At 66.9% G+C, this 109559-nt stretch carries 112 protein-coding genes, 2 tRNA genes, 1 pseudogene and 1 riboswitch (2 of these 116 running past the window's edge); of the genes and pseudogenes, 57 read left to right on the plus strand and 58 right to left on the minus strand.

From position 1 onward, the window contains the following. A protein-coding gene (locus tag HBF26_RS08335; RefSeq protein ID WP_167124955.1) for an MFS transporter crosses the window boundary here: on the plus strand, window positions 1-400 show its end. 1475 nt of this gene lie to the left of the window's left edge; the window shows 400 of its 1875 coding nt (coding positions 1476-1875); its start codon lies off the left edge, out of view; it ends in the stop codon at window positions 398-400. A gap of 3 nt (window positions 401-403) precedes the next feature. Here HBF26_RS08335 and HBF26_RS08340 read toward each other — a convergent pair whose 3' ends face one another. The 8 genes from HBF26_RS08340 to HBF26_RS08375 all read right to left on the minus strand — a co-directional run bounded on the left by HBF26_RS08340 (window position 404) and on the right by HBF26_RS08375 (window position 5413). After that, on the minus strand, window positions 404-1270 hold the full coding sequence (locus HBF26_RS08340) for a cobalamin biosynthesis protein (RefSeq protein WP_167124957.1): 867 nt from the start codon (window positions 1268-1270) through the stop codon (window positions 404-406). Window positions 1271-1322: 52 nt separating this feature from the next. After that, on the minus strand, window positions 1323-2306 hold the full coding sequence (gene nudC / locus HBF26_RS08345) for an NAD(+) diphosphatase (RefSeq protein ID WP_338039647.1): 984 nt from the start codon (window positions 2304-2306) through the stop codon (window positions 1323-1325). Between the two features lie 13 nt (window positions 2307-2319). Next, window positions 2320-2703, minus strand: coding sequence for an iron-sulfur cluster insertion protein ErpA (erpA, locus tag HBF26_RS08350; RefSeq protein WP_425482985.1), 384 nt, complete (start codon window positions 2701-2703; stop codon window positions 2320-2322). Between the two features lie 31 nt (window positions 2704-2734). After that, window positions 2735-3169: a bactofilin family protein gene (locus HBF26_RS08355; protein ID WP_167124961.1), complete on the minus strand. Its 435-nt coding sequence runs from the start codon at window positions 3167-3169 to the stop codon at window positions 2735-2737. Then, window positions 3156-3899, minus strand: coding sequence for a DUF6776 family protein (locus HBF26_RS08360; protein WP_167124963.1), 744 nt, complete (start codon window positions 3897-3899; stop codon window positions 3156-3158). The genes HBF26_RS08355 and HBF26_RS08360 overlap by 14 nt, the downstream gene beginning before the upstream one ends. A gap of 133 nt (window positions 3900-4032) precedes the next feature. After that, window positions 4033-4512: a bacterioferritin gene (gene bfr / locus HBF26_RS08365; RefSeq protein ID WP_167124965.1), complete on the minus strand. Its 480-nt coding sequence runs from the start codon at window positions 4510-4512 to the stop codon at window positions 4033-4035. A gap of 103 nt (window positions 4513-4615) precedes the next feature. Continuing rightward, a complete protein-coding gene (locus tag HBF26_RS08370; RefSeq protein WP_167124967.1) occupies window positions 4616-4819 on the minus strand; it encodes a (2Fe-2S)-binding protein in 204 nt (67 codons plus the stop codon). 57 nt (window positions 4820-4876) lie between these two features. Beyond that, the gene (locus tag HBF26_RS08375) at window positions 4877-5413 is read right to left on the minus strand and encodes an RNA pyrophosphohydrolase (RefSeq protein WP_167124969.1); all 537 of its coding nucleotides are present in this window, start codon (window positions 5411-5413) and stop codon (window positions 4877-4879) included. Window positions 5414-5575: 162 nt separating this feature from the next. Between HBF26_RS08375 and HBF26_RS08380 the strand changes: the two genes are divergently transcribed. Then, window positions 5576-5652 (plus strand) — tRNA-Met (locus HBF26_RS08380). A gap of 146 nt (window positions 5653-5798) precedes the next feature. On the opposite strand, the gene HBF26_RS19760 is transcribed toward HBF26_RS08380, so the two are convergent. Continuing rightward, window positions 5799-6398: a LuxR family transcriptional regulator gene (locus HBF26_RS19760; protein ID WP_167124971.1), complete on the minus strand. Its 600-nt coding sequence runs from the start codon at window positions 6396-6398 to the stop codon at window positions 5799-5801. A gap of 191 nt (window positions 6399-6589) precedes the next feature. Between HBF26_RS19760 and queD the strand changes: the two genes are divergently transcribed. From queD to HBF26_RS08440, 11 genes are all read left to right on the plus strand, one after another. Then, on the plus strand, window positions 6590-6943 hold the full coding sequence (gene queD, locus HBF26_RS08390; RefSeq protein ID WP_167124973.1) for a 6-carboxytetrahydropterin synthase QueD: 354 nt from the start codon (window positions 6590-6592) through the stop codon (window positions 6941-6943). A gap of 85 nt (window positions 6944-7028) precedes the next feature. Beyond that, complete coding sequence (locus HBF26_RS08395; protein WP_167124975.1) at window positions 7029-7355, plus strand: phasin family protein; 327 nt, start codon at window positions 7029-7031, stop codon at window positions 7353-7355. 169 nt (window positions 7356-7524) lie between these two features. After that, window positions 7525-7890, plus strand: coding sequence for an ATP synthase subunit I (locus HBF26_RS08400; protein WP_208382008.1), 366 nt, complete (start codon window positions 7525-7527; stop codon window positions 7888-7890). Window positions 7891-7893: 3 nt separating this feature from the next. Next, on the plus strand, window positions 7894-8733 hold the full coding sequence (gene atpB, locus HBF26_RS08405; protein WP_167028787.1) for a F0F1 ATP synthase subunit A: 840 nt from the start codon (window positions 7894-7896) through the stop codon (window positions 8731-8733). Window positions 8734-8814: 81 nt separating this feature from the next. Next, on the plus strand, window positions 8815-9102 hold the full coding sequence (gene atpE, locus HBF26_RS08410) for a F0F1 ATP synthase subunit C (RefSeq protein ID WP_089975626.1): 288 nt from the start codon (window positions 8815-8817) through the stop codon (window positions 9100-9102). Window positions 9103-9184: 82 nt separating this feature from the next. Further along, window positions 9185-9655 carry a F0F1 ATP synthase subunit B gene (locus HBF26_RS08415; RefSeq protein WP_167124977.1) on the plus strand — a complete coding sequence of 157 codons (471 nt, stop codon included), beginning with the start codon at window positions 9185-9187 and terminating at the stop codon, window positions 9653-9655. Window positions 9656-9657: 2 nt separating this feature from the next. Then, window positions 9658-10191, plus strand: coding sequence for a F0F1 ATP synthase subunit delta (locus tag HBF26_RS08420; RefSeq protein ID WP_166699946.1), 534 nt, complete (start codon window positions 9658-9660; stop codon window positions 10189-10191). A 19-nt stretch (window positions 10192-10210) separates the two neighbouring features. Then, the gene (gene atpA, locus HBF26_RS08425; RefSeq protein WP_167028784.1) at window positions 10211-11761 is read left to right on the plus strand and encodes a F0F1 ATP synthase subunit alpha; all 1551 of its coding nucleotides are present in this window, start codon (window positions 10211-10213) and stop codon (window positions 11759-11761) included. A gap of 108 nt (window positions 11762-11869) precedes the next feature. Then, the gene (gene atpG / locus HBF26_RS08430; protein ID WP_167124979.1) at window positions 11870-12778 is read left to right on the plus strand and encodes a F0F1 ATP synthase subunit gamma; all 909 of its coding nucleotides are present in this window, start codon (window positions 11870-11872) and stop codon (window positions 12776-12778) included. Between the two features lie 67 nt (window positions 12779-12845). Beyond that, window positions 12846-14258, plus strand: a complete 1413-nt coding sequence (atpD, locus tag HBF26_RS08435; RefSeq protein ID WP_167124981.1) for a F0F1 ATP synthase subunit beta — start codon at window positions 12846-12848, stop codon at window positions 14256-14258. 169 nt (window positions 14259-14427) lie between these two features. Continuing rightward, window positions 14428-14853, plus strand: a complete 426-nt coding sequence (locus HBF26_RS08440; RefSeq protein ID WP_167124983.1) for a F0F1 ATP synthase subunit epsilon — start codon at window positions 14428-14430, stop codon at window positions 14851-14853. A gap of 305 nt (window positions 14854-15158) precedes the next feature. On the opposite strand, the gene thrC is transcribed toward HBF26_RS08440, so the two are convergent. The 4 genes from thrC to HBF26_RS08460 all read right to left on the minus strand — a co-directional run bounded on the left by thrC (window position 15159) and on the right by HBF26_RS08460 (window position 20860). Then, window positions 15159-16439, minus strand: coding sequence for a threonine synthase (gene thrC / locus HBF26_RS08445; RefSeq protein ID WP_167124985.1), 1281 nt, complete (start codon window positions 16437-16439; stop codon window positions 15159-15161). Between the two features lie 2 nt (window positions 16440-16441). Beyond that, window positions 16442-17392 carry a homoserine kinase gene (locus HBF26_RS08450; RefSeq protein WP_167125521.1) on the minus strand — a complete coding sequence of 317 codons (951 nt, stop codon included), beginning with the start codon at window positions 17390-17392 and terminating at the stop codon, window positions 16442-16444. Further along, the gene (locus HBF26_RS08455; protein WP_167125523.1) at window positions 17386-18480 is read right to left on the minus strand and encodes a homoserine dehydrogenase family protein; all 1095 of its coding nucleotides are present in this window, start codon (window positions 18478-18480) and stop codon (window positions 17386-17388) included. Before HBF26_RS08455 ends, HBF26_RS08450 begins: the two co-directional genes overlap by 7 nt. 388 nt (window positions 18481-18868) lie before the next feature. After that, complete coding sequence (locus tag HBF26_RS08460) at window positions 18869-20860, minus strand: bifunctional 2',3'-cyclic-nucleotide 2'-phosphodiesterase/3'-nucleotidase (RefSeq protein ID WP_167124987.1); 1992 nt, start codon at window positions 20858-20860, stop codon at window positions 18869-18871. A 132-nt stretch (window positions 20861-20992) separates the two neighbouring features. Here HBF26_RS08460 and HBF26_RS08465 point away from each other — a divergent pair, with 132 nt between their 5' ends. Next, the gene (locus HBF26_RS08465; protein ID WP_193569825.1) at window positions 20993-22033 is read left to right on the plus strand and encodes a glycerophosphodiester phosphodiesterase; all 1041 of its coding nucleotides are present in this window, start codon (window positions 20993-20995) and stop codon (window positions 22031-22033) included. 92 nt (window positions 22034-22125) lie between these two features. Further along, entirely contained in the window at window positions 22126-23640 is a 1515-nt protein-coding gene (locus HBF26_RS08470; protein WP_167124991.1) for an amino acid permease, read from the plus strand. A gap of 38 nt (window positions 23641-23678) precedes the next feature. Here HBF26_RS08470 and HBF26_RS08475 read toward each other — a convergent pair whose 3' ends face one another. Further along, window positions 23679-24317, minus strand: a complete 639-nt coding sequence (locus HBF26_RS08475; RefSeq protein WP_167124992.1) for an outer membrane protein — start codon at window positions 24315-24317, stop codon at window positions 23679-23681. A gap of 206 nt (window positions 24318-24523) precedes the next feature. On the opposite strand from HBF26_RS08475, the gene HBF26_RS08480 reads away from it, so the two are divergent. Further along, window positions 24524-25030 (plus strand): hypothetical protein, encoded by a 507-nt coding sequence (locus tag HBF26_RS08480; RefSeq protein WP_167124994.1) that lies wholly within the window; start codon window positions 24524-24526, stop codon window positions 25028-25030. A gap of 107 nt (window positions 25031-25137) precedes the next feature. Further along, a complete protein-coding gene (locus HBF26_RS08485; protein ID WP_167124996.1) occupies window positions 25138-25839 on the plus strand; it encodes a glutathione binding-like protein in 702 nt (233 codons plus the stop codon). A gap of 121 nt (window positions 25840-25960) precedes the next feature. Here HBF26_RS08485 and HBF26_RS08490 read toward each other — a convergent pair whose 3' ends face one another. After that, window positions 25961-26635: an outer membrane beta-barrel protein gene (locus HBF26_RS08490; protein ID WP_167124998.1), complete on the minus strand. Its 675-nt coding sequence runs from the start codon at window positions 26633-26635 to the stop codon at window positions 25961-25963. A 313-nt stretch (window positions 26636-26948) separates the two neighbouring features. Between HBF26_RS08490 and HBF26_RS08495 the strand changes: the two genes are divergently transcribed. Both HBF26_RS08495 and HBF26_RS08500 read left to right on the plus strand, forming a co-directional pair. Then, a complete protein-coding gene (locus HBF26_RS08495) occupies window positions 26949-28853 on the plus strand; it encodes a M61 family metallopeptidase (protein WP_167125000.1) in 1905 nt (634 codons plus the stop codon). Between the two features lie 248 nt (window positions 28854-29101). Then, a tRNA-Arg gene (locus HBF26_RS08500) sits at window positions 29102-29178 on the plus strand. Between the two features lie 15 nt (window positions 29179-29193). On the opposite strand, the gene HBF26_RS08505 is transcribed toward HBF26_RS08500, so the two are convergent. Next, complete coding sequence (locus HBF26_RS08505) at window positions 29194-29574, minus strand: tautomerase family protein (protein WP_167125002.1); 381 nt, start codon at window positions 29572-29574, stop codon at window positions 29194-29196. A gap of 56 nt (window positions 29575-29630) precedes the next feature. Then, a complete protein-coding gene (locus HBF26_RS08510) occupies window positions 29631-30539 on the minus strand; it encodes a LysR family transcriptional regulator (RefSeq protein WP_167125004.1) in 909 nt (302 codons plus the stop codon). 107 nt (window positions 30540-30646) lie between these two features. Here HBF26_RS08510 and HBF26_RS08515 point away from each other — a divergent pair, with 107 nt between their 5' ends. Continuing rightward, window positions 30647-31711 (plus strand): aldo/keto reductase, encoded by a 1065-nt coding sequence (locus HBF26_RS08515; RefSeq protein WP_167125006.1) that lies wholly within the window; start codon window positions 30647-30649, stop codon window positions 31709-31711. Between the two features lie 12 nt (window positions 31712-31723). Here HBF26_RS08515 and HBF26_RS08520 read toward each other — a convergent pair whose 3' ends face one another. The 7 genes from HBF26_RS08520 to HBF26_RS08550 all read right to left on the minus strand — a co-directional run bounded on the left by HBF26_RS08520 (window position 31724) and on the right by HBF26_RS08550 (window position 35711). Then, on the minus strand, window positions 31724-32476 hold the full coding sequence (locus HBF26_RS08520) for an HvfC/BufC N-terminal domain-containing protein (protein WP_167125008.1): 753 nt from the start codon (window positions 32474-32476) through the stop codon (window positions 31724-31726). After that, complete coding sequence (gene bufB / locus HBF26_RS08525) at window positions 32473-33309, minus strand: MNIO family bufferin maturase (protein ID WP_167125011.1); 837 nt, start codon at window positions 33307-33309, stop codon at window positions 32473-32475. Before bufB ends, HBF26_RS08520 begins: the two co-directional genes overlap by 4 nt. Before the next feature lie 95 nt (window positions 33310-33404). Further along, the gene (bufA2, locus tag HBF26_RS08530) at window positions 33405-33689 is read right to left on the minus strand and encodes a BufA2 family periplasmic bufferin-type metallophore (RefSeq protein ID WP_167125013.1); all 285 of its coding nucleotides are present in this window, start codon (window positions 33687-33689) and stop codon (window positions 33405-33407) included. Window positions 33690-33743: 54 nt separating this feature from the next. Further along, window positions 33744-34508, minus strand: coding sequence for an alpha/beta fold hydrolase (locus tag HBF26_RS08535; protein ID WP_167125015.1), 765 nt, complete (start codon window positions 34506-34508; stop codon window positions 33744-33746). Between the two features lie 38 nt (window positions 34509-34546). Beyond that, a complete protein-coding gene (locus tag HBF26_RS08540) occupies window positions 34547-34981 on the minus strand; it encodes a DoxX family membrane protein (RefSeq protein WP_167125018.1) in 435 nt (144 codons plus the stop codon). Further along, on the minus strand, window positions 34978-35253 hold the full coding sequence (locus HBF26_RS08545; RefSeq protein WP_167125020.1) for a BufA1 family periplasmic bufferin-type metallophore: 276 nt from the start codon (window positions 35251-35253) through the stop codon (window positions 34978-34980). The genes HBF26_RS08540 and HBF26_RS08545 overlap by 4 nt, the downstream gene beginning before the upstream one ends. A gap of 41 nt (window positions 35254-35294) precedes the next feature. Next, window positions 35295-35711: an organic hydroperoxide resistance protein gene (locus HBF26_RS08550; protein ID WP_167125022.1), complete on the minus strand. Its 417-nt coding sequence runs from the start codon at window positions 35709-35711 to the stop codon at window positions 35295-35297. Window positions 35712-35958: 247 nt separating this feature from the next. On the opposite strand from HBF26_RS08550, the gene HBF26_RS08555 reads away from it, so the two are divergent. The 3 genes from HBF26_RS08555 to HBF26_RS08565 are packed head-to-tail and all read left to right on the plus strand — an operon-like array spanning window position 35959 to window position 38561. Beyond that, window positions 35959-36501, plus strand: a complete 543-nt coding sequence (locus HBF26_RS08555) for a redoxin domain-containing protein (protein ID WP_167125024.1) — start codon at window positions 35959-35961, stop codon at window positions 36499-36501. Window positions 36502-36507: 6 nt separating this feature from the next. Then, entirely contained in the window at window positions 36508-37248 is a 741-nt protein-coding gene (locus HBF26_RS08560; protein WP_167028713.1) for a response regulator, read from the plus strand. A gap of 38 nt (window positions 37249-37286) precedes the next feature. Next, window positions 37287-38561, plus strand: a complete 1275-nt coding sequence (locus tag HBF26_RS08565) for a HAMP domain-containing sensor histidine kinase (protein ID WP_167125026.1) — start codon at window positions 37287-37289, stop codon at window positions 38559-38561. Between the two features lie 29 nt (window positions 38562-38590). Here the strand turns inward: HBF26_RS08565 and HBF26_RS08570 are convergent, their stop codons facing one another. The 8 genes from HBF26_RS08570 to HBF26_RS08605 form a co-directional block, all read right to left on the minus strand. Further along, on the minus strand, window positions 38591-39589 hold the full coding sequence (locus HBF26_RS08570; RefSeq protein ID WP_167125027.1) for an alpha/beta hydrolase: 999 nt from the start codon (window positions 39587-39589) through the stop codon (window positions 38591-38593). A 103-nt stretch (window positions 39590-39692) separates the two neighbouring features. After that, window positions 39693-40601 carry an NAD(P)/FAD-dependent oxidoreductase gene (locus HBF26_RS08575; RefSeq protein ID WP_167125029.1) on the minus strand — a complete coding sequence of 303 codons (909 nt, stop codon included), beginning with the start codon at window positions 40599-40601 and terminating at the stop codon, window positions 39693-39695. Next, entirely contained in the window at window positions 40591-41055 is a 465-nt protein-coding gene (locus tag HBF26_RS08580; RefSeq protein ID WP_167125032.1) for an Rrf2 family transcriptional regulator, read from the minus strand. Before HBF26_RS08580 ends, HBF26_RS08575 begins: the two co-directional genes overlap by 11 nt. A 46-nt stretch (window positions 41056-41101) precedes the next feature. Then, a complete protein-coding gene (locus HBF26_RS08585; protein WP_167125034.1) occupies window positions 41102-42082 on the minus strand; it encodes a TolB family protein in 981 nt (326 codons plus the stop codon). Window positions 42083-42203: 121 nt separating this feature from the next. Then, on the minus strand, window positions 42204-42950 hold the full coding sequence (locus HBF26_RS08590) for a LytR/AlgR family response regulator transcription factor (protein ID WP_167125036.1): 747 nt from the start codon (window positions 42948-42950) through the stop codon (window positions 42204-42206). Beyond that, entirely contained in the window at window positions 42947-44032 is a 1086-nt protein-coding gene (locus HBF26_RS08595; protein WP_338039648.1) for a sensor histidine kinase, read from the minus strand. Before HBF26_RS08595 ends, HBF26_RS08590 begins: the two co-directional genes overlap by 4 nt. Window positions 44033-44248: 216 nt before the next feature. Beyond that, window positions 44249-44422: a DUF1328 domain-containing protein gene (locus HBF26_RS08600; protein ID WP_167028689.1), complete on the minus strand. Its 174-nt coding sequence runs from the start codon at window positions 44420-44422 to the stop codon at window positions 44249-44251. A gap of 33 nt (window positions 44423-44455) precedes the next feature. Further along, complete coding sequence (locus HBF26_RS08605; RefSeq protein ID WP_167125040.1) at window positions 44456-44674, minus strand: CsbD family protein; 219 nt, start codon at window positions 44672-44674, stop codon at window positions 44456-44458. A 229-nt stretch (window positions 44675-44903) separates the two neighbouring features. On the opposite strand from HBF26_RS08605, the gene HBF26_RS08610 reads away from it, so the two are divergent. Beyond that, window positions 44904-45680 (plus strand): isocitrate lyase/PEP mutase family protein, encoded by a 777-nt coding sequence (locus HBF26_RS08610; RefSeq protein WP_167125042.1) that lies wholly within the window; start codon window positions 44904-44906, stop codon window positions 45678-45680. Here HBF26_RS08610 and HBF26_RS08615 read toward each other — a convergent pair. Genes HBF26_RS08615 through HBF26_RS08635 form a run of 5 tightly spaced genes read right to left on the minus strand, consistent with a single transcriptional unit; the run spans window position 45677 to window position 49420 of the window. Next, window positions 45677-46408 (minus strand): pseudouridine synthase, encoded by a 732-nt coding sequence (locus HBF26_RS08615; RefSeq protein WP_167125044.1) that lies wholly within the window; start codon window positions 46406-46408, stop codon window positions 45677-45679. The genes HBF26_RS08610 and HBF26_RS08615 overlap by 4 nt on opposite strands. 3 nt (window positions 46409-46411) lie before the next feature. Continuing rightward, window positions 46412-48061 carry a ubiquinone biosynthesis regulatory protein kinase UbiB gene (gene ubiB, locus HBF26_RS08620; protein ID WP_167125046.1) on the minus strand — a complete coding sequence of 550 codons (1650 nt, stop codon included), beginning with the start codon at window positions 48059-48061 and terminating at the stop codon, window positions 46412-46414. After that, window positions 48058-48726 carry a ubiquinone biosynthesis accessory factor UbiJ gene (locus tag HBF26_RS08625; protein WP_167125048.1) on the minus strand — a complete coding sequence of 223 codons (669 nt, stop codon included), beginning with the start codon at window positions 48724-48726 and terminating at the stop codon, window positions 48058-48060. Before HBF26_RS08625 ends, ubiB begins: the two co-directional genes overlap by 4 nt. Before the next feature lie 21 nt (window positions 48727-48747). Then, entirely contained in the window at window positions 48748-49215 is a 468-nt protein-coding gene (locus HBF26_RS08630; protein WP_167125050.1) for a tRNA (cytidine(34)-2'-O)-methyltransferase, read from the minus strand. Between the two features lie 7 nt (window positions 49216-49222). Then, complete coding sequence (locus HBF26_RS08635) at window positions 49223-49420, minus strand: hypothetical protein (protein ID WP_167125052.1); 198 nt, start codon at window positions 49418-49420, stop codon at window positions 49223-49225. Between the two features lie 385 nt (window positions 49421-49805). Here HBF26_RS08635 and HBF26_RS08640 point away from each other — a divergent pair, with 385 nt between their 5' ends. The 3 genes from HBF26_RS08640 to HBF26_RS08650 all read left to right on the plus strand — a co-directional run bounded on the left by HBF26_RS08640 (window position 49806) and on the right by HBF26_RS08650 (window position 56081). After that, a complete protein-coding gene (locus HBF26_RS08640; protein ID WP_167125054.1) occupies window positions 49806-52691 on the plus strand; it encodes a M16 family metallopeptidase in 2886 nt (961 codons plus the stop codon). 87 nt (window positions 52692-52778) lie between these two features. Then, a complete protein-coding gene (locus HBF26_RS08645) occupies window positions 52779-53186 on the plus strand; it encodes a DUF4156 domain-containing protein (RefSeq protein WP_167125055.1) in 408 nt (135 codons plus the stop codon). A 93-nt stretch (window positions 53187-53279) separates the two neighbouring features. Further along, window positions 53280-56081 carry a M16 family metallopeptidase gene (locus HBF26_RS08650; protein ID WP_167125056.1) on the plus strand — a complete coding sequence of 934 codons (2802 nt, stop codon included), beginning with the start codon at window positions 53280-53282 and terminating at the stop codon, window positions 56079-56081. Between the two features lie 9 nt (window positions 56082-56090). On the opposite strand, the gene HBF26_RS08655 is transcribed toward HBF26_RS08650, so the two are convergent. Beyond that, on the minus strand, window positions 56091-57002 hold the full coding sequence (locus HBF26_RS08655; RefSeq protein ID WP_167125525.1) for a LysR family transcriptional regulator: 912 nt from the start codon (window positions 57000-57002) through the stop codon (window positions 56091-56093). A gap of 119 nt (window positions 57003-57121) precedes the next feature. On the opposite strand from HBF26_RS08655, the gene HBF26_RS08660 reads away from it, so the two are divergent. After that, window positions 57122-57865 (plus strand): SDR family oxidoreductase, encoded by a 744-nt coding sequence (locus tag HBF26_RS08660; RefSeq protein ID WP_167125057.1) that lies wholly within the window; start codon window positions 57122-57124, stop codon window positions 57863-57865. A gap of 2 nt (window positions 57866-57867) precedes the next feature. Next, window positions 57868-58761 (plus strand): SDR family oxidoreductase, encoded by an 894-nt coding sequence (locus HBF26_RS08665; protein WP_167125058.1) that lies wholly within the window; start codon window positions 57868-57870, stop codon window positions 58759-58761. 93 nt (window positions 58762-58854) lie between these two features. Here HBF26_RS08665 and HBF26_RS08670 read toward each other — a convergent pair whose 3' ends face one another. Together HBF26_RS08670 and HBF26_RS08675 are read right to left on the minus strand one after the other, a co-directional pair. Further along, window positions 58855-59802: an aldo/keto reductase gene (locus HBF26_RS08670; protein WP_167125059.1), complete on the minus strand. Its 948-nt coding sequence runs from the start codon at window positions 59800-59802 to the stop codon at window positions 58855-58857. Window positions 59803-59866: 64 nt separating this feature from the next. Continuing rightward, complete coding sequence (locus HBF26_RS08675) at window positions 59867-60040, minus strand: hypothetical protein (protein ID WP_167125060.1); 174 nt, start codon at window positions 60038-60040, stop codon at window positions 59867-59869. A gap of 120 nt (window positions 60041-60160) precedes the next feature. On the opposite strand from HBF26_RS08675, the gene HBF26_RS08680 reads away from it, so the two are divergent. From HBF26_RS08680 to HBF26_RS08700, 5 genes are all read left to right on the plus strand, one after another. Next, window positions 60161-61084 (plus strand): LysR substrate-binding domain-containing protein, encoded by a 924-nt coding sequence (locus HBF26_RS08680; RefSeq protein ID WP_167125061.1) that lies wholly within the window; start codon window positions 60161-60163, stop codon window positions 61082-61084. Between the two features lie 306 nt (window positions 61085-61390). Continuing rightward, window positions 61391-61570 (plus strand): hypothetical protein, encoded by a 180-nt coding sequence (locus HBF26_RS08685; protein ID WP_167125063.1) that lies wholly within the window; start codon window positions 61391-61393, stop codon window positions 61568-61570. 152 nt (window positions 61571-61722) lie between these two features. After that, a complete protein-coding gene (gene mgtA / locus HBF26_RS08690; RefSeq protein ID WP_167125065.1) occupies window positions 61723-64347 on the plus strand; it encodes a magnesium-translocating P-type ATPase in 2625 nt (874 codons plus the stop codon). A gap of 94 nt (window positions 64348-64441) precedes the next feature. Beyond that, entirely contained in the window at window positions 64442-64927 is a 486-nt protein-coding gene (locus tag HBF26_RS08695) for a hypothetical protein (RefSeq protein ID WP_167125067.1), read from the plus strand. A 93-nt stretch (window positions 64928-65020) separates the two neighbouring features. Next, a complete protein-coding gene (locus HBF26_RS08700) occupies window positions 65021-65512 on the plus strand; it encodes a hypothetical protein (protein ID WP_167125069.1) in 492 nt (163 codons plus the stop codon). A gap of 45 nt (window positions 65513-65557) precedes the next feature. Here the strand turns inward: HBF26_RS08700 and HBF26_RS08705 are convergent, their stop codons facing one another. The 3 genes from HBF26_RS08705 to HBF26_RS08715 form a co-directional block, all read right to left on the minus strand. Beyond that, entirely contained in the window at window positions 65558-67387 is a 1830-nt protein-coding gene (locus tag HBF26_RS08705) for a GGDEF domain-containing protein (RefSeq protein WP_167125071.1), read from the minus strand. An 11-nt stretch (window positions 67388-67398) separates the two neighbouring features. Continuing rightward, the gene (locus HBF26_RS08710) at window positions 67399-67665 is read right to left on the minus strand and encodes a hypothetical protein (protein WP_167125073.1); all 267 of its coding nucleotides are present in this window, start codon (window positions 67663-67665) and stop codon (window positions 67399-67401) included. 97 nt (window positions 67666-67762) lie between these two features. Further along, window positions 67763-68563: an SAM-dependent methyltransferase gene (locus tag HBF26_RS08715; RefSeq protein ID WP_338039649.1), complete on the minus strand. Its 801-nt coding sequence runs from the start codon at window positions 68561-68563 to the stop codon at window positions 67763-67765. A 136-nt stretch (window positions 68564-68699) separates the two neighbouring features. On the opposite strand from HBF26_RS08715, the pseudogene HBF26_RS08720 reads away from it, so the two are divergent. The 13 genes and pseudogenes from HBF26_RS08720 to HBF26_RS08780 form a co-directional block, all read left to right on the plus strand. Then, window positions 68700-69776: pseudogene (locus HBF26_RS08720) on the plus strand (acyltransferase family protein); the annotation flags it as partial. 23 nt (window positions 69777-69799) lie between these two features. After that, window positions 69800-70030, plus strand: a riboswitch (cobalamin riboswitch). 80 nt (window positions 70031-70110) lie between these two features. Then, a complete protein-coding gene (gene btuB / locus HBF26_RS08725; RefSeq protein WP_167125529.1) occupies window positions 70111-72027 on the plus strand; it encodes a TonB-dependent vitamin B12 receptor in 1917 nt (638 codons plus the stop codon). A 25-nt stretch (window positions 72028-72052) separates the two neighbouring features. Beyond that, window positions 72053-72634 carry a hypothetical protein gene (locus HBF26_RS08730; protein ID WP_167125075.1) on the plus strand — a complete coding sequence of 194 codons (582 nt, stop codon included), beginning with the start codon at window positions 72053-72055 and terminating at the stop codon, window positions 72632-72634. Between the two features lie 23 nt (window positions 72635-72657). Then, entirely contained in the window at window positions 72658-73260 is a 603-nt protein-coding gene (gene cobO / locus HBF26_RS08735) for a cob(I)yrinic acid a,c-diamide adenosyltransferase (protein ID WP_167125531.1), read from the plus strand. Continuing rightward, the gene (locus tag HBF26_RS08740; protein ID WP_167125077.1) at window positions 73257-74546 is read left to right on the plus strand and encodes a cobyrinic acid a,c-diamide synthase CobB; all 1290 of its coding nucleotides are present in this window, start codon (window positions 73257-73259) and stop codon (window positions 74544-74546) included. Before cobO ends, HBF26_RS08740 begins: the two co-directional genes overlap by 4 nt. Then, the gene (cbiB, locus tag HBF26_RS08745) at window positions 74543-75451 is read left to right on the plus strand and encodes an adenosylcobinamide-phosphate synthase CbiB (RefSeq protein ID WP_167125079.1); all 909 of its coding nucleotides are present in this window, start codon (window positions 74543-74545) and stop codon (window positions 75449-75451) included. Before HBF26_RS08740 ends, cbiB begins: the two co-directional genes overlap by 4 nt. Then, window positions 75444-76625, plus strand: coding sequence for an aminotransferase class I/II-fold pyridoxal phosphate-dependent enzyme (locus tag HBF26_RS19865; protein ID WP_167125081.1), 1182 nt, complete (start codon window positions 75444-75446; stop codon window positions 76623-76625). Before cbiB ends, HBF26_RS19865 begins: the two co-directional genes overlap by 8 nt. Further along, window positions 76622-78088 (plus strand): cobyric acid synthase, encoded by a 1467-nt coding sequence (locus HBF26_RS08755; protein ID WP_167125083.1) that lies wholly within the window; start codon window positions 76622-76624, stop codon window positions 78086-78088. Before HBF26_RS19865 ends, HBF26_RS08755 begins: the two co-directional genes overlap by 4 nt. Further along, the gene (cobU, locus tag HBF26_RS08760) at window positions 78082-78603 is read left to right on the plus strand and encodes a bifunctional adenosylcobinamide kinase/adenosylcobinamide-phosphate guanylyltransferase (RefSeq protein ID WP_167125085.1); all 522 of its coding nucleotides are present in this window, start codon (window positions 78082-78084) and stop codon (window positions 78601-78603) included. Before HBF26_RS08755 ends, cobU begins: the two co-directional genes overlap by 7 nt. Next, a complete protein-coding gene (gene cobT, locus HBF26_RS08765; protein WP_167125087.1) occupies window positions 78600-79643 on the plus strand; it encodes a nicotinate-nucleotide--dimethylbenzimidazole phosphoribosyltransferase in 1044 nt (347 codons plus the stop codon). Before cobU ends, cobT begins: the two co-directional genes overlap by 4 nt. Continuing rightward, complete coding sequence (locus HBF26_RS08770) at window positions 79640-80221, plus strand: histidine phosphatase family protein (protein WP_167125089.1); 582 nt, start codon at window positions 79640-79642, stop codon at window positions 80219-80221. The genes cobT and HBF26_RS08770 overlap by 4 nt, the downstream gene beginning before the upstream one ends. After that, a complete protein-coding gene (locus tag HBF26_RS08775) occupies window positions 80218-80937 on the plus strand; it encodes an adenosylcobinamide-GDP ribazoletransferase (protein WP_167125533.1) in 720 nt (239 codons plus the stop codon). The genes HBF26_RS08770 and HBF26_RS08775 overlap by 4 nt, the downstream gene beginning before the upstream one ends. 94 nt (window positions 80938-81031) lie before the next feature. Next, window positions 81032-82513, plus strand: coding sequence for a tetratricopeptide repeat protein (locus HBF26_RS08780; RefSeq protein WP_167125091.1), 1482 nt, complete (start codon window positions 81032-81034; stop codon window positions 82511-82513). 170 nt (window positions 82514-82683) lie between these two features. On the opposite strand, the gene grxD is transcribed toward HBF26_RS08780, so the two are convergent. From grxD to HBF26_RS08800, 4 genes are all read right to left on the minus strand, one after another. After that, window positions 82684-83592 carry a Grx4 family monothiol glutaredoxin gene (grxD, locus tag HBF26_RS08785; RefSeq protein WP_167125535.1) on the minus strand — a complete coding sequence of 303 codons (909 nt, stop codon included), beginning with the start codon at window positions 83590-83592 and terminating at the stop codon, window positions 82684-82686. 71 nt (window positions 83593-83663) lie between these two features. After that, window positions 83664-84536: a UDP-2,3-diacylglucosamine diphosphatase gene (locus HBF26_RS08790; protein WP_167125093.1), complete on the minus strand. Its 873-nt coding sequence runs from the start codon at window positions 84534-84536 to the stop codon at window positions 83664-83666. A 235-nt stretch (window positions 84537-84771) separates the two neighbouring features. Continuing rightward, entirely contained in the window at window positions 84772-85392 is a 621-nt protein-coding gene (locus HBF26_RS08795; RefSeq protein WP_167125095.1) for an SGNH/GDSL hydrolase family protein, read from the minus strand. Window positions 85393-85395: 3 nt separating this feature from the next. Then, window positions 85396-86640 (minus strand): aminotransferase class I/II-fold pyridoxal phosphate-dependent enzyme, encoded by a 1245-nt coding sequence (locus HBF26_RS08800; protein WP_167125097.1) that lies wholly within the window; start codon window positions 86638-86640, stop codon window positions 85396-85398. A 119-nt stretch (window positions 86641-86759) separates the two neighbouring features. Between HBF26_RS08800 and rsgA the strand changes: the two genes are divergently transcribed. From rsgA to HBF26_RS08835, 7 genes are all read left to right on the plus strand, one after another. After that, the gene (rsgA, locus tag HBF26_RS08805) at window positions 86760-87815 is read left to right on the plus strand and encodes a ribosome small subunit-dependent GTPase A (protein ID WP_167125099.1); all 1056 of its coding nucleotides are present in this window, start codon (window positions 86760-86762) and stop codon (window positions 87813-87815) included. 74 nt (window positions 87816-87889) lie between these two features. Then, the gene (locus HBF26_RS08810; protein ID WP_167125101.1) at window positions 87890-90193 is read left to right on the plus strand and encodes an autotransporter outer membrane beta-barrel domain-containing protein; all 2304 of its coding nucleotides are present in this window, start codon (window positions 87890-87892) and stop codon (window positions 90191-90193) included. A 99-nt stretch (window positions 90194-90292) separates the two neighbouring features. Further along, entirely contained in the window at window positions 90293-90694 is a 402-nt protein-coding gene (locus HBF26_RS08815) for a hypothetical protein (RefSeq protein ID WP_167125103.1), read from the plus strand. Further along, window positions 90691-90891 (plus strand): helix-turn-helix transcriptional regulator, encoded by a 201-nt coding sequence (locus tag HBF26_RS08820; RefSeq protein ID WP_167028575.1) that lies wholly within the window; start codon window positions 90691-90693, stop codon window positions 90889-90891. Before HBF26_RS08815 ends, HBF26_RS08820 begins: the two co-directional genes overlap by 4 nt. After that, window positions 90888-92447 (plus strand): alpha/beta hydrolase, encoded by a 1560-nt coding sequence (locus tag HBF26_RS08825; RefSeq protein ID WP_167125105.1) that lies wholly within the window; start codon window positions 90888-90890, stop codon window positions 92445-92447. The genes HBF26_RS08820 and HBF26_RS08825 overlap by 4 nt, the downstream gene beginning before the upstream one ends. Beyond that, on the plus strand, window positions 92444-93178 hold the full coding sequence (locus tag HBF26_RS08830) for an ABC transporter ATP-binding protein (protein ID WP_167125107.1): 735 nt from the start codon (window positions 92444-92446) through the stop codon (window positions 93176-93178). The genes HBF26_RS08825 and HBF26_RS08830 overlap by 4 nt, the downstream gene beginning before the upstream one ends. Further along, window positions 93175-94350 carry an ABC transporter permease gene (locus HBF26_RS08835; RefSeq protein ID WP_167125109.1) on the plus strand — a complete coding sequence of 392 codons (1176 nt, stop codon included), beginning with the start codon at window positions 93175-93177 and terminating at the stop codon, window positions 94348-94350. The genes HBF26_RS08830 and HBF26_RS08835 overlap by 4 nt, the downstream gene beginning before the upstream one ends. A gap of 168 nt (window positions 94351-94518) precedes the next feature. On the opposite strand, the gene HBF26_RS08840 is transcribed toward HBF26_RS08835, so the two are convergent. Then, a complete protein-coding gene (locus tag HBF26_RS08840) occupies window positions 94519-96630 on the minus strand; it encodes a TonB-dependent receptor family protein (protein WP_167125111.1) in 2112 nt (703 codons plus the stop codon). 125 nt (window positions 96631-96755) lie between these two features. Here HBF26_RS08840 and HBF26_RS08845 point away from each other — a divergent pair, with 125 nt between their 5' ends. Together HBF26_RS08845 and HBF26_RS08850 are read left to right on the plus strand one after the other, a co-directional pair. Beyond that, window positions 96756-97610 carry a class I SAM-dependent methyltransferase gene (locus tag HBF26_RS08845; RefSeq protein ID WP_167125113.1) on the plus strand — a complete coding sequence of 285 codons (855 nt, stop codon included), beginning with the start codon at window positions 96756-96758 and terminating at the stop codon, window positions 97608-97610. A 56-nt stretch (window positions 97611-97666) separates the two neighbouring features. Then, window positions 97667-98233: a pseudouridine synthase gene (locus HBF26_RS08850; protein WP_167125115.1), complete on the plus strand. Its 567-nt coding sequence runs from the start codon at window positions 97667-97669 to the stop codon at window positions 98231-98233. Between the two features lie 190 nt (window positions 98234-98423). On the opposite strand, the gene dgoD is transcribed toward HBF26_RS08850, so the two are convergent. Genes dgoD through HBF26_RS08890 form a run of 8 tightly spaced genes read right to left on the minus strand, consistent with a single transcriptional unit; the run spans window position 98424 to window position 106434 of the window. Further along, window positions 98424-99575, minus strand: coding sequence for a galactonate dehydratase (gene dgoD, locus HBF26_RS08855; RefSeq protein ID WP_167125117.1), 1152 nt, complete (start codon window positions 99573-99575; stop codon window positions 98424-98426). A gap of 2 nt (window positions 99576-99577) precedes the next feature. Continuing rightward, the gene (locus HBF26_RS08860) at window positions 99578-100189 is read right to left on the minus strand and encodes a 2-dehydro-3-deoxy-6-phosphogalactonate aldolase (RefSeq protein WP_167125119.1); all 612 of its coding nucleotides are present in this window, start codon (window positions 100187-100189) and stop codon (window positions 99578-99580) included. A gap of 5 nt (window positions 100190-100194) precedes the next feature. After that, window positions 100195-100998, minus strand: a complete 804-nt coding sequence (locus tag HBF26_RS08865; protein ID WP_167125121.1) for an SDR family oxidoreductase — start codon at window positions 100996-100998, stop codon at window positions 100195-100197. Next, window positions 100995-101885, minus strand: a complete 891-nt coding sequence (locus HBF26_RS08870) for an SMP-30/gluconolactonase/LRE family protein (protein WP_167125124.1) — start codon at window positions 101883-101885, stop codon at window positions 100995-100997. The genes HBF26_RS08865 and HBF26_RS08870 overlap by 4 nt, the downstream gene beginning before the upstream one ends. Continuing rightward, on the minus strand, window positions 101885-102886 hold the full coding sequence (gene araH / locus HBF26_RS08875; protein WP_167125126.1) for an L-arabinose ABC transporter permease AraH: 1002 nt from the start codon (window positions 102884-102886) through the stop codon (window positions 101885-101887). The genes HBF26_RS08870 and araH overlap by 1 nt, the downstream gene beginning before the upstream one ends. A 3-nt stretch (window positions 102887-102889) precedes the next feature. Then, window positions 102890-104416 carry an L-arabinose ABC transporter ATP-binding protein AraG gene (gene araG / locus HBF26_RS08880; RefSeq protein ID WP_167125128.1) on the minus strand — a complete coding sequence of 509 codons (1527 nt, stop codon included), beginning with the start codon at window positions 104414-104416 and terminating at the stop codon, window positions 102890-102892. A 2-nt stretch (window positions 104417-104418) separates the two neighbouring features. Continuing rightward, a complete protein-coding gene (locus tag HBF26_RS08885; protein ID WP_167125130.1) occupies window positions 104419-105408 on the minus strand; it encodes an arabinose ABC transporter substrate-binding protein in 990 nt (329 codons plus the stop codon). A gap of 27 nt (window positions 105409-105435) precedes the next feature. Then, window positions 105436-106434 carry a 2-dehydro-3-deoxygalactonokinase gene (locus tag HBF26_RS08890; RefSeq protein ID WP_167125132.1) on the minus strand — a complete coding sequence of 333 codons (999 nt, stop codon included), beginning with the start codon at window positions 106432-106434 and terminating at the stop codon, window positions 105436-105438. 103 nt (window positions 106435-106537) lie between these two features. Between HBF26_RS08890 and HBF26_RS08895 the strand changes: the two genes are divergently transcribed. Beyond that, window positions 106538-107473 (plus strand): LysR substrate-binding domain-containing protein, encoded by a 936-nt coding sequence (locus HBF26_RS08895; protein ID WP_167125134.1) that lies wholly within the window; start codon window positions 106538-106540, stop codon window positions 107471-107473. 147 nt (window positions 107474-107620) lie between these two features. Here HBF26_RS08895 and HBF26_RS08900 read toward each other — a convergent pair whose 3' ends face one another. Together HBF26_RS08900 and dnaG are read right to left on the minus strand one after the other, a co-directional pair. Then, window positions 107621-108235, minus strand: a complete 615-nt coding sequence (locus HBF26_RS08900) for a DedA family protein (RefSeq protein ID WP_167125136.1) — start codon at window positions 108233-108235, stop codon at window positions 107621-107623. 91 nt (window positions 108236-108326) lie between these two features. Beyond that, window positions 108327-109559 carry the 3' portion of a DNA primase gene (gene dnaG, locus HBF26_RS08905; protein WP_167125138.1) on the minus strand. 510 nt of this gene lie beyond the right edge of the window, so the window shows 1233 of its 1743 coding nt (coding positions 511-1743); the start codon falls outside the window, past its right edge; it ends in the stop codon at window positions 108327-108329.

The following is a 109559-nucleotide window of genomic DNA, read 5'->3' on the forward strand; positions in this document are numbered from 1 at the left end:
CGTCTTCCGCACCGCGAAGGCGATCCCGATCGCGGGTCGGAACGAAGATCCGCAGTTGATGGAGCGCGCGTTCGAAGAGGTGGACGAGGCGCTGGCCCGTGGCGAGGTGGTCTGCATCTTCCCTGAGGGCGGCATCACGCGCGATGGCGGCATCCAGAACTTCCGTCCCGGCATCGACCGCATCCTCGCCCGCCGGCCGGTTCCCGTCGTGCCGCTGGCCTTGCGCGGCATGTGGGGCAGCATCTTCAGCCGCAGGGACAGCGCGTTGCACCGCGCCCGCCTGCCAAGGCGCTTCTGGTCGAAGATCGAGCTGGTGGGCGGTGCGCCGGTCCCGGCGGACGAAGCCAATGCGGCCGCGCTACAGGTTCGCGTAAGCGAACTGCGCGGCAACAAGGCGTAGGGGTCAGGCGAACCAGGCGGCCAGCACGATCACCGCCACTACCGCCAGCCACACGACGAGTACGCGGCGGATAACGCGGCGGGCGTCTTCCAGTTCGGCGATGGGATCGCTCACGTCCTGCACATAGCCGTCGCCGGCTTCCACATCGGCGTCGACGCCCGCGCGTGCCACCGCGCCCAGGAAATCCGGTTCCAGACGCGAGCGCGGGCTGCCCGAGGTGCGGTGCCATTGTTTCCATGCGCCCATGACGGCGTCGAAGTCGGAAACCAGCGCCATCGCGAACACCATCAGGTGTGCGGGAATCCAGTCGAGCGCATCGGCGAGACGGCGCGCGCTGGCGCGGGTGGCGGTGTCCAGGCCCATCGCGGCGTCGCGGGCGAGGGTCTGGGCAAGCCGATAACCGAGGGCGCCGGTGGGGCCGAGAAGGAAGAACCAGAACAGCACGCCGAAGCGACGACGCAAGGCGCCATAGAACGCGGCTTCCACGAGCACGGGCGCAAACCAGCCGAGCGGCGCATCGTCGTGGCGCAGCGCCGCCACCGCTTCGTCGCGGCGCAGGGTGTCGCCCGCGCGAAGGACGGCGTCGATGTCGGTCTCGATTTCGCGTGGGCCCAGCGCGTAGACGAGCACGGCGATGGCGAAGACGAGCCAACCCAGGTCGAAGAAGGGCAGGGAACGAAGGATGCCCGCCACGATGATGCAGGCGATCACCGGTACCAGCAACACGACGGCGACCTTGCCCGGGCCGGAAATGTCGGCGAGACGGCCGACCCAGAGGCGGAACCAGCGGTCGTCACGCCAGCGGGCCAGTTGCGGCACGCTCCAGACAATGATGAGGGCGACGAGTACGGCGAGGAGACGTAAGGCCATGGGCAGACACGATCCGCGGGTCGATGCCTCGATTGTAGGCGAAGCAGGAGGATCAGCGCGCGCTGCTGGCGACCAATTCGTCGAGATCCACGCCGCGCACGCCCAGCCAGTGCTCGATCAGGCGGTACGACACCGATAGTGGCGGCGGTACGCCGAGCGTGCCCGACGCCATGCCTTGCACGATGTCGTCCACGGTGAACCAGCGGGCGTCCTCCAGTTCGTCGTCACGCAGGTGGATCTCGCGCGTCTTCGCCGTGGCGGTGAACCCGACCATCAGCGAGGCGGGCAGTGGCCACGGCTGCGATGAATGGTAGGTGGCATGCAGTACTTCGACGCCGGACTCCTCGCGCACTTCGCGACGCACGGCATCTTCCAGCGATTCGCCCGGCTCGATGAAACCTGCGAGCGTGGAATAGCGGCCGGGCGGCCAGCCGCGCTGCCGTCCGAGCAGGCACGCGTCGCCGTCTTCGACGATCACGATGATGGCGGCATCGGTGCGCGGAAAGTGCATGTGGGCGCCGTCGGGGTTCGTGCACTGCACGCGATGGCCAGACGCCACCACAAGGGTGGGCGCGCCGCACTGGCTGCAGAACCGGGTCTGCCGTTGCCAGTGGGCAATACCCTTCGCATAGGCGAACAGCCCGGCGTCGAAGGCATCGAGGATGAGCCCGGCCTCGCGCAGCGACATGCGCCGTGCACCGGTGAGGGAAACGAAAAGCTCTGCCTGCGCTTCGTCGACGACGAGGGCGAACCACGCACGTCCGGCGGCGAGGCCGAGGAAGGTGGACGGTATGTCGCCGAAGCGCTCGGCGCGCATCGCGGGCGACATCCATTGCGGGGCGTCGGATTCCGCGAGAACGAAGGCCCGGCCTTCCGCGTCCAGGACGAGGAAGCGGCTGTCGGGCCGCGCTTCCATCTCCTCCACCCACAGACGATCGTCGCGCCGCTCCGACATCCGGTCGATGTCGATGCCGGCGAAGACGTTTTCCCGGGCACGCGTGGCGACGGCCTTGTCGCGCTCCTGCTCGACGCTCACGCCCGGAAACCGGTCATGCGCTGAAGGAGGAGCCGCAGCCGCAGGTGGTCTTCGCGTTGGGGTTGCGAATGACGAACTGCGAGCCGCTGAACGACTCGGCGTAGTCGATTTCCGCGCCCGTGAGGTACTGCAACGAAAGCGGATCGACAAGGAGCGTGACGCCCTCGCGGGCAACGGCAAGGTCGTCCTCCGCCTGTTCCTCGTCGAAGGTGAACCCGTACTGGAACCCGGAGCAACCGCCGCCGCTGATGTAGACACGGAGCTTGAGGCCCGGGTTGCCTTCTTCTTCGATCAGCTCGTGCACCTTGCGGGCGGCGGCTTCGGTGAAGACAAGCGGTGCCGTTCCCGAGCGGTAGTCGGGCGCGCCGGTCGGAGCCATGGGAAATGGGTTGTTCATGACGGACATAATGGCGCCGTTCCGGTACAGGTCAAGCCTCGTCCAGGGCCGGCGCGGCCTGGAGCGCTGCCTGGGTCAGCTGGCGGATGGTCTGTGGCGCATGGTGCACCATCTTTCCGTTCACCTGCGCGCCGGCTGCCATTTCCAGCACCTGGTAATGCACGTCGCCTTCGATCCGGGCCAGCGGGGCCAATTCCAGCCGTTCGGTCACGTGAATATCGCCGGTGACGCCGCCGTTGATGACCGCGTGGGGCACTTCGATCCGCCCGGAGACCCGACCGGTCTCGCTGATGGTGAGAACGCCGTCGCTTCCGGCATCGGCATGGACCGAACCCTCGACGGTGCCGTCCAGGTGCAGCGCGCCACTGAAGAAGACGTCGCCGCGAAGCGTGACCCCGCGGGCGATGAGGCTGGTGGATGCCGCGTTGACGGCAGGAGCCTGCTTCTTCCGGTTATTGCTGAACATCGTTGGCCTCGTCGTTGCGAAGGGCATCGGTCCACATCACCGTTCCGGTGATCGTCTGGCCGCCTTTCACATCGGCGACAAGACGCAGCCGGGTCGGCTTGAAGCCGGCCGGCAAGGTGAAACTTCCCTGGATCTGCTGGAAGTACTTGAAAGAAAAAGGAAGATTGGTGGACTGGGCGCCCTGCCCGAGGGCAGGGCCCTCGAGCGTGGCGACCTTGTTGCCCTGGATGCCTTCCACGGCGAATTTCAGCGAACCCTCGACCACCTCACCCCGCCGGGCGTTCTGGGTCAGCGTGACCACCAGGTTCCACGCATTGGCGGCGCCCTTGACCGGTGTGCTGCGAGCGCCCTGGATCTTCAGGCCGTCGCGCTGCCCGCCGCCGCCCACCAGGCGCGAATAGAACGCGAGGTCGGTGCGGAGGCCGCTGATCTCTTCGTCGCGTTCGGCAAGGTTCCGTTTGAGTTCCTTCGCAGCCACGTCGGCCACCTGGCCGGCGCGTTGCAGGTTCGCCACCTGCTGGCGAAGATCCTCGTTGTCCGCCTTCAACTGCCGCACGGTGCCGCGATCCCCCGCGACCGTCGGCGCACGCTGCGCCGCGAACCACACACCGAGGCTCACGAGGATCAGGCTGAGCGCCCACCCGCCTGCCACCAGAAGGCGCGTCCGGCGCTGGCTGGCCGCGTCGTCGAGCGTGCGCACGACGAACCGTGGCGGTTGGCGTGGAGCCATGGCAATTCCGTGGAGGAGACGTGAAGACCGGGCATGGTATAGCCCCCGCCTGCTTCAATGGTCAAGGAACGGGGTCCGGAAAGAGAAAGGCCGCCTCGCGGCGGCCTTTGCATCCCGGGTGGCTGGCGGACGTTCAGTCGTGCAGCGAACCCACCTTGCTCAGCATGTAACGCTCGGGCCCGATATCGGAGATCAGGCTGAACTGCGTCTCCAGCCAGTCGATGTGCTCTTCTTCCTGGCCGAGGATGAACTTGAACAGATCGCGGCTCACGAAATCGTGGATGCCTTCGCTATAGGCGATGGCCTCGCGCAGGTCCTTGGTGGCCAGCAATTCGAGATCCAGGTCGCCTTGCAGCGCCTCCACGACGTTCTCGCCGATCCGGAGCTTGCCCAGGTGCTGGAGATTCGGCAGGCCATCGAGGAAGAGGATCCGCTCGATCAGCTTGTCCGCGTGCTTCATCTCCTCGATGGATTCCTCGTATTCGTGCTTGGCCAGTTCGTTGTAGCCCCAGTCCTTGAACATCCGGTAATGGAGGAAGTACTGGTTGATGGCGGCCAGCTCGTTATAGAGGACCTTGTTGAGGTATTCGATGACCTTCGCGTCGCCCTTCATGGGTGATCTCCCTGACTGTTCAGGGCACGACTATACGTGGCCGCCGGAGACCGTGGCGTAACGAGAATGAAGGCGGTTCGCGTCCTCACCGGGACGCTCCCGGTCAGGCCGGAGACGGGACGAAGGCGAGCGCGGAACGCGTGGCGTCGACGGCCTCGCGCAGGCACTGCCGGGCTTCCGGCTCGCAGGCGCCGCAGCAGTCCGAACAACCCGTGCGGGCCTGGAGCTCGGCAAAGGACTGGACGCCCTCGGCCGCGGCGCGGCGGATGGCGTGGTCGGTAACGGCATTGCACATGCAGATGTACATGGGAGCGAATTCGAACGCGAATGCGAACGATTGTCAACTACTGAAGCGTGAAGGCGTTCAGGAGCCGGTGTCGCGGGTGGCCAGGGCCTGCTGCGGGCACCGACCCACTTCGACCCGGCAGACGGTTTCCACGGTGGGCGCGAACTGGCGCAAGGCCCGCTCGTAGACCTGACGTTTGAAGTTCACGACATGGTGGGCGGGGTACCAGAAGTCGACCCAGCGCCAGAGGTCGAACTCGGGCTTCTCGCAGGCGTCGAGCCGGAAGGCGTCTTCGCCGCATTTCAGGCGAAGAAGGAACCAGACCTGCTTCTGGCCGATGCAGGTGGGCCGCTGGTGGTGGCGGACGAAGCGGCTGGGCAGGCGGTAGCGGAGCCAGCCACGGGTTTCCGCCAGGACTTCCACGTGCTGGGCGAGCAGGCCGGTTTCTTCCTCCAGCTCGCGGTACATGGCCTCCAGCGGCGTCTCGTCGCTGCGCATGCCGCCCTGGGGGAACTGCCAGCCGTCGCGATTGACGCGGCGCGCCCAGAACAGGCGGCCGTCTCCGTTCAGGAGCACGATCCCCACGTTCGGTCGATAGCCATCAGCGTCGATCATCCGTCCTCCGCGAGCAGGTTGCCGGCGGCAGGCCGGTACGCTCGTTGCGATCGATTCAACCACAGCGCGAGAAGCGCGGGCAAGGCGCTACTTGAACGGAAAGCCAGCCGCGATTAAACTGCCCGGCCTTCGCGGGCCTGCCCGCGGACGACCAGGTTCCATGGCTAGGTAGCTCAGCTGGTCAGAGCGCGGCACTCATAATGCTGAGGTCGGCGGTTCGAGCCCGCCTCTAGCCACCAAAAACAGGAAAGCCGCGCCCGCAAGCGCGGCTTTTTTGTTGCTGTAGGAGCGCGCCCTGCGCGCGACATGTGTTGAGGCCGTGCCCGGGAGCTGGCGCGCCAGCCTGAAGACAGGCGCGAAAAGATGTCGCGCGCAGGGCGCGCTCCTACAGCACGATCGGTTCCTCGTCCACGCGGGGCGCAAGATCCAGCACCGCGCGCGCCAGCTCCACCACGTTGTGCACGCGCAGCTTGGCCATGAGATTGGCTCGGTGGAGCTCCACGGTCTTGGGGCTGATGCAGAGTTCGCTGGCGATCACCTTGTTGAGCTTCCCGCACATGATGCCCTCGAGCACTTGCGATTCGCGGCGGGTGAGCGAGACGTCCGGCCGCAGGGCAGCGAAGCTGCTCGCCGCCGGCTCGTCGGTATGGTCGTCTTCGGGCAGGGGCATCAGGAACACGGCGTGGAACGCTTCCGGCGGCACGTCGAGTAACTGGCGCGTCATACGATAACGACGGGGCGGCACATGGGGGTCGCGGAGCACAAACTCGTCCGCGGTACCGGTGGGATGAAGGTGTTCCTGGAGCCAGACGGGGCCGGCACGGCCCCGCGCCGTGCCGAATTCGCGTCGAAACGCTGCGTTGACCATCACGGCCCGCTCGCCGTCCTGGCGCCAGACCACACAGGGCCATGGCAAGGCGGCGAACACTTCTTCGGCCAGCCCGCACGTATGCGAGCCGTCGATTGAATCACGAGCAAGGCACATCGATGCCTCCTGGTGTGCGCATGGAAGCCGGCGATCCTCCCCCTACGCAGTCACGCCGGTAGTTGCCACTGCAACCGTTCGGCGGTGAAAAGTCCATGAACAGGAGGCTACGAATTTTCCGAAGTGCGAACCCCGTCGTGAAGGGGCGCGGTTATCGGGAGCCATTTGCCGCGTCCGCTACAATGCGCTCCATGCGTATCTTCAAGACCTTCAACATCGAAGCGGCCCACCGTTTGCCGAATGTGCCCGAAGGGCACAAATGTTCCCGCCTGCACGGCCACTCGTTCCGCGTCGAACTGCACGTGGAAGGGCCCACCGACCCCGTGCTGGGTTGGGTCATGGATTTCGGCGACCTCAAGGCGCGGTTCCAGCCGCTCTACGACCGGCTCGACCACCATTATCTCAACGACGTCGAAGGCCTCGAAAACCCCACCAGCGAGAACCTCGCCCGGTGGATCTTCGAGCGCCTGAGCCCGGACGTGCCCGGTCTGGCGAAGGTGGTGGTGCACGAGACCTGCACCTCGGGCGCGGAATATTCCGTATAACTGCCATCGCAACAATTCGCGGTTGCTGCGCTGCGGCGCACGGGACTACACTCCGGCCTCCCCCGTTCCCCGACGGCCCGCACCGATGTCAGAAGTAAACGGTTACGCCGATCTTGCCCGACTCGTGGAGCAGGCCGCCGCCGCACAGGCCGTCGCCTGGCGCGGCATGGAGCGTGTCGCCGACCTGCAGCTGGCGGCGATGGAAGGGCATGCGCGTGCGGCAACGGGGCTGATCGCCGACGCCATGCAGGCAAACGATGCCGATGCCGTGCAGGCACTGGTGCGCCGGGGCGAAGAGCTCCAGCGCGAAGGCGTGCAGCGCGCCGCATCCGCCGTGGGCGACATCCTCGACGTGGCCGTGCAGACCGCCACGTCCCTCGGCGTGCTGGCAGGTCAGCCCGCCAGGGCCTGATCGCCGGCGCCACCTCCACAACGACGCGACACAGGGTCGCGCCGGCGGGTGGTTATGGCCTTTCGCAGCTTGTCCCGTCGTTTACGGCGCTGGTATACTTTTCCAGATTAAACCGTGGCCCGTTGAACCAGCTGGTGCCGCCTTCGAGCGAAACCACGGGAGCCTCGCGTTGCTCAATAGTCTTGCTGCCGGTCGTCACCTCGCCATGCGCATCGTCATCGCGCAGCTGGTGGTGGCCGTCGTCGCAGGACTCGCTTTCTCCCTGCAGGGTCGTCCAGCCGCGCTGGCCGCCTTCGGGGGCGCCCTGATCGTCGCTATCGCCACCGCGCTGCTTGCCGCGCGAGCGTTCAGCGCGCTGGGCGGGGCGGGAGCAACGTTCATGCGGTTCCTCGTGGGCATGATCCTTCGCTGGATCATCCTCATCGGTGGACTGGCTCTCATCCTGGTTCAGTGGAAGCTGCCACCCTTGCCCGCACTGGCGGGACTGGTGGCCGGCTACGCGGTCAACGTATTTGCATTCAGATTCAAGGGTTGAGGCATGGCGAGCGAACCGCAGGGCGGTCTGACCGAATACATCCAGCACCACCTGAACCACCTCACGGTGAATTTCAGCGCCGACCATTTCTGGTTCTGGAATCTGCGCGCCGATTCCATCGTCGTCTCGTTCGTCCTTGGTGCCGCGTTCTGCCTGTGGTTCTGGCTGTTCGCGCGCAAGGCCACGTCGGGCGTGCCGTCCAAGGGCCAGGCCCTGGTGGAGCTGGCCATCGAGTTCGTCGACACCCAGGTGAAGGACACCTTCCACGGCGACCGCCGCACGGTCACGCCGCTGGCGCTGTCCATCTTCATGTGGGTGTTCCTCATGAACGCCATGGACCTGCTGCCGGTCGATCTCGCCGGCTGGCTCGTGCACACCTTCGCGGGTGACGAAGTCGCGCACCACACCTATTTCCGCATGGTGCCCACCGCCGACATCAACACCACGGTCGGCCTGTCGGTGGCTGTGCTGTTCATCGTCATCGGCCACGGCATCAAGGCCAAGGGCGGTTTCGGCTTCGGCAAGGAGCTCCTCACCGCGCCGTTCCACGCAAGCAACCCGATCGCCAAGCTCATCCTGGTGATCCCCAACTTCCTTCTCAACGTCGTCGAAACCCTGTCGAAGCCCGTGTCGCTCGCCATGCGACTCTTCGGCAACATGTACGGCGGCGAACTGGTGTTCATGCTGATTGCCGGTCTGATGGTGAGCTGGATCAGCTTCGTGCCTGGCGTCGTGTTCAACACGGCGTGGGCGATCTTCCACATCCTGATCATCGCCCTCCAGGCGTTCATCTTCATGATGCTCACGATCGTCTACATCGCCACGGCGCGGGAACACCACTAACTCACCGCTCCGACGTTAGAACCTTCGGCTCCATCCTTTTCGTTTCCACCCTTTCGTTATTCGTTATCCCAGGAGAACACCATGGAACTCGCCTCGCTTCTCGCCCACGTCCAGGGCATGACCGCCATCGCCATCGGCGTCATCATCGGCCTCGGCGCGCTGGGCGCCTGCCTCGGTATCGCCGTCATGGGCTCGAAGTTCCTCGAGTCGGCCGCTCGCCAGCCTGAACTGGTCCCGCTGCTCCAGGGCCGCATGTTCCTGCTCGCCGGCCTGATCGACGCGGCGTTCATCATCGGCCTCGCCGTGGCCCTGCTGTTCGCGTTCTCGAACCCGCTGGTCGGTGTCGTGCGCGCTGCCGTCGGCGGCTAAGCAAACGTCCGTCCTGTCGCCGTGACCCGTGGGGTCACGGCGATCGTCAGTACCCCAGCGTTCGGAGTCTTTCGGAGAGATCATGGAAATCAACATGACCTTCCTGGGCCAGATGATCTCTTTTGCGATCCTGGTCTGGTTCACCACCAAGTTCATCTGGCCCCAGCTCAACGGCGCCATCGAAGAGCGCCAGAAAAAGGTGGCCGAGGGCCTCGCTGCCGCCGAGCGCGCGCGCGCCGAGCTCAAGGATGCCGACGCCAAGGTCGCCACCGAGATCAAGCAGGCCCGCCTGCAGGCGACCGAGATCATCGACAAGGCCCAGCAGCAGGCCAACCAGCTGCTGGACAAGGCCCGTGCCGAAGCCACCGCCGAGATCAACCGTCTGAAGGCCCAGGCCCAGGACGAGATCGCGTCGATGGCGCAGCGGGCGCGCGAGCAGCTGCGTGAGCAGGTGGGCGCGCTGGCCGTGAAGGGCGCGGAGAAGATCGTCCAGCGTGAAATCGATCCGGCGGCCCACAAGGCGCTGCTCGATCAGCTCGCTGCCGAGATCTGACCATGGCCCAGGCGCTCACACTCGCCCGTCCGTACGCACGCGCCGCTTTCGAAGTGGCGCATGCGTCGGGTGCGCTCGCCGACTGGTCGGCGGCGCTCGGCTTCGCCGCCGCGGTCGCGGCCGACCCCCAGGTCGCCGGGCTCGGCAACGATCCGCGCGTGCTGCCGGCGCAGCTCGTCGCCCTCCATCTTCCGCAAGGCATGGCTGCCGATGCGCCGTTCGCCCGTTTCCTCGAGGAACTGGCGGAAAACGGCCGCATGCACCTGCTGCCCGAAATCGCCGCGCTCTACGACCAGTACAAGCTGGAGTCGGAGTCGACCCTGAAGGTCAAGGTCACGAGCGCGCTGGATCTCGACGCGGCGCAGACCGAAACGCTGCGCGCCTCGCTGAAGCGCCGCTTCAAGCGTGAGATCGAACTGGATACGCACGTCGATCCGGCGTTGCTCGGCGGTGTCGTCATCGACACGGGCGAGCAGGTCATCGACGGTTCGGCGCGCGGCCGCCTCCAGCGGCTGGCCGGCGCGCTGACGCACTGATTTCATATAGGAACCGACCATGTCCAGCACCACTCTGAACCCGTCCGAGATCAGCGAACTGATCAAGACCCGCATCGAGCAGTTCAAGCTCGGCGCCGAGGCACGCAACGAAGGCACGATCATCAGCGTGTCCGACGGCATCGTGCGCATCCACGGCCTCGCCGACGTGATGCAGGGCGAGATGATCGAACTGCCGAACAACACGTTCGCCCTCGCGCTGAACCTGGAGCGCGACTCGGTCGGCGCCGTGGTGCTGGGCGAGTACCAGCACCTGCGCGAAGGCGACGCCGCCAAGACCACTGGCCGCATCCTCGAAGTGCCGGTCGGCCCGGGCCTGCTCGGTCGCGTCGTCGACGCGCTGGGTAACCCGATCGACGGCAAGGGCCCGATCGACGCCGTGGGCACCAGCCCCGTCGAGAAGGTCGCCCCGGGCGTGATCTGGCGCCAGTCGGTCGACCAGCCGATGCAGACCGGCTACAAGTCCATCGACTCGATGATCCCGATCGGCCGCGGCCAGCGCGAGCTGATCATCGGCGACCGCCAGACCGGCAAGACCGCCGTCGCGATCGACGCGATCATCAACCAGAAAGACTCCGGCATCCGCTGCATCTACGTGGCCATCGGCCAGAAGCGCAGCTCGATCGCCAACGTCGTGCGCAAGCTCGAAGAGAACGGCGCGCTGGCCAACACCATCGTCGTCGTCGCCTCGGCGTCCGAAGCGGCCGCGCTGCAGTACGTCGCACCGTACTCCGGCTGCGCCATGGGCGAGTACTTCCGCGATCGCGGCGAAGACGCGCTGATCGTCTATGACGATCTGTCGAAGCAGGCTGTGGCCTACCGTCAGATCTCGCTGCTGCTGAAGCGTCCGCCGGGCCGCGAAGCCTATCCGGGCGACGTCTTCTACCTGCACTCGCGTCTGCTCGAGCGCGCCTCGCGCGTCAGCGCCGAGTACGTCGAGAAGATGACCAACGGCGAAGTGAAGGGCAAGACGGGTTCGCTTACCGCGCTGCCGATCATCGAGACCCAGGCCGGCGACGTGTCCGCGTTCGTGCCGACCAACGTGATCTCGATCACCGATGGTCAGATCTTCCTGGAAACCGACCTGTTCAACGCCGGTATCCGTCCGCCCGTGAACGCCGGTATCTCGGTGTCGCGCGTCGGTGGCGCGGCCCAGACGAAGATCGTGAAGAAGCTCTCCGGCGGCGTGAAGCTGGCCCTCGCGCAGTACCGCGAGCTGGCCGCCTTCGCCCAGTTCGCCTCCGACCTCGACGCCGCCACGCGTGCGCAGCTCGACCGCGGCCAGCGCGTGACCGAACTGATGAAGCAGTCGCAGTATTCGCCGCTGTCGATCGCCGAACTCGGCGTGTCGATCTACGCGGCCGAGAAGGGCTACCTCGACGACCTGCCGGTCAACAAGGTGCTGCCGTTCGAGAAGGGCCTGCACGCCTTCATGCGCCAGAACCACGGCGAACTGATGGCGAAGATCGACGAGACCGGTGACTGGGACAAGGACATCGAGGCGACCTTCAAGGCCGCCGCCGACGAGTTCAAGAAGACCGGTAGCTGGTAATCGCGTAAAGCGTGAACCGTGAACAGTAAGTTACAGCTCGCAACTTACGGTTCACGGTTTACGGTTCACGTTCCTCAGTAATCAAGTAACACGACCACGGCGAACCTCATGGCAAGCGGCCGCGAAATCAAAACCAAGATCAAGAGCACGCAGAACATGCGCAAGGTGACGCGCGCGCTCGAAATGGTCTCGGCGTCGAAGATCCGCAAGGCGCAGGACCTGATGAAGGCCTCGCGTCCTTACGCGCGCCTGATGCGCAAGGTCATTGCGCACGTCGCCCAGGCCAGCACCGACTTTACCCATCCGTTCCTCACCGAGCGTGGCAACGTCGCGCGCGTCGGCTTCATCGTGGTCTCGACCGACCGCGGTCTGGCCGGCGGCCTCAATTCCAACCTGTTCCGCCGCACGCTCACGTCCATTCGCGAGTGGCAGGGCAAGGGCGCGGAGATCGACGTCGTTGCCGTGGGCCAGAAGGCCGTGCAGTTCTTCCGCCGCATCAAGGGCGTGAACCTGATCGGTACGGCCACGCACCTCGGCGAGAAGCCGAAGCTGGAAGACCTGATCGGCGTCATCAAGGTCGTGCTCGACGCCTATTCGGAAAACCGGCTGGACCGCGTGTTCCTGGTCTACAACGACTTCGTGAACACCATCGTGCAGAAGCCGCGCATCGATGCGCTGCTGCCGCTCTCGGTGGTCGCCACGGAGCTGGAGAACGCCGAGGGTTCGGCGTCCGAAGGCGTCAAGGTCGAGCAGGCCCACGACTGGGACTACATCTACGAACCCGACGCGCGCACGGTGCTCGAACACCTGATGACGCGCTACATCGAGTCGGTGGTGTACCAGGCGGCGCTCGAGAACCTCGCCAGCGAACACGCCGCACGCATGGTGGCCATGAAGGCCGCGTCGGACAACGCCAGCAAGGTCATCGGCGAACTGACGCTCGTCTACAACAAGGCGCGCCAGGCGGCGATCACGCAGGAAATCTCGGAAATCGTCGGCGGCGCCGCGGCGGTCTAACGAAAAGCCATGGCGACGCGAAAGCGGCGCCGCTACAGAACCTACATAGATTCATCCGGAGCATTCCATGAGCCAGGGTAAAGTTGTTCAGATCATCGGCGCGGTCGTCGACGTCGAATTCCCGCGCGACCAGGTGCCGCAGATCTACGACGCACTGAAGATCGACGGCACCGAGATCACCCTCGAAGTGCAGCAGCAGCTCGGCGACGGCATCGTCCGCGCCATCGCCCTCGGTTCCACCGACGGTCTGCGCCGCAACTTGATCGCCCGCAACACCGGCGAAGGCATCAAGGTGCCGGTCGGCAAGGCCACGCTCGGCCGCATCATGGACGTGCTGGGCAACCCGATCGACGAAGCCGGCCCCATCGGCGAGCAGGAGCGCTGGGTCATCCACCGCGAAGCCCCGTCGTACGACGACCAGGCCGCCGCGAGCGAGCTGCTGGAAACCGGCATCAAGGTCATCGACCTGATGTGCCCGTTCGCCAAGGGCGGCAAGGTCGGCCTGTTCGGCGGCGCCGGCGTGGGCAAGACCGTGAACATGATGGAGCTCATCAACAACATCGCGAAGGCGCACTCGGGTCTGTCCGTGTTCGCTGGCGTGGGCGAGCGTACCCGCGAGGGCAACGACTTCTACCACGAGATGAAGGACTCCAACGTTCTCGACAAGGTCGCGATGGTGTACGGCCAGATGAACGAGCCGCCGGGCAACCGCCTGCGCGTGGCGCTCACCGGCCTCACCATGGCCGAGTACTTCCGCGACGAGAAGGACGAGACCGGCAAGGGCAAGGACGTGCTGCTCTTCGTCGACAACATCTACCGCTACACGCTGGCCGGTACCGAAGTGTCGGCGCTGCTGGGCCGCATGCCGTCGGCGGTGGGCTACCAGCCCACGCTCGCCGAGGAAATGGGCGTGCTGCAGGAGCGCATCACCTCGACCAAGACCGGCTCGATCACGTCCATCCAGGCCGTGTACGTGCCCGCGGACGACCTGACCGACCCGTCGCCGGCGACCACCTTCGCCCATCTCGACGCCACGGTGACCCTGAGCCGCAGCATCGCCTCGCTGGGCATCTACCCGGCCGTGGATCCGCTGGACTCCACCAGCCGTCAGCTCGATCCGGGCGTGATCGGCCAGGAGCACTACGACGTGGCCCGCCGCGTGCAGGGCACGCTGCAGCGCTACAAGGAACTGAAGGACATCATCGCCATCCTCGGCATGGACGAGCTGTCGCAGGAAGACAAGGAAGCCGTGTCGCGCGCCCGCAAGATCGAGCGCTTCTTCTCGCAGCCGTTCCATGTGGCGGAAGTGTTCACGGGTTCGCCGGGCAAGTACGTGCCGCTGAAGGAAACCATCCGCGGCTTCAAGATGATCGTCGACGGCGACGTGGACTACCTGCCGGAGCAGGCCTTCTACATGGTCGGCGGCATCGACGAAGCGATAAAGAAGGGCGAAGAGATGGGTGCGAAGAAGGCTGCCTGAGGGCGCCCTTCGTTGCGTGAAGCGTGAGCGGCGGCTGCGCCGCCTTGTAAACAGTGAACCGTGAACAGCAATCGCAACTTACGGTTCACAAGGCGGCGTCAGCCGCCGCTCACGCTTCACCAAGCCATACCTCAACGCAACCTATAGAACGACAAAGCCGGAGCCCCCCATGCCCCACACCATCCGCGTCGACATCGTCAGCGCCGAAGCCGAGATCTACTCCGGCGAAGCCACGCTCGTGGTCGCCACCGGTGAGCTTGGCGAGCTGGGCATCGCGCCGCGTCACGCCCCGCTGATCACCCGCCTGAAGCCCGGCCACGTCGACGTGGTCGCGGCCAACGGCGAGCGCCAGCAGTTCTTCGTCTCCGGCGGCATCCTCGAGGTGCAGCCGCAGGTGGTCACGATCCTCGCCGATACGGCCGCGCGTGCGTCGGACCTCGACGAGGCGGCGGCCCTGAAGGCGAAGGCAGAAGCAGAGGCCGCCCTGGCCAATCGCGGCCCGCAGATGGACGTGTCGGAAGCCCAGGCGAAGCTGGCCGAGGCGCTTGCCCAGCTCCAGGCCCTGGAGCGCATGCGCAAGACGCTCAAGCACTGATCGCAACACACGAAGGGCCGGCGTTGTTCCTCAACGGAACGACGCCGGCCTTTTTTTTCGCCCTGTGGGAGCCGGCTATGCCGGCGATCCCGCGGCAGCGGGCAACCTCGCCGCGAGCACCCATCGCCGCTGAAGCGGCTCCCACACAAAGCTCGCCTGCGTTTTTGATTTGCGAGCTCTTGTGGAGAGGCCTCGTGTGGGAGCCGGCTATGCCGGCGATCCCGCGGCAGCGGGCAACCTGCCGCAAGCACCCATCGCCGCTGAAGCGGCTCCCGCAGGGCGCTATCGAAAACCTCGCGCAGCCATCACTGCCAGCCGCGCAGCCACTCCGAAAAGACACGCGAATCCGCAGCCATCGGCTCGGCGAGCGATTCACGCTCCAGCATCGCCTTGAGCGCGTCGGGCACCTCGACCTCACGTCCAATCAACGGCTCGACGATCGTGTCGAACTTCGCCGGATGGGCCGTGGCGGCCATGGTCCATTCGCGCTCGTCGCCGGCCATGCGCAGCCGCTCGAGCACGCGAATGCCCGTGGCCGTGTGCGGGCAGAACACTTCGCCATCGGCGGCCGCGTGCCGGTGGATGGTGTCGCGGATCTCGGCGTCGTCCACGCTCTCGGCATGGCCGTGCAGGCGCGTGGCCTCGTCGCCGCCGAACAGGTGCCGCAGGCGTTCGAAGTTGCTAGGCGCGCCCACGTCCATCGCGTTGGCGATGGTGGCGACGGCATCGCGCGCGCGATAAGGCCTGCCCGCGAAGAATTCCGGCAGCGTTTCGTTCGCGTTGCACGCGAATACCACGTCCCCGATGGGAAAGCCGATCTCGCGCGCCCAGAGGCACGCGACGGCATTGCCGAGGTTGCCGGTGGGAACGATGGTGTTCATCCGCTGGGTAGCACTCAATGCGGCGCGACCGAAGTACGCCATCTGTGGCAGCAGGCGGCCGAGGCTGATGCTGTTTGCCGAGGATAGCGGTACGTCGGCTTGCAGCGTGGCGTCGCCCAGCGCGGCTTTCACCAGCCGCTGGCAGTCGTCGAAGCTTCCCGCCACGCGAAGCGCGCGCACGTTGTCACCAAAGCTGCCGAGCTGGTGGGCTTGCCGGGGGGACACGCGCTGGTCGGGATAGAGGATGGCCACCCGCATGCCGGGCACCCCGTCGAAGGCCGCACCGACGGCAGCGCCGGTGTCGCCCGAGGTAGCGACGAGGATCGTCAGTGGCCTGTCCGCATCCCTGCGAAGCCTCACGAGGCAGGCGGCGAGGAAGCGCGCGCCGAAGTCCTTGAAGGCCGCGGTCGGCCCATGGAAGAGTTCGAGCAGGTACGCGCGGTCGATGCGCAACTCGCGTCGCGGAGCGGGAAAGGCGAAGGCTTCCGCGCAGATGGCGGGCAGTTCCATGGCGAGCGGGTCGCCCGCGAAGAACGGCTCCAGCATGTGCGCCGCGGTGCCGGCGAGGGAACCGGGCGATCGTGGCATGTCCACGCGCGGCATCGCCTCGGGTACATACAGGCCGCCGTCGGGCGCGAGGCCCGCTGCGATGGCCCCGGAAAGCCCGACGGTCGCGGCGGCGCCGCGCGTGCTGACGTAGCGCACGGTTACAGCACCCTGGCGGCGGGACCGTCGATGGCCCCCACCAAGGCGTCGCTGTCGTAGCCGGCCGTCGCGAAGGCCTTGCGCATGTCGCTTGCGGCCGCCTCCGCGGAAGCGCGGTCCTCGAACCACCCGAAGACGCTGGGGCCGGCCCCGGAGATGCTGGCACCGAGCGCACCATGATCGAGCGCCGCCTGTTTCACCCTCGCGAACCCCGGAATGAGCGGTGCCCGCCGCGGTTCGACCAGCACGTCGGAGAGCCCTTCGCGAACCAGCGCCGCATTGCCGGTGTAGCAGCCTGCGAGTACGAGCGAAAGATGGGCGCTCTGCTCGACGAACTCGCCTAGCGCATAGTGGCCCGCCAGGGCCGCACGCGCGCGCCGCGTTTCCAGCACCACATGCGGGTGCACCAGCGCGCAATGCCAGTCCGGCGGCACGGGAATGCGCACGAGGCGCGAATGCGTGGCGAGCACGAGCCCGCCGAGAAGCATCGGCCCGAGGTTGTCGCCATGACGGCTGCCGCTGGCGACCACCTCGCCATCGAGGGCGAACGGATACAACGCCTCGCGCGACAGAGGCTCGTCGAGCAGCGCATTCGCCGCGACCACCGCGGCCACGACGGAGGCCGCCGACCCGCCCATGCCCGAACCGAGCGCGATGCCCTTGTGCAGCGTGATCTCGAAACCGAAGGGAAGGTCGAGTCCGTGCAGCATCGAAAGCAGAGCGGCGCCGGCGGTATTGCTTGGCGCATCGTGCGGCAGATCGGTAACCACCCCGTGGATGGCGGCGATGCGCACCTCCCTGTCCGGAATGCGCCGCACTTCGGCACGATCGCCGGCGCCGGCAACGGTATGACCGAGGATATCGAAGCCGATGCCGACGTTGCCGACACTGGCATAGGCCTCGGCGATGGCGACATCCGCACGGACCCGGGGCGGGGTTTCTTCTTTCAGCATGCGCACCGTTTTACTCCCATCGCGCCCGCCACGCGCAGCAGGTCGGCGAATACCGCCGCCGCCGTGACTTCGGGACCGGCACCCGGGCCCTGGACGACCAGTGCATTGTCGCAGTATCGGCGCGTGGCGAAGCGCACCACATTGTCGGTGAGGCGGGCATGGGCGAACGCATGGTCGGGCTCGACCACCTCCACGCCGACCGATGCACGCCGCCCGTCGAGCCGCGCGACATGGCGGAGGACACCGCCGGCGAGGCGCGCTTCGGCGAGCAGGGCGGCCATCGGCGCGTCCAGTGCTTCGAGGTTCTCCATGAACGTTTCCCTGTCGCAGGCACTCAGTTCCGCCGGAACGAGTCCTCGGATCGCGACATCCTCCAGCGAAAGCGCGATACCGGCCTCGCGTGCCAGGATCACCAGCTTGCGCGCCACGTCCACGCCGGACAGGTCGTCGCGCGGGTCCGGCTCCGTGTATCCCAGCGCATGGGCTTGCCGGACAAGGGCCGAGAAGGGCAGGGTGCCGTCGTAGCGATTGAACAGCCATGCCAGCGTGCCGGACAGCATGCCCTCGACGCCGGTCAGCTCGTCGCCGGTGTCGAGAAGATCGCGCAGCGTGTGCACGACCGGCAGCCCCGCACCGACGGTGCCCTCGTAATGCAGCCGCGCACCACTGGCGCCCGCGGCGGCGCCGATCCTGAGCCAGCGGTCGAGCGGCCCGCTGACCGCGCGCTTGTTCGGCGTGACGACATGGATCCCCGCGGCAAGCCAGCCGGCGTAGCGATCCGCCACCAGGTCGCTGGCGCTGCAATCCGCCAGCACGGCGGGTGCACCGCCATCGCCGGCCACATAGGCGGCGAACTCATCCAGTTCGGCCGGCCGCCAGGTCTGTGCACCATGGGTACGGCCGTTGAGCGCCTCGTCGTCGCAGTCGAGCCACATGTGGCGGCTGTCGCTGACGGCGCGCAGGCGCAGGTCGAGGCGGCAGTCCCGCAGCAGGCGCGGCGCCGCGAGCCGGAGCTGGGTCAGCAGCGCGCTGCCCACCTTGCCCGGGCCGATGAGGCCGACATGGACGACAAGCGGGGCGGCCGGCATGCGCAGGGGCGCGGCAGGCAGGGGGCGGTGCGGTGGTGGTGGTGCGATGGCGATGGACACGGTGGAAACCTCCTGATGGGAGGCCCGTCACGTCGCGTCAGGGGGAGCGGTGGACCTTCGGCGCCGATCCCGTCCTGCGGGAGGGTCGGGGCCGGCAGCGACAAGGGACTAAGCGCGCGCGAACTCCGATCCTCCGACCAGGGTAGTGGTCGTGGTGGTCGTAGTCGCGGTGGTGGACACGGACGCGAGCGCGCCGGCCGGGAGGGCCGGGGGGTAACGCAGCGCTGGCGAGAGGGAATGCATGGCCCGACGTTATGCCCCGGCCGGGGGCGGTGTCAACGGCAGGGCCATAGGCCAGACGGCCGAGTCGGCCACCTGGCCCCTCGTCTCAGTGCTTCGACAGATCGATGGCGTAGACCGCCGTGCCGTCGCCGTTATCGCGCAGCTGGCGGATCGGCAGGTCCAGCGAGGCGGCTATATCCGCCTTCCCGGCCGCCGAGGTGAAGGTGACCGGACCCTTCGTGCGCACCGGCGCGAAACGCCACGAGCGCTTCTCCACGTCCTTGTTCGTGATCGTCTTCTTCGCCTCTACCCAGTGGATCACCACTTCGCGATTGCCGTCCGGCGCGCTGAGCACGATGTTGTCGCCGCTCATGCCGGGGAACTCGCCGCCGCCACTGGCGCGGTAATTGTTGGTGACGACCACGAACGGCTGCGACGGCTTTACCGGCTTGCCCTTGTAACGCAGGTTGCCGATGCGCTCGCCTTCCGGTTTCGACACGTCGATGGTGTAGGTGACGCCGCCCTGCATCTGGTCGAAGTTGTAACCCGGCAACTTGCCGATGAGTTGCTGCTCGCCGTCCTTCGCCGGATCGATGCGATTGAAGCGGGTGGCTGCCTTTTCGAGCCATGCCTTCACGCCCGTGCCGTCGGTTTTCACGGCCGCCAGCGTGTTGGGATAGAAATACAGGTCGGCCGCGTTGCGGATCGTCATGGGACCGACGGGTACGTCGGTGAAGTCTTCGGGGCCGCCGAAGCCGGTACGGAAGGCCGACGCCGAAGAAAGAATGGGTACATCCTTCAGGTCGGGGCGCGAGCGTGCCAGCTCGTCGCGCGCATAGTCGATCTGCGCGGCATTCACCACGGCCAGCGCCGACATGTTGCCCTCGTCGGCGAAATAGCTCGTGAGCGCATGGTCGGTCGCGCCGATAGGCGTGTTGACGTAAGCCACCGCGGCTTCATGCGCGTCGCGAACGATCGGTGCAATGGAAGGATCGGGCGCGACGCATTCGTTCTTCTTCGGGCAGATCGGGCGCACCTGGCTGTGGCTCTTGTCCTTCTGCACCACCCAACGCCCGTTCTCGCGTTGCAGCGTCATCTGGATGACGCCGAGGTCCTTGCCGAAGAAGCCGCCCATCACCGCGGGCACACCGCGCACGATGCCGCGCTTCGCGTCGACGTCCTTCATGCCCGCATAGCGCGGCCCCGGAAATTCGGTATGCGAGTGGCCGAGCAGGAGCGCGTCGATGCCCGGCACGCCCGCCAGGTACCAGCCGCCGTTCTCCATCTGCGGGGTATACGGCGCGGTGTTGAGGCCGCCGTGGAGAATGGCGACCACGATGTCCGGTTTCTGCGCGAGCACTTCCGGCATGTAACGGTTCGCGGCTTCGACGACGCCGTCGACGGTGACCTTGCCGGCGAGATTGCGCTTGTCCCAATCCAGGATGGGCGGCGGCGTGAAGCCGATGATGCCGATCTTCAGCGACGCCGCCACCGGCTTGCCGTCGCTGCCGGTGGCGGTGACCTGCTTCGTCACGATCGTCCATGGCTTGAAGATGGGCTTGCCGTCGCGCGCGCTGTAGACATTCGACAGCACGAGCGGAAACTTCGGTCCGGCGCACTGGCGCGCGGCGACGCCGTCGACATTCATCGAGGTGTTCGTCACCTGCGCGAGGAACGGCAGGCCGTAGTTGAATTCGTGGTTGCCCGCGGTGCCGCCGTCATAGCCCACGTCGTCCATGGCCTTGTAGATGGCCAGCTCGGAATCGCAGCTGAGCGGTTTCACCAGTGCCTGGTAATCCGCAAGCACGGTACCCTGTATGGTGTCGCCGCTGTCGAAGAGCACGGTGTTGGGGAACTCGCCGCGTGCCTGGCGAATCAGCGTGGCCACGCGCTCGTAGCCGAGCGTCGGGTCGTCCTTCTGCTTGTAATAGTCGTACGACAGGATGTTCGAATGAACGTCGGTGGTTTCCAGGATGGCAAGATCGAGCGTCGCGCCGTCCTTCAATCCGGCGCTCGGCGCAGGCTTTTCGGCGGAAGCGCCGGCACAGCCGGCGAGCAGGGCGGCCGAAAGCGCGGCCAGGGCAAGGGGCTTTAACATCGTGGAATCCGGCGGGAACAGGGGTCGGAGCGGAAAACTAGCAGAAACACCATGACGCCTCCTACCGCGCCGTACCGAACGAGGTTTGTCCTATGCTCGGGCATCCTGGCCCTCGCCTTGGGAACGTTCGCCATGCCCACGCCTTCCGCACCGACACGGCCCATCGCCGCGAAAGTGCTCGTCATCGGTCACCGTGGCGCCAGCGCCCTGCGTCCGGAGCACACGCTGGCCTCCTATGCCGTCGCCATCCGGGACGGCGCGGACTTTGTCGAGCCCGACCTGGTGGCGACCAAGGACGGCGTGCTGGTGGTGCGCCACGAGAACGAGATCGGCGGCACCACCGACGTGGCCGCGCATCCCGAATTCGCAGCGCGCCGCACCACGAAAACCGTCGATGGCCAAAGCGTCAGCGGCTGGTTCACCGAGGACTTCACCCTGGCGGAACTGAAGACGCTGCGCGCACGCGAGCGGCTCCCCGAGGTGCGGGGGGCCAGCGCGCGCTACGACGGGCAGTTCGCGGTGCCCACCTTCGAGGAGACGATCGAATTCGTGGCGGCGGAGGCCTCCGCGCGGGGCCGCGTGATCGGCATCATTCCGGAGATCAAGCATTCCACCTATTTCCGCTCCATCGGGCTTCCGATGGAAGACAAGGTGCTGGCGGCGCTCGCCGCGCATGCCTATACGCGCACGGCACCGGTGGAGATCCAGTCGTTCGAGGTCGGCAACCTGAAATACCTTCGGGCAAAGCTCGGCAGGCATCCGCCCAACGTGCGCCTCCTGCAACTCATGGAGGAGGCCGGCGAAGGGCCGGCGGATGCGCCCGGCACCACGTACGGACAGATGATGACCCCCGCCGGGCTCGCCGTGGTCGCCGGTTATGCGGACGCCATTGGCCCGTCCACGCGCAGCATCATCCCGCTGGCACCCGATGGCCGGCTGGCCGCGCCCACGTCGTTGGTGCGCGACGCCCATGCGGCGGGCCTCGCGGTTCATCCGTACACGTTCCGGCCCGAAAACCGCTTCCTCGCCCAGGAATTCCGCAACGCGGCGGGCCCGGACGCGCGCAACGAGGCCGGTTCGCTGGCCGAGATCCGGCGCTATCTGGCGACCGGCATCGATGCGTTCTTCACCGATGACCCGGCACTCGGGCGCCGGGCCGTGGACACGCCCTGAGGCCGATGTCCCGGGCATTTCGGACGGTTCCCTGACGACACCCTGCGGCGGCCCCGTTATGATCCCGGGTCAGCCAGTCCAGGGGTCACCCGATGTCGTTAGCCAAATTCCTCCGCCACAAGTCCGTCGAGCAGTTGCAGGCCGAGGTCGGCCAGCGCAAGGACTTCCGGCGCGTGCTGGGTCTGTGGCAGCTCACCGCCATCGGCATCGGCGGCATCATCGGCGTGGGCATCTTCGTTCTGGCAGGACAGCAGGCGGCACTCAATGCCGGGCCCGCCGTGGCCTTGAGCTTCATCATCGCCGGCTTCGGCAGCGCCTGCGCCGCGCTCTGCTACGCCGAGTTCGCCGGGCTCATTCCGGTCACCGGCAGCGCATACACCTACGGCTACGCCGTGCTGGGCGAGGGCGCGGCATGGATCATCGGCTGGGACCTCCTCCTCGAGTACGCGCTGGTGGTAGCGGTCGTGGCCATCGGCTGGTCGGGCTACGTGCAGGTGCTGCTCGCCACCGCCGGCGTCCACCTGCCGGAGTGGGCGCAGAAGAGCATGAGCGCCGACACCATGAAGTATTACTGGCAGCAGGGCATGGCCTCCGTCGGCATGCAGGCGGCGCACCCTGTCGCGGCACCCACCGACAGCCATCGTTTCAATGTCATCGCCGCGGGCGTGTCGCTGCTCGTCGCCGTCCTGCTTTCGGTGAAGACCGAGTGGGGCGCGCGCCTCAACACCGTGATCGTCGGCATCAAGGTGCTCGGTGTCGCGCTGGTGATCGGCGTCGGCGCGTTCTTCATCAATACGGCCAACTGGCATCCCTTCGTGCCTGAGCGCATCTTCGACGACAAGGGCGTGGGCCACTTCGGCTGGCACGGTGTGCTGACGGGGGCGAGCGTGGTGTTCTTCGCCGTGTTCGGCTACGACACGCTGACCACCGCCGCGGAGGAAGCGCGCAACCCGCAGCGCGACCTGCCGCGCGCGGTGCTGCTGTCGCTAGCTGTCGCGATGGTGCTCTACATCGCGGTGTCGCTCGTGCTCACCGGCATCGTTCCCTATGCCAGCCTCAGTGGCGAGGCTTCCGTGTCCGACGCCTTCAACGCGATCGGCCTGCCCTGGATCAGCAACGTGATCGCCGTGGCCGCGGTGATCGGCGTGATCAGCGTGTTGTTCGCCTTCATGCTCGGCGCGGCGCGCATCTGGTTCGCGCTGTCGCGCGACGGCCTGCTCCCCGCCTGGTTCGCACGCGTGCACCCGCGCTACGGCACGCCGGCCCGCCCGACGATGATCCTCGGCATCTTCACCGCTGTCGTGGCCGGCCTGCTGCCCATCGGCGAAGTGGCCGAACTGGTGAACATCGGCACATTGAGCGCGTTCATCCTCATCTGCGCCTCGGTGCTCGTGCTGCGTGTGCGCAAGCCCGAGCTCGAGCGCAAGTTCCGCACGCCGGCCGTGTGGTTCATCGCGCCTCTGGGCATCCTGTTCTCGCTGGCGCTCATCTGGGGCCTGCCGTGGATCACGTTCGAACGCTTCGCCATCTGGATGGCGCTCGGCCTGATCGTCTACTTCACGTACGGCGTGCGGCACAGCAAGCTCAACGCGAGCACCCGCGGCTGAGAAGACGGAGGTGGGCTATCCACCTCCGTCTTCGTGATTCAGAACCGGTAGTCGATGCCGAGGTTCACGCTCGTGCCGTTCCAGTCGTGGAGGCTGGCACGCGCACGGCGGGTACCGGAAGTCGCCGATGCATAGTGGGTCACCTGCAGCGTGAGGTCGGCCTGTTCGGTCAAGGCGTAGCCGGCACCGACGCCCACGTACGGCGTGTTGGCCGACAGGCGCGAACGGCGCACCGAGCGCGTGTTCTTCGTGATCTCTTCCCACGACGCGCGAACGTGCACGTGCGCCACGCCGGCACGGCCGGTCAACGAGAAGCCGTCGCCCATCGCCCAACGCACGTTCGCGCCTGCGAGCCATGCGTTCGCGCCCAAGCCGTTCTTCACGGTCGGTCGGGTGGCCGAGCCGCGCTTGAATTGCTCCGACGCGCCGAGATGGGCTGCGCCCAGTTCGAAGCCCAGGGCGGCGTCGCCGCCGACGGCCCAGCGATAGCCGCCGGACAGGTCGAAGCCCAGTGTGCGCTTCCCGTCGAAATAGCTGCTCAGATTCGTGTTGTGGAGCAACTGTCCGGCACCGATGTGGATGAAGCCGCCGGCCGATGACGCGTCGGCGGCGAACGCCGCGAAAGAAGTGAGCGAGACGCAGGTGGCGACCGCGGTCGCGATGAATAGGTGTCGCATGACATGTCCTTGTGTCGAGTGAAACCCACGGCGTCGCGCCGCGAGCGCCGCGAGTCTACGGGCTGCGTGGGCGCCCAATGGACATAAGCGCGCAAGAGCGGCGATGCCTGACGGGCATTGAAGGCATTCGCTTAGGCGATGCGCTATCTTCGGCGATAATGCCTCGCCGACGCAGGGTCGGCTTGGTACACACCAGGGGGAAGAGAGTGAAGAAATGGACCTGTTTTGCGTTGCTCGCGGCCGTTGCAGCACCGGGCGCGTTCGCTGCGGATAGCGTCACCGTGCAGAAGCCCGTGACCATCAATGACGACGCCGACGTGCCGCAGGCGGTGCTCGACGAATGCAAGCTCGATAGCGAAGTGCCCGACGCCGTGGCCGCCAAGGCGAAAGAAGCCGGCATCGCCATCACCTTCGCCGACAAGGTGAGCGGCAGCGAGCCGGGCAAGACGCTGCAGATGCAGATCACCGAGGTCGTGTCGGACGGCAATGCCTTCCTCGGCCACCACAAGTCGATGACCGTGAAGGGCAAGCTCTACAAGGACGGCGCGGTGATCGCGAGCTTCAGGGATCGGCGCAATTCCATGGGCGGGGCCTTCGGTGGTTTCAAGGGCAACTGTGCCGTGCTGGCTCGTACGGCCAAGGCCATCGGTGAAGACATTGGCGAATGGCTTGCCGCGCCGAAGGTGGACGCCCGCCTGGGCGACCTGGAGTAACGAGGTTTCGAACGCGCCGGCGGCGTGGTCCGCTGGCGCGTCCGGCACATTGAATACGGGGACGGCACGCCCTAACTTCGGATGTTTCAGGTCCAGGAACGCACGCCATGTCCGATCTTTCCGCCTTCCCGATCACCCAGCGCTGGCCCGCCGCGCATCCCGATCGCATCCAGCTCTATTCGCTGAACACGCCCAACGGGGTGAAGGCCTCGATCATGCTCGAGGAACTGGGCATTCCGTACGAGGCGCACCTCGTCGACATCATGAAGAGCGAGAGCAAGCTTCCCGAATTCGAGGCGCTCAACCCGAACGGGAAGATTCCGGCGATGATCGATCCGAACGGCCCGGACGGGAAACCGATCGGCCTGTTCGAATCCGGCGCCATCCTTCTTTACCTGGCCGAGAAGACCGGCAAGTTCCTTCCTAAAGATGCCGGCAAGCGATGGGAAACCATCCAGTGGCTGTTTTTCCAGATGGCCGGCATCGGTCCGATGTTCGGGCAGGTGGGTTTCTTCAACAAGTTCGCCGGCCGCGAGTGGGAGGACAAGCGCCCCCTCGAGCGCTATGTCAGTGAATCCAAGCGCCTGCTGGGCGTATTGGACCGGCAGCTCGACGGCCGCACCTGGATCGTCGGCGACGAATACACCATCGCGGACATCGCCACCCTCGGCTGGGTCAACAATCTGGTGACGTTCTACAACGCACGCGAACTGGTCGGCTTCGACAATTTCCCGAACGTCATCGCGTGGCTGGAGCGGGGCATGTCGCGGCCGGGCGTCGAGCGTGGGCTGAAGATTCCGTCGCGCTGACGTTTCTTCGAGCTGCCCCCTAAGGGGCAGTGACGATCCGATAGCCGCTTGCGTCATTTTTTCGCGATGGCGGACGGCGCATGAGGACGCGGTGCAGCCATCGAAGGCTGCACCGCACCGGTCAGTAAAAACGGTACTCGGCAGTAAGGCCCAGAAGGCCCACGTGGGCAGTGTGCCCCGGATCGCGAGGGCCGTCGGCCTTGAAGCTGTAGCGGTCGTAGTTGAGCGTCAAACCGAAGTTTTCGTCGAAATCGTATCCGAAGCCGACACCGCCATAGAGGCGATTGCCGCTCCAGGAGTGCTGGACGCGCGCTGTCGTGGACGGCACAAAGATCAACCCTCCGGTCTCTGTGAAGTCAGCTTTGGCGCGGACATGCGCCACGCCGGCGTGTGCCGTGATTGTGAAATCGTAGGGAAGATCCCATTTACCGTTGATACCTGCCAGAAACGCCGACACCTTGGTTCTGTCCCGGTCGTCGTACTGCAGGGACAAGCCACCGTAGTGGGCCTTCCATGTCGTGCTGCCTAGGCGGACATAACCGGCTTCGACGCCCAGTGCGAACGGGCGGGCAACGACCCAGCGGTAGCCGCCCAGCACGCCAAAGCCCGTGCTGTTGCGGTCTTCACTTGGGTGGCGGGCGTCGCCGCCGACGTCACGATCCACGCTGAAATGCGATTTTCCGCCGTTGATCGAAACGAAGGCGCCGGTCTGGGTTACCGACGCGGAGTCGGCCAGAGCGGCGAGCGAAGAAAACAGCGCAGCGGCTGCGAGGATGGCGAGTGACCGTTTTTTCATTGAGTGTCCTTGTGTCCCTTGTTCCTGGTTGGTGCACGGCGGCCTTGTCCGGCCGGCGGCGGCGATTATACGTTTGGCTCGTCGTTTCTCTCTCCCTGACGCAAAGACGAATGGCAATGCATTTTTTGAAGGCCCACGGACCGCAATATCTTGCGTTCCACCACGGTGGCGCCACGGAACACCCGTGACCTATGGCATAGGGCACCCCGCACGGTGGCGTTTAGGATCGAGAGCTTGCGCGGACCACAGGGGACCGTGCCGATCCGCTCGCAGGGATGGCAGGGCGACTTACCCGCTCTCGGAGACTTACCCAGTGAAATCCACCCTTCTCGCTTCCGCGCTCGTGGCGGCCCTGGCCGGCGTCGGCGCTTCGGCCGTCCGCGCCGACGACGCCCCCGCAGTGCCCGCCCCGCAGGACGTGGCCTTCAACGGCACCCTCAAGCTCACCGTCGATGCCACCGACGTCGATCACCGCATCTTCCGCGTGAAGGAAACCATTCCCGCGCAACCCGGTCCGCTGGTTCTGCTCTTCCCGGAATGGATTCCCGGCCATCACTCGCCGACCGGTCCGATCGACCAGTTCGCCGGCCTGGTGGTGACCGCGGGCGGCAAGCGCCTCGAGTGGGTTCGCGACAAATACAACGTGTACGCCTTCCGTGTCGACGTGCCGGCCGGCGCGAGCTCGGTGGATGTGGAGTTCCAGACGCTGACGCCGCAGGATCCGCGTCAGGGCCGTGTCGTGATGACGCCCGACATCGTCAACGTGCAGTGGAACCAGGTGTCGCTGTATCCCGCCGGCTACAACGCCGACCGCATCCCGGTCGACGCCTCGGTGAAGCTCCCCGCCGGCTTCCAGTACGGCAGTGCGCTCGAGCAGGCCGGAAAGGACGGCGACACGGTTACCTTCAAGACCATCGATTACGACGACCTGGTCGACTCCCCAGTGTTCGCCGGCCGTTACTTCAAGCGCGTGGACCTCGATCCAAACGGCCGCTCGCCGGTGCACCTGAACATCGTGGCAGACAGCGCGAAGGCGCTGGAGATCAAGCCGGAGGCGTTGGAAGCTCATCGCAACCTCGTCAAGCAGATGGACAAGCTCTACGGGGCTCGCCATTACAACCATTACGACTTTCTGCTGGCGCTGACCGAGAAACTGGGCGGCATCGGCCTCGAGCATCACCGCTCCTCCGAGAACAGCGCCTCGCCCAACTACTTCACCGAGTGGGACAAGAGCTGGCTCGGCCGCGACCTGCTGTCGCACGAATACAACCACTCGTGGGACGGCAAGTATCGTCGTGGCGCCGACCTCGCCACGCCGAACTTCAACGTGCCGATGGGCGACAGCCTGCTGTGGGTGTACGAAGGCCAGACGCAGTTCTGGGGCAACGTCGTCGCGGCGCGCTCGGGCCTCCTTTCGCAGGACCAGGCACGCGACCTGCTCGCCTTCGTCGCCGCCACCTACGACAAGGGCCGCCCGGGTCTCTCCTGGCGCAATATCCAGGACACGACCAACGATCCGACCATCGCCCAGCGTCGCCCGCTCTCGTACCGCAACTACCAGATGAGCGAGGACTACTATTCGGGCGGCCAGATGGTGTGGCTCGACGTGGACACCAAGCTGCGCGAACTCACCAAGAACAAGCGCTCGCTGGACGATTTCGCCAAGGCCTTCTTCGGCATGAAGGACGGCGACTGGAAGGTGAATCCGTACACGTTCGAGGACGTGGCATCCACGCTCAACGGCATCGCCCCGTATGACTGGGCCACTTACCTGCGCGATCGCATCGACGGCCACAAGGGCGACCTGGAAGGCATCGAGCGCGGCGGCTGGAAGCTGGTGTACAACGACAAGCCGTCCGACGTGGTGAAGGCCGCGGAAGGCCGCCGCCACTACACCGACCTGACCTACTCGGCCGGTTTCGCGGTCTCGTCGAAGGGCAGCATCTCGGACGTCCTCTGGGACGGCCCGGCCTTCAAGGCCGGCCTCTCGCCGGGCATGACCGTGGTCGCGGTGAACAACAAGGAATTCGACGGCGACACGCTGAAGGACGCCGTCACCGCCGCGAAGACCGACAAGGCTCCGATCGAACTGCTGGTGAAGAACTTCGACACCTACAAGACGATCAAGATCGACTACCACGAAGGCCTGAAGTACCCGCACCTCGAGCGCGTCAAGGGCAAGCCCGACTGGCTGGGCGAACTCTACAAGGCGAAGTAATCACGACAAGGGGAGGGCGCCGCGAGGCGCCCTCTTCCTTTTCAAACCTGGGCGAAACCTTGTGGGAGCCGCTTCAGCGGCGATCCCGCGGCAGCGGGCAACTCCCCGCAAGCACCCATCGCCGCTGAAGCGGCTCCCACACAAAGCGCCGACCTTTATGCCCCCGGGGCCGGCGCCGACCTCAGTCCGGGTGGGCCCAGGCTAGGCCCGCGTGGTCATTCCCGCTACAATGCCCGTCCGCTGCATACGCGCCCGTAGCTCAGCCGGATAGAGTAGTGGCTTCCGAAGCCATTGGTCGGGGGTTCGAATCCCTCCGGGCGCGCCACTCTTTCGCAGCGGGTCAGGTGTACTGAGCTTCGCCGTTGCCGAACGACCAGTTTTCTTTCGGGACTTCGACGAGGCTGATGACCACGTCTTCCCTGCGCAGGCCAACCTTCTCGTGCAGCCCGTCCGCGACGGCCTTGTAGAAAGCCTTCTTCATTTCCACCGTCCGGCCGCTGTTCAGCGTCAACTGGATCAGGATGCATTCCTCCGACCGCTGGATGCCTAGGTAGGTCGGATCGATGGCGAGTTCGTTCCTGGGATGCGCCGTGATGACGAAGAACCGGTCGTTCTCGGGAACGTTCAGTACCTTGACCATGGCGTCGTAGACGGCGTCGCCGACAGCCGTCGAATAGGACTCCGGCTTGCCTTGCGGAAGGTCGATGCGAACAAGGGGCATGATCGTCTCCTGACGGGGATGTGGACGCCAAGCATAAGTCCAAAACTCAGGCTCTATCAGCCACCGGCCGATCCATGCCTTTCGCGCAGGAAGTCGATGAACACCCGCAGCTTGCGTGGCATGTGCATGCGGCTGGGGTAGTAGACGTGGAATGGGCTGTAGGTGGGCCAGTAGTCCTGCAGCACCGGGATGATGGCACCGCTTTGCAGGTGCGGCGACGCAATGCTTTCGAAATGGCATCCCACGCCTACGCCATCGATGGCAGCCGCGAGGAGAAGGCTGTCGTCATTCGTGATCATGCCGGCACGGGTGTCCACTTCGACGATGCGATCGCCCTGCATGAATTCCCATCGCATGGGGCTGCGATCGTGGTCCAGACGCACGCCCACGCAGCGATGCTGCAGAAGGTCGGCCGGCGTTGCGGGAACGCCATACGCCCGCGCATAGCGGGGGGAGACGAACGTGGCGACGCGCTGCGGCCCTCCGATGGGGTGCGCTACCACGTCTTTCCCCAACGACTCGCCGATGCGGAACCCGGCGTCGAAGCCTGCCGCGACCAGATCCACGAAACGGTTGTCGCACTGCAGTTCGACGACCACGTCGGGGTATTGGGCCTGGAACGCGGCCAGGTGGGGCATGATCAGGACGTCGGCGATAGCACGCGGCAGATTGATGCGCAGAAGGCCGGCCGGTACCTCTCGCGTCTCCGTTACCGCCGCCATGGCCGAAGCGAGTCCATCCAGCGATGGCAGCACATCGTGCAAGAACCGCTGCCCCACCTCGGTCAGACCGACGCGGCGAGTGGAGCGATCCAGCAGCCGTGCACCGAGGCGTGACTCGAGTGTGCGCACGGTTTGCGATAGCGCGGAGGTGGATACCCCCAGTTCGGCGGCTGCCCGGGTAAAGCTGGCGTGCCGGGCCACACAGGCAAACGCTGCCACGGCGGGGAACAGGTCGGGCGACATGCGGAAGCCCATTGTGAAGGAGGGCTTCAAAGCGTATGCGCGTTCGCCCGCTTTATCTACATGGTGCCGCTACCTAGATTCCAGTGACCCCTTCTGGAGCACCCCCCATGAGCAAGCAACTTACCGATTACATCACGCTGGGCCGGTCCGGCCTGCGTGTCAGCCCCGTGTCCATCGGCACCATGACCTTCGGCAAGGACTGGGGCTGGGGTGCCACCGAAGAGGATGCCCGGCGGATGCTGGACACCTATATGGACCGCGGCGGCAACTTCATCGATACCGCCAACTTCTACACCGGCGGCACGTCAGAGCGTCTGCTCGGCGAGTTCCTGCGCGGACGCCGCGATCGCGCCGTGCTGGCCACCAAGTATTCGCTCAACGTGGATCCGACCAACATCAATGCGGGCGGCAACCATCGCCGCAATATGGTGCGGGCGGTGGAGGAGAGCCTGAAGCGTCTGGACACCGACTACATCGATCTCTACTACCTGCACGTGTGGGACGAAACCACGCCCGTGGAGGAGGTGATGCGCGCATTCGACGATCTGGTGCGCGCAGGCAAGATCGTCTACGCGGGCATCTCAGATACACCCGCGTGGCAGGTGGCGCGCATGCAGATGCTGGCCGATCTGCGCGGCTGGTCGCCTCTCGTGGCGTTGCAGATCGAGCACAGCCTGGTGGAGCGCACCGTGGAGCACGATCTGATCCCCATGGCGCGCGAGCTGGGTCTTGGCGTCGTCGCGTGGTCGCCCCTGGCCAACGGAGTGCTGTCCGGCAAATACACGCGCGCTGACATCGAAGCGCACAAGGGCGCCGACATGTTCACCGGTGGGCGTGCGGCGGTGGCCGCGGGCGTCGGCTCGCTGAGCGAGCGCAACCTCGACATCGTGGACGAGGTGATGGCCATCGCGTCCGAGGTGGGACATAGCGCCGCCCAGGTCTCGCTGGCGTGGTTGCTCGCGAAGAACGCGCCAGCGATCATTCCGATCCTCGGAGCACGCACGGCGGCCCAGTTCGAGGAGAACCTGGATGCGCTGTCGGTTTCGCTGTCGGCCGGGCAGATAGCACGACTCGATCGCGCCAGCGAGATCGCCCTGCCGTTCCCGCATCGCTTCCTTCCTCTCGTGCAAGCCCAGGTGCTGGGGCAGGCACGGCTCACCGTCAGCCGCTGAGCCGGAGGGGGCTCAATTGTCCACGCCGACGACGATGCCGGCGTCGAGCCAGTCGGCAAGGAGGGCGCCGGCACGCGCCACGCCGGCTTCCTCGCCCAGGCGCATCACCAGTGTGTCGCACATCGCTGCGAAGTGCCCCTCCCCGATGGCGAGGCGCAAGGCGGCGTCGTCGTCGGCGTCGAGGCGGCGCAGGCGCGAATGGAAGCCCTGGCGCCACACTACCAGGGCGCCGGCGACGTCGAGCATCTCGCCATCGGGCACGCTGTCCGCGTCGTTCTGCAGCGCGGACCAGACGTCGTCGGCGTTCGTCGTCGCCACCCGATGGCGCAGGCTTGGTGTCAGGCGAAGCCGCGCTTCATCCCAGTTCACGGACCAAAGCGCTTCGCGTGCCAAGGGCGACGCATCCGGAGCCACGAAAGCCTCGGACAGCGACCACTCGATCCACGCCAGTTCGTGCAGGTCGGGGTTGCGCGGGAACACGGCCACCAGCGTGTCGACAAAATCGGCGCCATAGGTGTCGAGTGTCCAGCCTCGCGGCGGATGCGCGTCGATATGGGCCATGGCGGCGTTGCGGAAGTTCCCTTCGCCGATACGCCGCAGCAACTGCGGGTAGCTCACCTCCAGGCAGGTCACGAGCTGCGTGCGGTAATTGTTCTGGTACACCGTGAGACCCGGCCACGCCCGATCCCCGAAGACGTCGGTGCTGTCGGCAGAGCCGGTGGTCAGCCAATCGCGAAAGCCTTCCTGCCATTGGGCCAGTTTCATGCGGCCTCCCGCGCCGCGGCGCCCAGGCCGCGGGCCATATCCAGTTCGTCCAGCAACTCCGCCAGCGGGGGAATGGCGTCGTCGCGCTCGATCATGGTGGCAACCGGGCCAAGCAGCGACATGGCCGTGCGGTAAAGCGCCCATACGTCGTCGCACACCGGTTGGTCGTGGGTATCGATCAACAGGCCGGGCCCTTGCGAGTGCCCCGCCAGGTGCACCTGGCGCACGCGCTCCGCGGGAATGCCACGGAGGAACGCATGCGCATCGAAACCGTGGTTGCTCGCGCTCACGAAGACGTTGTTCACGTCGAGCAGCAGACCGCATCCCGTGCGCTTCGACATCTCCGCGAGGAATTCCCATTCGCTCATCGTCGCGCCGTCGAAGGCGACGTAGCTGGACGGATTTTCAAACTGCATCGCGTGTCCGAGCACGTCCTGGGCCACCTCGATGTTTCGGCAGACGAGGGCGAGGGCCTCCTCTGTGTACGGCACGGGCAGCAAGTCGTGCGAACTGAAACCGGCCACACGCGACCAGCTCAGGTGATCGGAGACGAACAGCGGCTGCACTTCATCGGCCAGCGCCTTCAGCCTTCGTAGATAGGCGATATCCACGCCGTCGGCGGAACCGATCGACATCGACACGCCATGCAAGGCGACGGGATGCTTCTCGCGAACCCGGCGCAGGATGTCCCGCGGTTGCCCGCCGTCCACCATGAAGTTTTCCGAGATCACCTCCACGAAATCGACCGGCACGTCGCCGTCGAGAAAGTCGCGATAGTGCTCCTTGCGCAGGCCGAGGCCGTATCCGGAGAACGTCGGGGGAGGCGTGAACATGGCGGAATTCCTCTGCATTGGCGTGACGTTGTCGCGGTGCGGCGTCTGGCGTCTCCGTCAACCTGCGGAGACGCCGGACGCCTTCTTTGCGGGACTTACTTCGGCTCGGTCAGCGTGCCGCCGGCCGCCTTGCATTCGCTTGGGGTCTTCACCAGCACGCCCTGGCCCTTGCACGTATTGAGGCCCTTGCAGTCGTTCTTTGCGGTGGCGCAGAGGCTGGTGCCCTTGCAGGTGTTGATGCCGTAGCAGCGGCCCGGTTCTTCCTTCGGCGCGGCGTTGTCGGCTGCGCGCACGGGCGTGTTGATGGAGGCGACGGCGAGGGCGACGAGCGCGGCGGCCGCGGCGAAGCCGGTGCGGGATTTGGTGGCGACAGTGTTCATGGTTTTCTCTCCTGGAATGGTCCGACGTGGACCGGAAGGGTGGCGCTACGCCGTTCAGTGCACGCTGCGCGCAGCGTCTTCGATCACCTTCGCAACCGCTTCGGGTTGCGAGATGTAGGCGACGTGGCTCGCCTTGATTTCCGTGACCTTTGCGTTGGCTCGCTTGTACATCCAGCGCTCCAGTTCGGGACTCAGTGCGCGGTCCTCCGTGGCAACCACGCCCCACACGGGCTTCGTGTGCCACGCGGCCACCTGCATCGTGGCGCCGAACGCGGCAGTGGTGGCAGGCACCTGCGACACCGCCATGAAGTCGGTACGGTTCTTCGTGAGGTCGCCGGCGAAGTCGGTGCCGAATTTCGCCTGGTCGAAGTACAGGTGGCCGTCGCGAGTGGGAACGACGTCGTTGCTCGGCGCCGGCATGGAGCCGACGAGCTGTGACAGGCTCTCGCCGACGTCGGGCACAACGGCGGCCACGTAGACCAGCGCCTTCACCTTGTCGCGATTGCCGGCTTGCGTGATGACCGCGCCGCCGTAGCTATGGCCGACGAGGACCACCGGACCATCCTGTTTGCGGATCTGCTCGCGGGTCAGTTCGATGTCGTCGGCCAGCGTGTCGATACGCGGCTGCACCACGCTCACCGTATAGCCCTTGTGGATGAGGATGTCGTGGACGACGCGCCAGCCCGACCCGTCGACGAACGCGCCCGGGACGATAACGATGTTCCTGACACCCGGGGGAGCGGGTGTGTCGGCCGCGGAAGCGATGGCCCCGGTGCCCAGTGCGAATGCGGCGACGGCGATGCTGAGAAGTTTGCGCATGGAGTTCCCTGCGATAAGCGAGTGGTTGGAAGGAAGCGTCAGCGGCGAAGCAGGCGGTCGACGGACCAGGCGCCACCGCCGCGCGCCAGTAACGGCAGCAGCAGGCCGGCCCAGGTGAGATGCGTCGGCCATGCGTCCGGATAGACGAAGACTTCGATCACGGTGGTCATCGTCAACAGCCCTAGCGCGGACACCCGGGTGAAGAGACCGAGCACGAGCAATACCGGGAAGAGGTGTTCGGCATACGTCGCCAAATGTGCCGCCACGTTCGGTGACACCAGCGGCAACGCGTACTCGGAGGCGAACAGGTCGTACGTGGACGGCTTGATGCTCAGGAACCCCTCGACCTTGGTTCGGCCGGAGAGGAAGAACACGGAGGCGATCCCAAGCCGTGCCACGAGCAGGAGCAGGCTGTCCGGAAGCGCCCGTTGCAGGGCGCCCGCCAGTACGTCGCCGCGCCGCGAGGGAATCACGCCTGCGGCTCCAGCGTGCCGTGACCCTTCGGCGTCTTGATGGTCACGCAGGTGCCTTTCTCGACCAGCACCCAGGCGTTGCCCTGGTAATCCTTCTTCGAGGTGGCGGCGCAGCTGGTGCCGGGGCCGGCTGCGCAGTCGTTCTGGCCGGCCTTGGCCACGCCGTAGCACTTTTCCATGGGCTTCTTCGCCTCGTCGGCATGGGCGACCGAGACGAGGGACACGAGGCCGAGGGCGAGGGTGGCGGCGAGCGAAGCGTGCTTGCGGTTCATCGAATGACTCCTTGGTGGGGATGCGTGGAGGGCGTGGCGGATCAGGCGAGCTGGAGCGATACGTCGATGTTTCCGCGTGTGGCCTTGGAATACGGGCAGGTGGCGTGCGCGGCCTCGACGAGTTCCTGGGCGAGGGCGGTATCGATGCCGGGGAGGCTCACGGTCAGTCGCGCCTGCAGGAAATAGCCGCCCTCGCCGGTACCGAGGTCCACTTCGGCATCGATGGCGGTGTCCTTCGGCAGCGCGACCTTACGCTCGGCGGCGGCGTGGCCAAGGGCGCCGATGAAGCAGGCGGACCAGCCGGCGGCGAACAGCTGTTCCGGGTTGGTGCCGGCACCCGGGCCGCCGGGCGAGGACAGCTTCACGTCGAGGCGGTCGTCGGAGCTGCGGGCCTGGCCGTTGCGGCCGCCGGTGGTGTAGGTCTTGCCGGTATAGAGAACGTTCTGGATGCGGGACATGGCCGGTTTCCGTTGCAGTGGAAGGTGTGCAAAGGAAACCGCGGCGGCGTATCCGGCCTGTGTCGCGAAGCGGACGGAATCGCATCGAAACGTGTAGCGCGGGGCCCCCGATACATTCGGATACAAAGTGGGTCGGTTTGTACAAACCGATACAAAAAGCCAAGGCCACGGACATGAGGTAGACAACACAGGGGATTCGAATGGATCCATGCGGGTACCTCTCCCGCGCCCATGCCGAGGTCTTCTCATGAAACCCATTCGTCTTGTCGCCGCCGTTCTCGCCGTGGGCCTCGCGCTCGCCGCCGCCTGGCCGTCGGGGTGGGGCGCGGCGCGCGCCGGCGATTCAGCGGCCGCGCCCGCCGCGCCCGAATTCGCCGGTATCGACCGCTGGTTCAATTCCCCGCCGCTGACCGTGTCCGGCCTGCGGGGCAAGGTGGTGCTGGTGGAGTTCTGGACGCACGAATGCATCAACTGCCTGCACGTGCTTCCGCATACGAAGGCGCTCTACGACACCTATGCGAAGCAGGGGCTGGTCGTGGTAGGCGTGCACACACCCGAATTCGAGGAGGAGCGCGACCCGGCGCGTGTCGCTGCCGCCATCCGCCAATACGGCATCACCTGGCCCGTGGCCACCGACAACGAGATGCGCACGTGGGATGCGTGGGGTAACCAGTTCTGGCCCGCACTTTACCTCATCGATCGCGACGGACGGGTGGTCTATCGCCACTTCGGTGAGGGAAACTACGATGAAACCGAGCAGCGCATCCGCCAACTCCTGGCCAAGGCATAACCCTGTATGGAACACACCGACAACATCCTCGTGGTCGACGACGACCACGGTATCCGCACCGGGGTCGTGGACTACCTGCGCAAGAACGGCCTTCGCGCGACCGGTGCGGCCGACGGCCGCGAAATGATGGCCGCACTAGATGCGTCCGCGTTCGACCTCGTGGTGCTCGATATCATGATGCCCGGCGACGACGGACTGGTGCTCTGTCGAAACCTGCGCAGCGGCAAGCATCGCGCCCTGCCGGTGCTTCTGCTCACCGCGCGCGACGACGAGACGGATCGCATTATCGGGCTGGAGATGGGCGCGGACGACTACGTGGTGAAGCCGTTCTCGCCACGCGAGCTGCTCGCCCGGATCAAGGCGGTGATCCGCCGCACGCGCATGCTGCCGCCCAATCTGCGCATCACGGAAACAAGCGACATCATCTCGTTCGGTCGGTGGCGACTGGACACGACGGCGCGCCACCTGCTGGACGAGGAGGGCACCGTGGTGTCTTTGAGCGGTGCCGAGTTTCGCCTGCTGCGTGTGCTTCTGGATCATCCGCAGCGGGTGCTGTCGCGCGACCAGTTGCTCAACCTTACCCAGGGACGCGACGCCGAGCTCTTCGACCGCTCCATCGACCTGATGATCAGCCGCCTGCGTCAACGTCTCCGGGATGACGCGAAAGAGCCCGCGTACATCAAGACCGTGCGCAGCGAAGGCTACGTGTTCGCCATGCCGGTCACCGTGCACGGGGACGCGCGGTGACGGCGGCATCGCGCGCCTGGCGTCCCTGGCCACGGCGCATGACCTCGCGCATGTACCTCATCCTTTTCGCCGGACTTCTGCTGGCGCACGGGCTCTCGTTCGGGCTCATGTTCTATGAGCGCTACCAGTCGGCCACCAGCGTCATGCTCAATACGCTGGAGAATGAGGTCGGGACGTCGGTAGCCATCCTCGACAGGCTTCCCGCGAGCGAGCGCCCGCAGTGGTTGCCGCGGCTGCAGCGCGACAACTACCGGTTCGTGCTCGGCCCGGGGCAGCCCGGGGCGGCGCTCGCCACGCAGCGCTCGCGCGACGTCACGGCAATGATCGCGAAGGAGGTCGGCGCGGGTTACCGGGTGCGAGGCGATACCCTTTCCACGGCACCCGAACGGTACCAGGTGCACCTCACGCTCCACGACGGTTCCCCCCTCACGCTCGTGGTGACGCCGCGCGGTGTCATGCCGCTGGCCGAATGGTTGCCGTTCGTGCTCGTACTGCAAGTGGTGTTGCTCCTCGCCTGCGGCTGGTTCGCGGTGCGGCAGGCCGCGCAGCCGTTGGCCCGCCTGGCGAGAGCGGCGGAATCCATGACGCCCGCCGCCGACGGCCCGCGCGTGGACGAGAGCGGCCCCGCCGAAGTCGCCCATGCGGCCATGGCCTTCAATGCCATGCAGGACCGCATCGGTCGGTACCTCAAGGAGCGGTTGCACATCCTTGCTTCCATATCGCACGATCTGCAGACACCGATCACCCGCATGCGCCTGCGCGCGGAGTCGCTGGAGGAAGGCATCGAACGTGAGAGGATCCTCGACGACCTCAGCGAGATGGAGCATCTCGTGCGCGAAGGCGTGGCCTACGCGCGCAGCGCCCATGGCGGCGATGAAACCCCGGTGCGCATCGACACCGCGGCGTTCCTCGAGAGCCTCGTCTTCGACTACCAGGACGTCGGCCAGCCGGTCAAACTTGCCGCTGCCGCGGAAGGTGTCGCCACGGTACGACCGCGTGCGCTGCGGCGCGTGCTCGGCAACCTCATCGACAACGCCGTCAAGTACGGTGGAGCGGCCGAGGTGGGCATCTGCCGCGACGAGCAAGGCCGCCTCTGTGTCACGGTATCGGACCGCGGCCTTGGCGTGCCGGAGCACGAACTGGAGCAGGTGCTGCAACCGTTCTATCGCCTGGAAGCGTCGCGCAACCGCGACACTGGTGGCGCGGGTCTTGGCCTTGCCATCGCCACGCAATTGATGCGTTCGACCGGCGGCGATCTTCGCCTCGCGAACCGGGAAGGCGGTGGGCTTGTGGCGACGGTGGTGCTGCCCTGAGCACCGCCCGGCGGTGACCTGGCGGGTCCCTAATCTGCCCAGCGGTGCTCGACGAAGCGGACGATCTCTTGCTGCAACTCTCGATCTTCCGGCGTCGCGCCGCCGAAACCGCCGTGGGGCATGGCCTCGAAAACATGCAGTTCGGCGGGCACCCCCGCCCGGCGCAATGCCCGGTGCATTCGCACGGTGTTCGAAAGGAACAGGTCGCGCGTGCCCGATTGCAGGAAGGTAGGCGGAAAGCCGGTCAGATCGGCGAACAGTGGCGACACGTAGGGCTGTGTCAGGTCCGCACCGTTTGCGTAGAGCAGATTGCTCGACCTCAGCGAGCCCGGCAGCACCACGTCGATCAGTTGGTGGGTTGCGAAGCTGTCGCCGGATTCGGTCAGATCGACTTGCGGTGACAGCAGGACTAGGCCGGCGGGTAATGGCAGCCCTTCGTCCCTCGCCTTCAGCAATGTCGCCACGGCGATGTTGCCGCCTGCGGAGCGTCCGCCTACCACGATATTTTCCGGCCCGTGGCGTTCGAGCGCATGGCGGTAAGCCGAAACACCGTCTTCCACGGCTGCAGGAAAGGGATGCTCGGGAGGCATCCTGTAGTCGACGCCATAGCACAGCACGCCGTGTTGGTCGGCCTGCATCTGCGCACCTGTACGACAGGCTTCGCCCCCGCCGAATACCAGGGCGCCGCCGTGAAAGTCGATATAGGCGCCGTTCGATGCCTTCAGCGCGACGGGCGTAGCGACATGCACCGTCGCCGCGCCGGTGGCGATGGTTTCGACGGTCGACTGCGTGCGGCCCGCAAGGCCCTTCAACGCGTTCGCATATTGTCCGCCGACCGCCGCTTTCATGCGCAGCCAGCCCTCATGATCGTCGGGCCCGGGCGTGACGAAGGCAGCGTTCAAAACGCTGCCATCTTCCCCGACGAGCCGCTCCAACGCGGTACGCGCTTCCACGCTTATCGAGGAAGGGAAGGGAACGGTGTGCGCGGGAATCGCTACACCGCGCTTTGAATCTTTGGTCGTCGTCATACCGGCGCATTGTGGCAGGCTTCGCGGCGAATTGGTTTACACGCATACGCAGACGGAGTTGTGTCCGTGAACTCCTGTAGAGGTTGTTGGTGGTGATCCGCCTTCAGGTTCCAGCGGGCTCGAACACGAGTGCCTGATGCAGAGCCGTGCCTGCGGTCACGCCATCGGCAGCCGCCCAAGTCGCGTTATGCGGTACGCGTGCCGCATCACCAGCCGCGTAGACACCGGGTACCGTGGTCAACCTGGAGGCATCGGTACGGATGATGGGGCCGACCGGGCCATCCTCCAGTTTGCAGCCGAGTTGCTCGGCGATCGGACTGTTCAGCCGGGTGCGTGGCGCGAGATAGAGTGCATCGATGTCGATCTCTCGACCGTCCGACAGGAGGATGGCGGACAGCGACGTATTGTCACCGCGGAGTTCGAGGACGGGAGCGGGCTCGATCACCACGCCGCGTCGATGCAGTTTGGCCGTCGTCTCGGCATCCGGTGCCTCGCCGCCGTTTAGATAAAACGTCGTCGGGCCCCAGTCAGCGATCAACTGCGCCTGATGCGCTGATAGCGGCATCGTCTGGAGCACGCCGAGGCGTCCGCCCGCGTATTCGAAGCCGTGGCAATAGGGGCAATGCAGCACACTCTTGCCCCAGCGTTCCGCGAGACCCGGTACATCGGGCAGCGTGTCGGAGATCCCGAAAGCCAGCACGAGTTTGGTCGCGGTCAGCACGTCGTCGTTGGCAAGCCGAATCTCGAACCCGCCGGAAATGGCGGACGCACCGACAGCCTCTCCGGCAATCGTTCGCACGGTCGGATATCGCTGAAGTTGCGCACGCGCCTTCGCGATCATGGCCTTTGGGTCATCGCCATCCTGTCCGAAGAAGCCATGCGACGCATCCGCGAAGCGGTTTCGCGGAAGGCCGGTGTCGATGACGCACACCGAGCGACGAGCGCGGGCGATGTGAATGGCGGCGGACAGCCCTGCGAAGCTGCCGCCGACAACGATCGCGTCATGCTGCATGAACGCTCTCCAGGTCGATGGTTTTCCCGCTCGCGACCATGCGAGCGTGGAAGTCGGCACTGAGCGCCGCGAGCGTCACCTCGCCGAAGCGGTCGAGCAACAGGGCTTCGGCGTCGCGAAACGCACCGTCGAGCGCGGCATTGACCGCCTGCTCCACGAGGCAGCCCGGCGATTCGGTGCGATGGCCCAGTGCGAAGGGCTCCGGTGCGCCGAGGGCGGTGTAAACGTCACGCAAGGTGATCGAGGCGAGGTCTCGCGCCATCGTCCAGCCCCCGCCATGGCCTTTTTCCGAGCGCACGAAGCCCATGTCGCGAAGGCCCGCCATGATCCGGCGGACGACGACGGGGTTGGTCTGCATGGCTCTGGCCATGGCCTCGGAGGTGACGGGAGCCCCGGCCTCGGCCATGTGCAGAAGGACGTGGAGCACGCCCGACAAACGACTGTCTCTTTTCATGCAACTTTATATATTGCATGAGTTGGGAAAAATCAATGCGCCTCGCTCACCGGGGCGTTTCCTTCAGCCCATGCCGGCGCAGCACGTCCGAAATATCGAACCGCCACAGGTTGCGCGAACCGTTCAACGGTCCGGACAGCCTTTGCTGCAACGAGGCCGCATCGTCACGCTTCTTCGGAAACGCTACCGCAGGCTGGCGATCGCTCGCGACATACAGTTCGCCGAAATGCGGACCGAGGGACGGCGCGTTTTCCAGCCCCTCGCTGTTCACGTCGCCAGCGAGGTGCTCGGGTTTGCCCCAGCGCCCGTCCGCCTCGCGGAAGGCGATGTAGAGGTCGGCGCGACCGAGCGAATCGCCCTCGTCGCCGGCGTAGACGATGAAGCGCTGGGCGGGATCGATGGCCGGGTCCATGCGATTCCGGGTCATGTCGCCGAGCTCGACGCGCTGCGGCGGTGCGAGGCCCTGAGGGGTCTGGCGCGACACATAGATCTGGAACAATCTGCCGGAATCGGCACGGTGTGCGGAGAAGTACACGTCGCCGTTGGCGGCGATCGAAGGGTTGTAGATCATGGCGCCATCGTTGAGCGCACCTTCGACATGCACGGGATGGCCCCAGCGGCCGTTCGTGTCCCGCGGCACGTACCAGAGGTTGGTCCCCGGAAAACGGTGTCCGCCCATTTCGGCGACAAGCGGTGCGTCACCGGAGTGCGGTGGTCTGTTGGACACGAAATACAGGCGGCGACCATCCGGTGAGAACGTGGGCTCGGAGTCGTGCCACTCGCCCGAGAACGCAGGCACCTCGGGCGTGGACCATTGCCCTTCCTGGCGTCGGGACAGCAGCAGGGTATCGTCCTTTTCCGCCAGGTCGGAGCGCATGAAGACCAGCGTGTTGCCGTCGGGCGATACGGCGGCGGTGGTTTCCTGAAGGCCGGTGGAAACGATGCCCGGGGCGAGTAGATCGCCGGCGGTGGCGGCATGGCAGGAGAGGGCCAGTGCCATGGCCCAGGCGATGCGGTACGAAGTCATGCGTGGCTTCCTTGTGGGGCGAGAACGCAGGGTGGACCGTCACCGGAGTGTTCGCGCCGGGTTTGTGACGAACGGTCGTATCGCGGCGACAAGCGGAAGGCGTCGCGGGGGAAGGGTGATCTCAGGCGATGCCGAGCGCCCGTCGGGCATGCACACGGAAGCGGCGGCTCAGGTTGAGGCGTGTGCCATCGTGGAGGACGACCTCGGCATTTCCCTGGAACAACGGATGAACTTCGCGAATGCGCTCGATGTTCACCAGCGTGCCACGGTGAATGCGGAGGAAGCGTTGCGGATCGAGCGTGGCGAGCAGGCCGCGAAGCGTATCGCGGTGCAGGTAACACTGTGTGCCGAGGTGGATCTGCACGTAGTTGCCGTCCGCCTCTATCCAGTCGATGGCATCGGTGGCGATCACCCGCACGTGCTCGCCCACGCGCACGCTTATCCGCTGCAGCGGAAGGGTCGATGCCATTGGCACCTTTGTCGGCGTGTGCGCATGCAGGCCGTGCCAGTGTCGCCGCACGCGGTCCATCGCCTGGTCGAAGCGTGCCTGGTCGAGCGGCTTCAGCACATAGTCGAGCGCATTGGCATCGAATGCGCGCAGCGCATGCTGGTCGTATGCGGTGGTGAACACGACCATCGGCAAGGTGTCGGGCTTCAGCTCGCCCAGCAGTTCGAAACCGTCCAGGCCGGGCATGCGGATATCGAGGAAAAGAAGGTCGGGAGTGAGCGCGGCATAGGCCTGCAAGGCTTCGGCCGCGTTTCCGCATTCCCCGACGATCTCCACGTTCGGGTGCGCGCAGAGTGCCTGTCGCAGCGCCAGGCGTGCCAGGACCTCGTCGTCCACCAGCAGCGTGCGTATCGCCTTCATGCCGCGTACTCGCGGAACGGGAAGCGCAGCTCCACGCACGTGCCGCCGTCGGCGTTGCGGCTCAGTTCCATGCTGGCTTCCGCACCGAACAGCACGTCGAGCCGCGCACGGGTATTGCCCAGCCCCACACCTTCGCTCACCCCGCCGGGAGGCAGGCCAAGGCCATCGTCGTCGACGCGCAGGTGGAGCACGTGGCCTTCCCGGTGGCTGGCGACACGCAGCTTGCCGGGCTCGGCCTTGGCAAGCAGACCGTGGCGCAGGGCGTTCTCCACCAGCGGCTGCAGGATCATGCTGGGCACGGAGGCGCGCAGCGTGTCGTCCGCCACGTCCAGGCGCGTCGAGAGGCGATCCTGGAAGCGCACCTGCTGGATGTCCAGGTAGCAGCGCAGGAATTCCACCTCCTGCGACAGCGGCACCTGTTGCGCATGCCGCTGCTCCAGGGTCATGCGCAGGAAGTCGCTGAGCCGCGCGATCATCAGGCGGGCCCGCAGGGGCTCGGCCAGGGCGAGGGCAGAGATCGCATTGAGCGTGTTGAACAGGAAGTGCGGCTGCAACTGCATGCGCAGGGCCTGCAATTGCGACTGCGCCAGTTGTGTCTCGAGCCGCGCATTGCGCAGGCGTTCGTCACGCAGCCGTCGACGCGATTCCAGACCCCGCAGCACGACGAGGATGAGCCAGTAGGTGAGCAGGGCCAGGTGGAAGTTGTAGGCGAACTGCATGCCCACGAAACCCGCGAGCGAATGCACGGGCGCATGGCCCGGCCCGCACAGGACCCAGAACACCGACAGCTGGGCCAGCATCTGAACCAGGGCCACCAGCAGGCTTGCCGGTACGTGCACGGCGCAGAAGCGTTGCCACCCCGCGCCCGTTGCCTGACGCCCGAACCAGCCGACGAGCGGTGCCAGAACCATCCACAGCCAGAAGTTGGCCAGGTTCCAAACGAGCGCACGTGGCCAGTCCGGCGTACGGCCCTCGCTGATGGACGAGAGCACCGCGCTGACCGAGTACGAGAGCGCAAGGAGCGTCCAGAAACCGAACGCCAGCGCTGGCCGCGCCAGCCGGGCGTCCCGGATCGAGTTCACGTCGGATGCCTCCCCATGCGAGCCAGGAGGCAGTGTGCGGCCAACCCGCGACCGGGGAAAGTGCGGTGAGGACGAGCGGCACGCTGGCGGTGACGAGCGGCATGGCCGCATCCTGGTAACGCTGTTATCGCTCTTCCTTGCCCGGGGGCTATGCGATGAACCAAAAAAAGCCCCGGTCTGGGGCCGGGGCTTTGAGTGTTCTCAAGGTGCTGCCGACTAGACTCTCGGCCCGCGACGCAGACCGCCGAACAGCAGCGAAAGAATGAACAGGATCAGGAAGACCACGAAAAGGATCTTCGCGATGCTGGCGGCACCGGCGGCGATGCCGGTGAAGCCGAAGACCGCGGCAATAAGCGCGATCACGAAAAAGATGACGGCCCAATGAAGCATGGTGTGGGTCTCCTTCAGCGAATGGGGGTGAGATCAGTGCTTCCGATCGTGCTGTTCGAATTCCTTGCGGAATTCCTTTACCTGCCTTTCGGCCTCGTCCTTTGCAACGCCATAGCGCTCCTGGACCTTGCCGGCGAGGTACTCGCTGCTGCCTTCGGCAACCTTGAGGTCGTCGTCGGTCAACTTCCCCCACTTCTCCTTCACCTTGCCGCTCAGCTGCTTCCACTGGCCCTTGAGGGTGTCTTCGTTCATGGCGTTTCCTCGATCGATGTGGCCGGCACGACGGCTGTCGCCAGGCCGGGTCGGGGGCCATTCGAGCATCGAGGTGTTGAACGCCGTGTCTGTGACGGGTGAGGCGGTGGCTCACCGCGTCTTGGCGTCTCCTACACGGTCCATGCGCCGAATCGGCGCCCGAAACGCGGTTGCGGTCCTGCCGGACTTGGGAGATGGTGGCTCGACCTTCGTCCCGGGAAAACGCCGCATGAATGCCCAACGACTCCGCGATCTGCACAATGGATCGGCCCTCCTTGTGCTCCCCAACGCGTGGGACGCTGCCAGCGCCGCGGTGGTGCAGCATGCCGGCGCCAGCGCCGTTGCCACGACCAGCGCCGGCGTGGCCTGGTCCTGCGGTTGGCCGGATGGCGATCGCTTGCCGGCGGAGGAGATGTTGGCGGCGCTCCGCCGTATCGTCCGCGTGATCGATGTTCCCCTTACGGCCGACATCGAAGAGGGATGCGACGACGAACCGTCCGCGGTGGCCTCGTTTGTATCCCGTCTCGTGGACGCGGGCGTGGCGGGCATCAACATCGAGGATGGCAACAAGGACCCGGCGCTGCTGGCGGCGAAACTGCGCGCGATACGCGACGCCCTCGGGGAACGCGACCTCTTCATCAACGCGCGCACCGACGTCTTCCTTCGCGGCGTGGCTTCGGGCGACGCGGGTGTGGAAGAAGTGCTACGGCGCGGCGCGCTTTATCGCGACGCGGGCGCGGACGGGCTCTTCGTGCCTGGCATCAAGATCGTCGACGAGGTGCGCCGGGTGGCGGGCGGGATCGCACCCATGCCGCTCAATGTCATGCTGGTGCCCGGGCTCCCGTCGCGCCAGGAGCTGTTCGACGCCGGTGCGCGCCGGCTGAGCGCCGGTATCGCGCTTTCGCTGGAAGCGTATGTGGCGGCCGGGCGCAAGGCCGCCGAACTGCTGGAACGGGAGGGGCCGGACGTCGGGTATGGCACCCTCAACGAGTGGCTGGCTCGCTAGAACCTGCCCGGGGAGGCATCCATCCACGATGCGCATGCCTCTTGCCACGCAAAACGTTCCAGGAGGCGGACCCAGGTATCGTCCAGGCCGGCGGCGACGGTGAGGGGACGTCCGTTGGCCGGATGAAAGAAGGACAACGACGCCGCGTGCAGAAGCAGCCGATGCGAGGCGAAGTGTTGCTTGAACAGGCGATTGTGGTCGCCGCGGCCGTGTTGGCTATCGCCCACGATCGGATGATGGATATGGGCGAAGTGCTTGCGGATCTGGCGGAAGCGACCCGTCTGCGGTTCCGCCGCCACCAGAGCGTAGCGCTGCTTCTCGTAACGGCCCAGTGGAATGTCCACCTCGACGGTGGCAAGGCGGCGATAGTCGGTTCGGGCATCCTTGCGCGGCCCGGTGTCGCGTGAGCCGGGAAGGGGATAGTCCACCGTTCCCTCGGTGGGCTCCGGCCACCCGCGAACGACCGCGAGGTAGCGCTTGCGCACGCTGCGCCCCATGAATTGCTCGCCGAGCTGCGCGGCCATCTCGGGCGAACGCGCGACCAGCAACACGCCGGACGTCGCCCGATCGAGGCGGTGCGCCAGATGCAACCGGCCTTCCACCTGCTCCCGCAGCAGGTCGACGAGGAAGGCGTCGTCCGGGCCCACGAACTTCGACCGGTGCACGGCGAGGTTCGCGGGCTTGTTGACGGCGACGAGGTCGTCGTCCTGGTAGAGGATTTCCAGCACGGCTCAGGGCAGGCGGCGCGGCCAGCCCGCGGCGAACGCGACGAGGCCCGCAACCGCGACGGCCGCGGCCGGCCACACCGCCCGCGGCGCCAGCGTGCCGATGAGCGCGGCACAGACCAGCAGCGCCGAGCCGAGCAAGGCGCACGCCACGAGCCGCCGCATGCGCCGCGCATCCTCGCGCGCCAGCGCAAGCGCCACCGGGTCCGCTACCTGCATCTGCCGCCCGCTCGCCACCTGGCGCAGGGCGTCGCGAACGAGTTCCGGCATGCGCGGGGCGTTGTGCATCCACTCGGGCAGGCGTCGACGCACGTCGCGGAGCGTGCTGCGCACGCTGTAGCGTTCGCGCAGGATACGCCGCAGCACCGGATGCGCGACGGCCCAGATATCGATCTCCGGATCGAGCATGCGGCCGACGCCCTCGATATTGAGCAGCGTCTTCTGCAGCAGGATGAGTTGCGGTTGCAGCGTCAGTTCGAAGCGGCGCGCGGTCTGGAACAGCTTGACCACCAGTTCCGCGATGGAGATCTGCGCTAGCGGGCGGGTGAAGTACGGTTCGCACACCGTACGCACGGCGGCTTCCAGTTCGTCGATGCGGATGGTGGAAGGCATCCAGCCCGCCGCCACATGCAGCTGCGCGATGCGCGCGTAGTCGCGCTCGAACAGCGCGATGAAGTTTTCCGCCAGCCAGTATTGGTCCGCTTCGGGAAGCGATCCCATGATGCCGAAGTCGAGTGCGATGAAACGCGGTTCCTCCAGGCGCGAGGTGTCCACCCAGATGTTTCCCGGATGCGCGTCGGCGTGGAAGAAGTTGTCGCGGAACACCTGTTCGTAGAAGAGCCTGACGCCCTTCTCCGCTAGCTGCTTGCGATCGAGACCCGCGGCGTCGATCGCTTCGATGTCGTCGGAGCTCACGCCACGTACGCGTTCGAGCGTCAGCACGCGTTCGGTGCTGTAGTCCCAGTGCACTTCCGGCACGTAGAGGTCGATGCCGCTGGCGAAGTTCCGGCGCAGCAGGCTGGCGCTGGCGCCTTCCCGCTGCAGGTCGAGCTCGTTCGAGAGCATCTTCTCGACTTCGGCCACCACATCGAGCGGGCGGATCTTGTCGGCGTTGGGATGCCAGCGCTGGGCGAGTCGGCCGAGCGCGTGCAGGAGGTCGACGTCGCGCGCGATGCGTCGGTCGATGCCGGGGCGCAACACTTTCACCACCACCTCGCGGCCGTCGTGCAGCGTCGCGGCGTGCACCTGGGCGATGGATGCGGAGGCCAGCGCGATTTCGTCGAAGGCCGCGAACAGGGTGCCGATGGGCGCGCGCAGTTCCCGTTCGACGATGGCGCGCGCCTCGCTGCCCGGAAACGGGGGAACCTGGTCCTGCAGCAGGGCAAGCTCGTCGGCCACATCGGCGGGCACGAGGTCGCGGCGCGTGGAGAGCACCTGCCCCGCCTTGACGAAGATGGGGCCGAGTTCGGTCAGCGCGAGACGAAGGCGCGCACCGCGCGGCAGCCCGCGCACATCGGCCGGTGGCCCCGGAAACAGCGGACGCACGAGCTTCAGCGGACGAAAGAGGTGCGCGCTGTCAACCAGTTCGTCGAGTTGGTACTTGAGGAGGACGGCGGTGACGCGCAGCAGGCGCGGCGCAAGGCGCAGCGACGTCATGCGCCATGCTCCTTCAGCGCGCGCTCGAGCCGGGCCAGCCGTGCCTCGGCGCGCTCGGTGCGCTCGCGCACCGCGTCCACGCCGTCGAGGAATCCATCCATCTCGCCGGGCGCCACCGCCACCCGGCCCTCGTCGCGCAGCCAGTCGGCGGTGTCCTCGCCGAGGTGCGCGAACGATTCCTTCGCGTGCGTCAGTGCTTCACGCAGCGCCTTGGCCAGCGGCACTCCGACGACATCGCCGAAGGTCCTGGCAAACGCCTCCTCGACGTCGGGTGCGTACTGCCTCGCAAGGCGTTCCAGCCGGCGGGCCAGCTCGGCGTCGCCGGCGATCTCCACCTTGCCCGGGGCCACGCCGTCCTCGTCGCGCCGGAGCGCCATGGCCAGCAGGCTGCCCGGCGAAGCATTGACGCGGAGGCTGCCGCCCTCTTCGGGCGGCCCGACCCGGAGCCGGCCCTTGCCGACCGAGATGCGCAGCGCCAGCTCAGGACCGTCCAGGTGCACCTGAACGCTGCGGCCTTCGAGGGCGTCGAGCCGAGAGCGTGTGTCCGGGTCGAGGTCGACCGCACGATTGAGCGCGACTTCCATCGCGCGGCCGGCAAGGACACGCAAGGGACGGGGCAGGAAACGGTTGGGGCCGGCGTCGGCCGCGGGGCGATCGGTGGTCATGCCCCGGATTGTAGCTTGGGCCTAGGTAGCCGCGCCGTCGAACCCCGCCTGGCGCCAGGCCTCGAATACCGCGACCGCCACCGCGTTCGACAGATTGAGGCTGCGGTTGCCGGGGCGCATGGGCAGGCGGATGCGCTGCTCGTCCGGAATCGCGTCGAGCACGGCGTCCGGCAGGCCGGCGGTTTCGCAGCCGAACAGCAGCGCGTCATTTTCCTGGAAGGCGACGTCCGTATGCAGCCGGCGGCCCCGGGTGGAGAAGGCAAAGACGCGAGGGTGGCCGATCGCGGCGAGGCAGGCGTCGAGGTCGTCGTGGACGGCGACGCGGGCGAACTCGTGGTAATCCAGTCCGGCGCGGCGCAGGCGGGTGTCGTCCAGCTCGAAGCCAAGCGGTCGCACGAGGTGCAAAGCCGCGCCGGTATTGGCGCAGAGGCGGATCACGTTGCCCGTATTGGGCGGAATCTCAGGTCGGAACAGGATGACGTGGGGCATGCGCCCATTATGAGGCCGCGAAGGGGCACACGACGCCATCCGGCGGGAGCGGGCAGGCCGGCGCGGTGCTGCCGACGCTCGCCGCACCCACATGGGCCAGCTGGATCGGCTCGCCGGCGTAGGTGAGCATGTTGCCGAGGATCAGGCCACAGACCAGCAGCGAGGCCACCAGCAGGCTGCGGAGCATCAGAAGTTCGTGTTTCATGGTGTCGTTTCCTTGCATCGTGTGGGTACGCATGGTCAGAACATCTGGCCGAGGGTCAGGCCGCAGATCAGCATCGTGGTGACCAGCAGGCTGCGGAGCATCAGCATTTCGTACTTCATGGCGTTCTCCTCGTCGGGGTGCCGGCGGTGTATCCACCGGCTTCGTATGCCTAGTAACGCAAACGCCGTGCCAGCTTTTAAGTTCGCGCAATCAGCTGATTCGCATGAGGTTTGTCAGATCGCCCCGATACGCGTGTCTGTCCGCGGACACTGCCCGCGCCCGAGCGGACACCGTCCGCGACCATGACCAGGGGCCGATTGCGCCGGACGGACGACGCGGGCTAGCCTCGATGAGTCGAGGCCACGAAGGCCCTGAGGAGCCATAGATGAAGAAGCGCTACACCCTGCTTGCCGCGGGGCTGATGTTCCTGGTCGGTGCCGTGTCCGCCGCCCCCGCGTCGACCGACGCCATTCCCGATATCCCCTTCACCCGATTCCAGTTGTCCAACGGACTCACCGTGGTGGTCCACGAGGACCATAAGGCGCCCGTGGTCGCGGTCAGCATCTGGTACCACGTCGGTTCCGCCGACGAGCCGAAGGGCAAGACGGGTTTCGCGCACCTCTTCGAGCACCTCATGTTCTCGGGCTCCGAGAACCGCAAGGGCACGTACTTCCAGCCGTTCGAACTGGCCGGCGCCACCGACATGAACGGCACCACCTGGTTCGACCGCACGAACTACTTCGAAACCGTGCCCACCACCGCGCTCGACATGGCGCTGTGGATGGAGTCCGACCGCATGGGCCACCTGCTCGGTGCCATCGGCCAGAAGGAACTCGACACGCAGCGCGGCGTGGTGCAGAACGAAAAGCGCCAGGGCGAAAACCGCCCGTATGGCCGCGTCGACGAGAACGTCCTGCTCAACACCTATCCGGCGAATCACCCCTACCACCACGACACCATCGGCTCCATGGCCGACCTGGACGCCGCCTCGCTCGCCGACGTCAAGAAGTGGTTCCACGACTACTACGGCGCCGCGAACACCACCCTGGTGCTGGCTGGCGACATCACGCCGGCGCAGGCGAAGGCAAAGGCCGAGAAATACTTCGGCGACATTCCGGCCGGCCCGCCGGTACCCCGCCAGCAGCCGTGGATCACCCCGCTGCAAACCTCCACGCGCGGCGTGCAGCACGACCAGGTGGCGCAGGTGCGCATCCTGCGTACGTGGGTCGTGCCGCAACTCGGCAGCGACGACGCCATCCAGCTCGACCTCGCCACCACCGTGCTCGGCGGCGGCAAGACCTCGCGCCTCTATCAGCGCCTCGTGTACCAGGACAAGCTCGCCGACGACGTCAGCGTCGGCATCGCTCCGTTCGCCCTTGCCGGCCAGGTGCAGCTCAGCGTCGACGTGAAGAACGGCGTCGACCCCGCGAAGGTCGAAGCAGCCATCGCCGACGTATGGAAGGAATTCCTGGCCAACGGTCCGACAGACGACGAGCTGGCTCGCGCCAGGGTCGTCAACAGCGCGGGCTTCATCCGCGGCATCGAGAAAGTGGGTGGATCCGGCAAGGCGGCGATCCTTGCCGAGGGGCAGGTGTACCGGAACGATCCGGCGGCCTATAAGAAAGACCTGGAACGCGCGCAGGGGGCTACGGTTGCCTCGGTGCTGAAGGCTTCCAAGACCTGGCTGGCGAAGGGCGACTACACCCTTACCGTGCTTCCGGCCGCTCCCGGTTTCGATCCCGAGGCCGAAGACAAGGCGGTGGTGGGGCTCGGTCCTGCGGGCAAGAAGCCCGCCCCTGTGTTGCCGAAGCCCGGCAACTACACCGTGGCCAAGTCGGACGTGGACCGCGCCAAGGGCGTGCCTTCGGTCGACAGCTTCCCCAACCTCGTCTTCCCGGCCCTTCAGCGCGGCAAGCTGAAGAACGGCGTGGAAGTGGTGCTCGCCGAACGCCACACCGTGCCGGTGACGCAGGTGCAGGTGCTCTTCGACGCCGGCTACGCCGCCGACCAGGGCCGCAAGCTCGGCACGGCAAGCTTCACCTCCACGTTGCTGGAAGAAAGCACGGCGTCGCTGGATTCGGTGGAAGTGGCCCGTCGCAAGGAACGCCTCGGCGCCTTCGTCACCGCCAACTGCTCGCTGGACACCTGTGCCGTCGGGCTCAACGCGCTCAATGCGCAGTTGAAGCCTTCGCTGGACCTGTTCGCCGATATCGTGCGCCATCCGGCGTTCAAGGCGGAGGACATCGAGCGCATCCGCGGGCAGTGGCTCGCCGGCATCGCGCAGGAAAAGACCGAACCGACCGGGCTCGCGCTGCGCACGCTTCCGCCGCTGCTTTACGGCCCGGGCCACGCCTACGGCATTCCGTTCACCGGTAGCGGCACCGCCGAGGCCATCGCCTCGCTGAAAGCCGACGACCTGAAGGCCTTCCAGCGCGACTTCCTGCGCCCCGACAACATGCGCATCCTCGTGGCCGGGGACACCACGCTGGCCGAGATCCTGCCGCAACTGAATGCGGTCTTCGGCGACTGGACGCCGCCGGCAAGCCCCGTGCCGAAGAAGAACCTGGGCATGGTCGCCGTGCAGCCCAAGCCGCGCGTCTTTCTCATCAACCGCACCGACGCGCCGCAGTCGCTCATCCTCGCCGGCCTGATCGCGCCCTCGACGAAGGCGAAGAACGCGCTCGACCTGGGTATCGCCAACGGCGCGTTCGGCGGCACGTTCACCTCGCGACTCAACATGAACCTGCGCGAGGAAAAGCGCTGGGCGTATGGCGCCGGCAGCATGCTGTCGGATGCGCAGGGGCAGCGCCCCATGCTCATCTACGCGCCCGTGCAGACGGACAAGACGGCGCAGTCGGCGGAGGAAATCCTTAAGGAAGCGAAGGCCGTCGTCGGCGCGAAGCCGTTGACCGACGACGAGATCGCCAAGATTCGCGCGCAGCGCGTGCGCGCCCTCCCGGGCAGCTTCGAGACCACCAGCGCCGTGCTCGGCGCGATGACCGGCATCCTCGTGTACGACCGCCCCGACGACTACGTGCAGACGTTGAAGCCGCGCATCGAGGCGGTGGATCGCCGCGCCGCCGAGGCCGCCTTGTCCGAGGTGGTTCGCCCCGACGCACTCACGTGGGTGATCGTGGGCGACCTGCGCAAGATCGAGGCCCCCATCCGGGCGCTGAACCTCGGCGAGGTGCAGGTCATCGATGCCGACGGTCACCCGGTGAAACAGGCGGGTGCGGGGAAGGACAAGCACGAGGCAGCCCCCGCGAACTGAACGGCAGGGAGGCGCGATCCACGCATGGATCGCGCCTCGACGTCATCCCCGTTAGCATAAGCGCCGAACGTTCGGCCGGAGCCTCCCATGCGCAAGATCCTCCTTCTCCTCATTCCACTCGCGCTTTCCGGTTGCGACTGGGGTATCAAGCTCGACGACAGCGCGCGCAACGTGCGCACGGCGTGGAACGGCGACGTCGGCAGCTGCCGCGATCAAGGCAAGATCACCGTCTCGGTCACCAGCCGTATCGGTCCCGTCGATCGCAACGACCTGAAGGTGCGCGACGAACTCGAAGTGATGGCCCGCAACGAAGCCGCGAAGATGGGTGCCGACACGGTGAAGCCGCTGGGCGAGCCCAGCAACGGTTCACAGGATTGGGGCGCGTACACATGTGGCAGCCGCACCCTGACGCCGACGCGAAGCGATACGCCGCCTCCGCCGCCGGCGAACACCACGCCGCAGGGCGGTTTCGAAACCGTGCCCCTCAAGAACTGATACACAAACCCCACCTGGGCGGGTGGCACCGACCGATAGGATCGCCACCGCCCGGCACCTAACTTCCATGCTCCATCCGCATGGGAGTTTTGTATGACCGCCTCGTTTTCCGGTGCCGCGCTGTTGCGGGCTGCCGTATTCGCTTCACTGGGCGCGTGGCCCGCGGCGTCCGCCGCGGAGGTCCTTGCCTATCGGAACCTGCGCCTTCCCAACGGCCTGAACGTCGTCGTGCATGAAGACCACAGTGCGCCGATCGTGTCGCTCGCCGTTTGGTATCGCGTGGGTTCCGCCGACGAACCGGCCGGTCGCACCGGTTTCGCCCATCTGTTCGAACACCTCATGTTCCGCGGGTCGAAGCATTACAACGCGCCCTTCCTCGACGCGATGAACGACATGGGCGGCGGAAACGTCAACGCCGATACTTCGTTCGACCACACCGCGTACTACGCCACCGTGCCGACGGCCGCCCTGGACAGGGCGTTATGGCTGGAGTCGGATCGGATGGGGCATCTGCTGGGCCCGCTCGACCACACGCGGCTGACGACCGAGCGCGCGGTCGTCCGTAACGAGCATCGCGACAATCTGGACCTCCCTTACGCGCGTGCATACCCGCATCTGCTCCGGCATCTGTTTCCAGCGAATCATCCCTACCACCACGACGTCGACGGTCACGCGGCGGATCTCGACAACCTCACCGTCGAAGACGCTCGTTCATGGTTCCGCAGCCATTACGGCGCCGCCAATGCCACGCTGGTTATGGCCGGGGACATCACGCCGGAAGCCGCAAGGGAAAAGGCCATGACCTACTTCGGCGACCTGGCGCCGGGCCCCGACCTGATGCGACAGCAGCCGTGGGTCGTTCCGTTGCGTGTAGCGGCTCGCGGCACGATGCACGACCACGTAGCCAAGCACCGTATTGTCCGGGCGTGGCCCATCCCGCAGGCAGGGACCGATGCCGCGGCGCGTTTGCGGCTGGCGGCGCGCATCCTGGGCGACGGCGCCGCGTCGCGCCTGCATGCCCGGCTGGTCACGCAAGACGGTGTGGCCACCGACGTCGCCGCGTACGTTCCGTCCCTCGCACTTGCCGGCATGTTGTGGCTGATCGTCGATGTGGCCGAAGGGGCGGATCCCGCGGCCGTCGAATCGACACTCGATGAGGAATTGCGCCGGTTCCTGGCAAGCGGCCCGGACCGCGACGAGATCGCACTGGCGCAAGTGCAGGAGAACACGGATTTCCTCGCAGCAACCGAGCGGATGGATGCCAAGGCACGACGCCTGGCTCTGGGGCAGGCATTGCACGACGATCCGGGAGAGGAGTGGGTGGCCCAGCTGCGGATGGCACATGCGGATGCGGAGTCGGTACGCCGCGAGGCAGCGGCCTGGCTCAGTCAACCCAGCTACACGCTGTCGGTGCTGCCGGCGCCGGAGGGATTCGACGCCGAGGCCGAAGATGCGTCCGACACGGGCCTTGGCATCGCCGAAGGACAACCTGCGCCGGGGGGCGCAGCGACCGGCGCCTTTCGCGCCGTGCACGGGTGGGCGGTCGACCGCCAGGTCCCGCCGCCCGTCGTCGAAAATGCCGCGGAATTCTCGTTCCCAACCGTGCACCGGAGTCGGCTCCGCCGTGGGTCCACGCTCGTGTCCGCGCAACGTACCGGTTCGCCGTTCGTGCGCGTCCGCTTCCAGTTTGGCGGAGGCAGTGCCGGCGATTTCGGGCGGCTGCCCGGCACTGCGCTGTTCACCCTGTCGCTGCTCGATGGCGCCGCCGCGATGCAGGCAAATCGTTTGGGCGCCACGTTCGAAACCGGTTGCGAGATCGACGCATGCGTGGTCGGCCTGCGCGTGCCTCGCGAGAGGCTGCAAGCCGGCCTCGCGCTCATGGTCGATGCCATCCGTCACAATGTCGGCCAGGACGACATCGATCACGTGCGAACGCAGCGATTGGCGGCAACCGATACGGGCACGATGACGTCCTTCGGCCTCGCCCACGGGCTGATGAATCGCCTGCTTTTCGGCGAAAGCCATCCCTATGGCTTTGCGGCCTTTCCCCATGGCACGCGCGAATCGCTGCAGGCCATGGATGCGGATGCGGTCGGCGCCTATCGTCGCGATTACCTGCGGCCCGACAACCTCACCGTGGTCATGGTCGGGGACGTAACGCACGAGGAGGGCGCACGCGCGCTCGAAAGCGCATTCGAAGAGTGGGTACCTCCCGTCTCGCCGATACCGTCCGTGCCCATGCATACCGTGAAGAGAGAGCCGGGCGATGTGGCCTATCTCGTCGACCGGCCGGGGACCCGGCAAGCACACATTGCCGTCGGCTCACTGGCCCCACCGGCAGGCGAGGACCTGAATCTCGATCTGGCAAGCCAGGTGTTCATCGACCTGCCGGGCTCGCGTCTGAATGCCAACCTGCGGCAAGACAAGGGGTGGAGCTACGGCGTGGCGGGCGGCATGTCCCGTCAACGCGGGCAGCGAACGTTTACCTTCCACGCGCCGGTACAGGCCGATCGCACGGTCGATGCCGTTGCCGAGATTCGCCGCGAGATCTTCGCGCTGGTCGATGGCTCGGCGCCCCTTTCGGAAACGGAAGTGGCCAGCGTGCGGACAGGCCTTGCACGCTCGCTGACGGCGGCGCTGCAAGCGGACAGCGCGGTCATGCTCAATCTTGCCAGCTCGGTGAAGCTTGGGCGCCGCGACGATTTCTGGCAGACGCTGCCTGCCGTGCTGCAAGGTTTGAGCGCGCCGCGGGTCAGCGGCGCGCTGGAGGATCTTCTCCGCACGCAAGGCAGAACCTGGGTGATCGTCGGCGACCGCACCCGTATCGAAGCCCAGCTGCGGCAGCAGTTTCCCGCGTTGCACGTCGTGGACACTGAGGGCCGCGTCGTCGACTGACGATGGCCGTCAGATCATCGTGACGCCCTCGCCGGCACGTGCGCTGAACGTGCCGGCGAGCCAGTCGATGAATACACGCACGCGTGGCGATAGCTGGCGACTGTGCGGATACAGCAGGGATACGGGCGAGGGCGTCGGCGGCTGGTCGGGCAATACGCGCACCAGCGTGCCGTCGGCGAGGTCCTTCGCCACGTGATAGAGCGGCACCTGGATCAGGCCGAGGCCGAGACGAGCGAGCATCGTGTTCGTTTCCGCACCGGAAACGGTCACGACCGACGGCAGCGTGACGTTGCGCACCTCGCCCCCGTGCACGAACTCGAGCGGCAGGGTGCTGCCGGTGGCCGTGGACACGAAGCCGATGGCAACGTGGCCCTCGAGGTCGTCCAGGGTCTGCGGCGTACCATGTCGCTCGAGGTAACCAGGACTGGCGCAGGTCACTTCCTCCAGCATCGCAATGCGCCGGCCCACCATGCTGCTGTCGTGAAGATCGCCGACTCGCAGCACGCAATCCACGCCCTCGCGCACGAGGTCCACCAGGCGGTCGCCCTCACCGATATGCACGCGCAGGCCCGGGTAGCGGGCCAGGAAGTCCGGCAGGTCGGGAAGGACGAAGGCACGCGCGAGGGTGCCGTGCACGTCCACACGAAGTAGTCCGGTCGGCCGCGCGTCCGTGAATGCGGCCTCCGCATCTTCCACGTCCGCCAGGATGGCGAGACAACGTCGATGGTAGGCCTCGCCGTCGAGGGTGGGGCTCACATGACGCGTCGTCCTCTGAAGCAGGCGCACGCCGAGGCGGCTCTCGAGGCGCTTGATGGCCTGGGTCGCCGTCGACCGGGGCAGGTCGAGGTCGCTCGCGGCGAGCGTGAAACTGCGCCGTTCCACGATCCGGACGAAGAGCCGCATGGTGTCGAATCGGTCCAGTGCCATCGAATTGTTCCACTGAATGGAATGCTCTAGTCGAATTCTGGCGGATTATCCGGTGTGAGACAACGCGCATCCTTATCTCAGCCCGGCAATGGCGCCGGAACCGGAGGATCGACATGAACGCGAATACTCAAGCAAAGATTGCCCTCGTCACGGGCGCCTCGCGCGGCATCGGGGCCGCAGTGGCCAAACGCCTCGCCCGGGACGGGTACACCGTGGTGGTGAACTACGCCGGCAGCGCCCAGGCCGCCGAAAACGTCGTGCGTGAGATCGAGTCCGCGGGCGGCCAGGCCATCAGTGCCCAGGGCGACGTGTCCAAGGTGGCCGATGTCCGCCGCCTGTTCGACACCGTCGAAGAGGTCTACGGCGGTATGGACGTGCTCGTGAACAACGCCGGCGTCATGCAGCTCGCGCCGATCGCGGAGCTGACCGAGGAGGACTACGACCGCCTGTTCGACATCAACGTGAAGGGCAGCTTCAACACCATGCGCGAAGCGGCTCGACGCTTGCGCAAGGGCGGCCGCATCGTCAACTTCTCTTCCAGTGTCGTCGGTCTTCTGCAACCTGGCTACGGGCCCTATGCCGCCACGAAGGCCGCGATCGAGGCGGCCACCATGGTGCTTGCCCGCGAACTGCGTGGCCGCGAGATCACGGTGAATGTGATCGCTCCCGGCCCGACCGCGACGGACCTGTTCCTCAACGGCAAGTCGGAAGAACTGGTCGACCGCCTCGCCAAGCTGTCGCCGCTCGAACGCCTGGGCACTCCGGAAGACATTGCGGCGGCCGTGTCCTTCCTCGTCGGAGCGGACGGCGCATGGATCAACGGCCAGGTTCTTCGTGCCAACGGCGGAGTCGTTTGAACATGAAACAGATCGTACTCATCACCGGCGCTTCCAGCGGCTTTGGCCTGCTGACCGCACGCGCCCTCGCCGATGCCGGCCACACCGTCTACGCGAGCATGCGCGATATCGCGGGCCGCAATGCGGCCCAGGCGGACGCTGTCCTGAAGGAAGCGAAGGAACGGAGCGTCGACCTGCGCGTGGTCGAACTTGACGTGACCTCCGACGCCTCCGCCGACGCCGCGATCGAACAGATCCTGAAACGCGACGGCCGGCTCGACGTGCTCGTGCACAACGCGGGGCACATGGTCTTCGGGCCGGCTGAAGCCTTCACCGCGGAGCAATACGCGCAGCTCTACGACGTTAACGTGCTGGGGACCCAGCGTGTGAACCGTGCAGCCCTGCCCGCGATGCGCCGCCAGGGACGCGGCCTGCTGCTCTGGGTATCGTCGAGCAGCACACGCGGCGGAACGCCGCCGTTCCTCGCGCCCTACTTCGCGGCGAAAGCGGCGATGGATTCGCTGGCGGTGAGCTACGCGGGCGAACTCACCCGCTGGGGCATCGAGACCTCCATCATGGTGCCCGGTGCGTTCACGAAGGGAACGAACCACTTCGCGCATGCCGGGAAGCCCGCCGACACGGCACGCGAAGCGGCATACATGGAAGGCCCGTACGCCGGCATGCCCGACAAGATCCTCAAGGGGCTTGCAGCCCTGGAACCGGCCGACGCGGACGCCGCCGAGGTGGCGCGCAAGATGGTCGAGGTGGTGGACATGCCCTTCGGCAAGCGGCCGTTCCGCGTGCACGTCGATCCGTCCCAGGACGGCGCCGAGATCGTGAACGGCGTGGCCGACCGCGTGCGCCGCGAGCTGTTCTGGCGCGCCGGCATCGAAGACCTGCTGCAGCCGCGCGGCTGATCCTGGTCTTGTGGGAGCCGGCTGTGCCGGCGATTCCGCGGCAGCGGGCAATCCTGTCGCAAGCACCCATCGCCGCTGAAGCGGCTCCCACAATCAGGCGTCGCTGGCCGTGCGCAGCTTGGCCAACTCGTCCGCACTGAGCGCCAGCGCTGCGCTCTTCGCCAGTTCGTCGAGTTGTTCGCGCGATGTGGCGCTGGCGATCGTGGCGGTGATGCCCGGCTGGGCCATCGTCCACGCCAGCGCCACCTGTGCCGGGGTGGCGCCGTGCGCCTCGGCCACGTCGTCCAGCGCGGTGAGGACACGCGAGCCGCGCTCGCCGAGGTAGTTCTTCACGCGCGCGCCGCGCGCCGAACTCTTGGCGAGGTCGGCCTCGCTCCGATACTTGCCGGTGAGGAAGCCGCTGGCGAGGGAGTAGTAGCTGATGACGCTCACCTGTTCCTTCACGCACAACGCCTGCAAGGCATCTTCGAAGCCGGCGCGGTCCATGAGGTTGTACTCCGGCTGCATCGACTCATAACGTGCAAGCCCCTTCGAAGCGCTGGTATCCAGCGCGTCGGCGAGCCGGGTGGCAGCGTAGTTGGACGCGCCAATGACGCGCACCTTGCCGGCCTTTACCAGGTCGTCAAACGCGCGCAGGGTTTCCTCCAGCGGTACCTTCGGATCGTCCTCGTGCGATTGGTAGAGGTCGATGTGGTCGGTGCGCAGCCGGCGCAGGGAATCCTCCACTGCCTCGCGGATATTCGTCGGCGAAAGGCCAGGATAGCGTGCCCACTTGCCGACCTTGGTCGCGATCACGACCTTGTCGCGCTTGCCGCTGCGGGCCAGCCAGTTGCCGATGATCGTTTCCGACTCGCCGCCTTCGTTGCCGGGTACCCACGCCTCGTAGACGTCGGCGGTATCGATCAGGTTGAAACCGTGGTCGACGAAAGCGTCGAGGAGGTCGAACGAGCGGGGCTCGTCGACACTCCATCCGAACACGTTGCCCCCGAAGGCGAGGGGAGCCACCTGCAAGGGCGAACGGCCGAGTTGGCGAAGCATCATGGGCGATCTCCGATAGAGCGGAAACCGCCATGATGGCGCAGCCGAGGTTGAGGCGGCGTATCCGTCAGCAGGTGGCGCAGGCCGCGCCGGCGGGTGCCCGCGGAGGTGCGGGGGCCGGCTTCTCGGCGGCGCGTGCGCCCGCTCCGCGTTCCGGTTCGCTCCTGCCGAGGCGAAGCACGAGTTCACGGTCGACGATGTGCCCGTGCATGAAGGCCAATCCGGTGAAAATCGAAGCCATGGCGACGCCCTCCCGAAGCGATGCCGCAATGTCCTGCGGCTTGAGTGGAGGTGAAGGGTGCTCTTTCCGACGGCGGCGAAAAAGCGATATGTTTGCAACCCGGTCTTGAGGATTTTTCACATGTCCCGCCTGCCGCTCGGTTTGCTTCAGGGGTTTGTCCTGGTCGCCCGGACGGGCAAGCTCTCGCGCGCGGCGGAACAGTTGAACCTCACCGTCAGCGCCTTGAGCCACCAGATCCGCAACCTGGAGGAACGCCTGGGCCGCCCGCTGTTCGACCGGGGGCCGCGCGGCGTCACCCTCACCGCAGAGGGTGCCAACCTCCTCGAGGCCATCGGTCACCATTACGAAGGCATCGAACACGCGCTCGGCAGGTACGAAAGCCGGCACCAGGACGCGGTGACGGTGAGCGTGCTTCCCTCGGTGGCGTCGAGCTGGCTGGTGCCCCGGCTGCCGCGGCTGGTGGGCAAGCACCCCGAACTGGAGCTCAGCCTGCACTCCTCTGTCTCGGTGGTCGATTTCGACCGCGAACCCACGGTCGACGTGGCGTTCCGGTACGGACTCGGCTCCTGGCCGCGGACGAAGGCGGAGCGACTGTTCGACGAATACATCGTGCCGATCGCCAGTCCCTCGCTGGTACGCCGCATGGGCGGCCTGCCGGGCGCATCGCTTTCCGGGTGGCCGCTGCTCGGCGACCCGTCCGGCCGCTGGAACGATTGGGCCGAGGCCTTCGGCATGCCCTTGCCCTCGCGCTATGTCGCCCGCTTCGACAATACGGAGCATCTGCAACGCGCCGTGCTCGAAGGCATGGGCGTGGCCCTCGGCCGCCTCGTGATGGCGCGCTCGCTGATCGAGTGCGGTGCGCTCACCGTATTGTGCGAAGAGCGCCTGCGCGTCACGGAAGCGTATTACCTCGTGTACCCGAAACGCTCCGAAGGCCACAGCGGCGTATCCCGCTTCCGCGAATGGCTGCTGGCCGAGGCTAAGGAATACGAAGAGGGGCTCGGCGACGGCACGCGCCTGGGGGCGTGGCGGTACCTTCCGTGACATCGTGAACGGGTCGCAACAGTCGCGGCGGCGGTATTTCGCGCCCTTGACCGATCCACGCTGCGGCGCGACAATTCGCCGGCTACCACACGATGTCTCGTGTGACGGCACCTTCCTTACCTTACCCAGGCATATGGACGTCTACCCTAGTCGACGCGCCGGCTCCCGCACGCATCGGGTCCCGGCGCTGGCAAAACTCATCGCCCGCGGCGACCGCACCCGGTCGGCCGGCGCTTTCCTCCGCTAGGGAAAGTCCGGCTCTCCTCGTCCGGAAGCCGTGAGCTTCCGTTATTCGAGGATTGAGCCATGAACCTCCAGCTCGAAAAGACCGGTCCGCGCATGTTCGGCCGCCGTCTCGCTTTCGCACTCGCCCGTCGCCGTGCCACCGGACCCGTACCGGCCAAGCGCACGATCACCGTGCCGCGTTCGCTCGAAGCCACCGAAAGCCACACGAAACCGGCGGATGGCAAACTCCCGCGGCCATGAACTGCGACATAGACACGACGGCGCGGCTTACGCCGCTCTCCGCCCGATTCCATAGCGACACCGAACGTCGGCTCCGTGCCGGCGCGACCGCTCTCGGCTGACGCCGACGACCGCTCGCGCCTCCGGACTGAGGTCCGGAAAGGCAGCGAGCCATGAAGATCCACACCTCGCCGGCGGCCATGGCTGCCAAGACACCCACCATCGCAAGCGCGGACGCCTACCGTCCGGCGGACGAACTGCTGCGCGCGCTCGACACGCGTCCCGACGGCCTGGACGAAGCCGCGATCGCGGAACGCCTGGACCGCGACGGCGTCAACGAAGTGGGCCACGAGAAACCGCCGCACTGGTCGGTGCAGCTGCTGCGTGCGTTCCGCAGCCCGTTCATCGTGGTCCTGCTTGCCCTCGCGGTGGTGCAACTCTTCACCGAGCCCGACGACTACACCGGTCCGATCATCATCGCCGCGATGGTCGGCATCAGCGTGGTGCTGTCGTTCACCCAGGAATTCCGCTCGTCGCGTGCTGCCGAAGCGCTGAAGGCGATGGTGCGCAACACTGCCACCGTGACGCGCCGTGCCGACGACGGTCACGCCGAGCGCATCGAGGTCCCGGTGGAGGAGCTTGTCGCGGGCGATATCGTGCACCTCGGCGCGGGCGACATGGTGCCCGCTGACCTCCGCCTGCTTGCTGCGAAAGACCTGTTCATCAGCCAGGCGATCCTCACGGGCGAATCCATTCCCGTGGAGAAGTCGGCCCCGAACGGAACGACGGCCGCCGGGAACGCCGGCCCGCTGGACCTTCCGACGGTGTGCTACATGGGCACGAACGTGGTGTCCGGCACCGCGACCGCGGTGGTGCTCGCCACCGGAGCGCGCACCTACCTCGGTTCGCTGGCCCGCACGCTTTCCGGCGAACGCGTACAGACCAGCTTCGACCGCGGAATCGCCTCCGTGAGCTGGCTGCTGATCCGCTTCATGGCCGTGATGGTGCCGGTGGTGTTCGTCATCAACGGCATCGACAAGCACGACTGGCTGGAAGCCTTCATGTTCGGCCTCTCGGTTGCCGTCGGCCTCACGCCGGAGATGCTTCCGCTGATCGTCACCGCCAACCTCGGCAAGGGCGCCATCGCCATGTCGAAGCGCAAGGTGGTGGTGAAGCGCCTGAACGCCATCCAGAACTTCGGGGCGATGGACGTGCTGTGCACGGACAAGACCGGCACGCTCACGCTGGACAAGATCGTGCTGGAGCGCCACGTCGACCTCGCCGGCGACGACAGTGACGAAGCGCTGGAATACGGCTACCTCAACAGCCGCTTCCAGACCGGTCTGCGCAACCTGATGGACAAGGCGGTGCTTGCCCATCGCGATCTGGAGCCGTCCGCGGGCCGCTACCGCATCGTCGACGAGATTCCGTTCGACTTCCAGCGCCGGCGCATGTCGGTGGTGGTGACGGACGGCCAGGGAGAACAGCTCCTGGTGTGCAAGGGGGCCGTCGAGGAAATGCTGGCGATCTGCACGCAGGCGCGCACCGGCGATGTCGTCGAGCCCATGACGGAGGAAAAGCGCCTGGCGATCCGCGCCATGACCAATCGCCTCAACGAGGATGGCCTGCGTGTGCTGATCGTCGCGATCCGGCGCGATCCCTCCGGCGACCGCGCCTATGGCGTGGCCGACGAGTCCGGCCTCACCGCCGTGGGATGCCTGGCCTTCCTCGATCCTCCGAAAGACTCCGCCGCCACGGCCATCCGAGCGCTGCACCACCACGGCGTGGCCGTGAAGGTGATCACCGGTGACAACGAGGCCGTCACGCGCAAGATCTGCGTGGAGGTGGGCCTGGACGTGGAAGCGTCCGCACTGGGGCGCGACATCGAGCAACTCGACGACGCGGCGCTCGACGCCATGGTCGAGCACACCACCGTGTTCGCGAAGATGTCGCCGGTGCAGAAGGCCCGGGTGGTGAAGTCGCTGCAACGGCTGGGGCACACCGTGGGCTTCCTGGGCGACGGCATCAACGATGCGCCGGCGTTGCGCGACGCCGACGTGGGCATCTCGGTGGACACCGCCACGGATATCGCGAAGGAGTCGGCGGACATCATCCTGCTGGAAAAGAACCTGACGGTGCTGGAGGAGGGCGTGGTGGAAGGCCGCGTCACCTTCGGCAACATCATGAAGTACATCAAGATGACCGCCAGCTCGAACTTCGGCAACGTGTTCAGCGTGCTGGTGGCCAGCGCCTTCCTGCCGTTCCTGCCGATGCTGCCGTTGCAGATCCTGGTGCAGAACCTGCTGTACGACCTGTCGCAGCTTTCGATTCCGTTCGACCGCATGGACGAGGAATACCTGCGTCAACCGCGCAAGTGGGACGCGGGGGACATCGGCCGCTTCATGGTGTGGATCGGGCCGGTGAGTTCCGTATTCGACATCACCACGTTCTGGCTCATGTGGCACTACTTCGGCGCGAACGACGTGGCGCACCAGTCGTTGTTCCAGTCCGGCTGGTTCATCGAAGGCCTGCTGTCGCAAACGCTGGTGGTGCACATGATCCGTACGCGGCGCATTCCGTTCCTGCGCAGCATGGCCTCGGCGCCGGTGCTGGCGCTCACTGGGGCGATCATGCTGGCCGGCATGTTCATTCCGTACTCCGCACTGGGCGCGCGCATCGGCATGCAGCCCTTGCCCGGCGTCTATTTCGCCTGGCTGGCGCTGACGCTGGTGAGCTACTGCATGCTCACGCAGCTGGTGAAGACGCTCTACATCCGCCGCTACGGGCGCTGGCTGTAGCGCCTATCGCTACGGCCTTGCGTGGGCGGGAGGGGACAGACGCGATGTGGCGGAAGGGAGTTCCATACGCGCTCCCTTTGCTGGAGACACCGCCATGCGCCATGCCTTTCTTGCTATTGCCTCGTTGGTCTTCCCCGCCGCCTGCCTCGCGCATGCTGCGGGGAACATGCCCCCGCGCTACGTCGATGCGATCGATTGGCCCACGAAGGAAGCGGGCCTGGAGAAGTTCGCGCTCGCCGAGCATATGCTCTCGTTGAGCTTCGAGAGGTTCTGCGGCGACGCATTCTGCGAGGGTCCGTATCCGAACCTTCGGCCCATGCAGCTGAGCTGCTCGGTGGACACGTCGAATGGGACCATCAAGCGCTGCCTCTGGATCTTCGCAGGCAGCGACACGTCGGTGGATGCTTCCAGCGGCGCCGTGCGGTCGTCGGCCAAGGTCTACAAATGCAACCTCCGGCTCGCGCGGAACACCCCGGTCGACGTGTTCTACGAAGCGATGAACGACGGCGAGCTGCTCGGCAAGAAGCTGCCGATGACGCGCCATACGGTGTACGACAGCTTGGTCGGCTGTCTTCCGTGATGCAACGGACTACAAGGTTCCGTGGGCCGCGGCGAGCAGACCCGCGCAAGCATTGAGGGTTTCATACGTGCTCCTTTCAACGGAGACAAACGCATGATCCGAAAGACCCTCGCCGCCAGCCTGTTCGCCGTCACCGCCGCCGGCTTCGCCGGCACTGCCTTCGCGGCGGAACCCATCGCCGAGCGTTACGTCGACGCCTCCAACTGGCCGGCCCACGAGGCGGGTATCGAACGATTCGCGAATGCGGAGGCCAAGCTTGTCGCGGGCTTCAATCGCATCTGCGGCGACACGTTCTGTGAAGGCGAATTCGCCAACCTTCGTCCAATGGAACTGCGCTGCTCGGTAGACGTCACGAAGTCCACGCTGAAGCAGTGCCTGTGGACATTCTCGGGCAGCAGTTCCACCGTCAACAAGAAAACCGGCGCGGTGACCACCAGCGCCCGGCTGTTCAAGTGCAAGCTCATGCTCGCCAAGAACACGCCGATCGAATCCTTCTACGAGGTGGTGGACGGCGAAGACCCGCTCGATGCGAAGCTTCCGATGTCGCGTCACTCCGTGTACGACAGCATCAACGGCTGCCTGTAACGCGTCGGCCGGGCCTTCCTCTGGAAGGCCCGGCACAGGTCCATCTCAGGACCGGGCCAGCCCGAGCGGCTTCGACGCCAGGGGCGCCACCGGTGCCCGCGCTTTCCCGGCGCCGGAATGCGCCACGGCCACCACCACGCGGTCGCGCCCGGCCGATTTACCTTCGTAAAGCGCCTCGTCGGCGACCACGAGCAGGCGGTCGAGGTCGGCGCCATGGCGCCGCGTGCAAGCCACGCCGAAGCTCGCCGTCACCCTTGCGCTCGAAGGTCCCCCGGCGGGAGGCGCGGCGATGGCGGCGCGGATCAGTTCCGCGCGTTTCATTCCGTCGGCCTCGTCGACGCCGGGCAACAGGATCGCGAACTCCTCGCCGCCGAGGCGGCCGAACACGTCGTCCTGAAGCAAGTGATCGCGGCATTCCGCGACCACGCGCAACAGCACCCAGTCGCCTTCCGAATGGCCATAGGTATCGTTCACCAGCTTGAAATGGTCCAGGTCGAACAGGATCAGGCATGAGGCCCTGCCTGCCTTGTGGGAAGCCAGCAATACCTGCTGAGCCCGTTCCACGAAGTGCTGACGATTGCAGATGCCGGTGAGGCTGTCGCGGCGTGCCATGCGCATGAAGCGCAACTGCGCGCGTTTGGTGCGAATCAACCACAGCGCAATGGTGCCGGCCACCGTCAGCAGCAGCACGATGTAGAGCCGGCTCGTCTCGATGGACCGCCTGTCCACCTCGCGTTGCAGGTGGAGGATCTGGTTCTGTCTGTCCAGGACATCGGCCTCCATGCGGCTGGACACGACCTGCTGCTTCACCATCTGATAGGCGAGGGCACGCGCGCTCACGTCGTCGAGGTACCCCTTGTCCGCTTGCATGTAGCGTTCGAGCCACTGGGTCGCGGACTGGAAGTCGCCCTGTTTCCTCGCGATGAGGTAAAGGGTGCGCAGAGCCACCGCGAGCGGTTCGGAGTACTCGCCGCCAGGTGCGCTCTTCACCGCGGCACTGGCATATTTGCCCGCGGCATCGGTGTTGTTTTCGTTCCAGTAGGCCTGCGCGAGCAGCGATTCCACCTGCGAGGCCAGGCTGGGATAGCCATAGCGAAGCACCTCGGCGTAGTGCGATTCCAGGACGTGAATGGCATCGCGTGGCCGCCCGTTGCGAATGGCGGTATCCGCCACGTCGGCGCGCAGCGCGTTCGCGATGAGGTTTTCCCCGGCGGCCTGGCAATCGGCGATGCCTCGCGCGTAGCGGTCGTCGGTTCCATCGATCCGCTTGCCGCGGAACATGGCGTGCAGCTTGATGAATGTACCCTTGCATGCGCTGTCGCCGGCCGGGGTGCTTTGGATCATGCGTTCCGCGTAATCGGCGGCGAGGTCGTACTGCCCGGCCGTTGCGAGCATCTGCGCGGCCTCGCCAAGGCCCTGGAGGCGCGCCTGGGGATCGGTGACCGCGGGAAGCATGTCCGTCAGTTCCGTCAGGCGGGAAAACGCTTCCTGGTAACGATGGCCGATGCCGAGGATGTTGATCAGTGTCGCCGTGGCGCGAAACCGCAGCACCTTGTCCGGCGAACTGCCGGCGACGGTCTCCAGCAGGGGCGTGGCCGCATCGTAGTCGCCGGCGTAGGCTACCTGCCAGGCTTCCAGGTACTGGAGGTGGGCTCGCTGCTTTTCGGTCAGTCGCGTCGAATCGTTTTCCAGCCGCACCAGGGTGTCGACGAACTTCTGGTGGTCGGAAGTCTTGGTGAGGTCGGCCCGGGCGAGGGTCGCGGTTGCGTCCTCGCCCGGTTGCAACTGCGCGAACGCGACGGCGGCATGGCCGCACAGGGCAAGCAGCGCGACGAACGGCCGGCAGCAGCGTCCGATGCGGCGTGCCATCTCCATCGCGAAGCGCCTTACGCCCTGCGTTGTGCGAAACGGACGGACGACTCTTCGTCGCCGTCGTCCTGCTCCTCGGGCTCATCCTGATCGAGCTGGATGCCAAAGAACTTGCCGGGCGCGAGTCGGTCGCGCAGCGCGGCGTCATCGCCGGCCAGGATGGCGGCAGCGAGCGTGGGCTCGACGTCGGAAGCGGTCAATGCGTTGGCCAGGTCGGCCTTGCCGGAGGTGCGCAGCGTGGCGCTGGCGCCCATGCGCGCAAGAAAATCGATGATGTTCGACATGTGTTCCCCTGATTGATGGCGCCGTGTACCTCCCCAGGTGCACGTACGCAGCCCGATCATAGCGCGACCCAGGCGGCCACCTGTTAAGTGTCCCGATTCAGGTTTGTGTATTGAGCGCGGCCAGCCGTTCGCGAACGATCGGGTCGGGCTCCAGGGCGCGGCAGGGCGGTACCGCCAGCGTGTCGGACATCCCCAGCGCGATCCGTGGCAGCTCGGCCAGCGGCAGGCGCTCGATGCGCGGCTCCTGGAAGGGAAGCGTGGCGGCGCGATAGACCGCCACCTCGTGCGTTTCCGGGTAGTGACGGGCGAGCACCTCCACAAGCAGCGCGAGGCGGGCCGGGTCGGTCTCGAAGCGTCCGCCGCTGAGATCGCCGGCAATGCCCACCTGCCAAAGGATCAGCCACGCGGACGGATCAACGATGCGCCGGTTGAGCATGAATTGCGTGGCCTCGAAGTGTTGGCATCCGACCCGGCCCGGGTCGATTCCGAGGTCGGCATACAGGCAATCCTCCGATGACACGCCCGGTTCCATGCGCGCGGCATAGCCTTCCTCGCGGGCACGTGCTATCGCCTCGTGGGGCGCCTGGGCGAACACGCCCGGGTGACCGTAAAACACGCCGCAAACCTTCCGGCCGGCCCGGACCTCGGCAAGCATGGTATCGACCATCTCGCGATAGGTGGCCTGCCGCGGCTTGTCGTCGGCATAGAAGCCTTGCAGGCTGCGAACGTCGGCGTGCATCTGCCGCACCCATTGCTCCACGAGACCGTCCGATACGGCAACGAACACCACGTCGGCCGATTCGATGTGGCTCCGCGCCAGGGGCGTGAGATGGGAACCCAGGGTCATTCCCACACCCACACAGGCGAGCGAGCCGGGTGCCGCTTCCGTCATTGCCATGTATCCCGTTATTCGTGTGGGAGCATCTTACCGGCCGCGATGCGACAGGCGCATTGCCCGCAAATCGCCACGAGCCGCGCCGCGGCATGTCCCGCCGATGGCCGAACATCGCGCCACCGACAGGGGGAGGACATCGATGCACAGGACGCCTGGCTTGGACACGCTTCGCGCCATCGCGATCGTATGGGTGATGTTGTTCCACAGCTATCTGGTCGGCGGGCTGGGCGACGGGTTCGGCGCCCTGGAGCGCTCCGGCTGGATGGGGGTAGACCTGTTCTTCGTGCTCAGCGGCTACCTGATCGGTTCGCAGGTGATGAAGTCGCTGCGCGACACGGGCCGGATCGACGCCGCCGGTTTCTATCGGCGGCGATGCGTGCGTATCCTGCCTGCCTTCTTTGTGGTGTTCGCGATCTATGCCCTCATGCCGGGCTGGCGGGAGACGCCCGGCATGCAGCCGTGGTGGCAGTTCCCGACCTTCACGTTCAACCTGCTGTTCGACAACAGCGACAACTACGCGTTCTCGCACGTATGGTCGCTGTGCGTCGAAGAACACTTCTATCTCCTGTTCCCGTTCCTCGCTTTCGTGCTTGCGCGGCGCCCGGCGGCATGGAAGTTCGCCGCCGTGTGTACCGCCGTGGTCGTCGGCGGCATGCTCTTGCGGGCCTGGTTGTGGACGCACGAGGTGGCGCCCGTCCAGGCGAGCGGCGGGAACGCCGGGCTGGCGTATCTGCGCCACCTCTATTACCCGACATGGTCGCGGCTCGACGGCCTCATGGCCGGGGTGGCCCTCGCCGCATGTCGGGTATACCGGCCGACGGCCATGGCCTGGATGCAGGCACGGGTCACCACGGTGCTGGCGGTCGGATCGGTTCTCCTGATCGGATCGCTCGTACTGTTCGACGGCGCCCGCACGGCGTTCTGGCCCTGCGTGATCGGCTATCCGCTGCTCTCGCTGGCGCTGGCCGCCTTCGTGGTGGCGGCCAGCGGTTCCACCTGGCTGGCGCGCCTCGACATTCCCGGTGCCGGCTGGCTTGCGCGTGCTTCCTATAGTCTCTATCTGAGCCACAAGCTGGCCTTCGCCATGGTGGAGAGACATCTGGACGGCTATCTGGCAGACCATCGCTACCTGCGCTTCGCCATCTTCGCCGTCGCGATCCTCGCCGTTGGCGCCCTGCTGCACTACGCCGTGGAGCGCCCCTTCCTCCGTTGGCGTGACCGTCGTGGCCCGGCTTCGGCTACACTGTCGCCGCCCAAGGTGATCCAAGGCGTCAGCGCCGCGGATTGAAACGGGAATCCGGTGACGCGCGCGGTCTCCACGCCGCCGCCATTCCGGAGCTGCCCCCGCAACGGTAGGCGAGCAAGAGGTCGGCATCCAGCCACTGTGCCCACGAGGCATGGGAAGGCGCCGTCCGGCAGGCAACCCCTGCGCTCGCAAGCCCGGAGACCGGCCTCGAGGTACACCGGACAGGCGGAGGGCCATGTCGTGGGTGGCCGTCGCCTCTCGCCGCCGGCATCCCGCGTTTCCCTGCACCCGTCCCTCGCCATTCATGCCGCGCGGGTTGGCGCGGTCAGCAGGGAGTCACCACGTGTCGTTTCGTTCTTCCACCCTCGCGCTCGCTATCGCGACGGGTTTCCTCGTGCCCGCCGTGTCGTTCGCGGACGGGGCTTCCACCGACATGGATTCGGTCGTCGTCACCGCCAGCCGCACCGAGCGGTCGCTGAACCAGGTGCTGGCGGCCTCCACGGTGCTCGATCGCGCCGACATCGAGCGCTTGCAGCCGCGCTCGCTCGCCGACCTGCTGGGCAGCACGCCCGGCGTGTCGATCGCCAACAACGGTGGCCCGGGCAAGGCGACCTCCGTGTTCATGCGCGGGACCGAAGCGGACCACGTGCTGGTGCTGGTGGATGGCGTGAAGGTCGGATCGGCCACGTCCGGCACCGCCGCCTTCCAGGACATTCCTGTCGACCAGATCGAGCGCATCGAGATCGTGCGTGGTCCGTACTCGAGCCTGTACGGCTCCGACGCCCTCGGTGGCGTCATCCAGATATTCACGCGCCATCCCGAAGGTGCCTTCGTGCCGAATGCCTCCATCGGCGTGGGCAGCTACGACACCTTGCGCGGTTCCGCCGGATTCGCGGGCCGCGGCACACAGGGCTGGTACTCGGTGGAGGCCAGCCACGACCAGACCGACGGGATCAACGCCTGTCGCGGCAAGCCCAGCCCGCGCGGCGGCGGTTGCTTCACCTATGAGCCCGACAAGGACGGCTACCGTAACAACGCCTTGTCCCTGAAGGGCGGCTGGCGTTTCGACGAGCAATGGGACGCCGACGCGACGGCCACGCGCACCGAAGGCCGCAACCATTACGACGGTACCAGCAGCAACTTCGCGGAGTCGGCGACGCAGGTGCTTGGGGGCCGCTTGCGCTACAGGCCGGCCAGGGACGTCGTGGTCACGGCCAACGTAGGCCGCAGCGAAGACCTCTCCACCGATTACGAGGACGGCACCTACGCCGATACGTTCAACACGCATCGCGACGTGGCGTCATTGCAGGCGGACATCGGCCGTGTGTCCAGCAACACCGGACTCACCACGCTCGGCTTCGACTGGCAGCGCGATCGCGTGGTCGGCAGCACCGACTACCTCGTCGATGCACGCCGCAACCACGCGCTGTACGCGCAATGGCAGGGCGAATTCGGCGACAACTCCGTGCAAGCCAGCCTGCGGCGCGACGAGAACAGCCAGTTCGGCGGCAAGACCACCGGCAGCCTCCAATACGGCTACGCCCTGACGAAGACCCTGCGCGTGACCGGCAGCTACGGGACGGCCTTCAAGGCGCCGACGTTCAACGATCTGTATTACCCCGACTACGGCAATCCCGAGCTCGGTCCCGAAACTTCCCGGAACTGGGAGCTGGGCCTGCGCGGTACGCCGGGCTGGGGCACCTGGTCGGTCAATGCCTTCCAGAACAGGATCGACAACCTCATCGTCTTCGACTCGAGCTTGAGCGGACCGCTGTTTCCGTTCGGGGGAGCGAACAACATCGCCCGGTCGCGTATCCGTGGCGTGGAACTGGCGGGTGACACGACGCTGGGCGCGTGGCGCCTGTCGGGCAACGCCACGTGGCTGCAACCCGAGGACGAAAGCGACGGCCCCACCGACGGCAACCTGCTGCCGCGTCGTGCGCGCCGCACGGCACGCTTCGACGCGGACCGCAGCTTCGGTCCGTTGAGCATCGGCGCCAGCGTCTCCGGATTCAGCTATCGCTACGACGATACCGCCAATGCCAACCGCCTCGGCGGCTACGCCCTCACCGACCTGCGAGCGGCCTACGCCTTCGCCGATGCGTGGAAGGTGGAGCTGTCGGCGAACAACGTGTTCGACCGTCACTACGAAACCGCTCGCTACTTCAACCAGCCCGGCCGCAACTGGCTGCTCACGCTGCGCTACCAACCGCGTTCCTGATCCACCCACCCTGGGAGAGTTTGTCATGAAGCCCTTGTCCCGCCCGATGTTCACTGCCGTCGCCGCGATCTTCGCCATGGTCATGATCGCGACCCGCTTCCACCACTTCGGCGATGCGCTGCATCTGCCGGACGCGTCGATGGCACTGTTCTTCCTGGGCGGCATCTATCTGCGCAAGCATCTCGCCTTCGTGGGCTTTGTCGTCCTCTCGGTGCTGGTTGACTGGTACTCGATCCGCTATACCGGGGTAAGCGACTTCTGCATCACGATCGCATACTCGTTCATGCCACTCGCGTACTCGGTGCTCTGGTATGCCGGCCGTTTGGTCGCGCCGCGCTATGACGGAAGCCTGGCATCGCATGTCACCGTGTTTGCCGCCATTCTGGTCGGCGCCACGTTGTCGTACGCCGTGTCGAACGGTGCCTTCTACTGGCTGGGCGGACGTTACACCGACCCGAACATGACCCAGTACGTGGAACGATTCGCCCAGTGGGCGCCGTTGTTCGTTCGTGCCGCGGCGGGCTACGTGCTGGTCGCGCAGGCGATCCAGGCCCTGGTGTTCCGCTTTGCGCCCCGCGCCGGCGACGGCAGGGCCGCACAGGCATGAGCGGCAACACGCCGTGGCAGGACATGGACGAGGACGCGCGCCACCGCGACCGCATGCGCCGCAAGAAGGAACTGATCGACCGGCGCATCGCGCGGGCCACGATCGACCGCGGCGTGCTGGTAGTGAATACCGGTAACGGCAAGGGCAAGAGCTCGTCCGGCTTCGGTATGCTGGCGCGGTCGCTCGGCCACGGCTTCCGCTGCGGCGTGGTGCAGTTCATCAAGGGAAGCTTCTCCACGGGCGAGGAGGCGTTCTTCCGCATGTTCGAAGACGGTCCGCTCGACTACCGCGTGATGGGCGAGGGCTATACCTGGGAAACCCAGGACAAGGCGCGCGACATCGCGGCGGCCATGGCCGCGTGGGAGGAAGCCGAGCGCATGCTCGGCGATGCGTCCTACGACTTCGTGCTGCTCGACGAACTCAACATTGCCCTGGTGAAGAATTACATCCCGCTGGACCGCGTGTTGCACGCCCTCGCGACGCGCCCCGAGCGGCAGCACGTGGTCGTGACCGGGCGCGGCGCACCCGATGCCCTCGTCGAGGCGGCGGACACGGTCACGGAGATGCGTGTGGTCAAGCACGCCTACCAGGCGGGCATCCGCGCGCAGAAGGGGGTGGAACTGTGACCCGGCACTGCCCCGCGCTACTCGTTTCCGCCCCGGCCTCGGGCCAGGGCAAGACGAGCGTCACGGCAGCGCTGGCGCGGGCGCATGCACGGCAGGGACGGCGCGTGCGCGTGTTCAAGACCGGGCCCGACTTCCTCGACCCGATGATCCTCGAGCGCGCCAGCGGCGCACCGGTCTATCAGCTCGACCCATGGATGGGCGGCGCGGACGACGTGCGCGCGCGGCTCTACGACGCTGCTGGTGATGCGGACCTCATCCTGGTCGAGGGCGTGATGGGCCTGTTCGACGGGGCGCCTTCCAGCGCCGATCTCGCCGTCGCGCACGGTTTGCCGGTCATGGCCGTGATCGACGGCAGCGCCATGGCGCAGACCTTCGGGGCGCTCGCGCAGGGCCTTGCCAGCTATCGCCGCGATCTGGTGCTGAGCGGCGTTCTCGCGAATCGCGTCGGCAGCGCCTACCACGCGGATCTCCTCCGCGGCAGCCTGCCGCCGGGCATCGATTGGTACGGCACGCTGCCGCGCGACGCGGCCATGGCGCTACCGGAGCGGCACCTCGGCCTCGTCGCGGCCGGCGAACTGGCGGACATCGACGCGCGTCTGGATGCGCTCGCGGATGCCTGGCTCGCGCAGGGGGTGACGGTTCTTCCCCCGGCAGTGGCGTTCACGGCACCGCCGGCCGCTGCGGGCACGCGCCTGCTCGAAGGCCTGCGGATCGCCGTCGCACGCGATGCGGCGTTCGCCTTCATCTACCAGGCCAACCTCGACACATTGCGTGCCGCCGGCGCGGAACTCACGTTCTTCTCGCCGGTGGCCGGCGAATCCCTGCCTGCCTGCGATGCCGTCTGGTTGCCGGGCGGCTACCCGGAATTGCATCTGGATGCACTCGCGGCAAACCACTTCCTGCGTCGCGACCTGCGCGCGCATGTGGCCGCCGGTCGGCCGTTGCTCGCCGAGTGTGGTGGATTGCTCTACGCGCTGGAGCGGCTCGCCGACCGCGAGGGGCGCGATGGCGAGATGGCGGGCCTTCTGCCGGGCAGCGCGACGATGCAGCCGCGCATGGCCGCGCTGGGCATGCAGGAAGCCCACCTTCCCGAAGGTATCTTGCGCGGCCACTCCTTCCACTACGCGAAGGCGGACGTCCACGCCGAACCGCTGGCGAAAGCCACGAATCCGCATGGCGGGCCCACGGCGGAAAGCGTGTATCGCCAGGGGCGCATGACGGCGAGCTTCGTGCATTTCTATTTCCCCTCGAACGCGGACGGCGCCGCGCAATTGTTCCTGCCATGACGACAGCGCTGAGCATGCCGGTGGCATTGTTGCTGGACGCCATGCTGGGCGAGCCGCGGCGCTATCACCCGCTGGTCGGCTTCGGACGCTTCGCGACCTGGTTGGAGACGAAGGTCTATGCGGACGCGCGCGCTGCGGGCGCCTTCGCGTGGTGCATGGCCGTGCTCGTGCCGGTCGGTGTGTTCTGCGTGTTGCGCGCCGCGTTGCCCTCTGTCGCTGTTTTCGTCATCGATGTGTCGGTGGCCTGTCTCGCGATCGGACGCCGGAGCCTGGCCGATCACGCGCGGCCGGTGGCGCGAGCCTTGTCCGATGGCGACCTTGACGCTGCACGGCGCGCGGTGGGCCGCATGGTGAGCCGCGATACCGAAGCGCTCGATGCGGGGCAGGTGGCCGCCGCCGCGACGGAATCCGTGCTCGAGAACGGACATGACGCCGTGTTCGGCGCCTTGTTCTGGTTCGCGCTGCTGGGTGGACCGGGCGTGCTGCTCTTTCGCCTGGCGAACACGCTGGACGCCATGTGGGGCTATCGCACGCCGCGCTACGAGCGCTTCGGTTGGGCTGCCGCGCGCGCGGACGATCTGCTCGGGTACGTACCCGCACGGCTCACGGCGCTCACCTATGCGTGCGTGGGCGACTTCGCGAAGGCCATTCGCTGCTGGCGGCGGCAGGCTCCCTCCTGGGACAGCCCCAACGCCGGGCCGGTGATGGCGTCGGGCGCCGGCGCACTCGGCGTGCGACTGGGCGGCGCCGCGCCGTACCACGGCCATTGGGAGGAACGGCCCGTGCTCGGCGAACGCGACGCGCCCGAAGCGAACGACATCCTGCGCGCGCTGCGGCTGGTGGATCGCGGAAGCGTCGCGTGGATGGCCGTTGCCGTCGTCATCGGGGTTGCCGCTCATGCTTGAGCACGGTGGACGTCTCGGCCGCGCGGTTCGCGAGTACGGTATGCCACGCGAAGCATGGCTCGATCTGTCGACGGGCGTGAGTCCTCATGCCTGGCCCGTTCCGCCGATACCTCCGGCGGCATGGCATCGCCTGCCGGAAGCCGACGATGCACTCGTCGAAGCCGCGCGTGCGTACTACGGTGCACGGCACGTTCTTCCCGTGGCCGGTTCCCAGGCGGCCATTGCCGCGTTGCCACGCCTGCGTCCGCCCTCGCGTGTGGCGGTGGTCGAACCCGGCTACGCCGAACACGCGCACGCCTGGCGGCAGGCGGGGCATGACGTGGTGACGTTGCCGATGGATGCATTGCTCGCGCGCGCGGGCGAGTTCGATGTCGTCGTGCTGATCCGTCCGAACAACCCGACCGGCGACTGCCCGGATATGGAAACCCTCCTGGCGCTCCATGCCGGAACAGTCCAGGCCAGGGCAATCCAGGCCGGAGCAGTCCAGGCCAGGGCAATCCAGGCCGGAACAGTCCAGGCCAGGGCAATCCAGGCCGGAACAGTCCAGGCCAGGGCAATCCAGACCGGAGCAGTATCTGTGGGAGCCGCTTCAGCGGCGATCCCGCGGCAGCGGGCCAGTTCACCGCGAGCGCCCATCGCCGCTGAAGCGGCTCCCACAGAAATGGCTTGGCTCGTCGTGGACGAGGCGTTCATCGATACGCGCCCGGAGCAGAGTCTCGCACCCTACGTGCGCGAGGGAATCATCGTGCTGCGTTCGGTCGGTAAATTCTTCGGCCTCGCGGGTGCGCGAGCCGGTTTCGTCGTTGCCTCGCCCGGCCTGCTCGACGCATTGGCGGAAGCGCTTGGACCGTGGACGCTGACCGGCCCCACGCGTCATGTGGTGGCACAGGCGCTGTCCGACCGCGCGTGGCAGGCGTCGGCGCGGATACGGCTTCGCGAGGATTCGTCGCGACTGGCGAAACTCCTGACGAAGCATGGCCTGCCACCTTCCGGCGGCTGCGAGTTCTTCCATTACTGCGTGCATGCCGAGGCACGCGCGTTGCAGCATGCCCTGGCCGGGCAGGCCATCCTCGTGCGCCACTTCGATAACCCGCAGGCCCTGCGCTTCGGCTTGCCAGGCGACGACGACGCATTCGCGCGGCTGGACCGGACCCTCGCGGCGGTACTCGCATGAGCGCGCGCGTCGTCATGGTGCAGGGGTGCACGTCGGACGCCGGCAAGAGCACGGTGGTGGCCGCCCTGTGCCGGTGGCTGCGCCGCCGCGGCGTGGCCGTCGCTCCATTCAAGCCGCAGAACATGGCGCTCAATTCCGCCGTGACGGTGGACGGCGGGGAGATCGGACGCGCGCAGGCCGTACAGGCGCAGGCGGCGGGCGTGGCACCACACACCGATTTCAATCCGGTGCTGTTGAAGCCGAACAGCGACACTGGCGCGCAGGTGATCGTGCATGGTCGTGCGGTGGGAAACATGGACGCCGTGGGGTACCACGCCTATAAGCGCGTGGCGATGGACGCGGTGCTGGCCTCGCATGCGCGCCTGGCGGCGCGGTATGCCGCCGTCGTGGTGGAAGGCGCGGGCAGTCCGGCCGAGATCAATCTGCGCGACCGCGACATCGCCAACATGGGATATGCGGAGGCGGTGGATTGTCCCGTGATCCTGGTCGCCGATATCGATCGCGGCGGCGTCTTCGCCCACCTCGTGGGAACGTTGGCATTGCTGTCCGAAAGCGAGAGGGCGCGTGTCGTCGGTTTCGTCGTCAATCGCTTCCGTGGCGATATCGGCTTGCTGCAACCGGGGCTCGACTGGCTGGAGCGGGAGACGGGAAAGCCGGTGCTCGGCGTGCTCCCCTATCTGCACGGTCTGGTGCTCGAGGCGGAGGACGCGCTGCCGCGATCCCGCGAAGCGAAGGAAGGGACGCGCTTGCGCGTGGCCGTACCGGCGCTGCCCCGCATAAGCAATCACACCGACCTCGACGCCCTGCGCCTGCACCCGGAGGTGGAATGCCTGTTCGTCGGACCGGGCGAAAGCTTTCCGGCCTGCGACCTCGTGGTGCTGCCGGGTTCGAAGTCCACCCGCGCGGACCTGGCCTGGTTGCGTGCACAAGGCTGGGACAAGGCGATTCTTCGCCACGTTCGTTACGGCGGCAAGGTCATTGGCATTTGCGGCGGCATGCAGATGCTGGGTCGTGCCGTGCACGATCCCGAAGGCATCGAGGGCGCGGCGGGTTCGGACGCAGGTCTGGGCCTGCTCGATCTCGAAACGACACTGGCGCCGACGAAGCAATTGCGCAATGTCCGTGGCCGCCTGCTGCCGGGCGGCGCGACCGTCACCGGCTACGAGATCCACTGCGGTGTGAGCACCGGCCGCGGCATGACGATGCCGGTGGTGCAACTGGACGACGGACGCAGCGACGGCGCGCGATCCGGCGACGGCCGTGTGCTCGGAACCTACCTGCATGGTCTCTTCGATGCCCCGGACGCACTCGCGGCCTTGCTCGGCGACGCGGGTCTCGACCGTGCGGCGCCGCTCGACCTCGTCGCCCTGCGCGAGGCGACCTTCGACCGCCTGGCGGACACCGTCGACGCACATATGGACACGGCCATGCTCGCATCGCTTTTCGGTTTGCCGCCATGCTGAGCCTCGTTCTCGGCGGTGCGCGTTCGGGCAAGAGTGCCCTGGCGGAAAGGCTCGCCGTCGAGAGCGGCCTTGAGGTGCTGTACGTCGCCACCGCGCAGGCGCTCGACGGTGAGATGAGAGAGCGCATCGCACATCACCGCTCGCGCCGTCCGGCGGCATGGGGGCTTGTCGAGGAGCCGCTCGCGCTTGCCGACACGCTGCTCCGCCATGCGCGCGCCGGGCGCTTCGTCATCGTGGATTGCCTCACCCTGTGGCTGTCGAACCTTCTCGGCGCGGAGGACGACGCTCGCTTCGAGACGGAGCGCGATGCGCTGCTGCGCGCCACGGCTGCACTGCCCGGCGACGTCTGCTTCGTCAGCAACGAGGTGGGCCTCGGCATCACGCCGCTGGGCGAACTCACTCGCCGCTTCGTCGACGAAGCAGGCCGGCTGCACCAGTCCCTTGCGCAGCGATGCGACCGTGTCGTCTTCGTCGCCGCGGGCCTGCCCCTGACCCTCAAAGGAACACCTCCATGAACGACTGGCTCGCGGGACCCTGCCGCGTACCCGACCAGACCGCCGCCGATGCCGCCGCCGCACGGCAGGCCACGCTGACCAAACCGCCCGGGTCACTCGGCAGGCTCGAAGCGCTGGCGGTCCATCTGGCAGGCCTGCAGGGGAGCGCTCGGCCGAACGCGGCGCGCGTACGCATCGCCGTGTTCGCGGCCGACCATGGCGTCGCGGCGGAAGGGATTTCCGCGTTTCCACAGGCGGTAACGGGCGAGATGCTGCGCAATTTCGCTCGTGGCGGTGCGGCGATCGCCGTGCTCGCGCGCGAACTGCAGGCGACGCTCGAAGTGGTGAACCTGGGCACGGTGAACGATCCGGGCGAGATACCCGGCGTGCGTCGTCATGTCATCGCCGCGTCCACGGCGAACTTTTGCACCGGGCCCGCCATGACCGAGGCGAAACTCGAAGCGGCCCTGGCCGCAGGTGTCGCCAGCGCCGCCGACGCCGTGGCCACGGGTACGGATATCTATGTCGGCGGCGAGATGGGCATCGGCAACACGACCGCCGCTGCGGCGCTCGCCTGTGCACTGCTCGGCGAATCCCCGGTGACGTTGACCGGCGCCGGCACCGGCCTGGACGCGGCCGGCGTGGCGCGCAAGGCGAGCGTGATCGCGCGTGCCCTCGATCTGCACGCGGATGCCGACACGCCGAGGGAACGGCTGCGCCGGCTCGGGGGATTCGAGATCGCGGCACTCGCCGGTGCGTTCATCGCGGCGGCGCAACGAGGTCTGCCCGTTCTCGTCGACGGCTTCATCGCCAGCGTGGCGGCGCTCGCCGCGGTGGCGCTGCGTCCGGATGTACGGCCGTGGCTGATCTTCGCGCACCGCTCGCAGGAGCGCGGCCACGCACGTGTGCTGGAAGCACTCGGCGCCGACCCGCTGCTCGACCTGCACCTTCGCCTGGGCGAAGCCAGCGGTGCGGCCGTGGCGGTGCCGCTGCTGCGTATGGCGTGCGCGTTGCACGGATCGATGGCGACCTTCGCCGAGGCCGGAGTATCGGAAGCATGAGCATCCACCTGCTACGGCATGGCGACACCGCGCAGCGCAGCTACCGCGGGCAACTGGACGATCCGCTATCGGCGCTGGGCTGGCGGCAGTTGCGCGAGGCCGTCGAAGGCATGGCGTGGGATCGTGTGGTGTCGTCGTCGCTGTCGCGTTGTGCCGCATTCGCCAGGGAACTCTCGGAGCGCCGGGGCTTGCCGTTGCGCATCGATGCGCGCCTCGTCGAATACCATTTTGGCGAATGGCAGGGCGTACCCATCGAAACCATCGCCGAACGTGACGGCGAGGCGCTGGGACGCTTCTGGCGCGATCCGGTTGCCTGCCCACCGCCGGGCGGCGAAACGTTAGACGCGTTTCGCGCGCGACTCTCGGCAGCGCTCGACGACGTGGCCGCCGAAGCCGCTTCGGCACGCGTGCTGGTGGTAACACACGGCGGCGCGATCCGGCTGCTGCGTTGCGTCGCCGAGGGCCGCGACTTCGGCGACATGGCGGGCATCGACGTGCCGCATGCGTCGCTGCATTCCCTCGTCTGGCAGCGTGTCGCTGCCGCGGCACCCGAAGCCCCTCGCCCATCGGAGGCCTGATGCGGGGCCTCGTTACCGCATTCGGCTTCCTCACCCGCCTGCCGGTGCCGCGGATCGAGTTCCTGCCGGGAACGCAGGCCGGTTCGCTCAAATGGTATCCGCTGGTGGGCGCCGTGCTCGGTGGGTTGCTGGCTGGCGCAGCGGCCCTTTCGTGGACCGTACTTCCGCCGATTCCGGCGGCCGCGGTGATTCTCGTGGCGTGGGTCGCCCTCACCGGCGCGTTGCATCTGGACGGCCTCGCCGACAGCGCCGATGCCTGGATCGGCGGCATGGGGGATCGCGCCCGCACGCTCTCGATCATGAAGGATCCGCGCAGCGGCCCCGCCGGCGTGGTCGCACTCGTGCTGGTGCTGTTGCTGAAGTTCTCGGCGCTCGCGACGCTTGCCGATCCCTGGCTGCTCGTCTTGCCGCCCCTCCTTGGGCGCGCCGCGATCGTCGCGTGGTTCCTCACCACGCCCTATGTCCGCGTGGGCGGTCTGGGCGACCCATTGCGCGGTGCACCGGCCACGGGCTGCCGCGTGGCTCTCGTCGTGGCAGCGCTGTCGTCGCTGCTTTTCGGCAAGTCAGGCCTGCTCGCGTTCCTCGCCGCGCTCGCCGCCGGCGGTTTGTGGCGCCGCGCCGTGGTCCGCCGACTCGGCGGTTTCACCGGCGACACGGCGGGGGCCCTGGTCGAGATCGTGGAGGCCGCGACCCTGATCGTTCTCGTCTCGCGATGAGGGGCAAAGGCGGCGCGATGCCATCGGCCATTCTGCCGATGGGCAGGTGCGCCGGACGGGCGTAGATTCCGTTCGTTCCCGAACGGAGTCTGACATGACCGGCTTCCTGCGCATTCTCGTCCTGTCTCTGTTCGTGGCGACCGCCGCCCAGGCCCAGGAGAGGCACGACCACGGCGTGCCCGAGAAGCTGGGCGATGTGTCGTTTCCCACTTCCTGCGCCCCGTCGGTGCAGGCATCGTTCAATCGCGGCGTGGCGCTCCTGCATTCGTTTGCCTACGCCGCGGCGCGACAGGCCTTCGAAGGCATCGTGGTGAAGGACCCGACATGCGCCATGGGCCACTGGGGCATCGCGATGGTCTTCTTCCATCCGGTATGGTCGCCGGCCCTGCCGTCCGACACGATGGCCCGGGGACAGGCGGAGGCACGCACGGCAACGCGGCTGGCGGTGAACGCGTCGCCGCGGGAGCAGGCATACATCCACGCGCTGGGCCGGCTCTATGCAGCCGGCGACGTCAAGGCTTCGCAGCGCACCCTCGACTACGAACAGGCGATGGCCGGCGTGGCGCACGACTATCCCGACGATGTCGAAGCACAGGTGTTCTACGCGCTGGCGCTGCTGTCGAACGCGTCGATGGCCGACAAGACACACGCGAAGCAGAAACAGTCCATCGCCATTCTCGAGCCGCTGTTCCGCGCGCACCCGGAGCACCCCGGCATCGCGCACTACCTGATCCATGCCTGTGACAGCGCCGAACTGGCGCAACGCGGCCTGCCGGCGGCGCGGAAGTACGCCGACATTGCACCTTCCGCCCCGCACGCGCTGCACATGCCCTCGCATATCTTCACCCGGCTCGGCCTGTGGGACGATTCGATCCGCTCCAATCTCGCATCGAAGAAGGCGGCGCACGAGCAACACGACACCATGGGCGAGGTACATGCGATGGACTATCTCGTTTACGCATACATGCAAACAGGCAGGGATCGGGAAGCTCGCGAAGTCATCGGCGAGTTGAAGGCCATGCGCGCCCTGGACATGAACGACTTCGGCGTCGCCTATCCCGTGACGGTCATGCCGATTCGCGAGATCGTCGAACAAGGGCGATGGAACGAGGCAGCGACGATCGCGCCACCGGCCGGCGTTCCCGCCTCCGTAGCCGCCATCGCGGTGTGGGCGAAGGGTGTGGGTCTCGCCCGCACCGGTCACGCCGAAGAAGCACGTGCCCAGGCGAAGCGCCTCGACCAGATCCAGGCCCAGCTCAGTGCATCGGGCGACGACTATTGGTCCGTCCAGACCGGCGTCCTCGCCTCCGAAGTGAAGGCGTGGGCCGCCTACGCCAGCGGTGAAGGCACGGCGGCCGTGGCCCTGATGACCGATGCGGCCGAACGGGAAGACAGGGTAGAGAAACGTCCTGTGACACCGGGACCCATCGTTCCCGCACGCGAGCAACTCGGCGAACTGTTGCTCGCGCAGAAGCAACCGGGACCCGCACTGGCGGCTTTCAAGACGTCACTCGCCCAAGCCCCCGGCCGTGCCGGCGCGCTGCGCGGTGAGAAAGCCGCAGAAGCGATGCGGTAGAACCTCGCGGGCGACATTGTGGGAGCCGGCTACGCCGGCGATCCCGCGCCAGCGGGCACCCTCACGAGAACGTATCGCCGCTGAAGCGGCTCCCACAGGGATCAGGTATCGGATAAAAAAAGCGGCGCTCGAAGAGCGCCGCTTTGCTTTACAGCAAAATGCTGGAAACGTTACGCGCCCACTTCGCGCATCCACGCATCCATGCCGCCTTCCACGTTGAAGACCTGGGTGAAGCCGTGCGCTGCAAAGCGTTCGGCCGCGGCGCGGCTGGAGGCGCCCACGTTGCAGATGAACGCGATGGGGGTGTCTTTCGGCAACTGCGCCAGGGCTTCATAGCCTTCGTTCTCGAGGATGCGCGCACCGTCGATGGGGGCAACCATCGCGCGGTTCTGCGCGGGGCGCACGTCGACCAGCACCACGTCGCCCGCATCGAGCTTCGCCTTCAGGTCCTGCACGCTCATCGAGCCGATCTCGACGGCGCCCGGGAACTTCAGGCTGAGGCCTTCGCCCTGCACTGTGGAAACCCAGTCGATGACGATGCCCTTGGCGCGAGCCGCGCTGCCTGGGTCGAAGTGCACTTCGATACCGTTCGCCACCGTCACGATGTCGTGGTCGCCGGCGGGTGCGAGCTGGAAGCCGGCGCTGTGGTCGGGGCCGATCTCGAGGTGCAACGCCATGCCCTGCGCATTCGCCATGCCGCCGCGGATGGCCTCGGCGGCCTTCTCGGTGATGGTGATCTCCGGCGGCGTGCGATCCGGTGCCGGGGCGCCGAACAGCGTGTAAAGCTCACCGCTGGTGTACATCTGGCGGATGATGTCCGAGCCGCCGACCAGCTCGCCCTTCACATAGAGCTGCGGAATGGTGGGCCACTGGCCGAATTCCTTGATGCCCTCGCGGATCTCCGGGTCTTCCAGCACGTTCACCGTGTGGTACGAGGGAATCACGTCGTTCAGGGTATTGATCGCCGCGGCGGAGAATCCGCACATCGGCTGCTGGCGCGTGCCCTTCATGAACAGCACGACGTCGTGCTGGCCGAGCAGGGATTCGATGCGCTCGCGGGTGGGTGTATCGAGGGCCATGGGGGTCACCGCGGGAAGGAAAGGGGCCATTTTAACGGCATCCCTCGCACATGGGCCCGTTCGCCCCGGATTCAACCGGGGACGGCGGCCTCGGCACCCCGCAACCCGGACAGGTCGGTCCGGCAATCCACCAGCGGGGCGAAGCCCAGGACGGCCTCCGGCGAGGGGAGCACCGTCTCCCGGCTGGCCCGCCCCAGGGGCGTCACCCGGTCGGTCCAATGGATCAGCTCCATGGCGCCCGTGAAGTCCTCGACGAGGGCGGTGCAGTGCTCGACCCAGTCGCCGTCGTTCAGGTAGAGAACCCCATCCATCGGCCGCACGTGCCCGAAATGGATGTGGCCGCAGATGTGGCCGTCGAGCCCTCGCTCCGCCGCGTCGCGCGCCACGCGCTGTTCGTAGTCGCGGATATAGGCCAGTGCGGCGCCCACGTGCGATTTGAGGATGATCGAGAACGGGAGATAGGGCAGCTCCAGGCGCGAGCGCACGGCATGCACGCGGCGGTTGGCCCAGCAGATGAAGCGGTGCAGGGTGTCGCCCAGCCAGGAGATCCAGCGCCGGCCAACGTGTTCGGGATCGAACTCGTCGCCGTGGCTGACCCGGTAGCGGCGACCGTCGGCGCCCTCGTGGATGGCGTCCAGTGCCACGCGGACACCCGCGATGCTGGAGCCGACGAGGCCGCGCATCTGACAGTCGTGGTTGCCGGGGATGTAGATCACTTCCACGCCACGTGCTGCGAGGGCGACGAATTCGGCGAGAACCGCGGTGTGGTCCGGATGCCACCAGTGGCGTTTCGCGAGCGCTTCCAGATCGACGATGTCGCCGACGAGGTAGAGCCGCTCGCAATCGACGTTGCGAAGGAAGTCGAGGAGGTAGGCCGCCTTGCAGTCGGGCGTGCCGAGGTGCACGTCGGAGATGAAGGCGCTGCGGCAGGTGAGCTTCGCCATGGCATCGGTTCCCGGGGTTGTCCCGGGTCGCCAGTGTCGGGATGCGAGGTAACCGGGGCATGGCGCCCGTGTTGCAAGGGTGTTGCGACGCGACGGAGCAGTCCGCCGAGCGGCTTCGCCTTTTGTGGGAGCCGCTTCAGCGGCGAATGGTGCTCGCGGCGGCCTTGCCCGGTGGCGCGGGATCGCCGGCATAGCCGGCTCCCACAAGATCACCTCGTCGCCTTGGTGAAGGTCGCTACATGAAGCTATTTCGCGAGTTCAGCACGATTTCGGCTTCGGGAAGGATGCCTTCCAACCACGCCGCGTACTGCTTCCCCGAAGGATGCAGCCCATCGTCCACCAGCATGTCCGGCTTGGCTCCGGCTTCGCGCGAGGCGGGTGTCACGTCGGCCCATCGCGCTTGCATGCGGGCCGTCTCTTCGCGGGCGATGGTGTTGAAGGTGTCGATCTCACGCGCGATGGCGGCGCGGTCGCGGCCTTCCGCGAAGGCGGTGACACCCCAGTCGGGAATGGATACCACCACGACGCGGCGCGGATCGCCGGCGAGTCCTACTGCGCGACGGAGCAACGAAACGAACTGCTCGCGATACTCATCGGCGGAACGGCCGCGGTACTGGTTGTTCACGCCGATCAGCAGCGTGACCAGATCGTAGTGTTCGTCGAGTGTGGCGGCATCCATCGCCGCCGACAGTTCGTCGGTGGTCCAGCCGGTGGTGGCGACGATGCGTGGCATTTCCACCGCGATGCCGAGCTCGGCAAGCCACGCGACGAGCTGTACCGGCCAGCGGTCGGCTGCTTCCACACCCTCGCCAATGGTGTAGGAGTCGCCGAGGGCGAGGAACGTCGCTTTCGCCATGGATCAGGCGACCGCGCTGGCGGTTGGTTCGGCCTCCACGGCCATGCGGCCGAGTACGCGATCGATGCGGACGAATACGTCCCGGAGCTGTGCGGGCTCCGGCAACAGCGTGAGGCGCAGGTGCCGGCTGGCAGAGAGATTGAAACTGGTGCCGGGCACGAGGAGGACGCTTTCTTCCTCGAGCAGGCGCAGGGCGAACGCGGTGTCGTCGAAATGCGGGAGTGCTTCCGCACGCACCTGCGGGAACGCGTAGATCGCGCCGCCCGGCGCCACCACATCGAGGAACGGACTGGCCGCCACGCCTTCGAGGACGATGCGGCGGGCCTCGTGCAGGCGACCGCCAGGCGCGGTGAGTTCGCCGATGGTGGGCTTGTCGAGCAGGGCGGGGCGCACGGCCCACTGCGCGGTAACGTTCGCGCACAGGCGCAGTGCGGCAAGTAGTTGCAACGCGTCGCGATACTCGGCGGTTCGCGCCGGGTCGCCGGAAAGGCTCATCCAGCCCACCCGGTACCCGCAGGCGCGATGCACCTTGGACAGGCCGCCGAAGCTCACGCAGGGATGGTCGCCCGCGACGGCCGCCAGGGGCTGGAAGGGGACGCCGTCGTAAAGGATCTCGTCGTAGATCTCGTCGCAGAGAAGCAGCAACCCGTGCCGGCGCGCGACCTCCACGATGCGTTCCAGCAGGGCGGCCGGATACACGGCACCCGTGGGATTGTTCGGATTGATCAGCACCATTGCACGCGTGCGCGGACCGACGAGGGCGTCGATCTCGTCCGGATCCGGGAGGTGGCCGTTCGCCGCGAGGCAGCGGTAATAGCGCGGGCTACCGTCGTTGAGGATGGTCGCCGCGCTCCACAACGGGTAATCGGGACTGGGCAGCAGCACCTCGTCGCCGGGCTGGAGCAAGGCGCGCAACGAGATGTCGATCAGCTCGCTGACACCGTTGCCCACGAAAACGCGCTCGACGTCGACCTGGCTGGCCCCCCGCGCGCGCTGCTGGGCGACGATGGCTTCGCGGGCCTCTTCCAGGCCCTGTTCATGGCCGTAGGCCTCGCTGTCGGCCAGGTGCGTGGCGATGGCTTCGCGCAGGTGCGGCGGTGTGGCGAAGCCATAACGACCGGGATTGCCGATGTTGAGCTTGATGATCGGCTGACCGGCAGCCTCCATGTCGCGCGCGCGGCGGGTAAGCGCACCCCGGATTTCGTAACGCACCTCCGAGAGATGCGCGCTGGGCTTGATCGGTGACACGTCGTACGTCCACTGTCTGCGCCGGACCTTCCCGGCGGTCGTGACCCGATCCTAACAGCGTCACCGTGGGGATGCGCCGTTCAGAGCATCTCTGGCCTGCGACCGGGCATAATTCCGCCATGACCGACTCCCCGGACCTGGCGCGCCTGCGCCACATCGGCTGGCGCGACGCTGCCTTGCCCGACGATCCACGCCGCCTTGCGCGCGTGGTGGCGCAGCACCGTGCCGGCTACGAGGTGCACGACGGGTCGACGGCCTTCAACGCCCAGCCCGCGGGTCCGTTCCTCAAGCGCGGGCTGGATCCGTCGCTGCGGCCCGCCGTCGGCGACTTCGTGTTCCTGGACCATGCCAGCCATCCGGTGATCGAAACGGTGCTGCCCCGCCGTTCGGTGCTCACCCGCGCCGCGGCCGGCGAGCGTTACGAGCGGCAGATCATCGCCACGAACATCGATTACGTGCTGGTGCTGACCGGCCTGGACGGCGACTTCAATCCGTCGCGCATCGAACGCTATCTCACTCTGGTCGAAGGTTCCGGCGCACGGCCGGTGGTACTGCTGGGCAAGGCGGATACCGACGTCGATGTGGAAGGCGCGATCGCCACGCTCGTTCCGCGCCTGCCCGCCGATGCCGTGGTGCATGCCGTCAACGCGAAGGACCCGGCCACGGTGGCCCTTCTGGCGCCTTACCTCGGGCCGGGCATGAGCGCCGTGCTGGTCGGCTCGTCCGGCGCGGGCAAGTCCACCCTCACCAACACGCTCCTGGGCGAAGAGCGCATGGCCACCGGCGCCGTGCGTACGCACGATAGCCGCGGCCGCCACACCACCACCCATCGGGCGCTGCTCAGCCTGCCCTCGGGCGGTTGCCTCATCGACACCCCGGGCATGCGCGAGCTGAAACTCACCGGCGAGGAAAACCTCGACCTGTTCGCCGACATCGAGGCGCTTGCCGCGCAATGCCGCTTTGCCGATTGCAGCCATGGCAACGAGCCCGGCTGCGCGATCCAGGCGGCACTCGCGTCCGGCGAATTGTCGCCGCAGCGCTGGCGCAATTACCTCAAGCTGCACGACGAGCGGGAAGAGCAGGCGGCAACGCTCGAGGCGCGTCTGAAGCGCAAGTCCGGGCCCAAGCCAGGCGGTAAACCGAAACGTGGCGGCTGGTCGCGCGACGAGGATTGATTCCCTCTTCCGACATACGCCGTCGGCCCTGATGCCTAACGTTTCCTGCTCCGACCCCAGAGCAAGGAAAGCGCATGGCTTCCAACGTTCCTGCACGCGGCGCAATGGCCGTTGCCATGGCCACCGTTCTGGCTGCGCCAGCAGCCGTTCGGGCGCATCCGAACCGCCTCGTCGTAGCGAGCGAAACGGCGGAGGCGCTCGATCCGGGCGAGATCCTGCGTAGCGCAGGTCCCGGCAGCATGGCGGTGCACGTGGAATCGCAGGCCACGCTCGATGCCGAGGGTGCCGGTTTCTTCAACGATGGCGGCGGCACGCGAGTCGAGCGCGCATTCGGCGCGTTCGTCTCCGATGGGGGTGGGCTCACCCTCGCAGGTGGCCACGTGCGGGTGAGCGGGCCATGGGGCATTGGTGTGCAGGCCCAGGGCAAGGCCAGGGTGGACCTGTCGGGGTCGCTGGTCGAGGTACCGGGCGACGTGGGCATCGGCATCGTCGCGCGGCGTGAAAGCGAGTTCGCGTTCGATGGCCTTACCCTTCGGGCCGACGGACGGCAGGGCGTGGCATTGTCCGTTTGGGGCGATTCGCGTGTCGTGGCGACAGGCAGCCAGGTGTTCGCGAACGGCAGCAGGGGCATCGCACTCTCTATCGAAAGCGGTGAAGCGATCCTGCGCGGGAGCCTGCTGGAAGGCGCGACGGGGCACGCCGTTCGCACGCCCGAACGAGGCGAGGGCGTGGCAGTCGTTCGCATGGAGCACTCCCGTGTACGCGGTCGCATCGAAAGCGGCGCGCCCGGTCTCGCGGTGCATGCCGTGGGCGGCCGCATCGACGGCGACATCGTGCGCGGCGGCACGGGGCGTCTCGACGTGAACCTCATGGAAGGCGCTTGGCATGGCCGCGGTAGCCGGTTGACCACGCTGTCGCTGGCGCGCGCGACGTGGACGCTGACCGATAACAGCGAAGTCGACTCAGTGCGGCTCGAACGCGGCGGCCGGATCGACATCGGTGGCGGACATCCTGCCTTCCGCACACTGCGCGTGGGCGCCTGGCACGCGGAGGCGGGTGCCACGGGCGTTGTTCTCGGAACCCGTCTGGACGCGGGCGGCACACTGCGCCGGCAGGCCACGGGCCGCCTGCTCGTCGGCGGAGATGCCGTGGGGCGCACCGCCCTGCACGTGGCCCACGTCGGGGGACACGGCGCCGACACCGCCGGGCGCGACGGCGCCAACGGACCGGGTGACGGCATCAGTGTCGTGCAGGTCGCCGGCGCGGCGAGCGCCGAATCCTTCCGTCTCGCCGGAGACTACGTGGCCGTGGGGCCATGGCAGTACCGGCTCCGTGCGTTCGGCCCGGAAGCGAGCGATCCGGCGCAACGGCTGGTCGCGGGGAAAGGGGGGTACTGGGACTATCGGCTGCAAAGCGTGCGCACCGGCAAGAACGCACGCGCTTCACTGGTGCCGCAGGTACCCGCCTACCTCGTGCTCGGCCACGCGCTGTTCGGTTATGGCCGCACGGCCATCGACGCGTTGCGCCCGTCGGACGTATCTCCTTCGGACGCGCCGGCCCTTCGCGTCCACACGTTTGGCGGCAATGCCATGTATCGCGGTGCACCGCATACCGCCGACGGCATCGCATACCGACGCACCGATCGCGGGCTGCAAGTCACAGGCGACCTGCTCGTCCACCGCATCGGCGACACCATGCTGCGCACCGGCGCCTCGCTATCCGCAGGCACGGCGCGCGCCACGCCGCGCGTCCTGGACAGCCGAAGCGACCTGCGCGTGACGGCGCGAGGCATCGCGTGGCACGCGGTGCTCAGCGGCGAAGGGGGATGGGAAATCGCCTCCTACTACGCCCACACCCGCTACCGCATCGACGTGCATACACCGTCACGCGGTCAGGTGTTGCCGCGCATGCGTGCGACGACCGACGAGGCGATGGTGTCCTCCGCCTTTCGCTGGCGTCCGACGGAACGCCTGCTCGTCGAACCGGGCGTCTCGCTCCTGTGGCAGCGCCTTGGCGCCGGCCGCGTGGACGACCGCGACGGCATCGATGTGTCGATCGGCGCACCTCGCCGCGTCACCCTTCGCGGTGGCGCCAGGGCCTCGATGTCGTTCCGCCCCGAGGGGCGGATGCTCCGTACCTGGTCACCCTATGTCGACCTTCGCTACAGCGCGGCTCGCGACGCGGGCGCGCATGTACGCGCCGCCGGGGTGCCCCTTCCCGCCGCAAGGGCGGGTCGCCGAGTGGACCTCGCCGCGGGAGTCTCGTTCGAACTCGGCGAACGATGGATCGCCTACGCCAATGCCACGGCCAGCGTCGGGCACGGCCGCCATGCGGAGGCGGGCCGGGGAGTGCGTCTCGGGGCGGCGTGGACATTCTAGGTGTCATGTAAAGCACGCTTGACACAGTCGCCGCGAAGTCGCAGCATGGTGTCAAGCGAGCTTGACATAGGCTCGCAGGGGACCGGACGGGGAAAGCCAATGCGAGCCGTACACAAGCGTTACCTGCGCGAGTTCTTTCCGGCGATGTTCGCCTATGTCGTGCTGATCCTGCTGTCCGTGAGCTGGCTGAAGTCTCTGGAGGGCACGGCCCCGCGCACGGTCGTCACGCTCCTGCCCGTGCTGCCGATCGCCTTCGTCATCCGGGCGATGGTGCGGGTGATCCGCGACCAGGACGAGTTCGAGCGCCGTGTCGACCTGGAGGCCATCGCCATCGGCGGTGCGGTGGGCGGCTTCGGATTTTTCACCTACGGCATGTTGCTGAACGCCAAGGTGATCGCGCAGCCTTCGGCGGAATCCGTGGCGATCTGGGTGTTGCCAGTGCTCATGGGCAGCTTTGGCGTGGCCAAGTGCGCGCTCGGCTGGTACTACCGCTCGCGATGAATAACCGCGTCCGCGAATTGCGCACGTTGTTGGGGTGGTCCCAGGCCGACCTGGGCGACAAGCTCGACGTTTCCCGGCAGACCGTCAACGCGATCGAGACAGGGAAATACGATCCCAGCCTTCCGCTGGCCTTCAAGATAGCCAGGTTGTTCGAAATGCCCATCGAATCCATCTTCACTCCCGGGGAGCAGGCATGAAACGAATGCCACGGATCGCCATGGTGGTCGTCATACTTGCCGCGGCTTTCGGCGTGCGGCAGTGGACACGACACGACGGTACCGACACGGCAACGGGCACCCAGCCCCTCGCCGCCACGAAACCCGCACCGCCGCGCGTCTGGAAACTGGGTTCGCTGGAACTGCGCCCGTGCGAACTCGCGCAACCGCATTCCGGCTTGTCGACCGCCGCGTGGTGCGCGCCTTTCGAGGTGCCGGAAGACCGCTCGCATCCCGAGGGACGGAAGATATCGCTTCGCCTGGCCGTGCTGCGCAGCAGTGCGCAGGTGCCCGCGCCCGACATAGTGACCTTCATCGCGGGAGGTCCCGGCCAGTCGGCGGCGGAAAGTTACACCGTGATCGCTCCCGCGCTGGCGCCGTTGCTCACACATCGCAACGTGCTGTTGCTCGACCAGCGCGGCACGGGCGAATCGAATCCCCTGAGTTGCCGCGACGACGAACCGGGTGTGCCGGGCGGCGCGGAAGACGAGAGCGGCTTCGACGCGGCGGCGGTGCGGAAGGAAACCCTTGCCTGCCTCGACCGTCTTTCGAAAGAGGCCGACGTCCGCTTCTACACGACCACCGACGCGGTCGCCGATCTGGAAGACGTGCGTCGTGCGCTGGGTTCGCCACGCTTCGACATGCTGGGCGTGTCCTATGGCACGCGGGTGGCGCAGCAATACGCCATGCGCCACCCCGACGGACTGCGCACCCTGATCCTGGACGGGATTGCGCCGAACGGCCTGGTGCTCGGCGAGGACTTCGCGGTGAACCTCGACGCCGCGCTCAAGGCACAGTTCGCCCGCTGCCATGCCGACGAGGCCTGCCGCTCGCGCTTCAGCGACCCTTACCAGACGCTTTACCAGTTGAGGGATGCGCTGCGCGCCAACCCGCACAAGGTGAGTTTCCGCGACCCGCAGAACTACGCCTCGGTGCAGCGCGTGCTCAGCGAATATTCGCTGGCGACGGTGGTGCGCATGTTCGCCTATTCGCCCGAAACCGCCGCGCTTCTTCCCTTGTCCATCGATGCCGCCGCGCATGGCGACGTCGGCCCGCTTCTCGGGCAGGCCAAGCTTCTCACCGGCGACCTCGGCGACAGCATGGACGGCGGCATGCAGTATTCGGTGATCTGTTCCGAAGATGCCGACCTGCTGCGGTCGCGGCCGGAAGACAAGGACACCATCCTCGGCGACACCATGATCGAGGCGTTCCGCACCGCCTGTTCGGTGTGGCCGCACGGCACGCGGCCTGCGGACTTTCACCAGCCGCTCAAGAGCGACGTGCCTGCGTTGCTCATGTCCGGGGAGTTCGATCCCGTGACGCCGCCCCGCTACGGCGACGACGTGCTGAAGGGCCTGCCGAACGGACGTCACTTCGTACTGAAGGGGCAGGGCCACAACGTGGTGGCGCGCGGCTGCATGCCCCGCCTGCTGGATCGTTTCATCGACAAGGCCGACGCGAAGGGACTGGATGCCAGCTGTCTCGACCGTCTCGCGCCCTTGCCGGTCTTCGTCGGTTTCAACGGAGCCACCCCATGATCGAAGTCAGGGACCTGCACAAGACGTTCGGCGACGTGCGTGCCGTGAACGGTGTGAGCTTCACGGCGCGCGACGGCGAGATCACCGGCCTGCTCGGGCCCAACGGCGCGGGAAAGACCACCACGCTGCGCATGCTCTACACGCTGATGACACCGGACGCGGGACAGGTGCTCGTCGACGGCGTGGACGCTTCCGTCGATCCGATCGCCGTGCGGCGGCAGCTTGGCGTGCTTCCCGATGCGCGCGGCCTGTACAAACGGCTGACGGCGGCGGAGAACATCGACTACTTCGGCCGGCTGCACGGCGTCCCCGCGGGGCTGCTGCGCGAACGCCGCGAAGCGCTGATCGACGCACTGGAGATGCGCGACATCGCCGGGCGGCGCACCGAAGGGTTCTCGCAGGGCCAGCGGGTGAAGACGGCGATCGCACGTGCGATGGTGCACGACCCGCGCAACGTGTTGCTGGACGAACCCACCAATGGGCTGGACGTCATGGCCACCCGCGCCATGCGGCACTTCATGCATCGCCTGAAGGCCGAGGGCCGTTGCGTGCTGTTCTCCAGCCACATCATGCAGGAGGTCGCCGCGCTGTGCGACCGCATCGTGGTGATCGCGCACGGACGCGTGGTGGCGGACGAGACACCCGACGCGTTGCTGGCGCAGACCGGCGAGACCACGCTCGAGGACGCTTTCGTGAAAATCATCGGAACCGACGAGGGCCTCGCCGCATGAGCGCGTTCACCACCGTCTACTGGAAGGAAGTGCGCGAAAACCTGCGCGACCGGCGCACGCTGATCAACGCGTTGATCACCGGGCCGCTGCTGGGTCCGGTGATGTTCATCATGCTGATGAACGTCATGATCAACCAGCAGCTGTCGAAGTCGGACCGGCCGCTCTCGGTGCCCGTCATCGGTGCCGACCTCGCCCCCAACCTCGTCGGCGCGTTGCGCAGCGCCGGCATCGATGCGGCACCGGCGCTCGCCGATGCGGAAACGGCCGTGCGCGAACAGCGTGCCGACGTGGTCGTACGCATCTCCCCGGCCTATGCGAAGGCCTGGAGCGAGGGGCAGGCCGTGCAGGTGGAGGTGATCTACGACTCCTCGCGGCGGGACGCGTCGACCCCCGTTGCGCGCGTGCGCAATGCCGTGGAGTCATACGGCAAGCGGGAAGGCGCCATGCGCCTCATCGCGCGCGGCATGTCGCCCACCACCGCATGGCCGGTGCAGGTGGCCGAACGCGACCAGGCCACGTCGCAATCGCGGTCCGCGCTCATGTTCTCGTTCCTGCCGTATTTCTTCGTGCTTACCGTGTTCCTGGGCGGCATGTACCTCGCCATCGACCTCACTGCCGGCGAGCGCGAGCGGCAGTCGCTGGAGCCGCTGTTCGTCAATCCGGTGTCGCGCTGGAAGATCCTCGCCGGCAAGCTCGGCGCCATCTGCAGCTTTTCGGTGGTGAGCCTGCTGCTCAGCGTGGCCGCCTTCGCCACCGCGCCGTGGTTCATCCCCACCGACAAGCTGGGCATCGCGCTCGATCTGGGCTTCCGCTTCGGGGCGCAGGTGGTATTGCTGATGCTGCCGTTGATCCTTCTGCTCGCCGCGCTGCAGTCGCTGGTGTCCGCCTTCGCGAAAAGCTATCGCGAGGCGCAGACGTACCTGTCGATCCTGATGATCGTGCCGGTGCTGCCCAGCGCGCTGCTCTCGGTCATCCCCGTGCGCGCGGAGCCGTGGATGTACGCGGTGCCGCTGCTGGGACAGAACCTCGGCATCGTGCAGTTGCTGCGTGGCGACGGCGTGCCCGGCTGGCAGATGGGCCTGTGCCTTGCCGGTGGCTTCGCCGCGGCGATACTGGCCGTATGGGCCACGGCATGGATGTACCGCTCGGAGCGCCTGGCCATCTCGGGCTGATCGAGGGCCGGCTCCCACAGAAGATATTCCTCCATGCAAGGCGAGCACGCTTTGTGTGGGAGCCGCTTCAGCGGCGATGGGTGCTTGTCGCAACCGTGCCCGCTGCCGCGGGATCGCCGGCGAAGCCGGCTCCCACAACGAGCAGCCGGCTCTCACAAGGGAACACAGTTATCGCCAGCGCACGTCCACGCCCACCAGGAAAGTTCTCCCCGGCGCGGGTTCGTAGTAGCGGCCGTTCCCGTCGTTGACGATCACCGAGCCGATCACGTGCCGGTCCGCCACGTTATCCACGCGGGCGAAGGTGTTCACGCGCCACGGACCCTGGTCGAACACATAACCGCCCGAAAGACCGAACAACGCGTATCCGGGTGCCGATTCGGTACCCAGATCGTTTACCGAGGTGGCGCCCATCGCGCTCACATCGAGACTTGCCTGCCATCCCTTCGTGGCGCCATAGCGCAGTGCGGCGTAACCCATGGAGCGCGGGACACCGGGGATGCGCGTGCCGGCCTGTACCGGCGTGTCGGGTGCGGGGCACCCCGCGGAGACGCAGGTCAGGAACGGTGTGCGAAAGCTGGCCTGCAAGTGGGTGTACGACGCGACGACATGCAGATCGTTCGTCAGCTCGTCCTTGAACGATGCCTCGATGCCCTGCCGGCGTGATCGCGCGATGTTCTGGTAAGTCGTGCGGCCACCGAGGTTGGTCGCCACGGCGAGTTCGTCGTCGCTGTCGGCACGGAAGAGCGCAAGGCCCGCCTCCATGCCCTCTGCCGGGCGAAGTTTCAGGCCAAGTTCGGCGTTGCGCGAATGCGACGGCTTGAGGTCGAAGGCGAGGCCCGGGCCTCGATCCGCCCGGTAGCCCAGTTCGGAGAACGTCGGGGTCTCGAAGCCCCGCCCCCAGTTCGCATAGACATGCATCCACGGCGCCGCGCGCCACAGCACGCCGAACACGGGCGTCGTCGCGGAATACTTCACCGTGCCGCTGTCGTCGGGGTTTCCCGGCGCGACATAGCGGTCGCTCGAACGGAAGCGCACCTCGCTGTGCCGCGCACCCCCCATTAGCGTCCAGTCGTCGGCTACGCGCCAGGTGGCCTGCGCATACTGGTCGAAGTCGAACACGCGATCGATCTCGTCGCGGCGCTTCCTGCCGCGCACGCCCAGCGCATCGCCCACGAAGTTCTCGTAGCCCTGCCGATGCTGTTCCTGATTGTCATACGCGACGCCGGCGGCCAGCTCGAAGGGGCGCCCGGCAAGCGTGTCGCTCCAGGTCCAGCGCACGTCGCCGCCGCCATAGTCGTTCGACAGGTCCACCACGCCGCCCGAATTCCCGGGCTGCGAGACCTGGGTAGCCACGGGAATCGACAGGTACTGGGTCACGCCGCGCTGTCCGTAGTAACCCATGACGCGAAGACGGTTGGCGTCGTCGATACGCTGGTCGTAAATGAGGCCCGCCTGCTGCTGGTCGGCCGACTTGCGCGTGTCGAACGTCTTCGCCGCGGCGGCCACCTGGCGCGGGTCGGCCTGGTACTGCGCACGGGTGAGTCCGAGCGGGTCCTGCGCGTCCGGCACATCGAGCGTGTTGACCACGAGGGTGAGCTTCGCGTCGTCGTCGATCTTCCAGCCGATCTTGGCGTTGCCCGATTCCCGGCGCGCGGCACTGTGGTCCCGGTAGCCGCTGGTGCGGAAGTGGGTGAAGTCGACGTTGTAGTCCACCGGCCCTTCCACACCCCTGGCATTTACCGACGCCCTGAGGTTGCCGTTGCTGCCCCCCGCGACGCCGAAGCGTAGTTCGGGGGGATCGGTGCCGTCGGCGGTGAATACCTGCACGACGCCTCCCGAAGCGTTTCCGTAGAGTGCCGAGAAGGGACCGCGCAGCACTTCCACGCGATCGGCCGAATCCAGGTTGAAGTGCGACACCTGCCCCTGGCCGTCCGGCATGCTGGCGGGGATGCCGTCCGTATAGAGGCGCACCCCGCGGATGCCGAACGTGGAACGGGCACCGAATCCGCGAATCGAAACCTGCGCATCCTGGGCATAGTTCTGCCGGTCGCGCGCCACGATGCCGGGGATGGCCTGCACGCGCTCCGAGAGGTTCACGTCGAGCGAGCCGTCCGGTGGAGTTGCCGCCACGTCGATGGCGGCAGGGATGTCGTAAGGGGCCTGCGCGGTGCGGGTGGCCGTGACCACGACCGGAGCGAGCCGGGCCTCCTGCGCCGCGGCCGTCGCGCACAGCGCGAAGAAGATGGCGCCAGCCAGGGGGCGGGCGTGATGCAGTGGCATGTGCGGCTTCCCGGGGGACGTGGGGAGACAATGATGCTTAAGGAAGTGTATGCGTTATCTCAAGGCGGCGGGCGCGCCCGGTCGTGCTAGCCTTCCCGCCCACCCCCACAGGAAGCGGCGTCGTCATGAAGAAATTCGCGAAGAAGTTCATCGTTGCCAATGTGATCGGCCTCGTGGCCTCCGTCGTGGCCGTTGCCTATGACGTCGACCAGCCCAGGCAGACCACGCCGCCGGCCAGTGCGGGGCAGGTGGCCTCCGCCCAGCTTCAGCAGGCCGTGAACGGCAGCTGGCGCTCGGAAAAGAACAAGGCCCGCGACCCCTATCGCCACCCGGCTCAGACACTCGGCTTTTTCGGCATCCGGCCCGACATGACCGTGATCGAGATCTGGCCGTCCGGTGGCTGGTTCACCGAGGTCATCGCGCCGTTCCTCAACGCCAACGGTCACTACATCGGCGCCGTGCCGAACGGGTCCAAGAGCAAGCTGGCGCTGGAGAACAAGTTCAAGTTTGACCAGGCGCACTACGGCAACGCGAAGCTTCTCGAATTCGACGACAAGGCGCCAAACCTCGGCCCGGAAGGCTCGGCCGACATGGTGCTGACCTTCCGCAACGTGCACAACTGGGCCGCCGACGGCAACGCCGAAACCATGTTCAAGGCGTTCTACAAGGTGCTGAAGCCGGGTGGCGTGCTGGGTGTGGAAGACCATCGCGCCGATAAGGGCAAGACGCTCGACCAGGTGGTCAACACGGGCTACCTGCCCACGGATTACGTCATCAAGCTGGCGACCGACGCGGGCTTCAAGCTCGACGGGCAGAGCGAAATCAACGCGAACCCGAAGGACAACCACGATCACCCGAAGGGCGTCTGGACGTTGCCGCCCACCTATGAACTGGGTGAGCAGGACAAGGCGAAGTACGCGGCGATCGGCGAGTCCGACCGCATGACGCTCCGCTTCGTGAAGCCCGCCACCGCAAAGTGACGCGTGCGACACCGGATCGCGCCGTGCAAGGTCACGGCGCGCGGAGGATGTGCTGAGTGCTGGTGGCGTTGAACAAGCCCTTCGGCGTGCTCTGCCAGTTCACGGGCGAAGCCGGCCGGCGCACGCTGGCCGACTTCGTGCCGCAGAAGGGCGTATACGCAGCCGGCCGGCTCGACCAGGACAGCGAAGGGCTGTTGCTGCTGACGGACGACGGAGCGCTGCAGCACCGTCTCGCCGATCCCAAGCACAAGCAACCGAAGACCTATGTGGTTCAGGTGGAAGGGTCGCCTTCGGAAGAAGCGCTCGAACGCCTGCGTCGCGGCGTGGTGCTGAAAGACGGCCCCACGTTGCCGGCCGGTGTCGAGGCCATCGATGAACCCGAATGGCTATGGCCGCGCGATCCGCCGGTCCGCTACCGCAAGACTGTGCCGGATGCGTGGCTTCGCATTGTCTTGCGCGAGGGCCGCAACCGTCAGGTACGCCGCATGACCGCCGCGGTGGGCCTGCCGACGCTGCGTCTGATCCGCGAAGCCGTGGGCGGCTATCGGCTGGATGGACTGGCGCCGGGCGAGGTGCGGGTGATCGATGCGCGGGTAGCCGCGGCAGGTCCGAATCGCCGCTGAAGCGGCTCCCACACAAAGCTCGCATGTTTGTAAGGAAACCTCGGTGCTTGCGGAGGTCTTCTGTGGGAGCCGGCTAACCGGCTCCCACACAGAGCTCGCATGCTTGTGAGGAAACCTCTGTGTGTGAGGAGGTCTTCTGTGGGAGCCGGCTATGCCGGCGATCCCGCGGCAACGGGCATCGTGCCCGCAATCACCACTCCGCCACGGACCCATCCGGATGCCGCCACAGCGGGTTGCGCCAATCGGCGGCGGCGCGGCTGCGTTCGATCACCAGTTCCTCGTTGACCTCGATGCCGAGGCCCGGCGCGGTGAACGGTTTCGCGTAGCCGCCGTCGTCGAGCGCCAGCGCCTCCTTGTTGAGCACGTAGTCCAGTACTTCGCCGCCGCGGTTGTAATGGATGCCCATGCTCTGTTCCTGCAGCGTGGCATTCCAGCTGACGAAGTCGGCGTGCAGGCAGGAGGCGAGCGCGATGGGGCCGAGCGGACAGTGCGGCGCGAAGGCCACGTCGTAGGCTTCCGCCATCGCCGCGATGCGCACGCACTCGGTAATGCCGCCGGCATGCGACAGGTCGGGCTGCACGATGGCGATGCCGCCGCGCTCCAGCACGTGCTTGAATTCGAAGCGCGAGTACATGCGCTCGCCGGCGGCGAGGGGAATGGACGTCTGCGCGGCGATGCGCGGGTAGTACTCGGCCTGTTCCGCGAGCACCGGTTCCTCGATGAAGAGCGGTCGGAACGGTTCCAGTTCCTTCACCAGCACCTTCGCCATGGGCGCGGAAACACGGCCGTGGAAATCGAGACCGAACTCGATCGTGTTGCCGAAGGCCTCGCGAATTTCCGCTACCCGCGCCACGGCATCGTCCACGGCTTTGCTCGACCCGATCATGCCCATCTCTTCGCAACCGTTCATCTTGAACGTGTCGAAGCCGTGCGCGAGGCGCTCGCGGATCTGCGCGATGACGTCGGCGGGACGGTCACCACCCACCCAGCAATAGGTCTTCATGCGGTCGCGTACGCGGCCGCCAAGCAGTTCGAACACCGGCGCGCCGAGGGCCTTGCCCTTGATGTCCCACAGGGCCTGGTCGATGCCGGCGATGGCGCTCATGAACACGGCGCCCCCGCGATAGAAACCCCCGCGGTACATGGTCTGCCAGAGGTCGTTGATGCGCGAGGGGTCCTTGCCGATCACATACTCGGACAACTCGTGCACCGCCGCCTCGACGGTGCGCGCGCGACCTTCGATCACGGGCTCGCCCCAGCCGACGATGCCTTCGTCGGTTTCCATCTTCAGGAACATCCAGCGAGGCGGGACGCGATAGGTGGTGATGCGGGTGATCTTCATGCTTATACCGAGCGATAGGCTTTGACGAAGGCCTGCGCGCGCTCACGCGTGCGCGATACCGGCTGTCCCGCTTTATACAGGTCGCCGCCCAACCCTGCACCGATACAGCCGGCGTCGAGGAACTGGCCGATGTTCTCGGGCGTGACGCCTCCCACGGCGAGCAGGGGCACGTCGGGAGGCAGGACGGCACGGATCGCCTTCACGTAGCCCGGCCCCCATTGCGACGCCGGGAACAGCTTCAGTGATTGCGCGCCCGCCGCCAGCGCGACGAAGGCCTCGCTGGGCGTGGTGAAGCCGATGGACGTATACATGCCGCGCTCGCGGCCGCGACGGACCACGGAGGCATCGGTGTTGGGCGTGACCAGCAGGTGGCCCCCGAGATCGGCCACGGCATCCACGGCATCCGGCGTGAGCACAGTGCCGGCACCCACGAGGGCGCGGTCGCCGGCCGCCTCGAGTGCCAGCGGGATGCTGCGCTGCCAGTCGGGCGAATTGAGCGGTACTTCGATGGCGTCGAAGCCGGCTTCGAGCAATGCCTCGACATGAGCGACCACCTCGTCCGGGGTAATGCCGCGGAGGATGGCGATGAGGGGTAGGGCGGTGGGCCAGGCCATGGCGTTCACTCGTGGTAGAGCTGGGAGCGGCCGCCGTCGATGCGAATGTCGGCGGCGTTGATGTAGCGGGCTTCGTCGGACGCGAGGAACAGTGCGGTATAGGCAATTTCCTCGGGCTCGCCGATGCGCTTGTTGGGCAGTATCTCGGTCTGCTTCCGCCGCTCGGCTTCGGGATCGGGCGCGGCGGCGAAGCCGGCTTCGGCGATCGCGGTGAGCACGAGGCCGGGCGAGATCGAATTCACCCGGATGCCACGCGCGGCGTATTCGATGCCCAGGGCCTTCGTGAGGCCGATCAGGCCATGCTTGGCCACCGGGTAGGGGAAACAGTGCGGAATGATCTTGTGCCCGTGCACCGAGGCGATGTTCACGATGCTGCCGTGCCCGAGCGCGAGCATGCCCGGCAACACCGCCTTCGCGCAGTTCCAGGCGCCTTTCAGGTCCACCTCGAAGCAGCGCGTCCATTCCTCGTCGCTCAACGACAGCGGGTCGTTGAAGACATTGATGCCGGCGTTGTTCACCAGCACGTCGGGCGGCCCGAAGCGCTCGTTGGCGGCGGCGACCATGCGCCCGATGGCATCGGGGTGGGTCACGTCCGCCTCGAAGAGCATGGCGTCGCCGGTGTCGAGGCTGGCGAGCGTGTCGCGTGCCTGCGCATTGTCCTCGAGCACGTTGAGGACGATCTTCGCGCCATGCGCGGCGAACAGCCGCGCGGTGGCCGCGCCGATGCCCTGGGTGGCGCCGGTGACGATGGCCACCTTGCCGGCGAGCCGGGGAAGCGGTGTGGTGCGGGGATCGGGGCGGCGGGTCATGCCTTCACTCCGTGACCGTAGCGCGCTTCCGGCAAGCCGCGGCCCTGCGCCGGGCTGCCGATGAAGATGGCGCCGTTGGCGGGCTCGTCGCGCAGCACCGACTCGTCCAGGCCCTTGTGGGCCGAGGTGATCACCATGCGGTCGAGCTCGCGGCCGGCGAAGCTCACGCAGCTGGGTTGCCGCGCCGGCAGTTCGATCGTCGCGTCGACCCTGCCGTCCGGCGCGTAACGCACGACGCGCGAACCGCCCCACTGGGCGTTCCAGAGGAAGCCTTCCGCGTCTACCGTGGAGCCGTCCGGCTCCAGTCCGGGCGACAGTGCCGCGAACACCCGGATACGGTCGACCTCGCCGCTGGCGGCGTCGTAGTCGCAGGCCATGATCTGGGCGGTGGGCGAGTCGGTGAAGTACATCGTCTCCCCGTCGGGGCTGAAGCAGATGCTATTGGTGATCGCTGCCTTGGGCAGGGCGAGGCGGCCCAGCTTGCCGTCGTGCGTATAGCGCCAGAACGAGGCCGTTTTCTCCGGGCCGCGTTCGTTGAGCGTGCCGAACACGAAGTTGCCGCCGCGGTCGCAGCGCCCATCGTTGGCGCGCATGCCGGTCAGGTCGGGCTCGATGTCCTCCAGCACGTGCAGCGTGCCGTCGCGGGTGTCGTAGCGCGCCAGCTGTTTCTCCAGCGCCAGCAGCAGCACCCCCGGCACGTGGGTGAGTGCGAAGCAGCACAGACGGGCGGGAAGCACCGCCTCCGACACGGCGCCCGTGGCCGGGTCGTACGCGTACAGGCGCGAGGTGGCGATGTCGGTCCAGCGCACCAGGCTGGCGTGGTCGTCCCAGATCACGCCCTCGGCGTGGGCCTGGCGTTGTGGCGAAATCGGCTTGAAGTCGGTCATCAGCGGGATTGCCTGCGGTTCTTTAGCTGGTCCACGAGCACGGCGATCAGGAGGATCGCGCCACGCACGAGGTACTGGTAGAAGGCGTCGATGTTCATGAGGCTCATTGCATTCTGCACGGTGCCCATGATGAGCACGCCAACGAGCACGCCACTGATGGTCGCACGGCCGCCCATCAGCGACACGCCGCCCAGCACGCACGCCGAGATCACGTTGAGCTCGAAGCCCTCGCCGGCGTTGGGTTGCCCGCTGGTCATGCGCGAGGCGAGGATCACTCCCGCCAGCGCGGCAACGAGCCCCTGGATGAGGAAGATGGCGATGCGCACGCGGTCGACGGCCACGCCGGCGAGGCGCGCCGCATCGGGGTTGCCGCCGATCGCCAGGGTGTTGCGGCCGTAGATGGTCTTGTTGAGCAGCACGCCGAAGACGACGAAGCAGGCGAGCGTGACCCATACCGGCACCGGAAGCCCCAGGAACTGCGAGCTGCCGAGGGTGAAGAAGGCTTCGCTGCTGACGCCGACCGCCTGGCCGTGAGAGGCGATGAACGCAAGGCCGCGCACGATCTCCATCGTGGCCAGGGTGGTGATCAGTGCGTTGATCTTGAGCTTCGCGATGACCACGCCATTGACGAAGCCCACGAGCGCGCCGGCGACGATGGCCGCGGCCATGCCGATGGCCACGCTACCGGTGGCGTTGGACACGATGGCGCAGAACACGCCGGCAAACGCCACGGTGGAACCGACCGAAAGGTCGAAGTCGCGCGAGGCAAGGCAGAACATCATGGTGCAGGCGACCATGCCGATCTGCGACACCGACAGGGCCAGGCCCACGACGTTGTCCCACGAGAAGAAGTAGCGCACCGTCATGCTCAGCACGGCGAACAGCACGATAAAGATGCCGATCAGGCTGTAATCGTCGACTAGCTGCCAGAGCAGGGCGCAGCGGCGGTCGCGGGGCGCCTCGCGAGTCGCGGCGATGGCGGCGGCGTTGGACTCGGTCATGGGTCAGGCATTCCTTGGAAGGGTGGTTCCCGCGCCTTCGGGCAGGGCGGCGGCGAGGACGTTCTGTTCGTTGGCCGAGGCGCGATCGAACTGCCCCGTGATGCGGCCATGGCACATGGTGATCACGCGATCGGAAACGCCCAGTACTTCGGGAAGTTCGCTGGAGATCATCACCACGGCAACGCCGCGGTCGGCGAGCTCGTAGAGCACGTTGTAGATTTCGTTCTTGGCACCCACGTCGATGCCGCGCGTGGGTTCGTCGACGATCAGCACCCGCAGGTCCTTCTCGGCGAGCCAGCGCGAAAGCACGGCCTTCTGCTGGTTGCCGCCGGAAAGCAGGCGGATTTCCTGCCGGCGGTGCGGCGTGCGGATGCGCAGGCGCTCGATGAAGCGGTCGGCCGTGCGCGCCTCCGCGCGGTCGTTCACGAAGAGCCCCGCCGTGAGATGGTTCCGCCGCGCGCTGATGTTGATGTTCTCCGACACGGAGCGCACGCCGATGATGCCTTCTTCCTTGCGGTCCTCGGGGCAGAAGACGAGGCCGTGGCGGATGGCGTCGCGGATGCGCGACGCCTTTACCGGGCGTCCATCAACACGCACCTCGCCGGCGGTGCGCCGGTCGGCGCCGTACACGACGCGCATGATCTCCGAGCGTCCGGCGCCCACCAATCCGAAGAAGCCCACGATCTCGCCGGCACGCACGTCGAAGGTGGTCGGCGCCGGCAACGCGCGGCCGGTGACTCCCTCGACCGAAAGGCGCACGTCGCCCTGTGCACGCGGGCGGTAGCCGAAGATGTCGCTGATCTCTCGGCCGACCATGCGTTGCACGAGCGTGTCGCGCGTGACGCCTTCCAGAGTGTCGAAATCGGCCACTTTGCGGCCGTCACGGAAGATGGTGGCGGCGTCGCAGAGTTCGAAGATCTCGTCCATGCGGTGCGAGATGTAGATCATCGCCTTGCCCTGTGCGCGCAGGTCGCGCACGAGGCGGAACAGCACGTCCGTCTCGCGGTGCGACAGCGAACTGGTCGGTTCGTCCAGCGCGAGGATCTTCGCGTCGCGGAGAATGGCCTTCACGATCTCAACCATCTGCCGCTGGCCGATGGAGAGTTGCTTCAGCTTCGCGCGCGGGTCGAGATCGACACCCAGCGCGTCCAGTCGTTCGCGGGTCCAGGCCAGCGCGCGGCGGCGATCGACAAGGCCGAAGCGTGTCGGCAGGCGCCCTAGCAGCAGGTTCTCCATGACCGAAAGCTCCGGCACGTACTGGAGTTCCTGGTGGATCACCGCCACCCCGGCCTCGATGGCGTCGGCGGCGCTGCGAAAGTGCATCGTCTGCCCGTCGATGGCCACCTCGCCCTCGTCGGGAATGTATTCCCCGCCAAGGATCTTCATCATCGTGGACTTGCCTGCGCCGTTCTCGCCGAGCAGGCCGTGCACGCTGCCCGCGCGTACCTCGAAGCCGACGTCACCGAGCGCCCGCACGCCGGGGAAGGTCTTCCCGATGTGGCGGAACTCGAGGCGCGGAACGTCGGCCATGGTCAAAGCCCCATTTCCTTGCGGATCTCGTCCGCATTGGCGCGCGTGATGAGGCGGCCGGTGGTGAGCGTGAGCGCCGGCGGTGCCTTGTCGTTCTTGATCCACTCGTACATGTTCACCGAGGTCTCGTAACCGTGGCGCTTCGGGCTGATGAGCACGCTGCCGAAGAATCCGGTGGCCTGTGCCTTGGAGAATTCGTTGAGGGCCGACTTGCTGCCGCCGATGCCCACGCCGATGATGTTTTCGGCCGAGAAGCCGCGGCCTTCCGCTGCGCGCACGGCGCCGAGCACCGCTTCGTCGTTGAGGCCGAAGGCCACCCAGTGCTTGAAGTCCGGATGCTGGGTGATGGCGATGTTCGCCGCGTTGAACGCGTTCTCCGTATCGGTTTTCGCCTGGGGCGCGTTGACGATGTTGTCCTTCGGGAACCCGGCGGCGGTGAGTGCCTCGACCGCGCCTTCGGTACGTTCGCGCGCGGTGGGCAGCTGGTCGTAGGACACTCGCAATGCGCCGGTTTCTTCTGGCTTCCAGCCGCGCTTCTTCATTTCGTCGGCGATCGCCTGGCCGACCTGCTCGCCGATCTTCGATGCGGAAATGCCCATGTGCGGCACGGCCTCGATCGGCTTGCCGGCGCCGTCGACGAGGCGGTCGTCCACCGTCATAAGCTTCAGGCCGTCGGCCTTGGCCTTGGCGACGATCGAAGGGCCGAGCTTCACGTCCGGCGTGCAGATGATGAAGCCCTGCGCGTGCTGTGCCTTCAGGTTGTCGATGGTGGTGAGCACCTGACCGCCGTCGGGCGCGCCGATCTTCACCAGGGTGAAGCCCTTCTCCTTCGCCGCCTGCTCCGCGTACTTCCATTCGTCCTGGAACCAGGGTTCCTCGGGCTGCTTCACCACGAAGCCGATCTTCACTTCGTCGTTGGGTGCCGCGGAGCAGCCGGAAAGGGCGAGCGCCAGGGCAAGCGCCTTCAGACCGTTGGCGATGTTCATCTTCATGTGCTGCTCCTCGTCAAACGCAGGGGATTACCCGACCAGCCCGCGCCGGCGTGCCACGGCGATGGCGCCGTGTCCCGCGAGGTCGCGTTGCTCGTCGTCGCCCAGCACCGTGACGGTGCCGGAAAAGAAATCGTCGCCTTCCACCAGGCGGGCGATGGCCTCGCGCAGGATGGGCTTGCCGCTCACCACGAAGCGCGTGCCCGGGCTCATCCGGATCGCGCTGGAATTCTTGAGGGTGAGGAGGTCGGAGCCGAGCACGGCGCCGAGCAGGAAGTTCGCGCGCGCGTTGGCGTCGTACACCGCGAACTGGTCCAGGATGCGCACGCTGAAACAGGCGCGGCCCAGGCCGATCTTCTTCGCCGAGGCGGCGCCCGCGAGTAGCATCTCCCCATCGATGCGCTGCGCGAAGCCTTCCTTGAGCGAGCTGGCGAGGATCGTGTCGTGCGAGATCACGTGCAGCAGTTCGCCCGCGAGCGTGGTGACGCAGCCCTCGATCCGGCGCTCGGCATCGATGCTGACGAACTTGGAATGCGAACCCGGCAGCACGATGACGGTGGGCTCGTCGAGGCCGAGACGTTCCACCAGCGCGAAGGATTCCACCTCCTCGCCGCGCATCATGTCCATCGCCTCGCAGTTGTGCAGGCCGATGTGTTCCACCGCGTTCCGTACGCCCGGAACGAACCAGATGGGGTCGCGCCACACGTTGGGCAGGTGGCTCTCGCGCATGGCGCCGGCCAGGTCGTCGATGCTCGTGGCGGCGACCACGTGCGGAATCTCGCACAGGCCCATGTTGGAGGTGATCATGCCGGACGCCAGGGCCCGGTCGATGTCGCCTTCGTCCAGTTCCGCGGCGGCCAGGGCTTCGGCGATCGTCTCGCGAACACCTTCTTCGAGCCGGGTTCTGCTGCCGGTGATGGCCGTGTCGCGTACGCCGACCTGCCGCGCCGCCTGTCCGATGACGGCGCCGCGCTGCCACACGCTGACGCGCGTGTTGGTCGTGCCGGTGTCGATGGTGAGGATGTTCATCGGAGATCCGCTCTAGGGACCCCGGATTCTTGGCGTGGCCTTCCGACGCAGGCAAACTAGAAATTCTTCGGGCCTTCCCCAAATTTTTCTTGATGACCTTGCAATGAAGCGCTCGCTACCCCTCAACGCCGTGCGCGTGTTCGAGCTTGCAGCGCAGCATTCGAGCTTCACGAAGGCGGCCGAGGAACTGGCGCTGACGCCCGCAGCGGTCAGTGCGCAAGTCAAATTGCTGGAATCCTATCTCGGCACACCGCTCTTTGTGCGGCGCAACAATCGACTGAAACTCACGGCCGCCGGCGAGAATTATTTTCCGCGCGTTCGCGACGTTTTTCGTGCGCTGCAGCAAGCGACCGACCAGGTTCTCGGCCAGAGGAACGCCTCGCTGCGGGTCTCGGTACCTCCCACCTTCGGCACGAAGTGGCTCGTGCCTCGCCTGTTCCGCTTCTTCGCGAAGCACCCGGACATCGCCGTCGAGGTGGTCACCGACGGTGGCGATGGCGGCGACTGGGATCTGGCGGTGGACGACCGCCTCGGTGAGGGACGCGAGCAATCGATCCTTGTCGTGAGTCGTTACACCCCGGTGTGCTCGCCGGCCGTGGCAGGGCAATTGCGCGGCCCCGAAGACCTTCCCACCCAGGTGCTGCTACACGAGCGCCCCGGCCGCCGCGCGGCTCCCGCCGTGGGCTGGGACCAGTGGTTCGAACGTGCCGGCGTCGCTCCCGGCGCCGTGTCGCGCGAAATGGGCTTCGGCGACGGCACGATGATGTTGCAGGCCGCCATCGAAGGGCAGGGCGTGGCGTTGGCGCAGGAGCTTCTTGTCGCTTACGACCTTGCTGCCGGAAGGCTTGCCGAGCCGTTCCGCATCGACGTTCCGTTGCAGCACACGTATTACCTTTCCGTATCGCACGAGGCGACCGCGCGGGAAGAAACCGAACTGTTCAGGGCCTGGCTGTTCGCCGAACTGGGAAATGTGGGAGCCGGCTACGCCGGCGATCCCGCGGCAGCGGGCGAAGTTCCCTCAAGCCCCCATCGCCGCTGAAGCGGCTCCCACACAAAGCACGCATGCTCGTCGGGAAGCCACGGTGCTCGGGGGCTTCTGTGGGAGCCGGCTACGCCGGCGATCCCGCGGCAGCGGGCATGCTTGGCGCGAATCCCATCGCCGTTGAAACGGCTCCCACATTACACACTAGCAATCCCTCGCCGCCTTCTTCTTCCGCCACCAGATCACGCCGAGCACCACCACGGCGGCGGCGATGGCGAGCCAGACGCCGGTCTGGCCGCGGCGGATCCACATCGCCAGCCATTCGTGGTTGTGCGCGCCGAAATAGCCGAGGTAGACCCAGATCGGCACGCTGATGGCGGCGGCGAGGCCGTCGAGCAGCAGGAAGCGGAAGAAGCCCACGCGGTGCGTGGCGCCGGCCGTGATGAACACGGCGGTGCGCATGCCGGGCAGGAAGCGCGCGACGAACATCATGCGGTTGCCGTAGCGCTCGAATTTCTCCTGCACCTTGGCATAGCGTTCCGGCGTCAGCAGCCGGGCCACGAGGCGCCAACTCATGATGCGCCCCCCGAAATGGCGGCCGAGCAGGAACATCGTGGAGTCGCCCACCAGCACGCCGGCCATGCCTACGCCGACCATGGTGTGCACGTCGCCGTAGCCCAGGCCGGTGATGATGCCGCCCGCGACCAGGCTGATGTCTTCGGGAAGCGGAAGGCCTGCGCCGCACAGCATCAGTGCGAAGAAGACAGCGAGGTAGCCGTTCCTTCCGAAGAAATCGACGAGGTCGTTGAGCAGGTCCATCAGTGGCGCACGAATCCGGCCCGGGCCGGTCCCTTGGAAATACGAAGGCGGGATGATCCCATGGATCGCGTTATGCCAGCGATGCAGCGCATCATTCGCCATCCGCCGGGGCGGGTGCCGCGCGGGCAGCGAGCAGCACGCGTAGTTCCGCCTTTTCGGTGTCGTCGAGCACGCCCTCGCGGCTGCGGGCGATCAGGTACTCGCGGCGTTGTGTGGTGACCTGGCGCTGCATCTGGGCCAGGGCGTCCAGGAACTCCACGCGCTGCATGTCGGCCTCGCCGATCACTTCGGCCTGCATCAGCTTCTGCAATGACGGGTACTCCGGCCGGTCGAGGAAATGCTCGACCAGCACGGCCGGGTTGATGCCCGGGCGGGCGCGGGCGACGTCGATCAGTTCGGCCAGCAGGTCGACGCCTGGCCGGTCCAGGCGCAGGAAGGGATAGGGCGGCTCCACTTCGTCGGCCAGCGAGGGCTGGGCCAGGAGGAGGGTGATGGCGCTGCGGACGAGGCTGCGCTGCACGTTTGCCGGCCGGGCAGGAGCACGGCGCGCCGGTTCCGGCTCGGCGTCGAGCACGGCGCGTGCCCCCGTACGGCGCTGGAGTTCCTGCGCCATCAGGTCGCGGAAGGCGCCGTCGGGCAGCTTCGCGATGAGCGGACGGGCCCGTTCGGCGAGACGCGCCTTGCCGTCGATGCGGGTGGTGTCGACGTCGCGACCGAGTTCCTCGAAGAAGTACTCGGACATCGGCATGGCGTTCTTCATGCGCTGCTCGAAGCCGTCCTTGCCCTCCTTTCGTACCAGCGTATCCGGATCCTCGCCGTCGGGGAGGAACAGGAAGTGCGCCTGGCGGCCGTCGCGCATGCGGGGAAGGATGGATTCCAGCGCGCGCCACGCCGCCTGGCGGCCGGCGCGGTCGCCGTCGAAGCAGAAGTAGACGTCGGGTGCGGCGCGGAAGAGCACTTCAGCGTGCTCCGGCGTGGTCGCGGTGCCCAGCGTGGCCACGGCGATGGGCAGGCCTGCCTGGTGGAGTGCGATGACGTCCATGTAGCCCTCCACCACCATGATCCGGGTGAGGTGCTGATGGGCCTGCTTGACCTGCCAGAGGGCGAAGAGCTCGCGGCCCTTATGGAAAAGCGGCGTTTCCGGCGAGTTGAGGTATTTCGGGCTCTGCTCGGACGACAGCACGCGACCGCCGAAGGCGATGACGCGGCCGCGCCGGTCGAGGATGGGGAACATCACCCGCTCGCGGAACCGGTCGTAGCGGTTGCCGCGCTCGTTGCTGGCGACCATGCCCGCTTCGTTGAGCAACTGGCGCCGACGGTCGGT

The sequence above is a fragment of the Luteibacter jiangsuensis genome (genome assembly GCF_011742555.1).
Taxonomy (GTDB): Bacteria; Pseudomonadota; Gammaproteobacteria; order Xanthomonadales; family Rhodanobacteraceae; genus Luteibacter; species Luteibacter jiangsuensis.

Bases quoted from the DNA above. Each gene is read 5' to 3' on its own strand.
- HBF26_RS08340 (WP_167124957.1), bottom strand. From the start codon at position 1,270: ATGGCCTTACGTCTCCTCGCCGTACTCGTCGCCCTCATCATTGTCTGG.
- erpA (WP_425482985.1), bottom strand. From the start codon at position 2,703: ATGAACAACCCATTTCCCATGGCTCCGACCGGCGCGCCCGACTACCGC.
- HBF26_RS08355 (WP_167124961.1), bottom strand. From the start codon at position 3,169: ATGTTCAGCAATAACCGGAAGAAGCAGGCTCCTGCCGTCAACGCGGCA.
- HBF26_RS08360 (WP_167124963.1), bottom strand. From the start codon at position 3,899: ATGGCTCCACGCCAACCGCCACGGTTCGTCGTGCGCACGCTCGACGAC.
- bfr (WP_167124965.1), bottom strand. From the start codon at position 4,512: ATGAAGGGCGACGCGAAGGTCATCGAATACCTCAACAAGGTCCTCTAT.
- HBF26_RS08370 (WP_167124967.1), bottom strand. From the start codon at position 4,819: ATGTACATCTGCATGTGCAATGCCGTTACCGACCACGCCATCCGCCGC.
- HBF26_RS08375 (WP_167124969.1), bottom strand. From the start codon at position 5,413: ATGATCGACGCTGATGGCTATCGACCGAACGTGGGGATCGTGCTCCTG.
- HBF26_RS19760 (WP_167124971.1), bottom strand. From the start codon at position 6,398: ATGTGCCTTGCTCGTGATTCAATCGACGGCTCGCATACGTGCGGGCTG.
- queD (WP_167124973.1), top strand. From the start codon at position 6,590: ATGCGTATCTTCAAGACCTTCAACATCGAAGCGGCCCACCGTTTGCCG.
- HBF26_RS08395 (WP_167124975.1), top strand. From the start codon at position 7,029: ATGTCAGAAGTAAACGGTTACGCCGATCTTGCCCGACTCGTGGAGCAG.
- atpB (WP_167028787.1), top strand. From the start codon at position 7,894: ATGGCGAGCGAACCGCAGGGCGGTCTGACCGAATACATCCAGCACCAC.
- atpE (WP_089975626.1), top strand. From the start codon at position 8,815: ATGGAACTCGCCTCGCTTCTCGCCCACGTCCAGGGCATGACCGCCATC.
- HBF26_RS08415 (WP_167124977.1), top strand. From the start codon at position 9,185: ATGGAAATCAACATGACCTTCCTGGGCCAGATGATCTCTTTTGCGATC.
- HBF26_RS08420 (WP_166699946.1), top strand. From the start codon at position 9,658: ATGGCCCAGGCGCTCACACTCGCCCGTCCGTACGCACGCGCCGCTTTC.
- atpA (WP_167028784.1), top strand. From the start codon at position 10,211: ATGTCCAGCACCACTCTGAACCCGTCCGAGATCAGCGAACTGATCAAG.
- atpG (WP_167124979.1), top strand. From the start codon at position 11,870: ATGGCAAGCGGCCGCGAAATCAAAACCAAGATCAAGAGCACGCAGAAC.
- atpD (WP_167124981.1), top strand. From the start codon at position 12,846: ATGAGCCAGGGTAAAGTTGTTCAGATCATCGGCGCGGTCGTCGACGTC.
- HBF26_RS08440 (WP_167124983.1), top strand. From the start codon at position 14,428: ATGCCCCACACCATCCGCGTCGACATCGTCAGCGCCGAAGCCGAGATC.
- HBF26_RS08450 (WP_167125521.1), bottom strand. From the start codon at position 17,392: ATGCTGAAAGAAGAAACCCCGCCCCGGGTCCGTGCGGATGTCGCCATC.
- HBF26_RS08455 (WP_167125523.1), bottom strand. From the start codon at position 18,480: ATGCCGGCCGCCCCGCTTGTCGTCCATGTCGGCCTCATCGGCCCGGGC.
- HBF26_RS08460 (WP_167124987.1), bottom strand. From the start codon at position 20,860: ATGTTAAAGCCCCTTGCCCTGGCCGCGCTTTCGGCCGCCCTGCTCGCC.
- HBF26_RS08465 (WP_193569825.1), top strand. From the start codon at position 20,993: ATGCCCACGCCTTCCGCACCGACACGGCCCATCGCCGCGAAAGTGCTC.
- HBF26_RS08470 (WP_167124991.1), top strand. From the start codon at position 22,126: ATGTCGTTAGCCAAATTCCTCCGCCACAAGTCCGTCGAGCAGTTGCAG.
- HBF26_RS08475 (WP_167124992.1), bottom strand. From the start codon at position 24,317: ATGCGACACCTATTCATCGCGACCGCGGTCGCCACCTGCGTCTCGCTC.
- HBF26_RS08485 (WP_167124996.1), top strand. From the start codon at position 25,138: ATGTCCGATCTTTCCGCCTTCCCGATCACCCAGCGCTGGCCCGCCGCG.
- HBF26_RS08490 (WP_167124998.1), bottom strand. From the start codon at position 26,635: ATGAAAAAACGGTCACTCGCCATCCTCGCAGCCGCTGCGCTGTTTTCT.
- HBF26_RS08505 (WP_167125002.1), bottom strand. From the start codon at position 29,574: ATGCCCCTTGTTCGCATCGACCTTCCGCAAGGCAAGCCGGAGTCCTAT.
- HBF26_RS08510 (WP_167125004.1), bottom strand. From the start codon at position 30,539: ATGTCGCCCGACCTGTTCCCCGCCGTGGCAGCGTTTGCCTGTGTGGCC.
- HBF26_RS08515 (WP_167125006.1), top strand. From the start codon at position 30,647: ATGAGCAAGCAACTTACCGATTACATCACGCTGGGCCGGTCCGGCCTG.
- HBF26_RS08520 (WP_167125008.1), bottom strand. From the start codon at position 32,476: ATGAAACTGGCCCAATGGCAGGAAGGCTTTCGCGATTGGCTGACCACC.
- bufB (WP_167125011.1), bottom strand. From the start codon at position 33,309: ATGTTCACGCCTCCCCCGACGTTCTCCGGATACGGCCTCGGCCTGCGC.
- bufA2 (WP_167125013.1), bottom strand. From the start codon at position 33,689: ATGAACACTGTCGCCACCAAATCCCGCACCGGCTTCGCCGCGGCCGCC.
- HBF26_RS08535 (WP_167125015.1), bottom strand. From the start codon at position 34,508: ATGCGCAAACTTCTCAGCATCGCCGTCGCCGCATTCGCACTGGGCACC.
- HBF26_RS08545 (WP_167125020.1), bottom strand. From the start codon at position 35,253: ATGAACCGCAAGCACGCTTCGCTCGCCGCCACCCTCGCCCTCGGCCTC.
- HBF26_RS08550 (WP_167125022.1), bottom strand. From the start codon at position 35,711: ATGTCCCGCATCCAGAACGTTCTCTATACCGGCAAGACCTACACCACC.
- HBF26_RS08555 (WP_167125024.1), top strand. From the start codon at position 35,959: ATGAAACCCATTCGTCTTGTCGCCGCCGTTCTCGCCGTGGGCCTCGCG.
- HBF26_RS08560 (WP_167028713.1), top strand. From the start codon at position 36,508: ATGGAACACACCGACAACATCCTCGTGGTCGACGACGACCACGGTATC.
- HBF26_RS08565 (WP_167125026.1), top strand. From the start codon at position 37,287: ATGACCTCGCGCATGTACCTCATCCTTTTCGCCGGACTTCTGCTGGCG.
- HBF26_RS08570 (WP_167125027.1), bottom strand. From the start codon at position 39,589: ATGACGACGACCAAAGATTCAAAGCGCGGTGTAGCGATTCCCGCGCAC.
- HBF26_RS08575 (WP_167125029.1), bottom strand. From the start codon at position 40,601: ATGCAGCATGACGCGATCGTTGTCGGCGGCAGCTTCGCAGGGCTGTCC.
- HBF26_RS08580 (WP_167125032.1), bottom strand. From the start codon at position 41,055: ATGAAAAGAGACAGTCGTTTGTCGGGCGTGCTCCACGTCCTTCTGCAC.
- HBF26_RS08585 (WP_167125034.1), bottom strand. From the start codon at position 42,082: ATGACTTCGTACCGCATCGCCTGGGCCATGGCACTGGCCCTCTCCTGC.
- HBF26_RS08590 (WP_167125036.1), bottom strand. From the start codon at position 42,950: ATGAAGGCGATACGCACGCTGCTGGTGGACGACGAGGTCCTGGCACGC.
- HBF26_RS08600 (WP_167028689.1), bottom strand. From the start codon at position 44,422: ATGCTTCATTGGGCCGTCATCTTTTTCGTGATCGCGCTTATTGCCGCG.
- HBF26_RS08605 (WP_167125040.1), bottom strand. From the start codon at position 44,674: ATGAACGAAGACACCCTCAAGGGCCAGTGGAAGCAGCTGAGCGGCAAG.
- HBF26_RS08610 (WP_167125042.1), top strand. From the start codon at position 44,904: ATGAATGCCCAACGACTCCGCGATCTGCACAATGGATCGGCCCTCCTT.
- ubiB (WP_167125046.1), bottom strand. From the start codon at position 48,061: ATGACGTCGCTGCGCCTTGCGCCGCGCCTGCTGCGCGTCACCGCCGTC.
- HBF26_RS08625 (WP_167125048.1), bottom strand. From the start codon at position 48,726: ATGACCACCGATCGCCCCGCGGCCGACGCCGGCCCCAACCGTTTCCTG.
- HBF26_RS08630 (WP_167125050.1), bottom strand. From the start codon at position 49,215: ATGCCCCACGTCATCCTGTTCCGACCTGAGATTCCGCCCAATACGGGC.
- HBF26_RS08635 (WP_167125052.1), bottom strand. From the start codon at position 49,420: ATGAAACACGAACTTCTGATGCTCCGCAGCCTGCTGGTGGCCTCGCTG.
- HBF26_RS08640 (WP_167125054.1), top strand. From the start codon at position 49,806: ATGAAGAAGCGCTACACCCTGCTTGCCGCGGGGCTGATGTTCCTGGTC.
- HBF26_RS08645 (WP_167125055.1), top strand. From the start codon at position 52,779: ATGCGCAAGATCCTCCTTCTCCTCATTCCACTCGCGCTTTCCGGTTGC.
- HBF26_RS08650 (WP_167125056.1), top strand. From the start codon at position 53,280: ATGACCGCCTCGTTTTCCGGTGCCGCGCTGTTGCGGGCTGCCGTATTC.
- HBF26_RS08660 (WP_167125057.1), top strand. From the start codon at position 57,122: ATGAACGCGAATACTCAAGCAAAGATTGCCCTCGTCACGGGCGCCTCG.
- HBF26_RS08665 (WP_167125058.1), top strand. From the start codon at position 57,868: ATGAAACAGATCGTACTCATCACCGGCGCTTCCAGCGGCTTTGGCCTG.
- HBF26_RS08670 (WP_167125059.1), bottom strand. From the start codon at position 59,802: ATGATGCTTCGCCAACTCGGCCGTTCGCCCTTGCAGGTGGCTCCCCTC.
- HBF26_RS08675 (WP_167125060.1), bottom strand. From the start codon at position 60,040: ATGGCTTCGATTTTCACCGGATTGGCCTTCATGCACGGGCACATCGTC.
- HBF26_RS08680 (WP_167125061.1), top strand. From the start codon at position 60,161: ATGTCCCGCCTGCCGCTCGGTTTGCTTCAGGGGTTTGTCCTGGTCGCC.
- HBF26_RS08685 (WP_167125063.1), top strand. From the start codon at position 61,391: ATGAACCTCCAGCTCGAAAAGACCGGTCCGCGCATGTTCGGCCGCCGT.
- mgtA (WP_167125065.1), top strand. From the start codon at position 61,723: ATGAAGATCCACACCTCGCCGGCGGCCATGGCTGCCAAGACACCCACC.
- HBF26_RS08695 (WP_167125067.1), top strand. From the start codon at position 64,442: ATGCGCCATGCCTTTCTTGCTATTGCCTCGTTGGTCTTCCCCGCCGCC.
- HBF26_RS08700 (WP_167125069.1), top strand. From the start codon at position 65,021: ATGATCCGAAAGACCCTCGCCGCCAGCCTGTTCGCCGTCACCGCCGCC.
- HBF26_RS08705 (WP_167125071.1), bottom strand. From the start codon at position 67,387: ATGGAGATGGCACGCCGCATCGGACGCTGCTGCCGGCCGTTCGTCGCG.
- HBF26_RS08710 (WP_167125073.1), bottom strand. From the start codon at position 67,665: ATGTCGAACATCATCGATTTTCTTGCGCGCATGGGCGCCAGCGCCACG.
- HBF26_RS08715 (WP_338039649.1), bottom strand. From the start codon at position 68,563: ATGGCAATGACGGAAGCGGCACCCGGCTCGCTCGCCTGTGTGGGTGTG.
- btuB (WP_167125529.1), top strand. From the start codon at position 70,111: ATGCCGCGCGGGTTGGCGCGGTCAGCAGGGAGTCACCACGTGTCGTTT.
- HBF26_RS08730 (WP_167125075.1), top strand. From the start codon at position 72,053: ATGAAGCCCTTGTCCCGCCCGATGTTCACTGCCGTCGCCGCGATCTTC.
- cobO (WP_167125531.1), top strand. From the start codon at position 72,658: ATGGACGAGGACGCGCGCCACCGCGACCGCATGCGCCGCAAGAAGGAA.
- cbiB (WP_167125079.1), top strand. From the start codon at position 74,543: ATGACGACAGCGCTGAGCATGCCGGTGGCATTGTTGCTGGACGCCATG.
- HBF26_RS19865 (WP_167125081.1), top strand. From the start codon at position 75,444: ATGCTTGAGCACGGTGGACGTCTCGGCCGCGCGGTTCGCGAGTACGGT.
- HBF26_RS08755 (WP_167125083.1), top strand. From the start codon at position 76,622: ATGAGCGCGCGCGTCGTCATGGTGCAGGGGTGCACGTCGGACGCCGGC.
- cobU (WP_167125085.1), top strand. From the start codon at position 78,082: ATGCTGAGCCTCGTTCTCGGCGGTGCGCGTTCGGGCAAGAGTGCCCTG.
- cobT (WP_167125087.1), top strand. From the start codon at position 78,600: ATGAACGACTGGCTCGCGGGACCCTGCCGCGTACCCGACCAGACCGCC.
- HBF26_RS08770 (WP_167125089.1), top strand. From the start codon at position 79,640: ATGAGCATCCACCTGCTACGGCATGGCGACACCGCGCAGCGCAGCTAC.
- HBF26_RS08780 (WP_167125091.1), top strand. From the start codon at position 81,032: ATGACCGGCTTCCTGCGCATTCTCGTCCTGTCTCTGTTCGTGGCGACC.
- grxD (WP_167125535.1), bottom strand. From the start codon at position 83,592: ATGGCCCTCGATACACCCACCCGCGAGCGCATCGAATCCCTGCTCGGC.
- HBF26_RS08790 (WP_167125093.1), bottom strand. From the start codon at position 84,536: ATGGCGAAGCTCACCTGCCGCAGCGCCTTCATCTCCGACGTGCACCTC.
- HBF26_RS08795 (WP_167125095.1), bottom strand. From the start codon at position 85,392: ATGGCGAAAGCGACGTTCCTCGCCCTCGGCGACTCCTACACCATTGGC.
- rsgA (WP_167125099.1), top strand. From the start codon at position 86,760: ATGACCGACTCCCCGGACCTGGCGCGCCTGCGCCACATCGGCTGGCGC.
- HBF26_RS08810 (WP_167125101.1), top strand. From the start codon at position 87,890: ATGGCTTCCAACGTTCCTGCACGCGGCGCAATGGCCGTTGCCATGGCC.
- HBF26_RS08815 (WP_167125103.1), top strand. From the start codon at position 90,293: ATGCGAGCCGTACACAAGCGTTACCTGCGCGAGTTCTTTCCGGCGATG.
- HBF26_RS08820 (WP_167028575.1), top strand. From the start codon at position 90,691: ATGAATAACCGCGTCCGCGAATTGCGCACGTTGTTGGGGTGGTCCCAG.
- HBF26_RS08825 (WP_167125105.1), top strand. From the start codon at position 90,888: ATGAAACGAATGCCACGGATCGCCATGGTGGTCGTCATACTTGCCGCG.
- HBF26_RS08830 (WP_167125107.1), top strand. From the start codon at position 92,444: ATGATCGAAGTCAGGGACCTGCACAAGACGTTCGGCGACGTGCGTGCC.
- HBF26_RS08835 (WP_167125109.1), top strand. From the start codon at position 93,175: ATGAGCGCGTTCACCACCGTCTACTGGAAGGAAGTGCGCGAAAACCTG.
- HBF26_RS08840 (WP_167125111.1), bottom strand. From the start codon at position 96,630: ATGCCACTGCATCACGCCCGCCCCCTGGCTGGCGCCATCTTCTTCGCG.
- HBF26_RS08845 (WP_167125113.1), top strand. From the start codon at position 96,756: ATGAAGAAATTCGCGAAGAAGTTCATCGTTGCCAATGTGATCGGCCTC.
- dgoD (WP_167125117.1), bottom strand. From the start codon at position 99,575: ATGAAGATCACCCGCATCACCACCTATCGCGTCCCGCCTCGCTGGATG.
- HBF26_RS08860 (WP_167125119.1), bottom strand. From the start codon at position 100,189: ATGGCCTGGCCCACCGCCCTACCCCTCATCGCCATCCTCCGCGGCATT.
- HBF26_RS08865 (WP_167125121.1), bottom strand. From the start codon at position 100,998: ATGACCCGCCGCCCCGATCCCCGCACCACACCGCTTCCCCGGCTCGCC.
- HBF26_RS08870 (WP_167125124.1), bottom strand. From the start codon at position 101,885: ATGACCGACTTCAAGCCGATTTCGCCACAACGCCAGGCCCACGCCGAG.
- araH (WP_167125126.1), bottom strand. From the start codon at position 102,886: ATGACCGAGTCCAACGCCGCCGCCATCGCCGCGACTCGCGAGGCGCCC.
- araG (WP_167125128.1), bottom strand. From the start codon at position 104,416: ATGGCCGACGTTCCGCGCCTCGAGTTCCGCCACATCGGGAAGACCTTC.
- HBF26_RS08885 (WP_167125130.1), bottom strand. From the start codon at position 105,408: ATGAAGATGAACATCGCCAACGGTCTGAAGGCGCTTGCCCTGGCGCTC.
- HBF26_RS08890 (WP_167125132.1), bottom strand. From the start codon at position 106,434: ATGAACATCCTCACCATCGACACCGGCACGACCAACACGCGCGTCAGC.
- HBF26_RS08895 (WP_167125134.1), top strand. From the start codon at position 106,538: ATGAAGCGCTCGCTACCCCTCAACGCCGTGCGCGTGTTCGAGCTTGCA.
- HBF26_RS08900 (WP_167125136.1), bottom strand. From the start codon at position 108,235: ATGGACCTGCTCAACGACCTCGTCGATTTCTTCGGAAGGAACGGCTAC.